The 113,171-nt window shown below is 66.4% G+C and carries 112 protein-coding genes and 1 pseudogene (2 of these 113 cut by a window edge); 50 read left to right on the top strand and 63 right to left on the bottom strand.

Translation table 11 applies throughout. From position 1 onward, the window contains the following. Both MUG98_RS07725 and MUG98_RS07720 read right to left on the bottom strand, forming a co-directional pair. Positions 1-235 carry the 5' portion of an ABC transporter ATP-binding protein gene (locus MUG98_RS07725; RefSeq protein ID WP_265111560.1) on the bottom strand. It extends 722 nt beyond the left edge of the window, so the window shows 235 of its 957 coding nt (coding positions 1-235); its start codon is at positions 233-235; its stop codon lies off the left edge, out of view. 193 nt (positions 236-428) lie between these two features. Next, positions 429-710, bottom strand: a complete 282-nt coding sequence (locus tag MUG98_RS07720) for a DUF2249 domain-containing protein (RefSeq protein WP_265111559.1) — start codon at positions 708-710, stop codon at positions 429-431. Between the two features lie 345 nt (positions 711-1,055). Here MUG98_RS07720 and MUG98_RS07715 point away from each other — a divergent pair, with 345 nt between their 5' ends. The 3 genes from MUG98_RS07715 (at position 1,056) to MUG98_RS07705 (ending at position 4,983) form a co-directional block, all read left to right on the top strand. Continuing rightward, positions 1,056-1,499, top strand: a complete 444-nt coding sequence (locus tag MUG98_RS07715) for a DUF3054 domain-containing protein (protein ID WP_265111558.1) — start codon at positions 1,056-1,058, stop codon at positions 1,497-1,499. Between the two features lie 91 nt (positions 1,500-1,590). Next, positions 1,591-4,068, top strand: coding sequence for a heavy metal translocating P-type ATPase (locus MUG98_RS07710; RefSeq protein WP_265111557.1), 2,478 nt, complete (start codon positions 1,591-1,593; stop codon positions 4,066-4,068). Positions 4,069-4,167: 99 nt separating this feature from the next. After that, positions 4,168-4,983, top strand: coding sequence for an arylamine N-acetyltransferase family protein (locus MUG98_RS07705; RefSeq protein WP_265111556.1), 816 nt, complete (start codon positions 4,168-4,170; stop codon positions 4,981-4,983). Positions 4,984-5,076: 93 nt separating this feature from the next. Here MUG98_RS07705 and MUG98_RS07700 read toward each other — a convergent pair whose 3' ends face one another. The 12 genes from MUG98_RS07700 to MUG98_RS07645 form a co-directional block, all read right to left on the bottom strand. Further along, complete coding sequence (locus tag MUG98_RS07700; protein ID WP_265111555.1) at positions 5,077-5,796, bottom strand: hypothetical protein; 720 nt, start codon at positions 5,794-5,796, stop codon at positions 5,077-5,079. A 60-nt stretch (positions 5,797-5,856) separates the two neighbouring features. Then, positions 5,857-7,602, bottom strand: coding sequence for a cytochrome c oxidase subunit I (locus tag MUG98_RS07695; RefSeq protein ID WP_265111554.1), 1,746 nt, complete (start codon positions 7,600-7,602; stop codon positions 5,857-5,859). 5 nt (positions 7,603-7,607) lie between these two features. Further along, entirely contained in the window at positions 7,608-8,147 is a 540-nt protein-coding gene (locus MUG98_RS07690) for a cupredoxin domain-containing protein (protein WP_265111553.1), read from the bottom strand. Between the two features lie 300 nt (positions 8,148-8,447). Further along, complete coding sequence (locus MUG98_RS07685; protein ID WP_320443129.1) at positions 8,448-9,110, bottom strand: cytochrome c biogenesis CcdA family protein; 663 nt, start codon at positions 9,108-9,110, stop codon at positions 8,448-8,450. 1 nt (position 9,111) lies between these two features. Further along, positions 9,112-9,642 (bottom strand): TlpA family protein disulfide reductase, encoded by a 531-nt coding sequence (locus MUG98_RS07680; RefSeq protein WP_265111551.1) that lies wholly within the window; start codon positions 9,640-9,642, stop codon positions 9,112-9,114. A 3-nt stretch (positions 9,643-9,645) separates the two neighbouring features. Continuing rightward, complete coding sequence (locus MUG98_RS07675) at positions 9,646-10,455, bottom strand: SCO family protein (protein ID WP_265111550.1); 810 nt, start codon at positions 10,453-10,455, stop codon at positions 9,646-9,648. Positions 10,456-10,628: 173 nt separating this feature from the next. Next, a complete protein-coding gene (locus MUG98_RS07670; RefSeq protein ID WP_265111549.1) occupies positions 10,629-11,216 on the bottom strand; it encodes a cupredoxin domain-containing protein in 588 nt (195 codons plus the stop codon). 63 nt (positions 11,217-11,279) lie between these two features. Continuing rightward, positions 11,280-12,368: a copper-containing nitrite reductase gene (gene nirK / locus MUG98_RS07665; protein WP_265111548.1), complete on the bottom strand. Its 1,089-nt coding sequence runs from the start codon at positions 12,366-12,368 to the stop codon at positions 11,280-11,282. Between the two features lie 159 nt (positions 12,369-12,527). Next, positions 12,528-13,994 (bottom strand): heme o synthase, encoded by a 1,467-nt coding sequence (gene cyoE / locus MUG98_RS07660; RefSeq protein WP_265111547.1) that lies wholly within the window; start codon positions 13,992-13,994, stop codon positions 12,528-12,530. After that, a complete protein-coding gene (locus MUG98_RS07655; RefSeq protein ID WP_265111546.1) occupies positions 13,991-14,152 on the bottom strand; it encodes a hypothetical protein in 162 nt (53 codons plus the stop codon). Before MUG98_RS07655 ends, cyoE begins: the two co-directional genes overlap by 4 nt. Positions 14,153-14,169: 17 nt before the next feature. Beyond that, on the bottom strand, positions 14,170-14,403 hold the full coding sequence (locus tag MUG98_RS07650) for a DUF2249 domain-containing protein (protein WP_265111545.1): 234 nt from the start codon (positions 14,401-14,403) through the stop codon (positions 14,170-14,172). A 95-nt stretch (positions 14,404-14,498) separates the two neighbouring features. Then, the gene (locus MUG98_RS07645; protein WP_265111544.1) at positions 14,499-14,732 is read right to left on the bottom strand and encodes a DUF2249 domain-containing protein; all 234 of its coding nucleotides are present in this window, start codon (positions 14,730-14,732) and stop codon (positions 14,499-14,501) included. Positions 14,733-14,865: 133 nt separating this feature from the next. Here MUG98_RS07645 and MUG98_RS07640 point away from each other — a divergent pair, with 133 nt between their 5' ends. The 6 genes from MUG98_RS07640 (at position 14,866) to MUG98_RS07615 (ending at position 21,332) form a co-directional block, all read left to right on the top strand. Then, positions 14,866-15,543: a helix-turn-helix domain-containing protein gene (locus MUG98_RS07640; protein WP_265111543.1), complete on the top strand. Its 678-nt coding sequence runs from the start codon at positions 14,866-14,868 to the stop codon at positions 15,541-15,543. 579 nt (positions 15,544-16,122) lie between these two features. After that, positions 16,123-17,895 carry a 4Fe-4S ferredoxin N-terminal domain-containing protein gene (locus MUG98_RS07635; RefSeq protein ID WP_265111542.1) on the top strand — a complete coding sequence of 591 codons (1,773 nt, stop codon included), beginning with the start codon at positions 16,123-16,125 and terminating at the stop codon, positions 17,893-17,895. Next, the gene (gene nrfD / locus MUG98_RS07630; protein WP_265111541.1) at positions 17,892-19,247 is read left to right on the top strand and encodes an NrfD/PsrC family molybdoenzyme membrane anchor subunit; all 1,356 of its coding nucleotides are present in this window, start codon (positions 17,892-17,894) and stop codon (positions 19,245-19,247) included. Before MUG98_RS07635 ends, nrfD begins: the two co-directional genes overlap by 4 nt. After that, on the top strand, positions 19,244-19,552 hold the full coding sequence (locus MUG98_RS07625) for a hypothetical protein (protein WP_265111540.1): 309 nt from the start codon (positions 19,244-19,246) through the stop codon (positions 19,550-19,552). Before nrfD ends, MUG98_RS07625 begins: the two co-directional genes overlap by 4 nt. Positions 19,553-19,708: 156 nt before the next feature. Next, the gene (locus MUG98_RS07620; protein WP_265111539.1) at positions 19,709-20,008 is read left to right on the top strand and encodes a hypothetical protein; all 300 of its coding nucleotides are present in this window, start codon (positions 19,709-19,711) and stop codon (positions 20,006-20,008) included. A 232-nt stretch (positions 20,009-20,240) separates the two neighbouring features. Further along, on the top strand, positions 20,241-21,332 hold the full coding sequence (locus MUG98_RS07615) for an Mrp/NBP35 family ATP-binding protein (RefSeq protein ID WP_265111538.1): 1,092 nt from the start codon (positions 20,241-20,243) through the stop codon (positions 21,330-21,332). A gap of 106 nt (positions 21,333-21,438) precedes the next feature. Here the strand turns inward: MUG98_RS07615 and MUG98_RS07610 are convergent, their stop codons facing one another. Together MUG98_RS07610 and MUG98_RS07605 are read right to left on the bottom strand one after the other, a co-directional pair. Continuing rightward, positions 21,439-22,545: an asparagine synthase C-terminal domain-containing protein gene (locus MUG98_RS07610; protein WP_265111537.1), complete on the bottom strand. Its 1,107-nt coding sequence runs from the start codon at positions 22,543-22,545 to the stop codon at positions 21,439-21,441. After that, on the bottom strand, positions 22,542-23,228 hold the full coding sequence (locus tag MUG98_RS07605; protein ID WP_265111536.1) for a PHP domain-containing protein: 687 nt from the start codon (positions 23,226-23,228) through the stop codon (positions 22,542-22,544). Before MUG98_RS07605 ends, MUG98_RS07610 begins: the two co-directional genes overlap by 4 nt. Before the next feature lie 259 nt (positions 23,229-23,487). On the opposite strand from MUG98_RS07605, the gene purL reads away from it, so the two are divergent. Together purL and MUG98_RS07595 are read left to right on the top strand one after the other, a co-directional pair. Then, entirely contained in the window at positions 23,488-25,644 is a 2,157-nt protein-coding gene (purL, locus tag MUG98_RS07600) for a phosphoribosylformylglycinamidine synthase subunit PurL (protein WP_265111535.1), read from the top strand. A gap of 168 nt (positions 25,645-25,812) precedes the next feature. After that, positions 25,813-26,400 (top strand): HalX domain-containing protein, encoded by a 588-nt coding sequence (locus MUG98_RS07595; RefSeq protein ID WP_265111534.1) that lies wholly within the window; start codon positions 25,813-25,815, stop codon positions 26,398-26,400. 159 nt (positions 26,401-26,559) lie between these two features. Here MUG98_RS07595 and MUG98_RS07590 read toward each other — a convergent pair whose 3' ends face one another. Both MUG98_RS07590 and MUG98_RS07585 read right to left on the bottom strand, forming a co-directional pair. Then, positions 26,560-28,452 (bottom strand): PAS domain-containing sensor histidine kinase, encoded by a 1,893-nt coding sequence (locus MUG98_RS07590; RefSeq protein WP_265111533.1) that lies wholly within the window; start codon positions 28,450-28,452, stop codon positions 26,560-26,562. Between the two features lie 138 nt (positions 28,453-28,590). Then, a complete protein-coding gene (locus MUG98_RS07585; RefSeq protein ID WP_265111532.1) occupies positions 28,591-29,574 on the bottom strand; it encodes an ornithine cyclodeaminase family protein in 984 nt (327 codons plus the stop codon). Between the two features lie 106 nt (positions 29,575-29,680). Between MUG98_RS07585 and MUG98_RS07580 the strand changes: the two genes are divergently transcribed. Beyond that, positions 29,681-30,784, top strand: a complete 1,104-nt coding sequence (locus tag MUG98_RS07580) for an NAD(P)/FAD-dependent oxidoreductase (RefSeq protein ID WP_265111531.1) — start codon at positions 29,681-29,683, stop codon at positions 30,782-30,784. 78 nt (positions 30,785-30,862) lie between these two features. After that, positions 30,863-32,038, top strand: coding sequence for an NAD(P)/FAD-dependent oxidoreductase (locus MUG98_RS07575; RefSeq protein ID WP_265111530.1), 1,176 nt, complete (start codon positions 30,863-30,865; stop codon positions 32,036-32,038). A gap of 2 nt (positions 32,039-32,040) precedes the next feature. On the opposite strand, the gene MUG98_RS07570 is transcribed toward MUG98_RS07575, so the two are convergent. From MUG98_RS07570 to MUG98_RS07555, 4 genes are all read right to left on the bottom strand, one after another. Further along, positions 32,041-33,261 carry a GNAT family N-acetyltransferase gene (locus MUG98_RS07570; protein ID WP_265111529.1) on the bottom strand — a complete coding sequence of 407 codons (1,221 nt, stop codon included), beginning with the start codon at positions 33,259-33,261 and terminating at the stop codon, positions 32,041-32,043. 105 nt (positions 33,262-33,366) lie between these two features. Continuing rightward, the gene (locus MUG98_RS07565) at positions 33,367-34,524 is read right to left on the bottom strand and encodes a pyridoxal phosphate-dependent aminotransferase (RefSeq protein ID WP_265111528.1); all 1,158 of its coding nucleotides are present in this window, start codon (positions 34,522-34,524) and stop codon (positions 33,367-33,369) included. Further along, positions 34,521-35,006: an Lrp/AsnC family transcriptional regulator gene (locus tag MUG98_RS07560; protein WP_265111527.1), complete on the bottom strand. Its 486-nt coding sequence runs from the start codon at positions 35,004-35,006 to the stop codon at positions 34,521-34,523. Before MUG98_RS07560 ends, MUG98_RS07565 begins: the two co-directional genes overlap by 4 nt. A 102-nt stretch (positions 35,007-35,108) precedes the next feature. Further along, on the bottom strand, positions 35,109-35,780 hold the full coding sequence (locus tag MUG98_RS07555) for a hypothetical protein (protein ID WP_265111526.1): 672 nt from the start codon (positions 35,778-35,780) through the stop codon (positions 35,109-35,111). Positions 35,781-35,925: 145 nt separating this feature from the next. Between MUG98_RS07555 and MUG98_RS07550 the strand changes: the two genes are divergently transcribed. Next, the gene (locus MUG98_RS07550; protein ID WP_265111525.1) at positions 35,926-36,537 is read left to right on the top strand and encodes a thioredoxin family protein; all 612 of its coding nucleotides are present in this window, start codon (positions 35,926-35,928) and stop codon (positions 36,535-36,537) included. 61 nt (positions 36,538-36,598) lie between these two features. On the opposite strand, the gene MUG98_RS07545 is transcribed toward MUG98_RS07550, so the two are convergent. Next, positions 36,599-37,684 (bottom strand): NADH:flavin oxidoreductase/NADH oxidase, encoded by a 1,086-nt coding sequence (locus MUG98_RS07545; protein WP_265111524.1) that lies wholly within the window; start codon positions 37,682-37,684, stop codon positions 36,599-36,601. Positions 37,685-37,808: 124 nt separating this feature from the next. Here MUG98_RS07545 and MUG98_RS07540 point away from each other — a divergent pair, with 124 nt between their 5' ends. Next, positions 37,809-38,648, top strand: a complete 840-nt coding sequence (locus tag MUG98_RS07540) for a BtpA/SgcQ family protein (RefSeq protein WP_265111523.1) — start codon at positions 37,809-37,811, stop codon at positions 38,646-38,648. On the opposite strand, the gene MUG98_RS07535 is transcribed toward MUG98_RS07540, so the two are convergent. From MUG98_RS07535 to MUG98_RS07510, 6 genes are all read right to left on the bottom strand, one after another. Beyond that, positions 38,645-39,883, bottom strand: coding sequence for a tripartite tricarboxylate transporter permease (locus MUG98_RS07535; protein ID WP_265111522.1), 1,239 nt, complete (start codon positions 39,881-39,883; stop codon positions 38,645-38,647). The genes MUG98_RS07540 and MUG98_RS07535 overlap by 4 nt on opposite strands. Before the next feature lie 70 nt (positions 39,884-39,953). Next, positions 39,954-40,703 carry a DUF429 domain-containing protein gene (locus MUG98_RS07530; RefSeq protein ID WP_265111521.1) on the bottom strand — a complete coding sequence of 250 codons (750 nt, stop codon included), beginning with the start codon at positions 40,701-40,703 and terminating at the stop codon, positions 39,954-39,956. A gap of 19 nt (positions 40,704-40,722) precedes the next feature. After that, positions 40,723-41,415 (bottom strand): HAD family hydrolase, encoded by a 693-nt coding sequence (locus tag MUG98_RS07525; protein WP_265111520.1) that lies wholly within the window; start codon positions 41,413-41,415, stop codon positions 40,723-40,725. 88 nt (positions 41,416-41,503) lie between these two features. After that, the gene (rpl12p, locus tag MUG98_RS07520; protein WP_265111519.1) at positions 41,504-41,845 is read right to left on the bottom strand and encodes a 50S ribosomal protein P1; all 342 of its coding nucleotides are present in this window, start codon (positions 41,843-41,845) and stop codon (positions 41,504-41,506) included. Between the two features lie 18 nt (positions 41,846-41,863). Continuing rightward, complete coding sequence (locus MUG98_RS07515; protein WP_265111518.1) at positions 41,864-42,904, bottom strand: 50S ribosomal protein L10; 1,041 nt, start codon at positions 42,902-42,904, stop codon at positions 41,864-41,866. 1 nt (position 42,905) lies between these two features. Next, positions 42,906-43,538: a 50S ribosomal protein L1 gene (locus MUG98_RS07510; protein WP_250142211.1), complete on the bottom strand. Its 633-nt coding sequence runs from the start codon at positions 43,536-43,538 to the stop codon at positions 42,906-42,908. Positions 43,539-43,853: 315 nt separating this feature from the next. On the opposite strand from MUG98_RS07510, the gene MUG98_RS07505 reads away from it, so the two are divergent. Next, positions 43,854-44,423: a hypothetical protein gene (locus tag MUG98_RS07505; RefSeq protein ID WP_265111517.1), complete on the top strand. Its 570-nt coding sequence runs from the start codon at positions 43,854-43,856 to the stop codon at positions 44,421-44,423. Positions 44,424-44,709: 286 nt separating this feature from the next. Here the strand turns inward: MUG98_RS07505 and MUG98_RS07500 are convergent, their stop codons facing one another. From MUG98_RS07500 to MUG98_RS07480, 5 genes are all read right to left on the bottom strand, one after another. After that, a complete protein-coding gene (locus MUG98_RS07500) occupies positions 44,710-45,204 on the bottom strand; it encodes a 50S ribosomal protein L11 (protein ID WP_265111516.1) in 495 nt (164 codons plus the stop codon). A gap of 109 nt (positions 45,205-45,313) precedes the next feature. Further along, the gene (cutA, locus tag MUG98_RS07495; RefSeq protein ID WP_265111515.1) at positions 45,314-45,616 is read right to left on the bottom strand and encodes a divalent-cation tolerance protein CutA; all 303 of its coding nucleotides are present in this window, start codon (positions 45,614-45,616) and stop codon (positions 45,314-45,316) included. A 91-nt stretch (positions 45,617-45,707) separates the two neighbouring features. Continuing rightward, positions 45,708-45,905 (bottom strand): HEWD family protein, encoded by a 198-nt coding sequence (locus MUG98_RS07490; RefSeq protein ID WP_265111514.1) that lies wholly within the window; start codon positions 45,903-45,905, stop codon positions 45,708-45,710. A 176-nt stretch (positions 45,906-46,081) separates the two neighbouring features. Beyond that, entirely contained in the window at positions 46,082-47,086 is a 1,005-nt protein-coding gene (locus MUG98_RS07485; RefSeq protein WP_265111513.1) for a hypothetical protein, read from the bottom strand. Positions 47,087-47,513: 427 nt separating this feature from the next. Further along, entirely contained in the window at positions 47,514-49,025 is a 1,512-nt protein-coding gene (locus MUG98_RS07480; protein ID WP_265111512.1) for a phosphoenolpyruvate carboxykinase (ATP), read from the bottom strand. 457 nt (positions 49,026-49,482) lie between these two features. Here MUG98_RS07480 and MUG98_RS07475 point away from each other — a divergent pair, with 457 nt between their 5' ends. Continuing rightward, positions 49,483-50,325, top strand: coding sequence for an MOSC domain-containing protein (locus MUG98_RS07475; protein ID WP_265111511.1), 843 nt, complete (start codon positions 49,483-49,485; stop codon positions 50,323-50,325). A gap of 162 nt (positions 50,326-50,487) precedes the next feature. After that, complete coding sequence (locus MUG98_RS07470) at positions 50,488-53,628, top strand: disk-shape morphogenesis protein volactin (RefSeq protein ID WP_265111510.1); 3,141 nt, start codon at positions 50,488-50,490, stop codon at positions 53,626-53,628. Between the two features lie 9 nt (positions 53,629-53,637). On the opposite strand, the gene MUG98_RS07465 is transcribed toward MUG98_RS07470, so the two are convergent. From MUG98_RS07465 to MUG98_RS07450, 4 genes are all read right to left on the bottom strand, one after another. Beyond that, the gene (locus MUG98_RS07465) at positions 53,638-54,018 is read right to left on the bottom strand and encodes a cupin domain-containing protein (RefSeq protein WP_265111509.1); all 381 of its coding nucleotides are present in this window, start codon (positions 54,016-54,018) and stop codon (positions 53,638-53,640) included. A gap of 77 nt (positions 54,019-54,095) precedes the next feature. Beyond that, positions 54,096-54,233: a rubrerythrin-like domain-containing protein gene (locus MUG98_RS07460; protein ID WP_265111508.1), complete on the bottom strand. Its 138-nt coding sequence runs from the start codon at positions 54,231-54,233 to the stop codon at positions 54,096-54,098. 45 nt (positions 54,234-54,278) lie between these two features. Then, complete coding sequence (locus MUG98_RS07455; RefSeq protein WP_265111507.1) at positions 54,279-54,980, bottom strand: class I SAM-dependent methyltransferase; 702 nt, start codon at positions 54,978-54,980, stop codon at positions 54,279-54,281. Positions 54,981-55,061: 81 nt separating this feature from the next. Further along, entirely contained in the window at positions 55,062-56,306 is a 1,245-nt protein-coding gene (locus MUG98_RS07450; protein WP_265111506.1) for an MFS transporter, read from the bottom strand. Positions 56,307-56,437: 131 nt separating this feature from the next. Here MUG98_RS07450 and MUG98_RS07445 point away from each other — a divergent pair, with 131 nt between their 5' ends. Together MUG98_RS07445 and MUG98_RS07440 are read left to right on the top strand one after the other, a co-directional pair. Continuing rightward, entirely contained in the window at positions 56,438-57,001 is a 564-nt protein-coding gene (locus MUG98_RS07445) for a class I SAM-dependent methyltransferase (RefSeq protein WP_265111505.1), read from the top strand. Positions 57,002-57,111: 110 nt separating this feature from the next. Beyond that, positions 57,112-57,252, top strand: a complete 141-nt coding sequence (locus MUG98_RS07440; protein WP_265111504.1) for a rubrerythrin-like domain-containing protein — start codon at positions 57,112-57,114, stop codon at positions 57,250-57,252. Positions 57,253-57,285: 33 nt separating this feature from the next. Here the strand turns inward: MUG98_RS07440 and MUG98_RS07435 are convergent, their stop codons facing one another. Continuing rightward, positions 57,286-57,756, bottom strand: coding sequence for a DUF7992 family protein (locus tag MUG98_RS07435; protein ID WP_265111503.1), 471 nt, complete (start codon positions 57,754-57,756; stop codon positions 57,286-57,288). A 187-nt stretch (positions 57,757-57,943) separates the two neighbouring features. On the opposite strand from MUG98_RS07435, the gene MUG98_RS07430 reads away from it, so the two are divergent. The 5 genes from MUG98_RS07430 to MUG98_RS07410 all read left to right on the top strand — a co-directional run bounded on the left by MUG98_RS07430 (position 57,944) and on the right by MUG98_RS07410 (position 62,358). After that, a complete protein-coding gene (locus MUG98_RS07430) occupies positions 57,944-58,417 on the top strand; it encodes an SHOCT domain-containing protein (RefSeq protein WP_265111502.1) in 474 nt (157 codons plus the stop codon). Beyond that, on the top strand, positions 58,414-59,193 hold the full coding sequence (locus MUG98_RS07425; RefSeq protein WP_265111501.1) for an HAD-IIA family hydrolase: 780 nt from the start codon (positions 58,414-58,416) through the stop codon (positions 59,191-59,193). Before MUG98_RS07430 ends, MUG98_RS07425 begins: the two co-directional genes overlap by 4 nt. A gap of 369 nt (positions 59,194-59,562) precedes the next feature. Continuing rightward, positions 59,563-60,174 carry a (d)CMP kinase gene (gene cmk / locus MUG98_RS07420; RefSeq protein WP_265111500.1) on the top strand — a complete coding sequence of 204 codons (612 nt, stop codon included), beginning with the start codon at positions 59,563-59,565 and terminating at the stop codon, positions 60,172-60,174. Between the two features lie 128 nt (positions 60,175-60,302). After that, positions 60,303-61,217 carry a DMT family transporter gene (locus MUG98_RS07415; RefSeq protein ID WP_265111499.1) on the top strand — a complete coding sequence of 305 codons (915 nt, stop codon included), beginning with the start codon at positions 60,303-60,305 and terminating at the stop codon, positions 61,215-61,217. 73 nt (positions 61,218-61,290) lie between these two features. Beyond that, positions 61,291-62,358, top strand: coding sequence for a S66 family peptidase (locus MUG98_RS07410; RefSeq protein WP_265111498.1), 1,068 nt, complete (start codon positions 61,291-61,293; stop codon positions 62,356-62,358). 33 nt (positions 62,359-62,391) lie between these two features. Here MUG98_RS07410 and MUG98_RS07405 read toward each other — a convergent pair whose 3' ends face one another. After that, on the bottom strand, positions 62,392-62,838 hold the full coding sequence (locus tag MUG98_RS07405; protein ID WP_265111497.1) for an acyl-CoA thioesterase: 447 nt from the start codon (positions 62,836-62,838) through the stop codon (positions 62,392-62,394). Positions 62,839-62,942: 104 nt separating this feature from the next. Here MUG98_RS07405 and MUG98_RS07400 point away from each other — a divergent pair, with 104 nt between their 5' ends. From MUG98_RS07400 to MUG98_RS07385, 4 genes are all read left to right on the top strand, one after another. Next, entirely contained in the window at positions 62,943-64,715 is a 1,773-nt protein-coding gene (locus MUG98_RS07400; protein ID WP_265111496.1) for a TraB/GumN family protein, read from the top strand. Further along, entirely contained in the window at positions 64,712-65,341 is a 630-nt protein-coding gene (locus MUG98_RS07395) for a zinc metalloprotease (protein ID WP_265111495.1), read from the top strand. Before MUG98_RS07400 ends, MUG98_RS07395 begins: the two co-directional genes overlap by 4 nt. Positions 65,342-65,437: 96 nt before the next feature. Next, complete coding sequence (gene purM / locus MUG98_RS07390) at positions 65,438-66,439, top strand: phosphoribosylformylglycinamidine cyclo-ligase (protein ID WP_265111494.1); 1,002 nt, start codon at positions 65,438-65,440, stop codon at positions 66,437-66,439. A gap of 170 nt (positions 66,440-66,609) precedes the next feature. Further along, on the top strand, positions 66,610-68,337 hold the full coding sequence (locus tag MUG98_RS07385) for a twin-arginine translocase subunit TatC (RefSeq protein WP_265111493.1): 1,728 nt from the start codon (positions 66,610-66,612) through the stop codon (positions 68,335-68,337). A 126-nt stretch (positions 68,338-68,463) separates the two neighbouring features. Here MUG98_RS07385 and MUG98_RS07380 read toward each other — a convergent pair whose 3' ends face one another. After that, complete coding sequence (locus MUG98_RS07380; RefSeq protein WP_265111492.1) at positions 68,464-69,003, bottom strand: macro domain-containing protein; 540 nt, start codon at positions 69,001-69,003, stop codon at positions 68,464-68,466. Positions 69,004-69,259: 256 nt separating this feature from the next. On the opposite strand from MUG98_RS07380, the gene MUG98_RS07375 reads away from it, so the two are divergent. Continuing rightward, positions 69,260-69,427 (top strand): hypothetical protein, encoded by a 168-nt coding sequence (locus MUG98_RS07375; RefSeq protein ID WP_265111491.1) that lies wholly within the window; start codon positions 69,260-69,262, stop codon positions 69,425-69,427. A 233-nt stretch (positions 69,428-69,660) separates the two neighbouring features. Here the strand turns inward: MUG98_RS07375 and dpsA are convergent, their stop codons facing one another. Continuing rightward, positions 69,661-70,206, bottom strand: a complete 546-nt coding sequence (gene dpsA / locus MUG98_RS07370; protein ID WP_265111490.1) for a DNA starvation/stationary phase protection protein DpsA — start codon at positions 70,204-70,206, stop codon at positions 69,661-69,663. Positions 70,207-70,407: 201 nt separating this feature from the next. On the opposite strand from dpsA, the gene MUG98_RS07365 reads away from it, so the two are divergent. The 3 genes from MUG98_RS07365 to MUG98_RS07355 all read left to right on the top strand — a co-directional run bounded on the left by MUG98_RS07365 (position 70,408) and on the right by MUG98_RS07355 (position 75,013). Then, positions 70,408-71,877, top strand: a complete 1,470-nt coding sequence (locus tag MUG98_RS07365) for an aldehyde dehydrogenase family protein (RefSeq protein ID WP_265111489.1) — start codon at positions 70,408-70,410, stop codon at positions 71,875-71,877. Between the two features lie 231 nt (positions 71,878-72,108). Further along, positions 72,109-73,401, top strand: a complete 1,293-nt coding sequence (locus tag MUG98_RS07360) for an MgtC/SapB family protein (protein WP_265111488.1) — start codon at positions 72,109-72,111, stop codon at positions 73,399-73,401. Positions 73,402-73,669: 268 nt separating this feature from the next. Then, a complete protein-coding gene (locus tag MUG98_RS07355; RefSeq protein WP_265111487.1) occupies positions 73,670-75,013 on the top strand; it encodes an aminotransferase class III-fold pyridoxal phosphate-dependent enzyme in 1,344 nt (447 codons plus the stop codon). 49 nt (positions 75,014-75,062) lie between these two features. Here MUG98_RS07355 and MUG98_RS07350 read toward each other — a convergent pair whose 3' ends face one another. Beyond that, entirely contained in the window at positions 75,063-77,330 is a 2,268-nt protein-coding gene (locus MUG98_RS07350; protein ID WP_265111486.1) for a cation:proton antiporter domain-containing protein, read from the bottom strand. Between the two features lie 212 nt (positions 77,331-77,542). Between MUG98_RS07350 and MUG98_RS07345 the strand changes: the two genes are divergently transcribed. Then, a complete protein-coding gene (locus MUG98_RS07345; RefSeq protein WP_265111485.1) occupies positions 77,543-77,962 on the top strand; it encodes a hypothetical protein in 420 nt (139 codons plus the stop codon). A 12-nt stretch (positions 77,963-77,974) separates the two neighbouring features. Here MUG98_RS07345 and purD read toward each other — a convergent pair whose 3' ends face one another. After that, a complete protein-coding gene (purD, locus tag MUG98_RS07340; RefSeq protein ID WP_265111484.1) occupies positions 77,975-79,267 on the bottom strand; it encodes a phosphoribosylamine--glycine ligase in 1,293 nt (430 codons plus the stop codon). A gap of 146 nt (positions 79,268-79,413) precedes the next feature. On the opposite strand from purD, the gene thyA reads away from it, so the two are divergent. The 7 genes from thyA (at position 79,414) to MUG98_RS07305 (ending at position 89,387) form a co-directional block, all read left to right on the top strand. Next, the gene (gene thyA / locus MUG98_RS07335; RefSeq protein WP_265111483.1) at positions 79,414-80,430 is read left to right on the top strand and encodes a thymidylate synthase; all 1,017 of its coding nucleotides are present in this window, start codon (positions 79,414-79,416) and stop codon (positions 80,428-80,430) included. Continuing rightward, positions 80,427-80,978: a dihydrofolate reductase gene (locus MUG98_RS07330; protein WP_265111482.1), complete on the top strand. Its 552-nt coding sequence runs from the start codon at positions 80,427-80,429 to the stop codon at positions 80,976-80,978. Before thyA ends, MUG98_RS07330 begins: the two co-directional genes overlap by 4 nt. Positions 80,979-81,366: 388 nt before the next feature. Further along, entirely contained in the window at positions 81,367-81,801 is a 435-nt protein-coding gene (locus MUG98_RS07325; protein WP_265111481.1) for a calcium-binding protein, read from the top strand. A 591-nt stretch (positions 81,802-82,392) separates the two neighbouring features. Then, a complete protein-coding gene (locus tag MUG98_RS07320; protein ID WP_265111480.1) occupies positions 82,393-82,815 on the top strand; it encodes a calcium-binding protein in 423 nt (140 codons plus the stop codon). 600 nt (positions 82,816-83,415) lie between these two features. After that, positions 83,416-84,012: a calcium-binding protein gene (locus MUG98_RS07315; protein WP_265111479.1), complete on the top strand. Its 597-nt coding sequence runs from the start codon at positions 83,416-83,418 to the stop codon at positions 84,010-84,012. A gap of 254 nt (positions 84,013-84,266) precedes the next feature. Continuing rightward, positions 84,267-87,005 carry an aconitate hydratase AcnA gene (acnA, locus tag MUG98_RS07310; protein ID WP_265111478.1) on the top strand — a complete coding sequence of 913 codons (2,739 nt, stop codon included), beginning with the start codon at positions 84,267-84,269 and terminating at the stop codon, positions 87,003-87,005. 207 nt (positions 87,006-87,212) lie between these two features. Continuing rightward, positions 87,213-89,387, top strand: a complete 2,175-nt coding sequence (locus tag MUG98_RS07305; protein WP_265111477.1) for a thioredoxin domain-containing protein — start codon at positions 87,213-87,215, stop codon at positions 89,385-89,387. A 24-nt stretch (positions 89,388-89,411) separates the two neighbouring features. Here the strand turns inward: MUG98_RS07305 and MUG98_RS07300 are convergent, their stop codons facing one another. Together MUG98_RS07300 and MUG98_RS07295 are read right to left on the bottom strand one after the other, a co-directional pair. Continuing rightward, positions 89,412-89,819 (bottom strand): TlpA family protein disulfide reductase, encoded by a 408-nt coding sequence (locus MUG98_RS07300; RefSeq protein WP_265111476.1) that lies wholly within the window; start codon positions 89,817-89,819, stop codon positions 89,412-89,414. A gap of 136 nt (positions 89,820-89,955) precedes the next feature. Beyond that, positions 89,956-90,285, bottom strand: a complete 330-nt coding sequence (locus tag MUG98_RS07295) for a VOC family protein (protein WP_265111475.1) — start codon at positions 90,283-90,285, stop codon at positions 89,956-89,958. A 117-nt stretch (positions 90,286-90,402) separates the two neighbouring features. On the opposite strand from MUG98_RS07295, the gene MUG98_RS07290 reads away from it, so the two are divergent. The 3 genes from MUG98_RS07290 to MUG98_RS07280 all read left to right on the top strand — a co-directional run bounded on the left by MUG98_RS07290 (position 90,403) and on the right by MUG98_RS07280 (position 93,418). Further along, positions 90,403-91,461, top strand: a complete 1,059-nt coding sequence (locus tag MUG98_RS07290; protein ID WP_265111474.1) for a Leu/Phe/Val dehydrogenase — start codon at positions 90,403-90,405, stop codon at positions 91,459-91,461. A 114-nt stretch (positions 91,462-91,575) separates the two neighbouring features. Further along, the gene (locus tag MUG98_RS07285; RefSeq protein ID WP_265111473.1) at positions 91,576-92,553 is read left to right on the top strand and encodes a PLP-dependent cysteine synthase family protein; all 978 of its coding nucleotides are present in this window, start codon (positions 91,576-91,578) and stop codon (positions 92,551-92,553) included. A 124-nt stretch (positions 92,554-92,677) separates the two neighbouring features. Beyond that, positions 92,678-93,418 carry a hypothetical protein gene (locus MUG98_RS07280; RefSeq protein WP_265111472.1) on the top strand — a complete coding sequence of 247 codons (741 nt, stop codon included), beginning with the start codon at positions 92,678-92,680 and terminating at the stop codon, positions 93,416-93,418. A gap of 27 nt (positions 93,419-93,445) precedes the next feature. Here the strand turns inward: MUG98_RS07280 and MUG98_RS07275 are convergent, their stop codons facing one another. The 7 genes from MUG98_RS07275 to cyaB all read right to left on the bottom strand — a co-directional run bounded on the left by MUG98_RS07275 (position 93,446) and on the right by cyaB (position 100,139). Further along, complete coding sequence (locus tag MUG98_RS07275; RefSeq protein ID WP_265111471.1) at positions 93,446-94,072, bottom strand: DUF5804 family protein; 627 nt, start codon at positions 94,070-94,072, stop codon at positions 93,446-93,448. Positions 94,073-94,175: 103 nt separating this feature from the next. Next, the gene (locus MUG98_RS07270) at positions 94,176-95,354 is read right to left on the bottom strand and encodes a tRNA sulfurtransferase (RefSeq protein WP_265111470.1); all 1,179 of its coding nucleotides are present in this window, start codon (positions 95,352-95,354) and stop codon (positions 94,176-94,178) included. 89 nt (positions 95,355-95,443) lie between these two features. Continuing rightward, the gene (locus MUG98_RS07265; RefSeq protein WP_265111469.1) at positions 95,444-96,328 is read right to left on the bottom strand and encodes a dihydrodipicolinate synthase family protein; all 885 of its coding nucleotides are present in this window, start codon (positions 96,326-96,328) and stop codon (positions 95,444-95,446) included. Positions 96,329-96,410: 82 nt separating this feature from the next. Continuing rightward, positions 96,411-97,640, bottom strand: a complete 1,230-nt coding sequence (locus tag MUG98_RS07260; protein ID WP_265111468.1) for an MFS transporter — start codon at positions 97,638-97,640, stop codon at positions 96,411-96,413. A 135-nt stretch (positions 97,641-97,775) separates the two neighbouring features. After that, entirely contained in the window at positions 97,776-98,105 is a 330-nt protein-coding gene (locus MUG98_RS07255) for a DUF7344 domain-containing protein (protein WP_265111467.1), read from the bottom strand. 138 nt (positions 98,106-98,243) lie between these two features. Continuing rightward, entirely contained in the window at positions 98,244-99,506 is a 1,263-nt protein-coding gene (locus tag MUG98_RS07250) for a methionine adenosyltransferase (RefSeq protein ID WP_265111466.1), read from the bottom strand. A 90-nt stretch (positions 99,507-99,596) separates the two neighbouring features. Next, entirely contained in the window at positions 99,597-100,139 is a 543-nt protein-coding gene (gene cyaB, locus MUG98_RS07245) for a class IV adenylate cyclase (protein ID WP_265111465.1), read from the bottom strand. Positions 100,140-100,227: 88 nt separating this feature from the next. Between cyaB and MUG98_RS07240 the strand changes: the two genes are divergently transcribed. Next, the gene (locus MUG98_RS07240; RefSeq protein ID WP_265111464.1) at positions 100,228-101,190 is read left to right on the top strand and encodes an FKBP-type peptidyl-prolyl cis-trans isomerase; all 963 of its coding nucleotides are present in this window, start codon (positions 100,228-100,230) and stop codon (positions 101,188-101,190) included. 276 nt (positions 101,191-101,466) lie between these two features. Here MUG98_RS07240 and MUG98_RS07235 read toward each other — a convergent pair whose 3' ends face one another. Continuing rightward, positions 101,467-101,652 (bottom strand): hypothetical protein, encoded by a 186-nt coding sequence (locus tag MUG98_RS07235; RefSeq protein ID WP_265111463.1) that lies wholly within the window; start codon positions 101,650-101,652, stop codon positions 101,467-101,469. Between the two features lie 11 nt (positions 101,653-101,663). Here MUG98_RS07235 and MUG98_RS07230 point away from each other — a divergent pair, with 11 nt between their 5' ends. After that, entirely contained in the window at positions 101,664-101,936 is a 273-nt protein-coding gene (locus MUG98_RS07230) for a DUF7972 family membrane protein (RefSeq protein ID WP_486606255.1), read from the top strand. Positions 101,937-101,958: 22 nt separating this feature from the next. On the opposite strand, the gene MUG98_RS07225 is transcribed toward MUG98_RS07230, so the two are convergent. Beyond that, positions 101,959-102,585 carry an RAD55 family ATPase gene (locus tag MUG98_RS07225; RefSeq protein ID WP_265111461.1) on the bottom strand — a complete coding sequence of 209 codons (627 nt, stop codon included), beginning with the start codon at positions 102,583-102,585 and terminating at the stop codon, positions 101,959-101,961. Positions 102,586-102,801: 216 nt separating this feature from the next. Here MUG98_RS07225 and pyrB point away from each other — a divergent pair, with 216 nt between their 5' ends. The 4 genes from pyrB (at position 102,802) to MUG98_RS07205 (ending at position 106,056) form a co-directional block, all read left to right on the top strand. Further along, on the top strand, positions 102,802-103,731 hold the full coding sequence (pyrB, locus tag MUG98_RS07220) for an aspartate carbamoyltransferase (protein WP_265111460.1): 930 nt from the start codon (positions 102,802-102,804) through the stop codon (positions 103,729-103,731). Next, a complete protein-coding gene (gene pyrI / locus MUG98_RS07215; protein ID WP_265111459.1) occupies positions 103,724-104,212 on the top strand; it encodes an aspartate carbamoyltransferase regulatory subunit in 489 nt (162 codons plus the stop codon). Before pyrB ends, pyrI begins: the two co-directional genes overlap by 8 nt. A gap of 268 nt (positions 104,213-104,480) precedes the next feature. After that, positions 104,481-105,332, top strand: coding sequence for a hypothetical protein (locus MUG98_RS07210; protein WP_265111458.1), 852 nt, complete (start codon positions 104,481-104,483; stop codon positions 105,330-105,332). A 445-nt stretch (positions 105,333-105,777) separates the two neighbouring features. Then, positions 105,778-106,056 (top strand): hypothetical protein, encoded by a 279-nt coding sequence (locus MUG98_RS07205; protein WP_265111457.1) that lies wholly within the window; start codon positions 105,778-105,780, stop codon positions 106,054-106,056. 592 nt (positions 106,057-106,648) lie between these two features. Here the strand turns inward: MUG98_RS07205 and MUG98_RS07200 are convergent. The 8 genes and pseudogenes from MUG98_RS07200 to MUG98_RS07165 all read right to left on the bottom strand — a co-directional run. Then, positions 106,649-106,896 (bottom strand): annotated as a pseudogene (locus tag MUG98_RS07200) (RNA-guided endonuclease TnpB family protein); the annotation flags it as partial. Between the two features lie 281 nt (positions 106,897-107,177). After that, a complete protein-coding gene (locus MUG98_RS07195; RefSeq protein WP_265111456.1) occupies positions 107,178-107,594 on the bottom strand; it encodes a hypothetical protein in 417 nt (138 codons plus the stop codon). A gap of 138 nt (positions 107,595-107,732) precedes the next feature. After that, a complete protein-coding gene (locus MUG98_RS07190; protein ID WP_265111455.1) occupies positions 107,733-108,500 on the bottom strand; it encodes an enoyl-CoA hydratase/isomerase family protein in 768 nt (255 codons plus the stop codon). Between the two features lie 161 nt (positions 108,501-108,661). Further along, the gene (locus tag MUG98_RS07185) at positions 108,662-109,330 is read right to left on the bottom strand and encodes a helix-turn-helix domain-containing protein (RefSeq protein ID WP_265111454.1); all 669 of its coding nucleotides are present in this window, start codon (positions 109,328-109,330) and stop codon (positions 108,662-108,664) included. Between the two features lie 138 nt (positions 109,331-109,468). Continuing rightward, the gene (locus tag MUG98_RS07180) at positions 109,469-110,413 is read right to left on the bottom strand and encodes an ABC transporter permease (RefSeq protein WP_265111453.1); all 945 of its coding nucleotides are present in this window, start codon (positions 110,411-110,413) and stop codon (positions 109,469-109,471) included. After that, a complete protein-coding gene (locus tag MUG98_RS07175) occupies positions 110,410-111,354 on the bottom strand; it encodes an extracellular solute-binding protein (protein WP_265111452.1) in 945 nt (314 codons plus the stop codon). Before MUG98_RS07175 ends, MUG98_RS07180 begins: the two co-directional genes overlap by 4 nt. Positions 111,355-111,727: 373 nt before the next feature. Beyond that, positions 111,728-113,026 (bottom strand): glutamyl-tRNA reductase, encoded by a 1,299-nt coding sequence (hemA, locus tag MUG98_RS07170; RefSeq protein ID WP_265111451.1) that lies wholly within the window; start codon positions 113,024-113,026, stop codon positions 111,728-111,730. 4 nt (positions 113,027-113,030) lie between these two features. Then, positions 113,031-113,171 carry the 3' portion of a radical SAM/SPASM domain-containing protein gene (locus MUG98_RS07165; RefSeq protein WP_265111450.1) on the bottom strand. 1,080 nt of this gene lie beyond the right edge of the window, so only the last 141 of its 1,221 coding nucleotides appear in the window; its start codon lies off the right edge, out of view — the gene reads right to left on this strand; the stop codon is at positions 113,031-113,033.

Raw genomic sequence — 113,171 nt, 5'->3', positions numbered from 1 at the left:
TGCGCTCCCGGATCGTGGCGGCTTCCGTCTGGGCGTCCATCCCGAGGACCCGAGCTGAGCCCGCCGTCGGCCTGATGAAATCGAGCAACATATTGATCGTCGTCGACTTCCCGGCGCCATTGGGCCCGAGAAAGCCGAAGATCTCACCGGCTTCGATGGTGAGATCGAGGTCGTCGACGGCGACGACGTCGTTGCCGAATCGTTTCGTCAATCCGTTCGTCTGGATGGAGGGCATAAGTCTGTCTCTACTAGACTAGTAGACAGATATAGTATCTAAGGTCTTTCCCATTCAATTAGCTCGCGTATCTGGCCGACGGTCCTCGATGAATGATGACGGTAGCGCAGCAGCTACCGTGGCGGAGAACACCAGTACCGGGCGCGGGGAGCGACACTCTCGCTTGCGAATCCGATCGGGTGTACTACGCTGTTCAGCGGGTCTCCTCGAAGTCCTCCTGCCAGATGACAGTCACGACTTCGTCGTCCAGGTCGACGGTCTCGTAGGCGTAGCCGCGGTCGTCGAGTTTCGGGTAGAGGAACTGCGGCGCGCGATCGTTGCGCTGGACCAGGACCGTCTCGGCGTCGAGGTCGGCGAGCGTCTCGAGCGTCTCCTTCAGCGGTTCCGGCGGCCCGAGCGTGCGGACGTCGATCACCTCGGGCGGGCGATCGGACGGTGCGTCGGTGCGGTCGATGACGGACGAGGGTGACTGCATACGTATTAGTACGGGTTCGGACGGCCTGTGTCTCGTCCCGGACGTGTTCGGGACGGATCCCGATAGCTAAGACAGTAGCCAAGAGAGGCTCGGACACGGCCAGCGATCGCCGTCAGTTGTCGACGTTTCGGTGACTCCCCGGCTACGAATCCGGAGTGAACGGTCGGACCGGGAGTCCGCCGAACTCGTTCGGGAGCAAATCCGCATACGTGGCGCGCGTCCACTCGACCGAACGTCACCGTGGGGCGCCGGCGCCGAGGCGCGCTTCATCGCGTCTCCCGTCCCGTCGATCGGTCTCCTGTCCCTCGGTCGGACACGACGCGCGGTGACCGAGTCCCGAGAACCATGGTCGAATCTCACTCGCGTCCGGAGTCGGTCGGTCGAGTCGCTTCCGTACCGCTGGTCGTTACCCTCGCCGTCGCCGATACACTCGTCGTCACGGCGTTCGTCGGCACCGGCCTGTACAGCCACGGCATGGCCCCCTGGGAGTTCCCGGTCCACACCCTCCGTACCGCGATCCCGTTCCTGATCGGGTGGGGAATCGTCGCCGCGCTCTTCGGTGCGTATCGCGGCCGGGTACTCGGCTCGGCCCGACGGACGGTGGCCATCGTCGGCCTCACGTGGATCGTCGCGTCGCTGCTCGGCGGCGCGATCCGCTCGTCGTCCGTTTTCCCCGGCGGTGCGCCTCCGGAGTTCCTGCTCGTCAACGCCGCCCTCGGGCTCTGGTTCGTCGTCCCGTGGCGCCTCGCAGTGACCCGCGGCCTCCGCGGACGGCGGGGTCGACCGTGACGCGCGATCGATTCGAGCGGTCGGTCGTCGGTCGGGGTGAACGTGTTCGGCACCACGGCTACCCGGCGCGTCGACGAGTACCCACCGTGGAATGAGTTCCTGCTCGCTCTGTGGCCTCCCGACGCCGGAGTCGCCGGTGACCGCGGCGGACGTCGAGGGGAGTTTCTGCTGTCGGGGCTGTCTCGAGGTGAGCGCGACGCTGGAGACGGTCGACGACGTCGATCGCGAGCGCGTCGTCGATCGGGCGGCGGAGACCGCCGATCGGGAGGTACCCGACGGGAAAGCGGAGGCGTTCCTCGCGGTCGACGGGATGCACTGTTCGACCTGCGAGGGGTTCGTCTCCCTGCTGGGCGAGGGTGAAGACGGAATCGAGACCGTCGAGGCGAGCTACGCGACGGACACCGCTCGCGTCGTCTACGATCCCGATCGGCTGGCGGAGCCCGACCTTCCGGCCGTCATCTCGGGCTACGGCTACGAGGCACGGGTCCGCGACGGCGACGGACACGACGCGCGTGCCGACGAGGACCTCGTCCAGCGGCTGCTGGTCGGCGGGTTCCTGGCGATGCTCGTCATGCCGTGGTACCTGTTCTACCTCTACCCGAGCTACGTCGGGATCGAGACGGGTATTCTCTCGGTCGACGCGACCTCGCCGCTCGGAACCACCCTCCCGTTCGCGATGATCGGGCTGTTCGCCGGCGGCGTGCTGTTCTACACCGGCTATCCCGTCCTCCGCGGCGCGTACGTGAGCCTGCGGGTCGGCCAGCCGAACATGGATCTCCTGATCGCGATCGCGGCGACGTCGGCCTACGCCTACAGCACGGTCGCGCTGGTGACGGGCAGTACCCACCTCTACTACGACGTCACCGTCGCCGTGATCATGATCGTCAGCCTCGGTACCTACTACGAGCGCCGGATCAAGCGCCGGGCGACCGACCTGCTCGCGGACGTGACCGCCGCGCAGGTCCGCGAGGCGACCCGCCGAAACGCCGACGGGACCGGGACCGAGACGGTGCCGGTCGATCGGCTCGCGCCGGGCGACGAGGTCCTCGTCAGGCCCGGCGAGCGGATTCCCGTCGACGGCACGGTACTCGACGGGGCGGCGGCCGTCGACGAGTCCGTGCTCACCGGGGAATCCCTGCCGGTCACGAAGCGGCCGGGCGATAGCGTCGTCGGCGGGTCGATCGTGACCGACAGCGCGCTCGTCGTCGCGGTCGGCGAGGACGCCGAGAGCACGCTCGATCGCATCGCGACGCTCATGTGGGAGATCCAGAGCGCGACGCCGGGGGTCCAGCGGCTGGCGGACCGCCTCGCGACGATCTTCGTCCCGTTCGTCCTGGCGCTCGCGGTCGTCGTCACGGGCTGGCGACTCGCGACGGGGACGCCGGTCGCGGACGCGGTGCTGACCGGGCTGACGGTGCTCGTCGTCTCCTGTCCCTGCGCGATGGGGCTGGCGACGCCGCTGGCGGTCGCCTCCGGCCTTCGCGACGCCCTGGAGCGCGGAATCGTCGTCGCGAACGCAACCCTGTTCGAGTCGGCGCCGGCCGTCGAGACGATCGTCTTCGACAAGACCGGCACGCTGACGGCGGGCGAGATGACGGTGCTCGAGGTCCACGGGGACGCCGCCGCGATCGAACCCGCCGCGGCCGTCGAGCGCCGATCCGAACACCCCGTCGCCGACGCGATCGTGGCGCACGCGGCGGCCTACGACGCGAACGGAGATCGAATCACTGCCGACGGCGGCCGTCTCGAACCCTCGGCCGACGACGGGGGAACCGCAGGCGAGTGCACCCTCGAGGTGACCGACTTCGAACGCCACCCTGGCGAGGGCGTGAGCGCGACGATCGAGGGGGCGTGGTACAGCGGCGGCGACGAACCCCGCGACGGCGATCGCGTCGTCGTCGGGACGTCCGCACTCGTCGAGCGGCTCGTCGGGCCGTTGCCGGACGACCTCGAATCGGCCGTTGCGGATGCTCGGTCCCGGGGCCGACTCCCCGTCGCGATCGGATACGGCGGACGAGCGCGGGCCGTCGCCGTCGTCGGCGATCGGACGCGATCGGAGTGGCGATCGGTCCTCGAGTCCGTTTCCGATCGCGAGGTGGTCGTACTGACCGGCGACGACGAGGCCGCGACGGCGACCTTCCGCGAGCATCCGGCGGTCGATCGCGTCTTCGCGGGCGTCCCGCCCGACGGAAAGGTCGAGACCGTCCGGCGCCTCTCCCGGGAAGGGGTGACGGCGATGGTCGGCGACGGGACGAACGACGCCCCGGCGCTGGCCGCGGCCGACGTCGGGATCGCGCTCGGGAGCGGGACGGCCCGCGCGACCGACGCCGCCGACGCGGTCGTGACCGCGAGCGACCTCCGCGCCGTCCGCTCCGTTTTCGATCTCGCCGCGGCCACCCGACGGCGCATCCGCGAGAACGTCGGCTGGGCGCTGCTGTACAACGCCGTCGCGATCCCGCTGGCCGCGGCGGGCCTGATCAACCCGCTCTTCGCGGCCGTCGCGATGGCGACCAGCAGCGCGATCGTCGTCGCCAACTCCTCGCGGTCGGTGCTTGACGACGATCGGTGAGGCCAGATCGATCGAGGCCCCGGGTAGTGTCGGGATACTTACGTGAATGCGCTTCAGCGAGAACCTAAGCGTCGCGAGAATCACGTTTCGTGGACGAACATGGTTTCGCGGACGCACGCCCGATACCTCGATCGCATCGGTCTCGACCCGGATCGACGCCCCGATCGTGACGGAGCTGCCCTCGAGCGCTTGCAGCGGGCGCACGTGACGTCGGTCCCGTTCGAGACGCTGGCCGTCGCCGGCGATCCGTTCGATCGGTTCGAGGGCGACGGAATCTCCGTGCAGATCGACCCGCTCTACGAGAAGATCGTCGAGCGCCGACGCGGCGGGTTTTGCTACGAACTCAACAGCCTCTTCGCCTGGCTGCTCGACGGACTCGGCTTCGACGTCGATGCGGTCGCCGCGCGGGTCGTCAGCGACGGGGAGCCTGGACTTCCCGCCGCCCACCGGAGCACGCTCGTCACCCTATCGGACGGGCGTCGATACGTCGTCGACGTCGGGATGGGAACCCCGACGATGCGTCGGCCGATCGCGCTTTCCGGGGACCGGGAGGGACGCGTCGACGAGGCGGGCGTCGAGTGGCGCGTCGTCGAGCGCGATCGACCGGACGCGGACTTCGCGACCCAGTACCGGGAGCCGGGCGACGAGGCGTGGACCGATCGCTACGTCTTCGCGACGACGCCCCGCGATTCGAGCTACTTCGCGGCGACCCCCGACCACCTCGTCGCGGCACCGGAATCGCCGTTCACCGGCGATCCCGTCGTATCGATGGCGACCGACCGCGGGCACGTCAAACTGCGCCCCGACGCGGTGATCCGCACCGAGGGCCGCCTGCGATGCGAGCGATCGATCGGCGCGGACGAATGGGACGAGTTGCTCGACCGGGAGTTCGGAATCGAACCCGGATCGACGTAGTCGGAGAATCGCACGTCGAGACGCGAGTTCGAGCCGTGCAGAGCCGCTACTCGACGAACGTGGCGCTGCTTTGCGGCACCGCCGATCCGGCGGCTAGGTCTCGGGGATCGACGACACGTACCGACGGTATCGGCGGATCGTGTCGCCGCCCTCGTCCTGCAACTCGACGACGAACTCCTGCTGGCCGACCACCTCCTCGAGGTTGTCCTCCCGTATCGTGAACTCGAACGGCGGTTCGTCGACTCGTTCGACCTCGCGGTCGCCGCTCGTCACGACGACGTGGTCGATCCCCTCGGACTCGGAGAGGTGGCAGTGGATCTCCCCGTCCGAGCGGGTACACAGCAGGTCGGGATTCACGTCCGATCCCGACCCGCCCTGGAGGGTCGTCTGGAAGTCGAGCGTCATCGGCCCGACGGGGAACGTCCCGAGCACGAGGACGATCGCCAGGAAGATCGAAATGTTGATCTTCGAACCCTGGCGGGCGATCGTCCGCAGGGTCGGGGTCTGGGCGCTCCGCCGGAGGCGGATCACGAGCGGGACGATCACGGCGTGGGTCAGCGGCCCCCAGAGGATGAGGACGAATCCGTATGAGCGAGTGTATCGGAGGATCGTCCAGTCGATCCCGTAGGAGAGCACGAGGTTCGACGCCGACCAGCAGAAGAAGCCGAAAAAGAGCAACCCGACGCTCTTGAGCAGCCGCCAGATCGGCGTGTTCGCGTAGTAAACGCTCAGCAAGTCCCGCCAGGCCTGGCCGAGGATTCGGCTGACGAACTCGAGGGGCGATGCGGTCGCGTCGGCGTCGGAGTGTGTCATGGGTGTGTGGATCGTACGAAACGGATCGCGGGATCGATCGGGAACGGTTCGTCCGGTCGATCAGGCGCCGATCGACCAGAGCTGGGTCAGCAGGTACCAGTTCAGCAGGTAGGTGATCACGAACGCGGCGAGGAAGATCAGACAGAGGACGAACGTGCCGCGCATCTCGTAGGCGTGGACGGGGTCGTCGGGGTCCTGTGCCATCCCGAGGCCGCCGTCCGCGACGAGATCGGCGTTGTCGTCCCCGTTCTCGACGCGATCGCCGAAGACCAGCGAGCCGACCGAGACGAGGACGAAGAGGACGCCGCCCGCGATAGCCAGCAGCGCGAAGATCCCGAAAATCGCGAACAGCGGCGAGGCGGCCGAGAGGCTGAACTCGGTGCCGGGGATGTTCTCGACGACCTCGGCGGTCCGGCGCGGGATGCCGTAGAGGATGCCGACGTACATCATCATCAGGACGGCAACGCCCATCGCGGCCGAGTAGAAGAACGGCTGGATCGACGCGAGCCGTTCGGAGACGTACTGGCGCATGAACATGGTCCGGATCACGAAGAAGATCAGGCCCATGAACGCGACCGTAGTCCCGAGGACGACCGTTCCGTGGAAGTGGCCCACCGTCGCGAACGTGTTGTGCCAGGTCATGTTGAGCTGGAGCTGTCCCATCATGACGCCCGTGATCCCGCCGAGGAAGCCGAAGAGGATGATCGAGAAGATCGTCGACGAGAACACCGGGTTCGTCCACGGGGCCGACGTCAGCCAGCCGAAGAGGCCGCCGCCTTTCCCGCGCTTGCGGCGACCGGCCTCGATCCCGGCCGGGATGGCGAACGCGTGGATGAGGCTCGCGAACGTCGCGCCGTAGAACGCGTAGGACGTGTTCCAGATGCGCCAGCCGGTCGAGACCGCGGGATCCGACAGCAGGTGGTGTGCCGCCCCGAGGTTGATGAAGAACAGGTAGAGGATGAACGCCGTCCGCGAGACCTTCTCGCTGACGACCTCCGCGCCGGCGACGACGTGGGTCAGGAAGTACCAGACCGCGATCATCGCGACGAGGTTGATCTGCTGGGTTCCGTGCCCGATGATCCAGTACATCTGGCGGTACCAGGCGGCGTCCCACCACTGGATCAACTCGAGCCGCCACAGCAGGGCGGGACCGAACGCCAGCAGGCCGCCGACCAGCGCCTCGACGGCGATGATCGACGTGACGAACGCGGCGAAACTGACGAGCGGGAGCGTCTTCCCCGGATTCTCCCGCTTCTCGTACCACATCGTCGCGAAGAACGGGAGCGCCGCGACCACGGTACCCAGGATGAAGACGCACGCCCCGGCGTAGAACAGCGGCGAAACCGGCATCGGGACGTAAGCGGTCAGAAGCGGTGCCTCGTTGGGTGCTTCGGTGGTCCAGATGGCGTAGTTGACCAGGACCGCCCCGCCGACCATGACGAGCCATCCGGCCTTCGCGACCCTCGTGAGCGGCAGCCGTCTGCCGAGTACCATCGGGCCGCCGACGTAGAGGATGGCGATCTCCGTGAATACCATCCAGAAGATGAGCAGGTTCCACGCGTGCAGGCTGAGGTGCGTGTAGAACGCGTCGGGCTCGAGCAGGCCGATCACTTCCCAGCGGGTCATCGCGACGGTGAACGCGAAGATGCCCCCGTACAGGAGGGCGACGACCGCCGTGAGACCGAACAGTTTGACGTGGTTTTCGACGGAGCGGTGCACCTCGAGACCGGTCACCGAACAGGTCCGGAAGCCGTCGTCTCGATACTCGTTGTCGAACAGGCCGAGAACGTCGAGTGTGTGTGCCATCGGTATCACTCCTCCACCACGATCGTTCCGTGCATCGTCCTGTGGCCCTGGCCGCAGAACTCGTTACAGATGATGTGGTAGGTCCCGGGTTCATCGAACGTCATCGGGACGACCCACTCGTAGCCCGGCAGCACCTGCAGGTTGATCTGTTTGCTGAGCGCCTCCTCCGGTCGGAGGGAAAAGCCGTGCTGGACGTCCATGGAACTGAGGTGGATATCGTACTCGGTTCCGGCCTCGAGCACGACCGGCGCACCGTCCCACTGGAAGCGCATCGCGTTGATGTAGACGTCGGTGCCCGGCGGGACGAGACCGTCCTCGGTCTCGGTGGCTTCCTCCTTGTAGGCGTCCATCTTCTCGCGGTACTCGTCGCTCTCGACGCGGAACGTCTCGCCGATGGGGTTCTGGTCGCCGACGCGCGTCCAGGCGCTCATCCAGCCGAAGAGGATGAGCGACCAGCCGACGCCCAGTCCGAGCCAGATGGACTCCCGTCTGTCGATCGGTTGATTCCACCAGTTGCCGTCCGGGGGTTTGATCGGTGACGTCATCGAATCACCCCATCGGAACGGAAAACACGTCGATCCAGCCCCACGCGACGTACGAGAGTGCGAAGAACGCGAGCGCTGCTGCCGCGAGTAGCCAAATCCGATCGTAGAGTCGTTGCATCACCGGTGCCGATTCACTCGAGTGTGACGGAGGCATAGTGCTATTCGGCCGGGATTCGTCGCGGTACCTGCATATCCATTGTCCCGTACATATTCCCCTGGAACCGGGTTCGATGCCGGGCCGAACGCGGCGATTCGACTCGGCGTTACGATCGGGCGAAAACGGGACTGGTCAGTTCGGCGTCAGACCGCGGCGACGTACAGTTGACCGGCGCCGGCGATCACCAGGACGACCCCCGCGACGCGGATTACCTGATCGACGTAGCCGGCGATGCGACCGGCCCCGAGGGCGTACCCGAACGCCGTCGCGACCGTGACCGCGACCGTGAGCGCACCGAACCCGACGGCGTACGTTCCGAGCACCAGCGCCGTCTCGAGCGGGGGCATGGTGAGCGAGCGAAACGCCAGTCCCAGGAACAGCGGAAGGACGCAGGCCGTCGCCGCGAGGGCGTACATCGCGCCGAAGAGCGCGAATCCGAGGACGGTCGATCGGCGCTCGGGCAGGAGGACGTGAACGGCCCCGCTCCCGCCGTACAGCACCCACAGGCCGAGCGCGATCAACGCGACGCCGACGCCGTATTCGAGCAGGGGCAACGCCCGTCCGACCGTCTCGCCGGCGACGACCGCGGCGATCGAGAGTGTGCCGAGGACGCTCACCGCGCCGACGGCGGCCGCGACCCCGCGAGCGAGCGTGCCGGACAGCGGCGGGGTCGTCTCCTCGCCGGTCGCGGCGACGTAGTAGCCGACGTAGCCGGGCAACAGCGCGTACGCACACGGCGAGAAGAACGTGGCCACGCCGATGCCGAGGGCGAACAGCATCGTCCCGAGGAGTTCGCCGCCCGCCACGTCACTCACCTCCGGCGTCGTCGATGGCCGATCGGATCTCGTCGGCCGACTTTTGCCCCCGTCCGGACCAGGTCACGACGTTGTCCGCGTCCAGGACGAACGCGTACGGCACCCCGGAGCCGTCGAGCGCTTCCGTCAGTTCGAGATCGGGATCGATGGCGACCGGCCAGTTGCCGTCGTGCTCGCGCCACCAGTCCGCGACGTCCTCGCGGGTGACGGTGTTGCCGATCGGCTCGTTGGTCGCCGAGACGAACTGCACGTCCTCATCGACGTCCTCGTGAACCCGTCCGAGGGGCTCCATCATCCCCTCGCAGACGGTACACCAGGTGGCGAACAGTTCGACGAACGTCACCCGGCCGCGTTCGGGCACGGTCGCGGTGCCGGCCTCGCTCCCCGGCGCGTCGATCGTCTCGAGTTCGATCGGGTCGACGGCCGCGCCGTCGTCGAGGGGGTTCCACTCGCCGACGGCGATCGCGCCGCCGCCGAGGGCGGCGAGGCCAGCGGCTCCCGCGAGGACCTCGCGACGGCGCACGATTCACCACCCCTCGACGACGGCGCGGGCGCTCTCGACGATCTCGTTGCCGCCCGGAGAACCGCCCGTGTAGGCCCGTTCGACGAAGCCATCCTTGTTCACGAGCAGGATCAGCGACGCGTGGACGAAGTGGCGAGCGTGATCGCCGTGATCGTCGCTCATCTCGTCGTCGCCGTCCATCTCGTCGTCGCCGTCCATCTCGTCGTCGCCGTCCATCTCGTCGCCGTCTTCCGTCTCGTCGTCTTCCATTTCGCCCCGTTCGAACGCCACGCCGAACGTGTCTTCGACGACCGCCTTGGCGTCCTCGGGCGACTCCGGCCGCAGGAAGTACCAGTTGCCGGCGTCGAAGTCCACCCCGTGGTCCTCGCCGTAGGACTCGAGGACCTCGGCCGTATCGTACTCGGGGTCGAAGGTGATCGGGAGGAACGCGATTTCGTCCTCGTATCCCTCCTCGTGGGCATCGTCCTGGACGCGCCGCAGGGCCGCGGTCAGGCCGGGGCAGACGGTCGTACAGCTAGTGTAGATGAACGTCAGCATCAGGTGACGCTCACCGGTGAACTCCGTGGTCGTGACCGCCCGATCGTGCAGCGGGGCCGGAACGGTCGCCTCCGGGATCGCATCCCCGTAGATCGGGTGCGGGAGGTCCGCGTTCTCGATCCGGTCGTGGTTCTCCGGCGGGGCGAGGACGAGGCCGTCCTCAGCTTTGCCGGAACTGGTCAGTTGCGAACAGCCAGCGAGGGACGCGCCGATCGCCGTCGCGCCCGCCGCGCGCAGGAACGTTCGCCTGTCGACGGGTGTGGATGTGGGGGTCATGGTCTCGATTGTAAATCGGCGTTCGATGTGCTAAAGCACCGTCTGGATTCCCGCGTCTTTAGAAAGGGGTGAATATGTTCGGTCGAGTTCCGTCGATCGTAGCGGCGATCGTCCGGTCCGAACCGCGATCGTCGCGGGATCGACGTGTCGGTCATGTGCCCGGGACGTGAACGTCACGGCCCGTCCTGGAGGACCGGCCGGGTCTCCTCGTTGAACATTTCGATCGCCCGGGCGGCCTGCGAGGGGAGTTCCGGCTGGGGGTCGGCCATCGCGGGTTCGTCGTCGGGGTCGGGCCAGCCGACCACGACGCGGCCGATATTGCCGGCGATCTCGTGGGAGGTGCAGACCTGCTGGGTGTCGACGTAGTCGTAGACGCCCTCGCGATCGAAGGTGCGCTCGTACTCCGATCCGACGCCGGTCATCCGATCGCTGCCCCAGGGCTCGACGCCGTCGGGCGTCCGATGGGGGCCGTGGCCGTCCTCGTGATAGGCGGTGACGTCGTGGCGGCCCGTCTCGACGAGCCATTCGACGGTCCCGCCGGGAGCCACGTGGACGATCTGCGGTTCGAACTCGGGGTACGGCTGGGAATTCGCCGTGACCGTGATCCGTTCGGCGGGGGTTCCCAGTTCGCCGGCGTTCTCGGGTGGTTGCTCGCCGCCGCCGCTCGACCGGTCGGCAGCGTCCTCGAGACAGCCCCCGAGGGCGACCCCGATCGCGAGCGCGGACGATCGAAGCACGGTACGGCGGGACGTGAGTGTCATGGTGGGAGTGGTGGTGTGGCGGGATCGTGGGTTACCCGTGCCGGTGGGACCGACGGGGACCCCTTACGGATCCTCGTCGTAGATTTCGGGGTTCTCCTCGCCGGCGACGTCGACGACGGCGAGCGCGCCCTTGTGGACGACGCGACTGAGCGCGTGGTCGACGATCTTGACCGGGCCGGGGACGGGGAACTCCATCTCGCCGGCCGAGGTCGTCCCGGGGGCGACCGGGGCCGTCTCGATGTTCTGGTCGGGTTCGGAGAGCAGGTCCCCGTCGCGGTAGAAGTTGCTCCAGACGTTGCCGATCGGGTGCCAGGAACTCAGGAGGTTCGGGCCGCCGTTGGCGAAGTAGACCCTCGCGGTCTCGCCCGTGTTGGCTTCCATCGGCCCGACGCCGTCCTCGGTGAAGCCGTAGGCCTGGCCGTTGAACACCACGTACGTCGGCTCTTCGTTCTGCATCGCGTCGAAGTCGAAGCCGTGGTGGCCCTCCTGGCCGACCTCGCCGTCGGTGTAGATCTCGTGCTGGCCGAGGTAGAACTCGTTGTCGACCTCGGGGAGACCGTCTTCGGGCTCGACGAGGATCGAGCCGAACATGCCGGCGCTGATGTGCTGGTCCATGTTCGGGACCGCACAGTGGTAGATGAACACGCCCGCGTAGTCGGCCGTGAAGCTTATCTCGGTGGGATCGTCACCCGGCGCGATCGTCGTGGCGTCCGCGCCGCCGCCGGGGCCGTAGACCGCGTGGAAGTCCATGTTGTGCATGGCGACGTTCAGGTCGTCGGGGACGTCGAACGTGAGATTGACCCGATCGCCCCGGCGGACCCGGATCATCGGTCCCGGCACCTGCCCCTCGAAGGTCATGTACTCGAAGGTGACGCCGGGCTCGATTTCGGCGACCACGCGCTCGGTCTGGATCGTGATGTCGTGTTCGCGGGGCTCGTCCCAGTCGACCGGGTCCGGAATGTCGGTCGGATCGCGAGCGATCCGGTCGACGTCGACGTCCTTCGCCGGCGGTAGCCCCTCGTCTGCGTCCTCTTCGTCGTCGCTGCTCGTGTCGGCCGGCTCGCTGGTACCCGTACAGCCGGCAACTGCGACCGCACCGGCCGCGCCCATCGCTTGCAGGAACCGCCGTCGGTTGGTATCGGTTGGAATCATGATCTTCATTTGGGTATAGGGGTAGACATATGTTCAACCGTATCGCCGGTTCCCACACGATAGCAATCGAATCGCCGATTCCCACCATATCGTGGTCAATTAAGTACCCCGTACCGGTCACCGTCGACGGTCGGAGACGAAATGACGCTCGCGGTCCGGCTACGCGGCTATCACGAGCGTTTCGAGGACGATCGCGAGGAGGATCGCGCCGAGGTAGTAGTTCGAGGCGTAGAACGAGCGCAGCGCGACCTCGTCGGTCGGAACGCGGTACTGACGGATCACCGACCGGAGGAAGACGGCACCGAGGGCGACGGAGGTCGTCGCGTAGACCCAGCCGAGGCCGGCCAGCCAGCCGAGGACGCTCGTGGCCAGCAGCGTCGCGCCGAGGTAGAACGCGACGTGTCGACGCGCGGCGAGCACTCCTTCGACGACGGGATACATCGGGAAGCCGCCGCGCGCGTAATCGTCACGAAAGGCGATCGCGAGGCTGTAGAAGTGGGCGGGCGTCCACAGAAAGATCACCCCGGCGAGGGCAATCGCGGGCGCGCCGACGCTTCCGGTGACGGCCGCCCATCCGATGAGCGCGGGGAGCGCCCCAGCACCGCCGCCGAGTACCGTGTTCCAGGCCGTGTTCGGCTTCAACACCACGGTGTAGAGGACGGCGTAGTAGCCGATCGCGGCGAGCGTCAGTACCGCAGCCAGCGCGTTGACCCACCACACGAGGACGGTCATCGACGCGACGACCAGCGCGACGCCGAAGGCCAGGGCGTTCCGGGCCGGGACGCGGTCGTGGACCAGCGGCCGGTCGGCCGTCCGGTTCATCCGCCGATCGCGGTCGCGCTCGTAGACGTGGTTGAACGTCCCGCTCGCGCCGATCGCGAGGACGCCCCCGGCGAGCGTCGCGACCGCCGTCGTCGGGTCCAGCGCCGCGCCGGTGAGCGTCGCCAGCCCCATCCCCGCGAGCGCGACGAGACAGAGCAGCCACATCAACTTCGGTTTGGTGAGGGTCAGGTACGCGCCGACCGTTCGCCGCAGACGGGCGATTCCGTCGCTCGGCCGATCGGTCGCGATCGGACCGTCTCCGGTTCCGGCATCGGCGCTCGTTTCCGAACCGGTCGTCGCTCGCTCGGGGGTTCTCGAACCGCCTTGCTCGGGTGATCTCGAACCGGTCGACGCCCCGCGCGCACTGTCCTCGAGCGTCACCACGAGTGCGACGAGGAGGCTGGCGAAGATGACCATCGCGAGCGCGAGGTGGAGTCGGTTCGCGACGGCGGGGCCACCGACGACGATCGCAGCACCGAGGACGACCTGTACGGGAAAGAGGACGACCGCGCTGCCGACGAGGCCGGCGACCCGGCGATCGACATCGACCCGCCGAGTGGCGAGTCCAGACGCGGCGACGAGGAGGCCGGTCACGAGGGCTGCCGCGCGGTGGCCCCAGAAGAGGAGGCGGTCGCCGGAGAGCGAGCCGAGCGTCGGATCGGTCGAACAGGCCGGCCAGGTCGTACACGTCGCTGCGCCGTCGGTCGTCGAGACGGCGGTCCCGAGCGCGACGAGGACGTACGCCGCGATCGTCGTTCCCGCGAGCAAGTCCGCGAACCGTCGTCGGTTGAGTGCGTCGATCATCTCGTCTCGATCGTAATCGCGCCGGTCGGAGCCGCCGTCAGTTCGTGATTCGCGGGGACTCGCGTCGTGGCCTCGAGCGACGTCACCCCGCGGGTGGCGATCGCGCCGTCCGCGTCGCGTTCGATGGCTGTGCAGATCAGCCCAGTTGGACGGAGCATCGTCCGTCGATCGTGAGTTACGCCTCTACCTTCGGGAACCGGGCGACGAACTCGTCCGGGGCGACCTGTTCGACCTCGTACCCGTCGGCGTCGAACTCCTCTACTTCCGCCTGGAACTCGTAGAACAGCGGCTTGGGTTCGTGGTCGTTGACGATCGTTAGCGTCTCACCGGGCTCTAAGTCCTCGAACTGCTCGTGGATCTTCGGATGACGGTTCACCGGCGGCACGTCCCTGACGTCGAGTCGTGTCATGCAGTCGGTGGTCGGCGTCGCACTCCTTTCGATATTTGCCCGAACAAGTTCGCACAGCGCGTCTCGTGCGGACGGTGGACGGCGTCGTGCGTCGCCTACGCGTGCTCGATCAGGACGTGCCAGAGGTCGTCCTCCTGCCGGTTGCTCTCGTGTGTGAAGCCGCGTGCCTCGAGAACCTCGAAGAGCGGTACGGGCTCGAACGGTGCGATCAGTCGAAGCCGATCGTTCTCCCCGAGCGACTCGAGGGCGGCCACGATGTCGTCGAACGGTTCCCCGTCGATCTCGCGGACGTCGAGCGTCCGTTCGGCGGGTGCTGGATTCGTCGTCATCGACCGATCGTTCGGGTCGACGGCGGTTGGCTGTTCAGGCGAACGTGTTCGAGCGGCGTATTCTCACGCACCGGGAATTCGACCGAATATATTCGGAGCCACGGGTACGTAGGTCCGAACGGAACACGTTCGTATGGCACAGGCAACACTCACGCTCACGATGCCCGAGCAGATCTGGATTCAGCAGGTCTCGACGGCCCACCCGGAGGCGTCGTTCCGGGTGCTCGCGGCCGTTCCTGGCTCGGACTCCGGGTTCGCGCTCGTCCGGATCACCGGTCCGGACGTGGCCGAGGTGCTCGACGACATGGACGAGCATCCACAGATCACCGAACTGACCCTCGCCCAGTGGAGCGACAACGAGGCGACCGTCCACTTCGAAACGACGACCCCGCTGTTGCAGTTCTCCTCGCGGGAGTCCGGGATGCCGATCGAGTTGCCGGTCGAGATCCGGGACGGCGAGGCGACGATCGAAGTAACCGGGTCGCGCGAACGGCTGGCCGAACTCGCCGAACAGTTCGAACGGTTCGGCCTGCAGTACCGGATCGAACACGTCAGGGAACGGCTCCACGAGAGCCAACTCCTGTCGGAACGACAGCTCGAGGTCGTCGTCGCCGCCGTCGAGGAAGGCTACTACGATACGCCGCGGTGTTGTTCGCTAACGGAACTGGCCGGCCGTCTCGACATCGCGAAGTCGACCTGCAGCGAGACGCTCCATCGTGCCGAGGAGGCGATCGTCAAGCGGTTCGTGGAGGACGTACCGGGCGTCGCCGAGGAGACGGACGGTCTCGAAGAACAACTCGCCAGCGATTGATCGGTCCTCCGCGTCGAGTGCGAGACGGATCGTCGACGATTCTCCGTCGAATACCTGTGCGTGGAGCGTGCGTTCGAGTGCTTCGAGCATCCCTACGGCCGTCGAACCGACGTCGAGTGCGTGGCCAGTCGTACACACGGACGTCGGCGTGGCTCCCGAATGGCGATCGGTGCGAATATATTCGGGCGGATGTGTTGCGATCGACGGATCGTTTCGACGGCGAGAGTGGCGATTATTACGGCCGATCTGACGGCTCCGGAAGCAGGATATATGGGCGATTACGGGCCCAGGTCGGTGATTCTCCGGTCGGCACGACGGTCCGTCGCGTGACCGCAACTTCGGTGGTACTGTTAACGACAATTGGTGCCATTCCCCAGAGTACGCAAGCACCAGCTACTAATACCTTATTTATATAACCGAACTTGTTCGTATCGATTCTCACGCGCTGGAAATCGGCTCTATACTTCATCCGGGTCTAGTTATGAATCGCGGGTAGAGTACAGAGACATGTATTCAACTACGTGCCGGCATGCAATTATATCGGATCGACGTGAACATTGCCAGAGGTGTTCTGGGTAAATGAGCGCGGACGACGACTCGTTCCACCCGCTCGGCGAGGAGTGGGAAGACGAACTCGAGGGGATGCTCGACGAGACCGAGTACGACAGCGATCTCGGGATGCAGATGGCCCAGGACGCGATGGCCGTCACCAAGGGCGAACTCTCGGAAGCCGAATTCCACGAGAAGTATCACGAGGACGTGATGGAAGAGTTCGGCGTCGACGATCGCCCGACCGAGGAGGCCTACGACCGGGCCCAGGAGGAACGGAAGGGCACCGTCACCCGGATGCTCGAGAAGTTCGAGGGTGACGGCGAGGACAGTCGCCGGAACGTCATGAAGAAGATGGGCGCCGGCGCAGCGGCCGTCGGACTCGGTGCCTGGGGGACCGCCGAAAACGGTCAGCAACCGAGCGTCGGCGCGGCCGAAGAAGACGGCCACGGCGGCGGCGAAGACGAGGGTACCCAGTGGGGGATGGTGCTCGACCTCGAGCGCTGTGACGGTTGTCTCTCCTGTGTCACCGCCTGCAAGGAAGAGAACCAGCTCGATCAGGGCGTCAACTGGATGTACATTCTCGACTACGAGGACTCGACGCCCGGCGGACGCAACCGCCTCATCCGACCGTGTCAGCACTGTACCGACGCGCCCTGTGAGAAGGTGTGCCCGACGACGGCGCGGCACACGCGGGATTCGGACGGCCTCGTCCTGACCGACTACGACATCTGTATCGGCTGTCGGTACTGTCAGGTGGCCTGTCCGTACGGCGTCAACTACTTCCAGTGGGACGAACCGGACGTCTCGACCGAGGAGATCGCGGATATGCACGACACCGAACCCGGCGAAGAAGGCGACCACATGACCGACGATCGGGGTCGCTGGGTCGACAGCCGCGCCCCGCGAGGCGTCATGAGCAAGTGTACGATGTGTCCGAGCCGCCAAGACGGCCACAAGGGCGAGGAAAAGGTCGGAACGACCGCCTGCGAGGACGCCTGTCCGCCCCAGGCGATCAACTTCGGCGACATGAACGATCCCGAGAGTACCCCACAGCAGTACCTCGCGAACGTCGTCCAGGGCCGCGCCCGAAACAAGGTCGAGGGCAAGAGCCCCAACAAGGACGACGTCAGCGAGGCCTACGCGTTCCTCGACGGAAACATCGGGCTTCTCGAGATGAACTACAGCGAGAGCGACTGGGACTTCGACGAGATCGAGGCCGCGCTGTACGTCCAGGGCGAGGTCAGCGACGACGAACTCTCGCTCGAGGAGGAGGACCTCCGAGAGGCCCTCACCAGCGTCCTCGAGGAGGAGTTCGGCGACGAACGCTCCGAGGACGAACTCGCGACCATCGTCGACGCCCTCCTCGGCGAGGGCGATGCCGATCAGGACGACCTCGATCGCGCCAACGACGCGATGGACGCCGTCGTCACGAACGCCGAAGAGAGCGTCCAGGGCGTCGTCGATCGCTACGAGTCCCGCGAGATCACGCCGGCCGAGGTCCAGGAGTCGCTGGAGATCCTCGACGGCGAAGAGGAGCCGTGGGTCACCGAAGCCGGAATCACCGACGAGGATACCGCCCGGGACGTCCTCGAGAGCTACGTCGGCGGCGACGCGTCGACGTTCAAACTGCTCGAGGACATGGGGACCCACCCGAACGTCACCTACATCGGCAACGAACCCGGTCCGGAGGCCGAACAGGTCGAGGGGCCGGTCGCCTACGAAGACGTCGGCCTGACGGACAACCGCAAGGAAGTCCTTGATGAGGAGACCGTCGGTGACGCAGGGGTGAGGATCGGATGAGCACGAAAACGCCGACGGAGGCAGACATCCTCCGACCGATCAACTCGCTCACGAGGGGATACATCGCGCTGTTCGCCGTCTGTGCCCTGGCACTCGGGGCCTTCCTCGTGGCCTGGGCCTACCAGCTGCAACAGGGGCTCGTCGTCACCGGCCTCGGCGACTGGGGCTCCGGCGGCGGCGTGACCTGGGGGTTGTACATCGGCGCGTTCATCTGGTGGGTCGGCATCGCTCACGGCGGCATCATCCTCTCGGCATCGGTCAGACTGCTCGGGATGGAGCGGTACATGCCGGTCGCCCGTCTCGCCGAACTGTTGACGATCGCCGGCCTCTCCGCGGCGGGATTCTACATTCTCGTCCACATGGGCCGCCCCGATCGGATGGTCACCAGCGTGCTCGGCCACTACCACATCACCGTCAACAACTCGCCGCTGGTGTGGGACGTGACCGTCATCACGGCCTACTTCGTGCTGACGGCGACCTACCTCGCGCTGACGCTTCGCTACGACATCACGCGACTGCGTGACCAGTTGCCCGACCGTTTCGAACCGATCTACAAGGTCATGACCCTCGGCTACACCGAGGAAGAGGACGAAGTCGTCGAGCGGATGGTCTGGTGGCTCGCACTCGCAGTCATCATCATGGCCCCGCTCCTGCTCCACGGCGGCGTGATCCCGTGGCTGTTCGCCCTGCTGCCGGCGATGCCCGGCTGGGAAGGCGGTATCCAGGGGCCGACGTTCCTCTCGATCGCTCTCATGTCCGCGATCAGCGGGGTCACCCTCGTCGCGTACGGGTTCCGCCGCGCGTACGGCTGGGATCACATCATCACTGACGACATCTTCCGCGGGCTGCTGCTGTGGCTCGGGTTCTTCTGCATGCTGTTCCTGTGGTTCCAGCTGCAGTTCGGCGTCAACGGGCTGTTCAAGGCCCCGCTCGCCCGGGCCCACGCGACCGAAGCGAAGGTCGCGAGTCCCATCTACAGGACCGCGATCGGTATGATCGGCCTGTCGCTCGCGTACATCTTCGCGACGATCATTCGACCCGCGCTGTTCAGCAAGAAGCGCGCGCTCGTCGTCAGCGTGGCAGTGCTCGCCGCGACGTTCACCGAAAAGCTCCTGTTCGTCATCGAGGGCTTCCTCCACCCGGTGTTCATGATCTACGAGGCGACTCCCGGCGAGTACTTCCCGAGTGCGATCGAGTGGCTGTCGCTGGCTGGCACTATCGGGATGGTGGTGCTCATCTTCCTCTCCGTCTCCAAGGTCGTTCCGGTGGTCGAACTCCACGCGATCGAGCACCTGAACGAGGATCACGGCCACGAACACGAACAGGCCGCCGAGCCGGAGGTGGAAGCATGACGGCGACGCTCGCGACCGCGCTCTCGTGGGTGCTGTACCACGGCTACGACGGGACCGAGGGCCTCACCGGCTTCCCGAACATCGGTACCTGGCTGATCTTCGCGGTCATCCTGGTCCCGGTGTACGCCATGGTCGCGGCGTGGTTCATCGGCGAGCCACGCGACACGAAGTCGGCGCTGCTCGGCGTCTCGTACCTGGTCGGGATCACGGCCCAGATGTGGATCGGGATGTTCATCCTGACGATGCTCATCGGAATCGTCTTCTACGGCGGGATGCCCGAACCGATCGGCGGTGTGGGGCCGTAGTCCCCTCGCGCTGTACACTGCTTTTTGCCGTTCGCGTACTCGTCACCAGCGTTGCGATCCGAAACGTCGATACGTTCGAGCAGTTTGCACCGGGGACGACAATGACCATGCAATCGCATGCCAAATGACAACAAGGTTCCCGGTAGGGGTACGCGTGTGATCAACACACTCGTCACTGCCGTCCTCTACCACGGCTACGGCGGGACGGAGGGACTCACCGGGTTCCCGAATACGGGCACGTACCTCATTTTCGGGGTCATCCTGGTTCCGGTGTACATCATGGTCGCGGCGTGGTTTCTCGGTGCGCCACGGAACACGAGGACCGGATTGCTCGGCGTCTCGTACCTGGTCGGGATCACGGCCCAGATGTGGATCGGGATGTTCATCCTGACGATGCTCATCGCGATCGTCTTCTACGGCGGGATGCCCGAACCGATCGGACCGGTCGGCCCGTAACGACGCCAGCCGATCGGCGTCGCAATCTCCGACCGTCGCCGTCGGGACTCATCCCGACTCACGAGTCTAACTGACGCGTTGGTGCGATTCGCCGAGTCACGTCGTCGGATCACGGATCGCGTGATCCCCCGAACCACGGATGGTGCGTCCGCGGAGGCGCGGATTCGGGTTCCAAACCATCACACGTATCCCGTTTCGAGCCCCTACGTTCGGTAACGTCCATCGACGCACCATGAGTATTACAGAACACGAACTCAAGATCAAACTCGAGGAGATCGAAGACCCCGACATCGGCGAGGACATCGTCTCGCTGGGGCTGGTCAACGACGTCACGATCGACGACGAGACCGCGCGGATCTCGCTCGCGTTGAACGCGCCGTACGCACCTTCGGAGATGGAACTGGGGAACCGAATCCGGGAACTCTGCGACGAAGTCGGCCTCGAGGCCGACCTCCGTGCCCAGGCCGGCGCGGAACACGGGTTCGACGACGAGGTGCTCCCGCGGGTGCGCAACGTCATCGCCGTCTCCTCCGGGAAAGGCGGCGTCGGCAAGACGACGATCGCGGCCAACCTCGCGGCCGGACTCGAGAAACGCGGTGCGATGGTCGGCCTGCTCGACGCCGACATTCACGGCCCGAACGTCCCGCGAATCCTGCCGGTCGAGAGCGAACCCGGCGTCACCCCGAGCGAGGACATCGTCCCACCGCGATCGGACGGCGTCCGGGTCATCAGCATGGGCTTCATGATGGAAGAGGAGGACGACCCCGCCATCCTGCGCGGGCCGATGGTCAACAAGTTCATGCTGAAGTTCCTCGAGGGGGTCGAGTGGGGCCGCCTCGACTACCTCATCGTCGACCTCCCGCCGGGAACCGGTGACGCGACGCTGAACCTCCTGCAGTCGATGCCGGTCACCGGCGCCGTCGTCGTCACGACGCCACAGGAGATGGCGCTAGACGACACCCGGAAAGGCATCCAGATGTTCAACAAGCACAACACGCCCGTCCTCGGCGTCGTCGAGAACATGAGTTCGTTCATCTGTCCGTCCTGTAACGACGAGCACGGACTCTTCGGAACCGAGGGTGCCCAGACCATCGTGGACAAGTACGACATTCCCCTGCTCGGCCAGATTCCGATCCACCCCGACTTCGGGGCCGAGGGCAGCGAAGGCGCGCTCGTCAAGGACGACCGAAGCCCGGTCCAGGACACCCTCGAGGAGTTCGTCGCCGAGACTGCCGATCGGGTCGGCGAAACCAACCGCCGGACGGTCGCCGAACACAAGGGCGGCGAACCGGACAATACGCTACCGACCGAGACCGAAGACTGACGCGGGGGTGCGGTCGTGGCTGGGGCCTTCAGGATCGGTATTACTCGTCCCAGACTCACCTCTCATCGAAAATTCGTCAGAAAATGGACGACGGATCACGGGCCCGCTACCCGTCTCCGAGCAGCGATTCGACGTACTTCGTGACGTGGTCGTCCATCCGGCGTTTGTAATCGGCCTGTCTCGCGAGCCGATCGAGTTCGCGGGCGACGAGACTCCCGTACTGAACGGCCTTCTTCTCCCGGACGGCGACCTCGTCGGGCAGGTGCTCGCCTGCGACGAGCCGAAAGCCGCGTTTTCGCGTCTCCTCGTCGGCCAGCAACTCGTCGGGAAGGCGAAGGGCGGCGTCGACCACGGCGTCGTGGAGTAACGGCGTCACCGGTCGGAGCCCCGTCGATTCGACGGTGAGCGCGTCCCGCGGAAGCTGATCGGGGAGACTCCGGATCCCCTCCCGGACCGCCCCGCGAACCGTGTCGGCGTCGACGCGGTGATCGAGTCGGACGACCTTCTCGTAGCCGCCGAACAGTTCGTCGGCCCCCTGACCGAGCGCGAGCGCGTCGAACCCGTCGGCGGCGACCCGCTCGCCGACCAGGTAGAGCGGGAGCGCGATCTGGACGTCCATCGCGTTCGTGCGCCCGATCGCCCGTGCGACCTCGGGAACCGCCCGCTCGAGATCGGCCGGTTCGAGTTCGACGACGGTGAGGTCGCGGTCCATCGCGGCTGCAGCCGCCCGCGCCGCCTCGACGTCGTGGCTGTCCGGGAACCCGACGACGTACAGCGGCGCGTCGAGTAGTTCCGCGACGAGTGCCGAGTCGACGCCGCCGGAGAACGCGACGGCGACGTCTCCTGCGCCGGAATTGGCCGCCCTCGCGGCCGTCTCGATCGCTTCCCGGAGCCGATCGAGTGCCGCATCACGATCGGGCTCGGGGTCGGGATCGGGGAGGGACCAGCGGATCGTGGGGGCGGGATCGTCGGGCCCCACGACTGCGCCGGCGGGAACGAGGTCGGGATCGTCGAGCGCGGCCGGTTCGAACGCCCAGGCGTCGTCCGCCGTCGGGTCGTCGGCCCCGTGCTCGACGAACAGCGGCACCCGTCCGAGGACGTCGCGGACGAGTCGATCGTCCACCGCCCCCGCGAAGCCGGTCGTGCCCGGGAACGGGTCGCCGGACGCGAGCGCGTCGCGAACGAGGGCCCGATCGGCGCCGCGAAGAGTCATCCAAGCAGCCCCACGACGGTGTTCCTGATGCGCCGCGTGACGCCGCCGCCGAACTGTCGAAGGCTGATGTGCCACGGCGTTCGTTTCCCCTCGACGGACGTCCTCCCCTCGCGGATCGCATCGAGGATCGCGTCGGCGGACCGCTCGTCGGCGTCGACGCGGGTGACGGCCTGGCCGACCATCTCGCTGATGTGGGCGTCGCTGCCGGCCGTCATCGGGAGGTCGTAGCTCCTCGCGAAGCGTTCCGCCTGGCGGTTCGCCCGGCCGGTCAGCAGCCGCGAGTTGTAGATCTCGATCGCGTCGCCGAGTGCGAGTTGCTCGCGCGTGATCCGGGCCATGACGCCGTGGCGCGACTCCTGAAACGGATGGGGAATCACCGCGAGGCCGCCCTGCTCGTGGATCGCCTCGATCGTCAACTCGTAGGAGAGACCGGGCGGGACGGCCTCCTCGACGCCGAGGCCGAGGATGTGACCGGCCTTGCTGGAGATCTCGATCCCCGGGATGGCGACCAGTCCGTACTCGGGAGCGCGCTCGACGGCGTCGAGGCTCGCGTCGATCTCGTCGTGGTCCGTCACGGCGATCGCGTCGAGACCGACGGCCTCGGCCTGCTCCAGGATGAGTTCGACCGGGTCGCGGCCGTCGTAGGACAGCGACGAGTGCGTGTGGAGTTCGACCGACAGCACACGTTGACGTTTTGCGCGATTGATCAAAAGCGCCCCGATAAGCGGACGGTGGGTGCGCCACAAGACCGTCGGCGGACCGGGCTGTCTCGACGGTCGATTCCCCGCGCGGCGGCCGTTCGCCCGGAGTTCGATCCGCCGATCGTGCGAGATCCCGTGATCGACGGGCCCGATTCGCGTCACTCGATCCCTGGCGGGGATATCAATACACGATCGTGCATATAGAAACCCATTTACCGCCCGACTTTCACCACCTAGGTGAATGAGTCTTGCCGATTCGGACCGCGAACTCGTCGCCTCGGAGTTGGACCGGGAGCCGACGCCGGCGGAGGCGGCGCTGTTCGAGAACCTGTGGAGCGAACACTGCGCGTACCGCTCCTCCCGACCGCTGCTGTCGGCGTTCGAGAGCGAGGGCGAGCAGGTCGTCGTGGGGCCGGGCGACGACGCGGCAGTCGTCGCGCTTCCGGGTGAGAAGGCCGACGACGACGGGGACGGTTCGACGTACATCACCATGGGCATCGAGAGCCACAACCACCCCTCCTACGTGGACCCGTTCGACGGCGCGGCGACGGGCGTCGGCGGCATCGTCCGGGACACCCTCTCGATGGGCGCGTACCCGATCGCGCTCGCGGACTCGCTGTACTTCGGCGAGTTCGATCGCGAACACTCGAAGTACCTCTTCGAGGGCGTCGTCGAGGGGATCAGCCACTACGGCAACTGTATCGGCGTGCCGACGGTCGCCGGGAGCGTCGACTTTCACCCCGATTACGAGGGGAACCCGCTGGTAAACGTCGCCTGCGTCGGCCTCACGAGCGAGGAGCGACTCGTCACGGCCGAAGCCCAGGAACCCGGGAACAAACTGGTACTCGTCGGGAACGCGACCGGTCGCGACGGCCTCGGCGGTGCGAGTTTCGCCAGCGAGGATCTCGCCGAGGACGCCGAGACCGAAGACCGGCCCGCGGTCCAGGTCGGCGACCCCTACGCGGAGAAGTTGCTCATCGAGGCCAACGAGATCCTCGTCGACGAGGGACTGATCGAGTCCGCGCGCGACCTCGGTGCGGCCGGCCTCGGCGGTGCCTCGAGCGAACTGGTCGCCAAGGGCGGCCTCGGCGCCCGCATCGAACTCGAACGGGTTCACCAGCGGGAGCCGAACATGTCGGCACTGGAGATCCTGCTGGCCGAATCCCAGGAGCGGATGTGTTACGAGGTCGCCCCAGAGAACGTCGATCGCGTCCGCGAGGTCGCCGATCGGTTCGATCTCGGCTGTTCGGTCATCGGCGAGGTCACCGACGGCAACTACGTGTGCCAATTCGAGTGTGAGACCGTCGTGGACGTCGACGCGTACTTCCTCGGCGAAGGCGCGCCGATGAACGACCTCGAGAGCGAGGTGCCCGACGAGCCGGAGACGGAGCTGCCGGACGCGGATCTCGAAGCGGCCTTCGACGCGGTCGTCTCCAGTCCGAATACCGCCTCGAAGCGGTGGGTCTACCGCCAGTACGATCACGAGGTCGGCGTCCGAACGAGCGTCGGGCCGGGTGACGATGCCGCAATTATTGCGGTCCGAGAGGCCGAACAGGGGCTCGCGATCTCGTCCGGTGGCGCGCCCAACTGGACCACTGCCGCCCCCTACGAGGGCGCGCGAGCGATCGCACTCGAGAACGCGACGAACATCGCGGCCAAAGGCGCGACGCCGCTCGCTGCGGTCGACTGCCTGAACGGCGGCAACCCCGAGAAACCGGACGTCTACGGCGACTTCGAGGGGATCGTCGGCGGACTCGCGGATATGTGCGAGACGCTCTCGACGCCCGTCGTCGGTGGGAACGTTTCGCTGTACAACGATTCGGTGGCCGGACCGATCCCGCCGACGCCGACGCTCGCGATGGTGGGGACGAAAGACGGCTACGACGCGCCGCCGCTTTCCGTCGTCCCGGAGGGAACGCTGCTGCTCGTCGGCGACGTCGGCCTCGAGACCGGTGACCTCCGACTCGGCGGGTCGGAGTATCTCGCCCAGTTCGACGGCAGCGATCGGTTCCCCACCCTGCCGGACGACCCGGGAGCCGTCGTCGAGGCGCTCGTGAGCGTCGCGAACCACGACGCGACGCGCGCGGTTCACGACGTCAGTCACGGTGGCCTGGCCGTCGCACTCGCCGAAATGGTCGGCGAGGACGCGGGGCTCAAGGTGACGATTCCGGGCGCGGATCCGGCGGGTGCGCTGTTTCACGAACAGCCGGGCCGAGCACTCGTCCAGACCGAATCGCCCGACGCGGTCCGTGAGGCGTTCGACGGCGTCGCGCCGGTCCACGAACTCGGATCGGCGACGGCCGACGGCCGACTCACGATCGAGGCCGGCCGGTCGATCACGACCGACGCGGCCGCGATTCGCGATCGGCGCGCGACGATCGAACGCGAACTCCAGTGACGCCGCCCACCGGGCCAGGCACGCCCTGAAAACCGGATCGCAGTCGAACCGGACGTCACGACCGTGTCCGGCCGGGATTCAGGGGTCGATCGCCGTCGATCGCCCGGTATTTTGATATACTCTCGGTACAACCCCTCCAACGAACCGCAGTTCCGGAGGACCACGTCGATGCCCCCTGACCACCCGTCCGTCCTGATCGTCGAAGACGAGCCAGATCTCGCGAACCTCTACGCCGCGTGGCTCGACGAGGAGTGCGACGTTGAGACGGCCTACGACGGGAACGAGGCGCTCGAGGCCACCGACGAGACCGTCGACGTCGTCCTGCTCGATCGACGGATGCCGGGACTGTCCGGGGACACCGTGCTCGATACCATCCGGGAGCGCGAACTCGACTGTCGCGTCGCGATGGTGACCGCGGTCGAACCCGACTTCGACATCATCGGGATGGGGTTCGACGACTATCTCGTCAAGCCGGTCTCGAAAGACGAACTGCAATCGATCATCGACCAGTTGATGCTCAGGTCGACGTACGACGAACAGTTACAGGAGTTCTTCGCGCTCGCCTCGAAGAAAGCGCTCCTCGACGCCCAGAAGACCGAGGCCGAACGCAAGACGAGCCAGAAGTACGCCGAACTCGAGGATCGGCTGGCCGTGCTCAAGACGGACGTCACGGACACGATGCAGGACCTTCTCGAGGGGGACGGCTACCGCCGGATCTGTCAGGACATCACGCGGGAGTCGGTTCTCGAGGACTGATACTGTCGCACGACAGTCGCGGTCCGCCCGAGATACTGAGATAGACGTCGTCCGTCCGAGACGGTCATCGGCCGCCCGATAGATTCGCGCGCCGTCGCGACGGGGACGGCTGCGAACCGCGATCGGTGTGGATCGGTGTGACAGTACGATACGATCCCGTCACCGCCGGGTCCGCGACTCCTGTACTTCGAGCGTCGTCACGTCCCTGATCTCGATCCGCGTCCCTCCGTTCTCGCCGTTGTCGACCGCGATCGTCCAGTCGTGGGCCTCCGCGATCGCCCGCACGAGGGCCAGCCCGAGTCCGTCGATCGCGGTGTCGTCGTCGGTGGAGGGGTCGAGGACCTGCTCGTGGGCGGTCGGCGGAATCTCGGTGGCGTCGTCGAGCAGGAAGAATCCGCGCGAGTCGCGCGACCGATCGGACCGGCCGGCGTTCTCGAAGCCGACGAGTCCTACCTGGACCGTCACGTCCGTCTCGGCACGGGCGGCGATGTTGTCGAACGCCGTCTCGAGCAGGTGGACGAACCGATCGGCGTCGGCCCGGAGCATCGCCGACTGGTCGACGATGACCGCGTCGTCGTCGAGGCGAGAGGCAGCGATCGCCGTCTCGATCGCCGATTCGAGGTCGATCCGGCTCCGGGTCCCGACGGCGGACGCGTTCCGGGCGAATTCCCGGACGTCGTCGACGAGTTGTTCTGCCCTGTCGAGCGTGGCCCCGACGGAGTCCTCCGCGACCGCGAACGCCCACTCGTCCGGGTCGTCTTCGAGCGCCTCCGACACGCTCTCGAGCTGGTCTTTCAGGTCGTTCGAGAGTATCTCTGCGATCGACTCGAGTCGCTCGGTCTGGCGTTCGAGTTCCGTCGTTCGCTCGCGAAGCACCCGCTCCCGATCGGCCCGGTCGAGCGCGGCGCGGGTGTTCTCGACGAGCGTCGAGAGCAGGTCGACGTCGGTCTCGTCGAACTGGTGTGGCTCCAGCGAGCCGGTCATGAGGACGCCGTGGGTCCCGATCGGGGCGATGATCTCGGATCGGATGGGCGAGTCGGGGTTGTAGAGGTCCTCGGCCGCACGGAGGTCGTCGAAGCGTTCGATCTCGCCGGACTCGAAGACGTTCCAGACGAGCCCTTCCCCGGAGTAAAAGCGAGGCAGGCCGCCCAACTCCTCGTGGGCACCCGCGGTGCCGGCGACGGGATCGAGGTAGCCGTGCTCGTCGTCGAGCAACCAGATGCCGCTGATCGGGAACTCGAGCAGATCGCTGCCCGCGTGGACGGCGATCGCACAGATCTCCTCCGGATCGTCGGATTCGAGCAGCCATCGGGTGATCTCGTGCAGCGAGGTGACGACGCGCTCGTGCTCGTGCTGGTCGGTGACGTCCCGAATGATGACTCCGACGGTCGCCCGAATGTCCGCTATCGGGACGATCCGGAACTCGCCCATCCGATCGGTGCCGCCGGCGTCGGTAAAGGCGACCTCGAGGTTGCGCCTGTCGGCGTTCCCGACGTCGACGTCGGTGATCGCACGGCCGATCTCGAGGGTATCTACCGGATCGATCCCGGCCAGTTCCGGAACGATTTCGACGTGTTCGCCGATCATCTCGGATCGATCGGCCCCGAGCAACGACTCGAGCGATCGGTTGACGGAGACGATTTCGCGGTTCCGGTCGAGCGTCACGACGCCGTCGTGGCCGGCCTCGACGACGGCTGCGTGCTGGGCCAGCGTCGTCTCCTGGCGCTTCCGTTCGGTGACGTCGCGCATGTAGACCGAGAGCCCGGTTTCAGAGGGGTAAGCCCGGGTCTCGAACCAGGTTTCGATCCGTGCGTGGTAGATATCGAACGAGACGGAAACCTGTTCGTCCATCGCGCGGTGGAAGCCGTCGGGGAACTGCGTCTCGACGGTTTCCGGGAACTCGTCCCACATGACACGCCCGAGTAACTCCTCGCGAGAGCGTTCGAGCAGCGCCTCGGCCCGGTCGTTGAGATAGGTGAACCGGAAGTCCGTGTCGAGTGCGAAGAAGGCGTCGGTGACCCGGTCGACGATCGGCACCGATCGCTTCGTCACGGCTGGTCACCCCCGCGCCGCGCTCGACCGGACCGATCGCCTGGGTAGCCAGATCCCACTCCCGATCTAGTCATCGCTGGAGACAGTTAGAATCTACTACTCGAAGCCGGTATTTCAGTGTCGTGGCCAACGGACGCCTCAGAGCGAAACCGTCGTGCCGACGTCGTTGGCCGCGGCGCGATCGAACACGAACTCGGCAGTCGCAGCGTCCAGCACTGCGGTCCCGACGCTGGCGACGACCACGACATCCGCGGGCGATTCGCGACCCCCACGACCGGCGAGCGCGTCGGCGAGCGGCTGGATCTCGCGGGCGGGCCGGTCGCGCAGGTCGCCCGTTTCGGCGGCTTCCGCCGGCACGTCGGCGATCACCGTCGCTGCGCGATCGATCGTCGCGGCGTCCAGTTCGCGCATCTCGGGGGTGTAGGCCCCGACGGCGACGACGAGGGTGCCGTCCTCGAGCGCCTCCCCGGGGAAGACCGGCTCGGTGCTCGTCGTCGCCGTGACGACGACCGTCGCGTCCCGGACCGCCTCCCGGGGGCTCTCGACCGCAGTTGCCGGGACGTCGAGTTCGGCGGCGAGGTCGTCGGCGCACTCCTCGCGCGACTCGCTGGGGGAGTAGACGCGGATCCGCGCGACGTCGTCGGTCGCGGCGGCGATGGCCCGCGCCTGCCAGCGGGCCTGCGTTCCGGCCCCGATCAGCGCGAGATCGATCGGCTCGTCGACGGCGAGTTCGCGCGCGGCGAGACCGCCGATGCAGCCTGTTCGAGCGTTCGTGACCCGCGTCCCGGCGAGATACCCGACCGGCTGGCCGGTCCGGGCGTCGGCGAGAGAGAGCTGGGCGGTGACGGTCGGCAGCCCGCGTTCGGGGTTGTCCTCGCAGACGGTGACGAGTTTCGTCGCGGCGTAGTCGGCCCCGTGGACGTACGCCGGCATGCACAGTCCCGTTCCAGTCGGCTGGGCCGGCGCGTCGGGATCGAGCCCGACCCCGATCGGGTAGTGAGGCCGCTCCGGTCGTTCGATGGCACCGGTCCGTTGTTTTTCGAACGCGTCGGCGACGACGGGCAACAGCGCCGGCAAATCGAGCACGGACGCTACGTCCTCGTCGGAGAGTACGCGTACCATATCGTGACGGTCGCCGGACGGGTACTTCAGTGTGTATCGCCGCCGGCCGAACTCACGCGACGGAACCGGAGGAGGTTCTTTCCTTCCCGCCGTGGTAGTCCCTCGCATGAACGTCGTCATCGTCGGGGGAGGGATCGTCGGCACCGCAATCGCGTCGCGGCTGGGCGAGACCGGCCACGACGTAACCCTGCTCGAACGATCGGAGATCGGCCGCGAAACGACGGCGGCCTCCGCGGGAATCGTGATGCGGACCGCGGTCGAACCGGACCCGTTCGACCTGCGGATGCGAGCGCGAGCGCGATCGGTCTACCGGGATCTGTTCGAGGCCGAGTCGCTGGACGTGGAGCGACTGGGTGCGCTGTACGTGGCCGAGACGCCCGTTTTCGCCGATCGACTCGCCGGATCGGCGACGACGCTCCGGGAGTACGGCGTCGACGCGTCGTTCGTCGAGGCGACCGATCTGGCCGAATTCGGCGTCGAACCCGCGGGGTTCGCCGGTGCACTCTCCACGCCCGCCGATACCGTCTGTGACGATCCGGCAGCGATCGCGACGGCCTTTGCCGACCGTGCACGCCGAAACGGCGTCGACGTCCGAACGGGGGTCACGGTCACGGACGTCGAAACGACCGACGGGGCCGTCTCGAGCGTCGTGACCGACGACGAAAGCGCGGACGCGGACGTCGTCGTCAACGCGGCGGGGCCCTGGGCACCGCGCCTGAACGAGGCGGTCGGCGTCTCGCTTCCGCTCTGTCACACGCAGGGGCCGATGGTCGAACTCGAGGCGGTCGAACCGATCGACGCGCCGGTCACGATTTTCGAGTCGAATCGGTACGTACGGCCCGCGGTCGACGCTGACGGAACGCGGGCGTGGGTCGGGGAGTTCCTGACGACGTACGTGGAGGGGCAACGGTACGACCCGGACGACCTCTCGGTCTCGGAGGAGTTCGTCGACTCGGCGCCCGAACTGGCGAGCGTCGTCCCCGCGCTCGCGGACGCGTCGGTCGTCGACGCGTGGATCGGTCTCCGGACGGTTACGCCGGACGGGCGTCCGATCGTCGGCGAGACGGCCGTCGACGGGTTCGTCGTCGCCTGTGGGATGACTGGACTGGGGATCACGCTCGCGCCGGCCGTCGCCGCGGTCGTCCAGGAGGAGATCGACGACCGGCCCGATCCCGACGTCCACGATCGACTCTCACCCGATCGGTTCTGACGCCTGTAGAGATCGATTCCGCCGTCCGATCGCGGTCTCGAACGAACCCTTTTCTCCGGCCGTGTCGATTGGTATCGTATGCACGGTATCGTGGTCGGCGGCGGCATCGTCGGCCTCTCGAGCGCGTACGCACTGGCAAACCGCGGCGTCGACGTGACCGTCTGCGAGAAGGGGTCGATCGGCGGCGGAAGCACCGAACGGGCGCTGGGCGGCATCCGTGCGCAGTTCTCGACGCCGGTCAACGTCGACCTGTCCCGCGAGAGTATGCGCGTCTGGAACGAGTTCACGGAGCGGTTCGGGACCGACATCGACTACCGGAAGACGGGGTATCTCTTTCTCGCCCGGTCCGACGAGACTGCCGCGGCGTTCGAGGACGCGGTCGCAATGCAGAACGATCGCGGCGTCCCGAGCGAGGTGCTCGATCCCGACGCGGCCCGAGAGTACTGTTCCGGGATCGATCCGGAGCGGTTCGTCGCGGCGACGTACTCGGAAACGGACGGGTTCGCCGATCCGCACCTCGCGTTACAGGCCTACGCCCGGGCGGCGGCCGACGCGGGGGTCGACGTTCGGACGAGGACGCCCGTTATCGACGTCCACCGCGAGGACGGGACCAGCGCCAGTGCCGATCGCGACGGGCGGGTGACGGGCGTCGAGACACTCGACGGTCGACTCGATGCCGATTTCGTCGTCAACGCCGCGGGACCGTGGGCCGGGCAGGTCGCCGAACTGGCCGCCGTCTCGCTGCCGATCGCGCCGAAGCGACGCCAGATCGCCGTCGTCGATCCGGAAACGGCCGTCCCGGAGACGGATCCGCTGACGATCGACCTCGGGACGGGAACGTACTTCCGGCCCGATCGCGGCGGCGACGCCCTCGTCGGCGGCCACCTCGCCAGCGACGATCCGGAGCGCGATCCCGACGGCTACGTGACGCAGATGGAGTTCGACTGGGCCGCCGACGTCGTCGAGAAAACAAGCGAGTGGACGACCTACTTCGGCCCGGAATCGCGGATCAAGCGCGGCTGGGCGGGGCTCTACGCCGTGACGCCGGACGACAACGCGATCGTCGAGGAGACCGTTCCCGGCTTCATTACTGCCGCCGGCTTCTCCGGCCACGGCTTCCAGCACGCGCCCGCGACCGGACAGGTCGTCGCGGAGCTCGCCGTCGACGGCGAGGCGTCGCTCGTCGACGTCGACGCGCTCTCGAGCGATCGGTTCGAGTCGGGCGACGAGCACGCCGAGCGGAACGTCGTCTGAGTTCAGAAGAACTCCCCGAGGTAGACGTCCCGTTCGGGAAACAGGTCCCCGAGCGTCGCGACCGCGTCCGGTGTTGCGCCCTCGAGTCGACCCAGCCGATCGAGGGTCGCGGCCGATCGGGCCCCGACGACGAGTTGCGAGAGCGTGGCCACGTCGAGCGTCACGTCCGGTTCGTCCGCGGCCGCGGCGTCGATCCGCTCGCACGCGGCGCGCCCAGCCGCCACCTCGAGCGAGACGGCGGCGTCGTTCCAGTCGACCAGCGGATCCTCGACTGCGAGCGTGAGGGTCCGATCGAGGGAGGGATAGGACAGCGCCGACAGGGTCGCTTCGACGTCGACGATCCGGACCATCGGTCCCGTTTCGACGGTCGTATCGATCTCGTCGGGATCGGCCGCGTCCGCGCGCAGGAGGTCGTTCTCCGGCATCCGGAACCGGACCCGATCGACCTGCGAGTCGTGATCGTAACAGAACGACAGGAGTGCGCGGACCGCCTCGCGATCGACGGCTGCCAGTTCCGTGACGTCCATCGTCCGCTCCCCGTGATCGCCGTCGATCGTGTAGACGAGATACCCCCGCGGCTCGCCGTCCCGTTCGTACGCGTAGACGAACGGATCGACGTCGTGGCCGCCGAAGACGCGGTGGCGCCACCAGTCCTCGTCGCGCTCGAGTGCGAGCGCGTGGCGGTCGGCCCACTCGTCGTAGACGGGTTCGATCGCGTCGTACTCGTCGGGGTCGACCGGCCGGAACGATCCCCGATCCCGAGCGTCGCTCGCAGCGGCGAAGGAGAGCACGTCGGGATCGCACTCGTGGGTGACGATCCGGTTGGCGGCGTCCCAGCCGTACTGCCGGTAGAAGCGGTACCGGAACGGCCAGAGGACCGAGAACCTGACGCCGTGGTTGCGATACTCGGCGAGGGAGTGTGCGAGAAGCCGGCGAACGTAGCCCTCCCGGCGATACTCGGGCGGGGTGGCGATCGACGCGATTCCGGCCGTCGCGTGGGGCTCCCCGCGAACGCGGGCCTCGAGCCAGTAGTGTCGACAGACACAGCGAGGCCGTTCGTCGTCCGCGTGCTCGTAGAGTCCCCGACGCGCCCCGAGGGTCGATCGTGGCGTGTCGTGCTCGTCGGGATCGTACGCCGGGACCCCCTCCTGGGGCGTGAAGGCGTAACTGCGGTACTCGTGGAAGACGTCCCCGTCGTCGGTGAGCGGACGATAGTCGACCATACGCACGAATGCGGGCCGATCGAGAAAACGTTCGTGATACTCCTGCCAGCCGCGCTGGACCACCGGCGGTCACGCAGGCCGTCGATCGAACGGCGAATCAGCGATTCAGGCGTGTTCCGCGACGAAGGCTTCGATCCGGGTCAGCGCCTCGCGGAGGTCCTCGAGACCCGTCGCGTAGGAGATCCGGAGGTGTCCCTCGCCACCGACGCCGAAGACGTCACCCGGGACGACGGCGACCCCCTGCTCGCGGAGGACATCTTCCGCGAATTCCTCCGCGGTGAAGCCCTCGGGCACCTCGGGGAAACAGTAGAACGCTCCCTTCGCCTCGAAGACGTCCATCCCGATCTCGCGGAACCGCGAGAGAACGAACTGGCGACGGCGATCGTACTGGTCGACCATCTCGCGAACGTCGTTCTCGCAAGAATCCAGTGCCTCGAGGGCCGCGTACTGGGCCGTCGTCGGGGCCGACAGCATCGCGTACTGGTGGATCTTGTTCATCGCGCCGATCGCGTCGGCGGGCCCGAGCGCGTATCCCAGCCGAAGCCCGGTCATCGCGTGGGCCTTCGAGAACCCGTTGAAGACGATCGTCCGCTCGCGCATGCCGTCGACGGTCGCGATCGACGTGTGATCCCCGTCGTAGGTCAACTCGGCGTAGATCTCGTCCGAGAAGACCGTGAGGTCGTGCTCGCGGGCGAAGTCGGCGATCGGTTCGAGGTCTTCCTCGCGCATGATCGCACCCGTCGGGTTGTTGGGGTAACAGACGACGAGCACGTCGGCGTCGGCCGCACCCGCCGCGTCGAGTTCCTCGACGGTGAGTCGGAACTCGTCCTCCTTTCTCGTGGGGACCGGCAGCACCTCGCCGCCGGCGAAGATCACGCCGGGTTCGTAGGAGATGTACGACGGCTGTGCGATCGCGACCGTGTCGCCGGGATCGACGAACGCCCGGAATGCGAGGTCGACCGCCTCGCTCGCGCCGGCGGTCACGATGATCTCCTCGGCCGGGTCGTAGCCGAGGTCGAACCGATCGGCGACGTAGTCCGCGATCGACTCCCGGAGTTCGCGTTTCCCGCGGTTCGCGGTGTAGGAGGTCTTGCCCTGTTCCAGCGAGGTGATCGCCGCGTCCCGTGCGGCCCACGGAGTCGAGAAGTCGGGTTCGCCGACGCCCAGCGAGATGACCTCGTCGCGCTCCTCGGCGATCTCGAAAAACCGCCGGATGCCCGACGGCGGGACCGCCTTCACGCGATCTGACGGTTCGATCGTCATGGCGAGAACGAGAGTCGATCGTCGTCCTCTCCGTCGCCGAGTTCGATCCCGTTCTCCTTGTAGGAGGTCATCACGTAGTGAGTGACCGTCTGGGTGATCTCGGGGACGGGGGCGACTTTTTCGCTGATAAACTGTGAGACTTCCCGGATCGAGTCGCCCTCGACTTCCATGTCGAAGTCGTAGTCGCCACTGACCAGCCGCAACGCTTTGACCTGCGGGAACCGTGCGAGGCGCTCTGCGATGTCACCGTAGCCCGTCTCGCGATCGAGGCGGACGTTCAACTCGACTTCGGCGCGGACGCGTTCGTCTTCCAGTTTGTCCCAGTCGACGACGGCCTGGTAGCCACGAACGACGCCTGCCCCCTCGAGTTCCTCGACGACTGCCTCGACCTCCTGTTCCTCGAGGCCGGTCATTCGTGCGATATCCGCCGCCGAATACCGCGCGTTCTCACGAAGCAACTCGAGCACCTCGCGTTCGCTCATACCAACGGGAAGCAGAAGCGCGAGTAAAAGCGTTGTTCTTTTCGGGCCGATCGCTCGCGTGAACGGTCCCGAACCACCCGCTCCCGACCGTCGGCGGGTGAGCTACCGGTAGTTCTTGAACAACAGCGCCCGGACGTCGTCTTTCGTCTGGACGTCCTCGGTCGAGCCGTCGGGCAACGTCACGGTGTAGCGGTAGTCGGCCGACGACGATTCCTCCCACTTGTCGTCGTGGGTCTCGAGCAGACTCATCATCTCGTCCAGCATGTCGTCGTCGTCGGCGGAGCCGTCGTCCTCGGCAGCCGCTTCGTCGGTACCGTCGGCGTTCGGGTCGGCCCCGTCGGCGTCTCCGGTAGCCGGTTCGTCGTCCGCCTCCGGTTCGTCGTCCGCCTCCGGTTCGTCGTCCGCCTCCGGTTCGTCGTCCGCCTCCGGGTCGTCACCAGTGGCCGCCGGCTCCGGATCGGCCGATCCGTCGTCCGGGGCGACCGCCGATTCGTCCGCGCCAGTTTCCTCCGACTCCACGTACGAGACCGCTTCGAGGGCGTTCGGTTCCGGTTCGCCGTCGATCGCGGCTCCGACCGCCGCGGCGACGTCGTCCGCGGCGGAGGAGTCGAAATCGCCCTCGATCTCGACGTTGGCGGCGAGGTTGTCGATCAGGAACTGGATCGCGTCCTGTTCGCGGACGAAGCCGTACTTCCCGACGACGTCCTCGGCGATCTCTTCACGGAGGTGCTGGATGAACGCGTACTGTTCGTCGGTGACCTCGAGCGTCTTCATGTGCACGCGATATCACCGAGAGTACAAATAGGTGGGCCGTCGATATCGCGATCGAGCGCCGATCGTACTCGTCGGCCTCACCCGTCACCGACGCGAGTCTCGATCGAACGGAGTCCTTACAGGGGCACGGACGATACGTTCGGGTATGGTCCTACAAGAGTCCGATTCGGAACTGGACAAGGGTGACGTCGCACCGGACTTCGAATTACCGGGCGTCGACGGGGAGACGTACACGCTCGCGGACTTCGCCGACGACGAGGCGTTGCTGGTCGTCTTCACCTGTAATCACTGCCCGTACGCCCAGGCCAAGTTCGACATCCTCAACGACCTCGCGGCCGAGTACGAGGACGTGTCGGTCGTCGGAATCAACCCCAACGACGCCGAGGCGTACCCCGAGGACTCCTTCGAGACGATGGAGGAGTACGTCGAGGAGGGACGGATCCAGTACGACGCCTACCTGCGGGACGAGAGCCAGGCGGTCGCCGAGGCCTACGGCGCGGTCTGTACGCCCGACCCGTTCCTCTTCGAGAATAGCGCGGCGCGTGACGCAGCGGACAGTCACGCTGCGAAGCCGGGCGACGACGACGGCGAGTTCCGGCTGGTCTACCAGGGCCGCCTCGACGACGCTCTGAACCCCGACGACGATCCGACCCGGTTCCACGTCCGAGAAGCGATCGAGTCCGTACTGGCGGGCGAAGACGTCGATCTGGAGTGGAAGCCGTCCCAGGGCTGTTCGATCAAGTGGACCGACGACTGAGCCGGCACCCCGATCGGGTCGTCGCCGATCGTCCTCGGCGGCGCGAGACCCCTAGCGCCGCTCAGCGAACGGCGCGGCGGTACTGGATCGGCCACTTTCGATCGCCGTCGAGGGCGTCGCTGGATCGAAGGCCGAAGTAGGGATCGCGCAGGAATTCCCGGCCGACGAGGACGAGATCCGCGCGGTCGTTGCGAACGAGGGCGTCGGCCTGTTCTGGTTCGGTGATCCCGCCGACCGCACCGACAGGGACGTCGGTCCGCTCCCGTATCTCCTCGGCGAGGGGGACCTGGAAGTTCGGCCCCACCGGCGGTTCCTGATCCGGGTGGAGACCGCCCGAACTGACGTCGATCAGGTCCGCGCCCAGGTCCACGAGGTCGTCGGCGAGGCGGACGGACCCGTCGATCGTCCACGACTCCCGATCGTCGAGCCAGTCCGTGCCGGAGATGCGGACGAAGACCGGCTTCTCGTCGGGCCAGACCTCGCGAACGGCCGCCGTGACCTCCCGCACGAGTCGCGTTCGATTCTCGAAGCTTCCGCCGTAGTCGTCTTCGCGCCGGTTCGTCACCGGTGAGAGGAACTCGTGGAGGAGATAGCCGTGGGCCGCGTGAACTTCTGCGATCTCGAAGCCGGCCGCGAGCGCCCGTTCGGCGGCCGCGCGGTAACTGTCGATCACTCCCCGAATATCGTCCGGAGTTGCGTTTCGCATCGCCGGCCGATCACCGTCGAACGGTGGATACGCGTCGGGCGAGGGCGAGAGCACCTCCCACCCGGTCTCCTCGTCAGGGCCGATCGGGACGTTTCCCTCCCAGGGGCGGGTCTTGCTCGCCTTGTGGCCTGCGTGGGCGAGTTGGATCCCCGGCACCCCTCCCTGGTCGCGGATGAACTCGGCGATCGGTTCGAGCGCCGCCGCGTGATCGTCGCTCCAGATCCCGAGGTCGTGAGGCGTGATCCGGCCGCGGGGGCTGACGGCGGTGGCTTCCGTCATGACGATCCCGGCGCCGCCGACGGCGCGACTCCCGAGGTGGACGCGGTGCCACTCCGTCGCGAGGCCGTCGGGATCGCAGGAGTACTGGCACATCGGCGAGACGGCGAGTCGGTTCGGAATCTCACGGTCGCGAAGCGACAGCGGCGTAAAGAGGTCAGCCATCGACGGGCGTTGACAGTGAGCGGGCTAAACACCCGTGAACGGGGAGGGAATTGCCGGCACGTGTCCGTCGCGGGGGAGTTCGGCGACGGACCACGCATTTGTCGATCGAGACACGAGTACCAGCATGCCACCTGCACCGCGATCACCCCTCCAGGACCGGTTCGACGCCGTTCGTCCCGTCGTCGGTATGATTCACCTTTCGCCACTTCCGGGCGCACCGGGATCTGATGGCGATCGCGACGCGATCCGGACCCGGATGCTCGAGGACGCGCGACGGCTCGAAGACGGCGGCGTGGACGGGATCGTCCTCGAGAACTTCGGGGACGCGCCGTTCTACCCCGACGACGTTCCGAAACACGTCGTCGCGGACGTGACCTCGCTCGCGACGGCCTTGACCGGTGCGGTCGACGTTCCGGTCGGAATCAACGTCCTTCGAAACGACGCGATCGCGGCACTCTCGATCGCCGCGGCGACTGGTGCCGCGTTCGTCCGGGTCAACGTCCACGTAGGTACGGCCGCGACCGATCAGGGCGTCGTCGAGGGTCAGGCACACGAGACCCTTCGGCTCCGCGAGCGGATCGACGCCGACGTCGCGATCCTCGCGGACGTCCACGTCAAACACGCCAGCCCGATCGGGGAGCGTGACATCGAGGCGGCGGCGATCGAGACCGTCGAGCGCGGCCGGGCTGACGGGGTGATCGTCTCCGGGCCTGGAACCGGTCGGGAGACGGCACTCGCGGACGTCGAGCGAGTCGTCGCGGCCCTTTCGGATGCCGGAATCGATCGCTCGGTCCCCGTCTTCGTCGGCAGCGGCGTCACGGCGGCGACGATCGGCGACTGCCTCGCGGCCGGTGCTGACGGCGTGATCGTCGGCACGGCGCTCAAAGAGGACGGTGAGACGACGAACCCGGTCTCGGAGGAACGGGTCCGTCGAGTGGTCGCGGCGCGGGACGACGTGACCTAGAGTCCGAGCAGCAACGGGCCGATCAGCACGCCCATCAGGTGGACCCGCCGCGCTCGCAATCGAATCGGGACCATCCCGATCGCCGTCGCAACGACGAAGACGACGATACCGAGGATCCCGGTGAAGAGGGTCGAAAGTGCGAGCAGGAGCCCGAGCACCGCGATCGAAATCTTCCAGTAGGGGATCCGACCGACGACGTCGAGATACGCGTCGCCGACGATACAGACGAGGGCGAAGCCGATCGCGCCCGCGACGACGACGGCCCCGAGCAGGATCGGCACGTCGAGCGGCGCGTTCACGGTCTCGAACGCGACCATCACGCCCGTCCGGGGCTGGCCGATCGCCACGAGAGCGAACAGCGCGAAGATGGTGTTCGCCGTATCGACGCCGCTCGTCGCGACGACGTAGCCGCGATCGCCGGCGTCGGCGGGGACGACGACGAGCGCTGCGACTGCCGCGATGGCAGCGGAGATACCCGGGACGTAGCCCACCACCGCGCCAGCGAGTGCGCCGGCGACGGCGGTCGTTCCGACGAGCCGGTGGGAGATCACGATCGTCTCGTCGCCCTGTGGCGGAATGCCGCTCCCGCGAATCGCGTCGATCAGGACGGGTGCGCCGAACAGCCCGGCGAAGAGGGGCGCGAGGGTCCCGCCGGCGTCGAGCGGCGCGTCCGGGGAGAGGTCCATGGTGAACGCGCCGAGGGCAGCGGAGAGTGTGAACGCGAGGAGTGCACCCCCACGAGCACGCCACGTCCGCTCGGACGCAACCAGCGCGACGACGACGATCGCCAGCAGAAGCGGGAGATTGTCGCGAATCGTCGGGTAGGCAGCCGTCACGCCCCACGTGATCGGGATCGCCAGCGGGATCGCCGCGAGGACCGCGAGCAGGCTCCCGAGTGCCGACAGCCGTATGGCCTCGTAGCCGCGGCCCGCGAGGACCAGCCGGTGGCCCGGCAGCGCGGTGACCGCCATCTCGGCGTCGGGCACGCCGAGTGCCATGGCGGGCACGGCGTTGCAAAACGTGTGGACGACGCCGGCTGCGAGCATCGCACAGCCGACGAATAGCGGCGGGCCGGGGATCGAGGGCGCGATCCCGGCCAGCAGGAGTGCGAAGTTGTTGGCGTGCAGTCCCGGCACGAGTCCGCTGCAACTGCCGAGCAGCGATCCAGCCAGGACCCAGCCGAGCAACTGCAGCGTCAGCATCGGCTCGGCGACGAACTCGACGGGGACGGCCATCGCTCCCTCTGGGTGCGGCCTGTGGTTTAAACCCGCGGCGATCGACGCGTGGTGCAGTCGTCCCGATCGACTACCGCAGGTCCGACACGGTCGCGGGCGCAACGATCTCCATCGGCAGCCCGTGGCGATCGGTCGGCGGATCGCCCGGCAGCGACGCCGTCTCGCCGCGGGCTGTCAGGGCGAGTACGAACGCGTCGAGCAGATCGTCCCGGTTTCCGGCTCGGAGTCGGCGAGCGTGGGTCGGTTGCTCGTCGATGTGCCGGCTCTCGATCGATTCGACGTCACTCACGGGCCAGCCGAGTTCCGTCGCGAGTAGCTCCCGCCGGCGTTCGAGCCCGTCGTCGCTCGACTTCGGCCCCACTCCCGATCCGCCGGCGAGTACCGCGTAACAGACCTCGGGGTGTGACTCCCGGAGCAGTTCTCGGGCGGCGTCGATCTCGCGGAGTACCCCGTCGACCTCCCGGATCGCAGGGCAGATGTGATATGCCTGCGTCGAGATACGGGTCCCCGTCGCTGCCTCGTTGGCGTCGCCCGCCGCCTCGTACTCGTCCTCGTAGACCGCGTCCCGGACCGGCGTGAAAAACACCCGGCTCCGATCGGCCCCGAGGATCGATCGAGCGATCGCGTCACACTCGCGGCGTTCGTCGTCCGCCAGCCCGATCGGGATGTCCACGAGCATTCGTTCGGCGTCGCGATTGTCGCGCCACGCGTTCAGCATCGACGGATAGAACGCGACGTCGATCGTCGGATCGCGCTCACCCGTTGCGATTACGGCGATCCAGCCGTTACCACCCCAGTCGAGTCCGACGGTGTCGCTCATGGCGGGTTCTCGATCGGCACTACCTCGTCGTCGGCGTGAATGCGGTTCGTACCGAAGCCGGGAGTGCTGCCGGCTCGAGCAGTTCGTCGACGCTCGAAACGACGGCGTCCGCCGCGTCGGCGTCGCCGGTTTCGCTACCGGTCTCGTTCACGTACACCGTCGTGAAGCCAGCCGATCGGGCACCGACGACGTCCTCCTCGTAGCTATCGCCGACGTAGACGTAGTCCTCGGCCGGCAAGCGGGCTTTCGCGAGTTCGAAGATCCGGCGATCGGGTTTTCGCACGTCGACGCTGTTCGAGACGATCACCTCGTCGACCGGCTCCGCGAGCCCGTGCCGTTCCAGTTTCGATCGCTGTTGTCGACCGTCCCCGTTCGTCAGGATGCCGGTCGGAGCGGTCGTCGCGACCCGTTCGACGACCCGCTTTGCGCTCGCCGTCACGACGGACGCCTCGAGTTCCGTCTCGCAGTGCTCGCGGGCGAGCGTGTGGGGAGTCGCATCGAGATCGATCTGCTCCGCGACGGCCTCGAACGCGCGGCAGTACGGATCGGCCTCGCAGTTCTCGAGAGCGTCGAACAGGCGGTCGACGTAGGCCTCGTACGCCGCGTCGGTCGGCTCACCGTAGGGAGAGACGGTCGTTTCGAACTGCGCCTCGAACGGCACGTCGTACGAACAGAGCGTTCCGTCGAGATCGAAGTATACTGCCGTCGTCACGATCGGCCGTTCACACGGTCGCCAGAAGTAGCTATCGGCGAGTGGCGTCGAACAAAATCGGGATTGTACGGAGTCGTCGCGTCGCGACTTAGCCGAAGAGTTCGCCGAGGCCTTCGCCGTCTGCCTCGTCGTCCTCGTCTTCGTCCGTCGTGTCCGGGACGTCGCTGGTCTCTTCGACTTCTTCCTCTTCGTCTTCGTCGCCCGCGGCCTCGTCGGCCGCGCCAGCGCCTGCGGCGGCACCGGCGGCGGGGACGGCAGCAGCCTCGGAGACTGCCTCGTCGATGTCGACGTCCTCGAGTGCGGCGACGAGCGCCTTCACGCGGGACTCCTCGACGTCGACGCCGGCAGCGTCGAGCACGTTCGTCAGGTTGTCTTCGTTGATCTCTTCGCCCGTTTCGTTCAGGATGAGTGCAGCGTAAACGTATTCCATTGTAGTGTCCTCCGTTGATTAGCCGAACATTTCGCCGAGTCCTGCAGCGCCGTCGCCGTCGTCTTCGTCGTCATCGTCGGCGTCGGCGTCCTCGGCCTCGGTGTCCTCGTCTTGGTCGTCCGCCGATTCGTCGTCGCCCTCGTCGGCCGCTGCCGGTTCAGCAGGCGCCTCGACGTCCTGCAGTTCCTCGGGCAGGGCCTCCTCGTCGTCGATCTGGGCCGCGAGCGCACGCAGCTGTGCGTCGGCCTTGGAGACGAGGTCGGGCATCAGGTCTTCGTCCTCGATCGCGGCCTGCAGGCCGAGGCTCTTGGCCTCGCCCGTGGCCTTGGCGATGAGCGTCGGGGCCGTCGTCGCGGTCGGGAAGGTCGCGTTGACCGAGAGGTTCCGGGCGCGGGCGGCGGCCGTCGACACGTCGCTTTCGTAGGCCTCGACGTCGATGTCCAGGTCCTCGGGATCGAAGAGAACGCCGTCGGCGATGACGGCGCGAAGGTCGAGACCGACCTCTTTGGGTTCGATACCGAGTTCGTTGAGGACGTTCGCCAGGTCCGCAGAGACTTCCTCGCCGGCCGAAAGGACCGTCGAGTCCTCCATGACCTGGATCGAACCGTCCTCGATCCGTGCGTTCGCGCCGATGCTCTGGAGTTCGCCGACGAACGGTCCCGGATCGACTCCGGTGTCACCCTCGGGGATGACGATGTCGTTCGGGGCGACCTCGCCCTCGTTGATCGGGGCGGGCGTCTTCGACGCCTCGAGCTCCTTGTAGAGCGAGAACGGGTTCTCGTCGGTCGCGACGAGTCCGACCTGTCCATCGATGTGCTCGACGAGGTCGTCGAGTCCGGCGTCCTCTAGAGCGCGCGTCTGCAGGGTGTTGCGGCTGACGCGCACCACGGCGGTGCCGTGCAGTCCGCGGCGCATGTCCTGGAGCTGTTTCGAGGGAATGCCGGCGATGCCGACGACGCCGACGCTCTCGTAGTCGTCGATGAGCTGCTCGAGTTCGTCGACTTCCTCTTTCTTCCACTGGGGAAGGTTCTCGGTCTTGCGTTCAGCCTGTGCGCTCATTCTAGGCCACCTCCTGAGACGGCCCCATCGTCGTCTTTACGTAGACGGCGTCGATGTTCTGGGGCCCCTTCTCGAGGTCGGCGTGCAGGCGACGCAGGATGACGTCGATGTTGTCGGCGATGTCTTCGGCATCCATGTCCTCGGCGCCGACGAGCGTGTGGAACGTTCGGCGGTCGCCGGAGCGAAGCTGCACGGTGTTCTTGAGCCGGTTGACGGTCTCGACGACGTCGTCGTCGGGCGAGAGCGGATCCGGCATCTTCCCCCGGGGACCGAGGATGGTACCCAGGTGCCGGGCGATGTCTTGCATCATCGCCTCTTCGGCGATGAAGAAGTCCGTCTCGTCGGCCATATCTTTGGCCTCGTCGTCGTCCAGATCGGCCACGTCGTCGACCGAGAGAACCTCGTCCGCGGCCTCTTCGGCGCGGACTGCGGTTTCGCCCTCGGCGATGACGACGATTCGCGTTTCCTGGCCGGTTCCGGACGGCAGGACGACGGACTCGTCAACACGGTTCGACGGTTCGTTCAGGTCAAGGTCGCGCAAGTTGATCGCGAGGTCGACCGTCTCGGTAAAGTTCCGATCGGGCGACTCCTCGAGTGCGCGAGCCACTGCGGTTTCAATATCCGAATCTGCCATCGTTCACCTCCGTAGTACGCAGGGTGTGCTCCTACGGGTCAGTGAAACAGGCAATGCCTGTCTCCCTTGAACGAAGTGCCATGGCGAACTTAAACCCGTCGAACTACGCTTTCCCTCCGCCGAACCACGTCGTTCCGCCCGATCGAGTCCCCGAATCGAACCCCGGTTTTTCCGTCATCGAACGCGATCGATTCTCGGCCGACGATCGACGAGTACAGGAGCGAACACTCGCTAGAACCGGAAATACTATAGAAAATGACTGTATAGCACGCTAGTATGGGGCCGACAGAATTATACGCATTCAGTGGAGAACTGGTGCTCGAATCGGTCGCACTCCTCGGAGGTGAGGGCGGTGCGGTCGAGGCGATACAGTCACTTGCGCTACCGGAGCGGGCCGTCGGCGGTGTCGCCGCGACGCTGCTCGTTTCGATGGTCGTCCTCGGGATGCTCCAGGGGTACGGGATCCGGGCGGTAACGAAGTGTCGTCGCAGTCCCGTCATCTCCGTCTGTATCGGACTCCCGAGCGCCCTCGTCGTCGGGTTGCTCGCGGGTGTCGGCTATCTCATGATCGGGACGGAGGTCGGGGCGTTCTTCGGCGTGCCGTTCGTCATCCTCGGAGCGACGGTGCTCCCGTCCGTGACGGCGATCGGATTCGTCTCGATCGGCCAGTCGGTCGCCGCTCGTGTCGGCCGGGACGAACTCTGGGCCGGCGTCCTCGTCGGTGGTTTGCTCGGCGGTATCGCTGCAATCGCGCTTCCGATCGCGATCGTCGTCGGTACCGTCGCCTCGGCGTTCGGAATGGGCGCCAGCGTCCGCGTCCTCGCCGGCTTCAGGGGGGCGGCCGGCCCCGACGAGCGAACGGTTCCACCGGCGAATCAGATCTAGGCACCCGTTCGGTAGCAACACTCCTTTTCCGCCGGTCGACGAGCAGCGCGACGTGGCCACCGGCTGTCCCGTCGATCGACGGTCCGCCCTGCGTCAGAGGGGACGGCTCGATCGAAGATCCGGGGAGAGCCGTCCGGCACGCCGAGACCCGGCCTCCGCCGTGGCGACGGCTCGGTTCCGCCAGCCGCGGCTCTCCGATCGGACGGCTGCGAGGCCGGGTTCGACGAAAAATTTCGAGCGTCTGCGCCGACCGCAAGAACGAAGAGGGATTCGCTGCGCTCGTACGTCAGGCGCTGGCTTCGCCCTGCTCGGCCAGCACGTCGTCGTACTCGCCGCTGTCGACTTTCTGCTTGAACTCGCGGGCGTCGTCACCTTCGATGGTGACGCCCATCGAGGCGCAGGTGCCGACGACTTCCTTCGCGGCATTGATCGTGTCGTAGGCGAGCAGGTCGGGGTGTTTCTGCTCGGCGATCTTCTTCACCTGATCGACGGAGAGGTCGGCGACGAAGTCCTCCTGGGGTTCGCCGCTGCCGGTCTCGAAACCGGCTTCGTCTTTGATCAGCGCGGCCGTCGGTGGGACACCCACGTCGATCTCGAACGAGCCGTCGTCGTCGTAGTCGACGGTGACGGGGACTTCGGTGCCGTCGAACGCTGCCGTCTGATCGTTGATCTCCTGGACGACCGCCTGTACGTCGACGGGCGTCGGTCCGAGCTCGGGACCGAGCGGTGGGCCGGGGTTGGCCTGTCCACCCGGAACGAGCACTTCGATGGTTCCAGCCATACGCGTCACAACCCGTGCGCGAGTTTTAAGGGTTGCTTTTTCGGGCAGTCACCGCCTGTCAGACACTCCCGCACGGCTCGATCGAGCAGCCGGGTGGCCGCCCGAACCGCTACTTCACGTTCTCCGTCCGCCACTCCGCGAACGACTCGAGGACGTGATTCTCGTCGAACCGCTCGATACACGGCACGTCGTAGGGGTGGATCTCCCGGACCCGATCGACGAGGTCGTCGTACGCTTCGTCGGTGGTTTTCGCGAGCAACACCGCTTCGTCGGCGTGGTGGATCTCGCCGTCCCACCGGTAGGTGGAGGTCGTCGAGAGCCGATTGACGCAGGCTGCGAGTCGCTCCTCGACAAGCCGTTCGGCGATCGAATCGGCCTCGTCCGGCGGGACCGTGATGTAGACTGTCGGCACGGTGGCGGCTACGGCCGACGTGACAAAAAGGCTCCTCACCGCTTCAGCGGTCCGGGCGGCGAGAGTGCGGGCGACGCGTGTTGGCGTTGGCTTACTTGCCGTTTATGGTGCCGGTGACGGGGTTGAACGCCCCGTTGATGTCCCACTCGTGGATGCAATGCGGATTGCCGACCTGTCGGTCGCCGTCCTCACGGGCGATCTGCCATGCCTCGACCTCGTCGTCCCAGCGTTCGGATCGACCGCATCGCTCGCACGTGCGTGCAGTCGGTGTTCGTACCTGTGCGCTCATTGTCGCCTGTGGGGACTGGACGCATATAACAGTATCAGTGTGCGGCAATTGCTGCGGACCCGCCTGCCGAGACGGGGACCCGATCGGGTCACCTGGACACGGACCGGGACCCGATCGCACGGCTGCGGCTGTGAGCCGGTGGATTCCAGTTCGCCGAAAAATACCGCAGGGGGTGTCTACCCGGTACAGCTACAGGACGTCGAAACCGCTGCTTCAGCGTCGTCGTCCTGGGTGGCGTTGTCGTCGACTTCGGACTCGTTGTCGTCGACGACGGTCTCGTTATCGTCGACGACGGTCTCGTTATCGTCGACGTCAGTCTCGTTATCGTCGACGTCAGTCTCGTTATCGTCGACGACGGGTTCGTCGTCCTCAGCGATCGGTTCCTCGGCTGCCTGGTCGTCGCCGTCTTCGAAGACGATGAAGATCGTCGCTTCCTCGATCGTCACCTGCAGTCCGTCTTCGCCGTTCTCGACTTCGGATGCGTTCTCGTCGAGTTCGTCTCCGTCGTCTATTGCGTCGGACTCGTTGTCTTCGGCGTCCACTGCGTCGGACTCGTTGTCTTCGGTGGCATCGTCTTCCATCCCGATCGGCTGATCGTCGAGCATCTCGCCGGCGTCTTCGACGAGGACGAAGACGGTCGCCTCCTGGAAGTCCATCGCCTGTCCGTCTTCGACCCCGTTCGCGTCGGCCGACTGGTCGTCGCCGTCTTCGACGACGACGAAAATCGTCGCTTCCTGGACGGAGAGTTCCTGGCTGTCGGCAGCGTCGTCGCTCTCGCTATCGTCGTCGGTCGTATCGTCCGAGTCGACGCCGTTTGCGTCCGCGGCCGCGTCGGTTGACTGGTCACCGACGTTGAGGATCGACGCCTGCTCGACCGTTACCTCGATCGACGTTTCGAGGACCGTGACGCCCTCCTGGTCGCCGTCGACGGCGGACTCGTTGTTCGCTACGTCCGCGGGCGCTTCGTCGGCCATCTCGCTGTCCTCAGTAAGAAGAACGATCGTCGCGTCTTCGACCGTTACCTGCAGTTGGCTATCGTCGACGCCGTCTTCCGTGGGTTCCTGTACCTCGTCGTCTTCGTGTTGATCTGCGACTGCGCCAGCCGGGGCCATCGCGAATGCGCCCCCGCTCGCGAGCATCATCAGTACGACTGTTACGGCGAGTAATTTGCGTGCGTTCATGCCTCCACGTGGACAGAGACCGATCCCGGATGGTAAACCGGTAGTACCATTTCAGTGATAAATGTCTGATTCTCGCGGGAAACCGGCGGTTCAATCGACACCTCTGTGTGGAAAACACTGTTTATAGCGGATACTCGCGCCGATATCGTCCGTGTCGAGCGTGAGCCCCTCCAGACACACCCCCGGCGAAACAGTTCCACAGTAACTGTCATATTAACTATATCGGAGCGTCGGCACGTTCATTGTCGGTTCGGTTCCCGTCCCGCCACATCCGTCAACAACGATGAATTCGATCGACACTTTCGAACGAAATTCGACGCGACCGTCTCCGGATCGGCGATCGGCCCGTCGGCTCACGTGGCCCGATGGTTGTCCACACACGGCGCGATGGTGGACCCGTCAGAATCGCGTCCGGGAACGAGGCCACTCAGTAGACCGCGTCTCTGATCTCTTCGCGGAGTTCGTCGAACTCCTCGAGGTACGCCCGGCGTTCGGCCCGTAGCTCCGCGACCGCCTCGTCGTAGTCGTCGACGTGATCGGGGACGTAGTACTCACCCACGTCGATGCCCGGGACGGTCTCGGGGATCGTCAGGCCGGTTCGCTCGTCGTCGGTCCACTCGATCGTGCCGCGAGCGGCCTCGGTGAGGATCGTGACCGATTCCTCGACGCCGACGTCTTTCGATTCGTCGCCGAGACACCCCGTGTTGATGACGTAACAGTCGACGTCGAGCGTCTCGATCAGGTCTCGGAAGACGTTCCCCTCGGCACCCTCCGAACCGATGATGAACGGGTTCGTGCCGACGACCCGTATCGACTCCCCGGCGCGGGACGGATCGCCCGCACTGGTCTCGATCGACTCGCCGAGCATGAAGGCGACGGCGGCCTGGTCGACGGTCAGTCTGGCGACCGGGGGCATCAGCGGGTTCCGTGTGATGAAGAAGATCTGATCCACCCGATCGAGGTCGATCTCCTCGTCGGCGCTCGCGAGTTCGTCTCGCTGGACGATCGCCCGGGAGTTCGCGGTGTATCGGTCCGCGTCGAAGTCGACGGTGCCGTCCTCGTCGACGGCGACGTTCTCGAGGATCGCCGACTCGTCGGTCGCAGCCCCGTAGAGTTCCGGCTGTTCGTCGGCGTCGAGGCCGATCGTCTTGATGAACAGGCCCTTCCCCTCGCTGCCGGCGACGGAGCCGTCCGGGAGGAGTCCACAGACGTCGTCCTGCAACATGACGGCGTCTTCGGGCTCCTCGAGCCAGCAGCCGTGGGAGGTCAGGGTTGACTTGCCGGTCGCGGACAGTCCCATGAAGACCTGCCCGACGATGCGCATCTCGCCGTCGACGTCGCGCACGCGGACGCGCTTGCTTCCAGCGTGGAGACCGAGGCCGCCGCGTTGCTTGATGCGGTACATGAACAGCCGCAGGAACGACTTCTTGGCTTCGCCGGTGTAGTCACTGCCTACTACGGTCGTGACCCCCTCTTCCGGGAAGACGCGGATCGCAGTCTCGTCGGCGTCCGGTAACTGGAGCGTGTAGAGGTCCGGTTCGCGCCCGTCGATGGGTTCGAACAGGTTCGCCCACGCGAGGGCAATCCGGGCGTAATCGACGGGGACGTAGAGGCGACAGCAGAAGGTGGCGTCGGGATGGCGGCCCATGAGTCGATCGACGCAAACCAGTTCGCGATCGGCGGCGGCGTCGATCGCGTCGTCGACCAGTTCGTGATCACGCTCGGTGAACTCGTGGTCGACGGTGTTTTTCGTCCGATCGGCGCTCCGAGAGCGGTACTCGCTGACGTACGACGGCGACCCGAACTCGGTCGTCGTCTCGTCGGCCGCGGCGAGATCACGAAGCTCGGACAACGACGGGTTGTACAGCACGTTCGACGCTGCCGTCGGGTCGGGAAGCTGTCGGACCAGTGGACGGGACTCCGCCCCGGTTTCGGACATATACGTAACCCACCACCACTCTGATGTATAAACATGAGGGATTTTGATCTCCGTGTGTCACTTCTTACCCAGAGACGGTGTGGCGTATGCCAGTACTACGGGTATTACGGATTGAATACGTGTTTCGTAATCTATCGAATAATGGTCCTAAAGTAGATAGGTATGGATATATACTCGCGTCAGAATAAATTCTAATCGCCGATTCGATCGCTGTCCGGGCCGCCGGGTGCGGGGACGGTCTTCGCGGAGGCAGGTGGACGGTGGACGAAGCGTCTCCACACTCCCTCGACGGCTGTGCGATCGAACGTGCATCGACGTTCACTGGCGACGGCCCCGAGACGGTGGACTGCACGAGTAGCCGCGCAACACCGCCGCGTTCGGGCTATCTTGCTCGTCCGAAGGGCGCCGTCGATCGGAATGGATAGCTCTAAGCGGGGGGCTGGTGACACCTGCGTTCATGGCCAGCCTCGATCGAATCCGCGTCCACCCGATCAAGTCACTCGACGCGACGACCGTCCAGTCGGCGACGGTCGTCGAGAACGGCAGTCTCGAGTGGGACCGGCGGTACGCGATCGTCGAGAGTACGGAACTGGGAAACCTCGCGGAGAGCCCCCACGCCGTGTACGTCAACGGCAAACGCGAGCGCCGCGTCCACGATCTCACGGCCGACTACGATCTCGAACGCGAGACCGTTACCGTCACCGGTCCCGACGACGACGAGGAACACACGTTCCACCTCGAACTCGATCGGGACTGTTTCGCGTCGTGGCTCACGGACGTCTTCGGGTATCCCGTCGAAATCGTCCGCGACGTCGAGGGCGGATACCCGGACGACGAGGACGCGTCCGGCCCGACGGTCATCGGCCAGCGCACCCTCGAGTCGGTCGCGTCGTGGTACGACGGCATCGACGCCGCGGAGATGTGCCGGCGACTGCGACCGAACCTCGTCGTCGACGGGGTCCCGGCGTTCTGGGAGGATCGATTGTACGACCGGCCGGGTCGGGTCGTTCCGTTCGAGATCGGATCGACGCACCTGCACGGCGTGAACCCGTGTCAGCGGTGTGTTGTTCCGTCACGCGATCCCGACACGGGCGAGGTAACGGAGGGGTTCAGAGAAACGTTCGTCGACCGTCGCGAGGAGACGCTGCCCGAGTGGGCCAGCGACGACCGGTTCGATCACTACTACCGCCTGATGGTCAACACGCGCGTCCCCGAATCGTCGTGGGGATCGACGCTGGCGATCGGTGACGCGGTGACGACCGGCGAGTCGATCGCCGCGCCGTCCGCGAACCCGAGGTAAGCAGTCCACTGTGACCGCGGTCGATTCGCGGCGGGCCACGGCCAGACCAGCCGGTTCACGCGATCTGACCCGGGGAGATCGAGTCCGCTACCATGTACGCTGGTTTTCAGTTCTGGTACTCCGGCCCAAAGTTCCAAGAGGGTAGTCTCAGTTGCGGTCGCCATGGGATACGGTCTCGATATCGGACCAGAGGCGATCCGGTCGGCCACCGGTACCGGGGAGGACCCGTCGATCGAGTCGGTGCCGCCGATCGTCCTCCCCGCCGACGAATCGACGCTCGAGGCGGCGGGACTCGCTGGGGGTGACGCCCGGACCGTCGATCGGGACGGGACGACGTACGTCGTGGGGTCGGACGCGCGGACCGTCGCCGACGCGACGGGGGAGACGCCGGAACCGCTGTTCTCGAACGGCCTGCTCGTCACGGACGGCTACGCGGCACCTGCGCTGGAAGCCGTCGTTGCCGACCTGCTGGGGGACTCGGTGAGCGGCCCACTCTGTTATACGACGCCCGGTACGGTGGTCGACGCCCCCGAACCGGAGGACGCACACCGCGATGCCGTCACGTCCGCCCTCGCGGAGCGGGCGTCCGGGGCGACTCCGGTCAGCAAGGGCTTCGCCGTCGTCTACGATCAACTCGCAGCGGACAATTACACCGGGCTCGGCGTCTGCATCGGATCCCAGACGACGAGCGTCGCACTCTCCTACTACGGCGTCCCGGTGCTCGCCTTCTCGCTCGCGAAAGGCAGCGAGTGGATCGTCCAGCGGGCGGCCAGTGAGACGGACCAGCCTCGATCCGAGGTCGCGGCCGTCTTCGAGGAGTTCGTCCTCGATCCGGAGGCGGCCACCGGCGGAATCGAGAGCGCCATCGCAGCGGCTCACGACGCGCTCGTCGGAGAACTGGTCGAGGCGATCGCCGCCGAAGCGGACGCGAGCGACGTTCAGGAGGGGCTCGCCGTCCCGATCGCGGTCGCCGGCGACGGGGCAACCGAGGGGATCGAGTACCTCGTGGGTGGCCGGTTCGACGCGGGGAACCTCCCGTTCTCGATCCGCGGCGTCCGGCTCGCGGACGAACCCGCCGCAAGCGCTGCCAGAGGGGCCCTCGCGGCAGCGGCCGACGACGTCGACGCGTTCGACGACGTCACGTGGAACGAGTCGCCGGCCGGGGACGACACCGCGTCCGCCACCGACGCCGGCGGCGAGACGGCGGACTCAATCGGGACCAACGGCGGGACCGGGAACGTCGACGACGCCCGGACGTCGCTCTCGTTCGACGACTCGCTCGCGGCTGCGGGAGACCACGACAGGGCCGACGACGCGATCGACCAGTTGTTCGATCGGCTCGCGAACCGCGACGCGGAGATCCAGGCGGTCAGCGAGGACGTCGAACGACTCTTCGACGACCTCGAGTACGTCGAGGAGCGATCGCCCTCGGTCGAGGAGGTCCAGGAGATCGAGCAGCGACTCGAGGCGTTCGCCGACGACCTGTCCGCCCTCGAAGCGGAGAGCGATACCCACGCGAGCGACGAGATCGTCGACGACCTCGAGAACGATCTGGATGGCCTCTCGGAGGCGTTCGCCGCCCTCGAAGGTGACGTCGACGCGATCGAGTCGGCGGTCGACGCGCTCTCGGAGACGACGTCGGACGCGGCCGACGACCGGGCTGCCCTCGACGATCGGCTCACGGACCTCACGACGGATCTCGAGGACGTCACCGATCGAACCGCGTCGCTCGAGGAGCGGGCCGACACGCTACGCGACGACCTGGCCGATCTCGAGGCCGACGCTGCATCGGAATCCGATCTCGACGCCGTCGAGGAGACGGTCACGCGGCTCGACGAGGAACTCGTCGCCCTCGACGACGAGGTCGATCGGATCGGCACGCGCGTGGACGGACTGGCGGGTCGACTCGAGGAAGCGGCCACCAGGATCACGGGCGTCTCGGAACGACTCGACGAACTGTCGGAGCGGACGGACGATCGCCTCGCCGACGTCCACGACGAGGTCGACGACATCGACGATCGCGTCGAGACCGTCGAGAGCGACCTCGCGACTGCCACCGACTCGGTCGAAGCGGACGTCGACGACGTCCGGGAGACGATCGCCGACGTGCGCGACAGGATCGACGACCTCGCGGCCGATGCGGCGAACGCCGAACGAGTCGACGCGATCGCTGCGGACCTCGAGACGATCGACGGTGAACGCGCGGACCTGGCCGAGTCTCTGGAGTCGGTGGCAGCCGACGTGTCCGCGCTCGAGGGCGACGTCGCGGCACTGGCCGACTCCGTGGACGCGATCGAAGACGAAGCTGCCACCGGGACCGACGTGGCGGCCCTCCGGCAGTCGATCGACGAGCAGCGAGCGATGATCGACTCGGTGACGGCGGACCTCGAGACGACCGAGGCCGACGCGAGTGCGATCGAGGAGCGACTGGCCGAAACCGAGGCTGATCTCCGGGACCGCATCGGGGCGGTCGAAACGACGGTCGACGAACGGACCGAGGGCATTCGTGCCGATCTCGACGACAGCGTCAGCGACGTTCGTGCCGATCTCGAGGAGGTGCGTGACGATTTCGACGACCGGATCGGCGACGTCCGCTCCGAAACCGAGGCGACGGTCGAAGCGGTTCGATCGAACCTCGAGACCGACCTCGACGACCTCACGGATACCGTCGAGGCGATCGAATCGCGAGCGGACGACCTCGCGTCCCGACTCGAGGCGCGAGGCACCCTGTCGGCGGTCGACGAGGTGGCTGCCGACGTCGACGCCGTTGCAGCCGAGGTCGACGAGGTGGCGACCGACGTCGAGTCGCTCCGGGCGGCCCACGACCGGCTCTCGGAGACCGTCGCCGACCTGCCGGATCACGGCAACGAGGTAGCCGAGCATGGAGCGCGGCTCGATCGGCTATCGACCGAGATCGACGCCCTCACGACGACGGTCGCGTCCATCTCCGACGAAACGGACGTCAGATCTCTCGAATCGGACGTATCGTCGGTCGAGTCGACGGTCGCCGAACTGGCGACCACCGTCGACTCGCTGAACGATCGGCTCGCGGCGGTCGACGGCGGAAGCAGTGGGCCGCCGGCCCGGGCCGACGAACTCGAGGCTCTCCGGGCCGACCTCGAAGAAGTGCAGCGCGCCGCGGACGGGGCGGGTTCCCTCCCGAGGTCGGCGCTCGCGGGCGGCGGCGGGGCCGGCGTCGTCGCCGGTGGAGCAGTCGCGGCTGCAGGCGTACCGATCGTCGGCGGCGGCGTGCTAGTCCTCGGACTCGCGTTGCTCGCGGTTGCGTCCCAGTTCGACGGGTAATCGGGGCCGTTACTCCGTGGTAGTATCGTCCTCGACGATCGCGTCGTCCGCGACGTTCGGGGCACCGACGGCGAGCACTCGACTTTCCTCGACCGCTTTCAGCTGGCGCCACGACTCCGGCGGGACGACGAGGACGTCGTGGTTCGTCATCCTGACGACGTCGCGTTCGTCCTCGCGTTCGACCGTCACGTCGAGGGTTCCCTCGAGAACGACGTACAGTTCCTCTTGCTCCGCCTGGCGGTGAAAGGTGTTCTTTGCGCCTCGTTCGTAGTGCCAGATGCTCGGGCGCATCCGATCGGGCTGGAGTTCGAGTCCGATCGGGAGGAGCGACGGATCGACGTCCTCGAGATCGCGTGGCTCGACGCCGCCGATATCGACCAGCCTGTACATAGACCGAGCTTCCACGAACGCTGGCAAAAAACCGGTGGCGCCGCTCCCGATCGGCGCGGGCCACGACGACACCTCGGCTACTCCCGGATCAACTCGACGTTTCGCATCTCGCCCCCGCACCGCCGACAGGTCGATAGCAACGCGTCGACGGCGGTCTCTCGCCGGCCACACTGGACGCACTCGTACTCGTCCTCGCGTGGCTCTGCGAGTGGCATGTGATAACATACAACCTGCGGAATAATAACTCTTGTCTCGGTTAATCACTCACGCCGGGCGACGACGACCGTCGCCGGCCAGCCGTCGGCCTCCCGGTAGCCGTCGTATATCTCGACCGCCAGGCCCCGCTCCTCGAGGAGTTCGACGATCGCCTCGGCAGGAGCGTCGATCAGGTCGTGCGTGTCGGCGAACCAGGAGCCGTCCGGCGTGAAGACGATCGAGTCCCACCGGTAGGTGCCCGCGTCGACGTCCCGGACGTGGATCTGGTGCAGTCGAGCGTAGTCGCCCTCCGGCCGCTCGTGGACGCCGAGCGTCAGGTCGGTGCCGTCCTCCGGAACCCACATCGTATCGAGAACGAGCGTTCCTCCGGGGGCGAGACGATCGACGAGCGTTTCGAGGCTCGCGTCGACCGTCCCGTGTTCGAGGTGGTTGACGACGGTGAACGGCACGAACACCAGGTCGCAGGTCCCATCGACGGGTAGTTCGGGGAGCGATCCCAGCACGAAGTCGGCGTCGGATTTCTTCCGGGCCCGTTCGAGCATCGCCTCGCTCGGATCGACGCCGACGACGTCGTACCCCCGATCGCGGAGTCGACGGCTGTGTTCGCCGGTCCCACAGCCGACGACGAGGATCCGGCCACCCGCCGCGACGAAGTCGGTTACGAATTCGACCTCCTCGTCGTACGGTTTGTCGGCGTACAGCGCGTCGTAGACGGCGGGATACTCGCGGTAGAGCGCGTCGGACATCTCGCCCCGAACGAAGCGGGGAACCGTGATATTCGTGTGGGTCGCGGGCCCCGATCGCGGTGCTCCATCGCCGCCGGGCGATCACCGACCGCCAGTTCGCCCTCGATCGGCCTCGAGGACCCACAGTCCCACTGCGAGAACCGTCGCCGAGACGACCGAGGCGGTGAGTAGCCAGAACGCGGGCCGGAAGCCGGCGGTTTCCGACAGGGTCCCCACGATCGTCGGCGCGATCGCACCGCCTCCCATCAGGAACGTCCGGACGATTCCCAGTCCGCCGCCGGCGACGTCGTCCGGGATCGCCGCCATCAGGTACGCGCCCCGGACGGGTCGAAACCCGTGGGCACCCACCCCGGCGGCGACGAGCGCGCTGCCGAGCAGTATCGGACCGCCGGTGCCGGTGAGCGAGACGAAGCCGACCAGCGCGGTCGAGGCGAGCGCGAGCGTCCCGACGATCAGGGGCAGGGTCCCGACCCGATCGCTGAGGTCGCCGGTCACCAGTTGCACCAGACTCGCGAGGAAGAGCGCGCTGTAGAGCAGGCTCGCAGTCGCCGGCGCGAGTCCGGCCTCCTGGGTGAGATACAGCGGCGCGAACGCGACCAGGCCGTTGTAGGTGAACGAGAACAGGACGGTCACGAGTGCGAACACCGAGAACCGCCAGTCGCGAAAGAGCGTCGCGTACTGGCCGATCGCGCCCGGGCCGAGGCCCGTGGCCGCGGCCCGATCGGTCTCGGCCGGTACCCGCCGGGGAACCCTGACCCGGAAGGTGACGGCGAGCGCGAGGCCGACGACGCCAGCCCCGAGGAAGATCGCCCGCCAGCGCTCGCCGAACGCGAACGACAGGCCGGCGACGGCGACGACCGCGGCCGGGGCGATCACGCCGCCGAACGCGCCGAAGGTGTCGAGGACGCCGAGTGCGCGGCCCGTCCGCGCAGGATAGGCCTGAGAGAGAAGCCGGACAGCGACGGTCTTGTGGGCGCCGGTTCCGCCGCCCATCACGAGCATGGCCCCGATCAGTACGACGAACGGCGAGTCGACGACGAGCGCGAGGGCAGCGACCGCCGCCACGAGCGCCCCGGACGTGATGACCGTGACGGAGCCGAGTCGATCGGCGAGCACTCCCGAGGGGAACTGCATCGTCGCGTAGACCAGCATGAATCCGGTAAAGGCAGCCCCGAGCGTCGCGTTCGAGACGCCGTAGCTGTCCTGGAAGGGACCGAACAGTGGCGGGAAGACGTACCGGACGAACTTCGCGAGAAACCAGATCGACGCGGTCAGGACCAGGACGTCGAGGTGGGCGTACCGCCGGATCGACTCGGGAACCGACATGCGACGTTCGTCTCGGTGTCAGACCGCGCGCTGCCGAGAATGTAGCGATACCGACGCAGCGTCAGAGCCGACGTTCCGACGTGCGAGCGCATCGAGAAACTTGGAAGTGCGCTCGCTGCGAACACCCGGTAATGGGCTTTCACACCTTCCCGATCGATCGTGCCGACGCGCTCGAAGACCCGTCCCGGTACCGGTACTGCTCCCGCGAGGAACTCGTGGCGATGCTCGCACCGACGGACGAGGACGTCGTCGCGGATCTCGGATCGGGTACCGGCTTCTACACCGACGACGTCGCGCCGTACGTCGAGACGATCTACGCCGTCGACGTCCAGTCGGAGATGCACGATCGCTACCGGGAGAAGGGTGCGCCGGAGAACGTCGAGTTCGTCACGACCGAGGTCTCCTCGCTGCCGTTCGCGGACGATCACCTCGACGCCGCGTACTCGAACATGACACACCACGAGTACGCCTCGGACGAGGCGTTCGAGGAACTCGCGCGGGTGCTCCGCCCCGGGGGTCGGCTGGTCACGATCGACTGGTCGGCCACCGGCACCGAGGAGAGCGGGCCGCCCCTCGACGAGCGGTTCGCACCCGACGACGTCGTCGAACAGCTCGAGACCGCCGGGTTCGAGATCGAGACCGCGACGGACCGACCGGAGACGTTCGCGATCGTGGCGATCCGACGAGACGAGTAATTTTACGATCGTCCAATAGTCTTCCAAATACCGTCTTTTCAACACAGCTTCTGGAAGAATACCTGCTCTGTTGGGACAACGTTTATGTCCGAAACCGCCCTCCCTTCACCATGGGTTACACGGACCCGTTCAAGTCCGGCCGACCGATCTACGAATGCCCGACCTGTACCTACCGAACGACGGAGGCCTCGCCGGGCACCTGTCCGCGCTGCAAGCAACAGTTGGGAAACATCGCCGTCCCGCGCGAGTAGGGCGCCGATCCCGTCCGGAGAGTCGAACCCGCTTCAGTCGAAGTCCGGCAGGTCCTCCGGCGGTTCGTACTCGGCTTCCCAGGTGATGTACTCCTCTTTGAGCACGACGGAGACGATCTGGCCGAACTCGGTGAGTTCGGCGTTGATCGCGGAGACGGTGCCCCACGTGTCCAGTTCCGGGTGGTACTCGCGGGCCTGCCAGTCCTCCGGGATGCCCGGGGCGTGGTAGCCGACCCGATCGGCGAAGTCGTCCCAGAAGAAGTCGAACTCCGCGAAGAGGTCGAGGTCGCGGGCGATCTCGTACTCCCGCTCCTCGAGATCGGTGTCCTCGAGCCACTCCGCGAAGGCTTCCTCCCAGGCGCCCTCCTCGAGGAACTCCTGGAGTTCCTCCCGACGGTAATCGATCTCGTCCGTTCCGTCGGCACTGATCGTGGCGTCGTCGTACTCGTTCGGATCGACGAACTCCAGTTCCGGCGGATCGGGGGCTTCGACCTCGAGTCCCATACCCCGTGATAGAGCGGGTCGCGGGATAAGAATTCCCTCCCCGTTCGACGGTCGACGTCAGCATCGACCGGTACGCAGCGACCGGGATGCCGGCCCGGACGAACCGACGGTGCCGCCGATCGACGAGTTTTCGAGATCGACCGGTGATTCCCCTACAGGCATTCCTGTCGACACGTTGAATGCACGCGTGGGCAGCGAATCGGGCGGCCGGGATTACAGTCTCACGGAGATTTTCGCGATCGAGTTCGTCCTGGCCGACGTCCTGATCATCGCGACGTTGCTGTTCGCCGGGCCGCTGTACGCGCTCGCCGTTACCGGTCTCGTGGTTCTCAGCGGCGTTCTCGTCCGGTGTCTCACCGCGCACACCGGAGCCGAAAACGAGAAAACGGAACTCGCGACGGCGGACGGGGGACGTGTCGGTGCGGACCGGGTCAGTCGTGATCCCGTGACGGAACTCCAGAAGCGGTACGCCGCGCGCGACCTCTCCGAGGACGAATTCGAGGCGAAACTCGATCGATTGATCGAATCGTACGAACGGGCGGAAGCGGCGGGCGTGAAAACGGACGAACTGTCGCTCGAAGGGACCGAGCGATCCCGTCGGCCGTCGCGAATCGGCCATCCAAACACTCAATCCGCGGCCAGCCCTAGCTGCGGGCGATGACCGCGTACGAGGCGGCGATTCTCGACGTCGACGGCACGATCGTCCGGGGCGAGGAACTCGTCCCGGACGTGACCGACGGGTTGCACGCGCTGGACGACGCGGGCTGTTCCCGGCTGCTCTTTTCGAACAACCCGACTCGCGGCAGCGACCATTACGGCGGGAAACTCGAGCCCCACGGAATCCGCGTCGATCCCGGGACCGTCCTCACGTCCGCGACCGTCGCCGCGGAGTACCTCGCGACCACCCACCCCGACGAACGGGTCTATCTCGTCGGGATCGATCGGCTCGAGACGATTCTCGAAGAGGCGGCCGTCGAACTGACCGACGATCCCGACGCGGCCGAGGTCGTCCTCGGCTCGTTCGACAAGGGATTCTCCTTCGGCACGCTCTGGGAGGCCCTGCGGGCGCTCGAGGGCGACGTCCCGTTCTACGGGACCGACCCGGACGCGACCATTCCGATCGAGGACGGGGCGATTCCCGGCTCGGGGGCGATCCTCGCCGCGATGGAGGCCGTCGCCGGCCGAGAACCGGACGCGATTCTGGGGAAACCGTCCGCGATCGCCGCCGACGCGGCGATGAACCGGCTCGAGGCCGACCCCGAACGGACGCTCGTCGTCGGCGATCGGCTCGACACCGACATCGCGCTGGGGAACCGGGCCGGCATGACGTCGGCCGTCGTCCTGACCGGGGTGACGGATCGGGCTGCGATCGACGAATCGCCCGTCGAACCCGACCACGTGCTCGAGTCGCTGGCCGAGGTCGAACAGCTACTCTGACTCGACCCGCGTTCCGACATCCTCCCACGACTGAAGTCGTGGGGTTTCACGGTCACAGATCGTGCCCACGACGGGGACGGTTCTCCACTCGTCGCACCGCGTGGTGGAGTTGTGGGCCGTGCCAGTGCGGCCCCCGACCGAGATAGCGGGCTTCAGTTACCTCCCCGGTGGAGTGCGTATCCTTACCTCGGACTCGGTAGTTCATTTTACGGTCATCAGGATAATCACTGCTCCGCCGGTTGTCGGCTTCATCCCACCCGTGAACGGGTGGGCCCTCGCCTCGCTACCGGTAATGGAGTCGTCGGTCGGTCAGTCGGTCCAGCGCACGTGTCCCACCATCTTTTCACCCTTCGAGAGAAACGGAGAGCTATGTCCACGAACGGATCGTCGACCGTGGAGATCGATACCGACCTCTTCGTCACCGTCTCCGGGCCACCGGGCTGTGGTGCCACGACGCTGTGTGAGCGCCTCTCGGACGCGATGGGCTGTCCGTACGTCTCCGGCGGGGACATCTTCCGCGAACTCGCGGACGATCGCGGCGTCAGCCTCAACCAGTTGACGGCACAGGCGGACTCGTCGGACGAGATCGATCGGGCGCTAGACAGCCGCCTCCAGTCGATCGCGGAGCAGTGGGGCGCGAGCAGCAAACCGTTCATCCTCGAGTCGCGACTCGCCGGCTGGCTCGCGGGCGACCGCGCGGATCTGCGGATCTGGCTCGACGCGCCCGAAGACGTTCGCCTCGAGCGGATCAACGACCGGGTCGAGACGGAAGCGGAGATGCGGGTCCGGGAGGTCAGCGAGGCCGGCCGCTACCAGTCCTACTACGACATCGACGTCACCGACCGCGAGTTCTACGACCTCCACCTCAACACCGCCCGCTGGAGCAAGGCGGGCGTGTTCACGCTCGTTCGCGCTGCGATCGAGGAGTACGATCCTGAAGTCGACGAGGGAGCGTTCACCACGCCCGCGGTGGACCCGTAGCCGAACCACGTCCGGCGGATGGAGTCGAAACCCACGCCAGCCGATCGACTGCGACCGTTTCCTTCGCCGTCGCCGATCGGATCGCCGGAACCGCCAGTGATTTGCGCCGGTCGACGAAACTCCGTGACGTGACCCGACTCGTCGACGTCTCGCTCTTTCTCCTGCTCGCCGTCCTCTGGGGGCTGTCCTTTCCGGCGATCGCGGTCGGACTCGAGTACCTGCCGCCGCTGCTGTTCGCGGCGATGCGGTACGACGTCGCCGCGATCCTGTTACTCGGCTACGCCGCGATCCGCGTCGGGGACTGGGTGCCGCAGGGCCGGCACAACGTGGCGGCCATCGTCGGCGGTGGACTCTTCCTCATCGGTGGCAACGGCCTGCTCTTCGTCGGGCAGCAGACCGTTCCGAGCGGCGTCGCCGCGATCATTCAGGCGCTCGTGCCAATCTTCACCGCGCTGTGGGCACTCTTCTTGCTGGACGAGCGACTCTCGGCGATCGGTGCCGTGGGCGTCGCGATCGGCTTTCTCGGGATCGGCCTCGTCGTCCAGCCGGATCCGAACGACCTGCTGGCCGGCGACACCGCGGCACGACTGCTCATCGTCCTGCAGGTCGCCAGCGTCGCACTCGGCGGTGTGCTGATACAGCGCGCCGGACCGACGATCCCTCGGGTGCCCCTGACGGGCTGGTCGATGGTCGTCGGCGCGCTCGTCTTGCACACCGTCAGTATGGGGCTCGGCGAAGTTCCCGCCGGCGGCGCGACGGCCCCGACGGCGATCGGCATGGTGCTCTACCTCGGGATCTTCTCGACCGCGATCGCCTTTCTCATCTACTTCACGATTCTCGAGGAACACGGCGCGTTCGAGGCGGCGCTCGTCGCGTATCTCGTCCCGGTCGTCGCGACGATCGTTGGCGTACTCGTCCTCGACGAGACGATTACCACCCTGACGATCGGCGGATTCGGACTGGTCGCGCTGGGCTTTGCCCTGCTCAAGCGGCAGGCGATCGTCCACGTGGCCGGACTCGCTTCGAGCGTCGGCCGTCCGTGACGAGTATACCTGATGCGATTGGTGATACCACACCACAATCAACTATTTGAGACGATCGCCGAAATGGGACGGTATGCCCGAAAACGGAGGGCGCGAATTCGTCACGCCACCGCCGCTCGAACGAGGGGATCGGATCGCGGTCGTCGCCCCGTCGTCGAACCCGTCGACCGAGTACCCCCACGTCTACGAGCAGGGGCTCGATCGGCTCCGGGAGGTGTTCGACCTCGAACCGGTCGAGTATCCGACGACCGAGAAGGACGACGACTACCTCTACGATCACCCGGAAGAACGCGCCCGGGACGTGATGGACGCGTTCGAAGACTCCGAGATCCGCGGCGTGATCGCCGTCATCGGGGGCAACGACCAGATCCGGGTCCTCGACCACCTCGATCCGGACGTGCTCCGGGCGAACCCGACCCGGTTCTACGGCTACAGCGACAACACGCACCTCGCGTCGTACCTGTGGAATCTGGGGATCGTCTCGTACTACGGGCCGTCCGTGATGGCCGAACTCTCGATGGAGGGTGGCCTCTTCGAGCACACCGTCGAGTACACCGAACGGGCGTTCTTCGAGGATTCGTTCGGCGACCTTCGTCCCGCGGACGTGTTCACCGACGAGCGAGGCGACTGGGCGGATCCCGACACACTCGATCGACCCCGCGAGACCGAACCGAATCCGGGCTGGGAGTGGGCCGGCGGCGAGACACCCGTCGAGGGACGGGTCTGGGGTGGCTGTCTCGAAATCCTCGACCAGCAGTTCCTCGCGGACCGGTATCTGCCGGCCGAGTCGGCGCTCGACGGTACGATCCTCGCGATCGAGACCTCGCAGGAACTGCCGGACCCCGACTGGGTCGCGGGTGTATTCCGGGCACTCGGTGAGCGGGGCCTCCTCGAACGATTCGACGGGGTGCTCGTCGGTCGCCCGGCAACACAGTCCAGCCTCGAATCCAGGCCGGCGGACCGCCGAGAGCAGTATCGGACCGACCAGCGGGAGGTGATCGAGGACGTGGTCGCCGAGTACAACCCCGACGCACCTGTCGTCTCGAACGTCGACGTCGGACACACGTGGCCGACGACGCCGATCCCGATCGGCGGTCGCGTCCGGATCGACCCCGGGACGAAGACCGTCCGGTTCGACTGACGGCCGTATCGCGATCGACCCTGTACCGACGGACTACAGACCGCCGTTTTCGCCCTCGAGGGCCTCCTCCCGGAGGCGTTCGCCCTCCTCGGTGCTGACCGTGAGATCGGGGACCGACGTCGGCGTGTTGTCGTCGTCGATCGCGACGTAGACGAAGTAGGATTCGGTGGTCTTCTCGCGCTCTCGCGTTCGCAGGTCCTCGCGTTCGGCGATCAGGCGGACCCGGACGCTCGTGGCGCCGGCCTCGTAGACGTAGGCCGTAATAAACGCGGTGTCGCCGACCGGGATCGGCCGCTCGAAATTCATCTGGTTGACCCGCGCGGTGACGCAGGTCTCCCCGGAAAACCGCATCGCGGACATCGCACCAACCTCGTCCATCCACTTCATGACGTTGCCACCGTGGGTGACCTCGAGGTTGTTCGCGTGGTTCGGCTGGACCATCTCCCGGTTCTCGATCAGCGTCTCCATGAGATCGGTCATCGCCGGACGTTCCGGGACGACGCTGATCAGTCTTGCTGTCGGTGGCTTCCCCCGGGGAGCGCGGGTCCGACACTGCTAAAAGTCGTCGCCGAGTTGATCCGGTAATGAGCGATGCAGGCGACGCCGACGTGCCGGATCCTCCTGAACCGCCGGCCGATGGACGGGGATCCGTCCACGTCCTTGGGACGGCACACGTCTCGCAGGCGAGCGTCGACGAGGTTCACGAGACCGTCGATCGAGAAGATCCAGACGTCGTCGCCGTCGAACTCGACGAGGGCCGTTATCGACAGATGCAGGGCGGCACACCGGACGACGTCGAAGCGAAGGACCTCCTCTCGGGGAACACCGTCTTCCAGTTCCTGGCCTACTGGATGCTGTCGTACGTCCAGTCACGGCTCGGCGAGCGGTTCGACATCGAACCCGGTGCGGACATGCGGGCAGCGATCGAGGCCGCCGAACGGAACGGCCGGGGCGTCGCACTGGTCGATCGCGACATCCAGGTGACGATCCAGCGGTTCTGGAGTCGACTGTCGGTCACGGAGAAGTTGAAGATGGTCGGCGGACTCGCGCTGGGCATCACTGACTCGCGGACGATCGGATTGGCGTTCGGTGCCGTCGGTGGACTGTTCGTCGGGGTCGTCTTCGCGGCGTTTCTCGGTCCGGCGTTCGGACTCGACGCACTCCAGACCCTCGGAATTGCCGACTCCTCGACTCTGCAGTACATCGGTGGTACTGGTATCGGCGTCGTCGGCGGACTGCTGGTCGGACTGATCTTTTTGCCCTCGCTGGAGTCGGCCCAGAGCTACACGGGCGGCGTCCTCAGCGGATTCTCGATCCGGCTGCTTGGCGGCGTCGCGATCGGAGTGGCTGGCTGTCTCGCACTGGTCGCGACGAACACCTTCGTCGGGCCGTTCTCGGCGTCGACCGTCGAAGGTGCCGGCGTCTACGCGATTCGGGGAACGATCGGCGCACTGGCGGGTCTCGGCGTCGGGGTCGCGATCGGTGCGGTCTTCGGACTCGTCCTCGACGCACTCGGCGGTGACGTCGAAGACATCGACGAGATCGACATCGAGGAGATGACCGACGGCGACGTCGTCGCGGCGATGATGGAGGAGTTCCGCCGGTTCAGTCCCCGGGGCGCGAACGCCCTGATCGACGAACGCGACGCCTACATCGCACACAAACTCCACCAGCTTCGAGAACAGGGCTACGAGGTCGTCGCGGTCGTCGGCGCGGGACACAAGGCCGGCATCGAACGCTACCTTCTGAATCCCGACGACCTCCCGCCGATGGAGTCGCTGACCGGAACCGCGTCGGGACGGCGATTCTCGCCGCTGAAGATCGTCGGCTACCTGGTAATGGTCGGCTTCGTCGGCTTCTTCTTCCTGCTGATCATGGCGGGCGTCCAGAACACGTTCCTCCTCCAGATCTTCCTGGCGTGGTTCCTGTTCAACGGGATCTTCGCGTTCACGCTGGCCCGGCTGGCCGGTGCACGCTGGATCAGCGCCGGCGTCGGCGGGAGCGTCGCCTGGCTGACCAGTATCAACCCGCTGCTGGCACCCGGCTGGTTCGCGGGCTACGTCGAACTCAAACACCGGCCGGTGAACGTCCGCGACATCCAGACGCTCAACGATATCGTCGGCGACACGGAACGCCCGATAGGCGACGCACTCGAGGACATGTTCGACGTGCCGCTCTTCCGACTGATCATGATCGTCGCGTTGACCAACGTCGGGAGTATGATCGCGACGGTCCTGTTCCCGATCATCGTCCTTCCGTGGCTCGCACCGGAGATCGGCGGCGTCGACGCACTGATGAACGAACTCGTGCGTGGTGCCGAGAACAGCCTCGAACTGCTCCGGGGGATCCTCACGTGAGCTACCGGTCCCGCCGAGAGCCGGAACCCGAACTCTCGTTCAGCGACAAGGAACTGCTCGACCTCGCGCTGGCCTGGATCACGTTGAGCGTCGCGTTCGCACTGTTGCTCGAACCGATCCATCGAGGGGGCGATCTCACCCGTTTCGTGACGATGATCGGACTGAGCTTCGTCACGGTCGGGGTCGCGTTCCTCTTGCACGAACTCGCCCACAAGGTCGTCGCCATCGAGTACGGCCAGATCGCGGAGTTCCGCGCGGACTACCAGATGCTCTTTCTGGCGATCATGAGCGCCCTGATCGGCTTTCTGTTTGCCGCACCGGGAGCGGTCTACCACCGGGGTCGGATCACGAAACGGCAGAACGGCCACGTCGCGCTCGCCGGCCCGGTGACGAATCACCTCCTCGCGGTGGCGTTCTTCCCACTCATGCTGTTTCCCGGCCTGATCGGGACCGTCGGCCACCTGGGGGTCCTCATCAACCTCTTTCTGGCCGCCTTCAACATGATCCCCTTTGGCCCCCTCGACGGAAAGTCGGTGCTGGAGTGGAGCAAACCGGTCTTCGCCGGCGTCTTTACCGTGAGTCTGGTCCTGCTCGCGGGATTCTACGCGATATTCGGCTTCTTCTGACGATCGGCCGCGTTCGGCCGACGAATACCGTGTTGTTCGGCGCTTGCCGGAGCGCTAACCGGTGACCTTTTGCTCACGCCACGAGGTCGTTCACTCATGACCGAGTCAGCGGACGACGGGAGCGGGAGCGAGCAGGAGCGGCTCACCTACGCCGACACCGGCGTGGACATCGAGGCCAGCGAGGACGCGACCGCGGCGCTGCTGGCGGCGTTCGGCAGCGACCTGACGACCGAGTACGCCGGCCTCGTCGACATCGGCGATCGGTACCTCGCGCTCGCGACCGACGGCGTCGGCACGAAGCTCCTGGTCGCGGAGGCCATCGAGGACTACTCGACGATCGGGATCGACTGCGTCGCGATGAACGTCAACGACCTCGTGGCCGCGGGCGTCGACCCCGTCGCGTTCGTCGACTACCTCGCGATCGACGAACCCGACGAGGACCTGACCAATGGGATCGGCGAGGGGCTGGCCGTGGGACTCGAGGAGGCCGACCTGACGATGCTCGGCGGCGAGACGGCGGTGATGCCCGAGGTCGTGAAGGGCTTCGACCTCGCGGGCACCTGCGCCGGACTGGCGAAGAAAGACGAGATCCTGCCGGGTGAGGCTGCGGTCGGCGACGTCCTCGTCGGCGTCCCCTCGAACGGGATCCACTCGAACGGGCTCACGCTCGCCCGCGAGGCCGTCACACGCGACCACGACTACGCCGACCCGTTTCCGCCCGACGAGAATCGGACGATCGGCGAGGAACTCCTGCGTCCGACCCGGATCTACACCGCCCTGCTCGAGCCGATGCGCGCACACGACGCCAGCGCCGCGGCGCACGTCACCGGCGGTGGCTGGACGAACCTGCTGCGGATGGGCGATCGAAAGTACGTGGTCGACGACCCGCAGCCCGCCCAGCCGATCTTCGAGTTCGTTCAGGCGGAGGGTGCGGTTACCGACGAGGAGATGCACCGGACCTTCAACATGGGGACCGGCTTCGTCGTCGCCGTTCCCGAGACGCAGGTCGACGGATTCGTCGCCGAGACCGACGGCCAGGCCATCGGCCGCGTCGAGGAAGGGAACAGCGTCGAGATACGCGGGCTCTCGCTTTCGTGACTCCGGCTCTCGGTTCGTAGCCACGGCGGGCGTCGGCAAAATCTCGATCCGGCCGGCACCAGTCGATCGCAGTCGGACCGTCTCGTCGACTACACTCGCCGCGTGAGCGTCCCGGAAGCCGTCACGTATGAGAGAGATTGATACTCGCGGGAGGCGTAGGAAAGAGCGAATTGGTAGTTCGCAAACCGGGGGTAACCGCCCCGGCACCGGGTCGGCAGTCTGGAATACGTGACACGCCGGTCGGTCGGCTCTTCAGGACGGTTCGGGCGCGTCTGCGCATCCTGTTCGTAATCTTCCTGGTCAACTTCCTCGGCGTCTTCTACCTCGTTCGGCTGGGGCTCTGGCCGCGGCTCGAAGCTGATCTGCTCGCTCGCGGGGCGGAGATCGTCGCGCTGACGCCGTTCGACGTGATACTGCTCCAGGCGAAACTCGGGACGATCGGCGGGATCCTCCTCACGCTCCCGGCGTTGATCGTCCTCGGCCGCAGGTCGCTCGGCGAACGGCAGGCGTGGTCGTGGCTCGCACGCCGCTGGTACGTCGCGATCGGCGTGAGCGGCCTCGCCGCGGCGCTCTTCGCCGGGGGCGTGACGTACGCGTACGCCGTGATCTTCCCGTTTCTCTACGAGTTCCTCTCGGCGAACGCCATCGCGAGCGGGTTCACCCCGACGTATTCGATCGTCTACTGGACGCAGTTCACTCTCACGCTCATGCTCGTCATGGGCGCGGCAGCGGAGTTGCCGCTAGTCATGACGACGCTGGTGTACGCCGAGGTCGTCGCGTACGAGACGTTGCGCGACCACTGGCGGATCGCCGTCTTCGGCGTCGTCCTCGCCAGTTCGATCGTCAACGGCTCGCCCGACCCGTTCTCGATGCTGCTCGTCGCCGCGCCGCTGGTCGTGCTGTACGGGGTGGGACTCGGCTGTGCGAGACTCGTCGTGAGCGCGCGATCGTCCGGGGCGCTCCCGACGCTTCCCGGCGAAACCGACGCGGGGACAACCGCCGGTACAAAGGAAGGGGTCGGAGCGTCCGCTGCGACCGGAGACGACGACAGGCCACGCCGGATCGCCGGCACGATCGAGACCACCGCGCTGGGGGTCACGAGCGCCCTCGTCGAGGAGCGGCCGGACGACGAGATCGGCGGGTACTACTACGACCTCCGGTACGTCGTCGCCCGACTGCGCGAGAAACTGTTGATCATCGGCGCCGCGTTCACGCTGGTGTTCTTCGGCATCTTCACCGCCCTCTACCAGGGTGGGATGGGGCTGCTCGTGGGCGACTTCACCGGTCGACTACCGGCGTCCGTCCGCCCCGGCGACGTCGACATCGTCCTCATCCACCCCGTCGAGATCCTGGCGTTCGAGATGAAAGTCGCCGCGATCCTGGCGCTGGTCGCCGTCGTGCCGCTGGTCTGTTACTACGCCTGGCCGGCGATGCTCGAGTGCGGCCTGGCTGCGGGGTCGCGCGTCGTCTTCAAGTGGTGGGCGATCGCACTCGGCGTCGGCCTCCTCTCGGGCAGCGTCGGCGGCTACCTGTTCGTCGCACCGGCGCTGATGGCGTACCTGGTGACCGACGCGGTCCACGCCGGGATGGTCATCAGCTACCGCGCGCCGAGTTTCTTCTGGCTCGTCTTCCTCGCGTCGATCGGGGTCGGCCTCCTCGCGGACGTCGTACTCACGATGGTCCTGTTTCACTTCACGGGGATCGTCTCCTACCGGACGATGCGCAGGCGCTGGCGCGAGGTAACGATCGCGCTCTGCTGTCTCGGCGCGCTCCTCCCCCAGGGCGTCGTCGTGATGGTCGTACTCGCCGGTCCCGTCATGGCCGTCTACTGGTTCGGGCTGGCGATCCTCTGGCTGGTTGGTGTCGGGGGACGGGTGCGACCCGTCCACGCGACCTGAACCGGTTCGTGATCGCGAGGACACCGTAAAATCGGAGTCGCGCCCCGGCGGAGCGATCGCACGTCGCGCGGTCGCTCGCGGGGCAGCGACGCTCGTCGAGGAACTCGCGGTGCGTCGGCGGATCCGTCAACGGTCCGCTTCGGTCTCGTCGATCGTCCCCGACTCTTCGGACTTCCCGCTCGCGACCCTGATCGCGTCGTACTCCTCGTCGCTGTACGCGATGAACCGCACCTCCTCGAGCGTGTCCGGGTCGTAGTCGCGGATCTCTTCGGCGATTATCTCTGCCCCCTCCGTGAGATCGAAGCCGGCGACGCCACAACCAAGCGCCGGGATGACGATCGACCGGCAGCCGAGTTCGTCGGCCTTCTCCAGGGTATTCCGGGTCGCGTCCCGGATGCTCTCGGCGGTCGCCTGCCCGTCGCCGTAGTGGGGCATCGCAGCGGCGTGGACGACGTACTCGGCGTCGAGGTCGTAGGCGTCGGTGACCGCGACGTCGCCGAGATCGATCGGTCCCTTCGCCATGGCTTCCTCGTTGATCCCCTCGCCCGCGCCGCGGCGGAGTGCGCCGGCGACGCCGGATCCCATCCGGAGGCTCGTCCCGGCGGCGTTGACGAGCGCGTCGGCGGACTGTTCGGCGATGTCGCCCTGAACGACGTCGAAGTTCATACGCGCGGGTACGACCCCGAACAGTTTGAAAGTGGGTCACTCGAGCCCGAGCAGTTCGAAATCGAGTCACCCAGCCCCGACGGGTTCGGAAGTGAGCCGCGCAGACTCGCGGATCGCCGGTATCCCAGGGCTCGCGACAGCACCGGTATCCGATCGATTCGCGATCGACGCGCCGAGTCGACCGTCCGGAACCGGTGTCCCGAACTCTTAGGCCGACCAAAACCCTTATAGTTTTAGGCTCGCCTAACACCACGTGATGGACGTACCCGCCCGCAGGCAGGATGCCGACCTCGACGAGGACCCCGAGGTGCCGGCGGCGGTCGTGACCAGTCACGAGACCCGCCCCGGCAAGGTCGTCTTTACCGAACGAAACAACACCGACGGCTGGATCGCGACCGATCTAGCCGTCGACCTCGAGCCGTAGCTCTCGCTCTCGATACGGCTTCTGCGAACCCGTCAGCGACGAGCGATCGCTGTCTCGCGTGCAGTCGCTCGTCCGGTTCGGATTTCGTTCGATCCGGGACCCCGATGGAGCAACCCTTCGATCGAACGACTCGCTATTCGATAGACTGCTCGGCGCCGCTACCTGGTGTGACGTCGTCCGTAAAATAACAGTGTCGGCGATCGTCGACGCAGTTCGGTCCCGTCCGAGTTCGGTTACTTCGTGGCCTCTTCGAGCACCAGCGTGTCGTCTTCGAGGTAGTGTTCGAAGTGATGGCCGTCCTCCTCGGTCGTCACGAGGATTTCGCGCAGGAGTTCGGCCGTCGCGTAGTCACCGAGGTTCTCGGCGAGTTCGATGCTGTCGCGCTGGGACTCGATGATGTCGCCGTACATCTCGAGGTCGTGTTCCATCATCGTCCGGATGTCGTAGACGTCCTCGCCCTCGAACTCGACGGTCGCACGCTCCTCGAGGTTCGCGGGGCCGGAAACGGGTACGCCGCCGAGCGCCTGGGCGCGTTCGGCGATCATGTCGGCCGCCTCCTCGACGTTCTCGTAGGCCTCTTCGAAGAACTCGTGGAGCGGCAGGAACTCCGCACCTTCGACGACCCAGTGGTGTTTCTTGAGCTGGTGGTACAGGACGTACGCGTTCGCCAGTTCGGTGTTCAGTGCGTCGACGATCTGCTCGGCTTTGTCCTCGTCGAGCCGGAGGCTGTTCTCCTCGACGGTCTCGGCCGATTGACGGACGGTCTTCTGGGTGCTCATCGTATTCCGTAGTACTCGCGCGAGACCCTTAAACGTTATCCATGGAAAAACAATTTTTGGTGTGGCTAAAAAATATATTCTACTATCTCGTTCCCACGTTCGTAATCTCGAAACACACCAACGTTTCCCCGAACATCATTCTGGCCCGGGTTTTTTCGAGCGTGAGTAAATATTTTTAGTGTGGACGTCCAAGAGAGAGATATGGCAACGAGAGTGGCACAGCGGAGAGAGCGGATCTACGTCGACGGGGAGTGGATCGAGACCGACGAAACGCTGTCGGTCACGGACCTCGCCGACGGCGGCACCTTCGCACAGATCGCGGCTGCGGGGCCGACCGAGGCACGGGCTGCCCTCGCGGCCGCCCACGAGATCAAACCCGAACTGCGGGAGACGACCGTCGTCGAACGCGCGCGGTGGTCCGAGGCGATCGCCGAGGGCCTGCGCGAACGCGAGGAGGAACTCGCCGAGGTCATCGTCCGGGAGGCCGGCAAGCCGATCTCCTCGGCCCGCGGCGAGGTCGCCAGTGCGGCCGAACGGTTCGATCGCGCCGCCGAGGAAGCCCGGAACATCGTCAGCAAAGGCGAGTTCCGCGAGGGCTCGACGAGCGGACACGAGGGCTGGAACGCCATCGTGAAACACGAACCGATCGGGTCGGTGCTGTGTATCACGCCGTACAACTATCCGCTAGCGACGACGGCATTACAGGTTGCCCCTGCACTCGCCGCCGGCAACAGCGTCCTGCTCAAACCTGCGAGCAAGACGCCCGTATCCTCGGCCATCCTCGCCGACGTCATCGCCGACGTCGACGGCATTCCGGACGGCGCGTTCAACTACGTCCCCGGCGAAGCCAGCGATATCGGCGACGTCCTTTCGGGGGACGATCGCATCAACGCGATTGCGATGACCGGGTCCTCGGGCGCGGGCAAACACGTCGCGCGCGAGAGCGGCATGGTCAACCTCCACATGGAACTCGGCGGGAACGCTCCCGCCGTCGTCTTCGACGACGCCGACCTGACCGACGTCGCGGGTAACTGCGTCAAGGGTTCGCTGAAGTACGCCGGCCAGCGCTGTTCGGCCATCTCGCGCGTGATCGCCCACGAGTCCGTCCACGACGACCTCGTCGACCAGATCGACGGGCAGATGGACGCCTGGCAGGCTGGCGACCTCTTCGACGAGAACACCGCCTTCGGCCCGCTCATCAGCAAAGATCAGGCCGAGTGGGTCCAGGAACTCGTCGACGACGCCGTCGAGAAGGGTGCCGACCTCGTCCGCGGTGGCGAGCGACGCGCGCCCGAGGGCGTCCCGGACGAACTCGGCGACCAGTTCTTCGAACCGACGCTGCTGGCGAACGTCCCGCAGGACGCTCGCCTCGTCGACGAAGAGCAGTTCGGTCCCGTCGCGGCCGTCACGACCTTCGAAGACGACGAGGAAGCCGTCGAGATCGCCAACGGCTCCGACCTCGCGCTCGACGCCGCCGTCTTCACGTCGGACTACGATCGGGCCATGGAGATGGCCAACCGGATCGACGCCGGTGCCGTCCGCATCAACGGCGCACCGAGCCACGGACTCGGCGACGTTCCCTTCGGCGGGAACAAGGATTCGGGCATCGGCCGCGAGGGCCTCGACGCCTCGATCCACGAGATGATGCGCAAGAAGAGCATCATCCTCTGATCGTCAGTCCGACCCTCTCTCCGTTTGACTGTCGACCGCGCTCCGTTTTCTGGCCTGCTGACCGTTCTCCGTTTTCCACGTACCCTGCACGCCCCGTACGGGCCGGTCCCGCCTGACCCGATCGATGGGCGCCCCCGGGGTAGCGGTGTCGCCGACTCCCGCCGGCAGCACCGCCGTTCGGTACCGAGAGCCGGCACGTCGTTTATACGTGCTCGGGGAGAATTGTCGGAAGTGAACGGGGTTACGCTGCAGGTCGTCGATGCGCCGCTCGACGAGGCGGTCGTCCGCATCGCCCTCGCCGCCGCGTTGGGGATGTTCCTCGGACTCGAGCGCGAGTGGTCCCAGAAGTCGGCGGGCATCCGGACCTTCTCGCTGATCAGCCTGCTCGCTGCCGTCTTTACCATCCTCGCGATCGACACGACCGTCGGTCAGGGGCTGCTGGTGCTGGGCGGATTGCTCGTGATCGTCCAGGGAGTGTTGCTCGCCGTTCAGGGGCTGCTGAGCGACGAGGACGCCGGCCTCTCGCTGACGACCTCGGTCTCGATGCTCGTCGCCTACGGCGTCGGCGCGCTCGTGGCCGCCGGGTTCATCCTCGAGGGCGTGACCGTCGCCGTCCTCTCGTCGCTGTTGCTCGTGCTCAAGCGCGAACTCCACGAGTTCGCGTGGGGGCTCTCCCGCGAGGAGATGCGATCGTCGACCGAGTTCGCCATCCTGGCGTTCGTGATCTACCCGCTCCTGCCGTCCAAGTATAACCTCGATCTGGGCGCGATCACGATCCCGCTCGAACCGCAGGTGATCTGGCTGATGGTCGTCGCCGTCGCCGGCATCGGCATCGTCAACTACGCGATCGTCTCGACCTACGGCGGCCGGGGCATCGCCGTGACCGGCTTCTTCGGCGGCCTCGCCTCCTCGACGGCCGTCGTCGGGACGATGCTCGACCACGTCAGCCAGCGGCCCGAGGCGTCGTCCTACGCCGTCGCCGCGATCCTGCTCGCAAACGCCGCGATGGCAGCGCGGAACCTCGCGATCGCCGTCGGGTTCACGATGGGCGGCGGCACCGAGGTGCTGGTCGAGGCCATCGTCCCGCTCGGCACGGTCATCCTGGTCGCGTTCGTCGTCGCCGCCACGACCGCGGACTGGAGCGAGTCCGGGCCGATGGAACTCGAGAGCCCGTTCTCGATGAAGAACGCGCTGGCCTTCGGGGCCGTCTTCCTCGTCGTCCTCGTGTTCGGGTCGCTCGCCGAGACGTGGTTCGGGACGCTCGGCTTCTACGCGACCGCCGTCGCGAGCGGCTTCGTCTCCAGCGCCGGCGCGACGACGTCGGCCGTCGTCCTCTATCGCGGTGGCCAGCTCAGCCCGCCCGAGGCGACGCTCGCGATCCTGCTGGCGACGGTCTCGAGTATCGTCGTGAAGGCGATGCTCGCGGCGACTTCGACGAACCACGGCTTTCGCAACCAGGTTGCAGCCTACAGCACGCTGCTGCTGATCGGCGGTGCGCTGGCATCGGTCGTCGTCGTCATCTAGACGTCGTTCGATCGCGCCCGTGATCGATTCGCTCGGCTGCGAGACGGGGCCGTCGATCGTCGCTATCGTGGCGCGTGGCGATCCGGCGGACCGATCGCGTCGAGACGACGGCGCGAGCACCGTCGTGACCGTTCACATCCGATCACCAGTGATCCTTTACCGCCATTTGTGAAGCCGAATGCGACAAAATCGGACGGGCGTGCTGCGACGACCCACACTCGCTGAAATACAACGGTTATTTTTACTCACCAACTCACTAATACGGAATATGGACCGCGACACGGTCGAGCCGCAGGTCGAGACGATTCCGGGCGAACGCGCGAAACGGTGGGCCGACTACCACCACCAGTTCGCCGCCCCGAGTACCTACGTCTACGAGTTCGTCTGGGATACGGGGGCCGAGGCGATCGGTCCGTTCTGTACCGACGTCGACGGCAACGTGTTGCTGGATTTCACGAGTCACGTCGCGGCCGCCCCGCTCGGGTACAACAACCCGGCCGTCCGCGAGCGACTGCGGGAATTCGACCTCGTCGATCCGCTGAAGATCGCCGGCCAGGATTTCTACGTGAGCGGCGGCGGATCGCCGGCGGACGCCGACTTTCCCGGGCCGACCCAGCTGATGGACCGGCTGGTCGCGATGACCGACCACTACGACATGGATCGGGTCTTCCTCTCGAACTCTGGGGCCGAGGCCGTCGAGAACGCTATCAAGATCTGTTACGCGAACGGCGGCCACCGGGCGGTCACCTTCGAGGGGGCCTTTCACGGCCGCACGCTCGGAGCCCTCTCGCTCAACCGATCGAAGGCGGTCCACCGTACCGGCTACCCCGAGGTGCCGGGCGTGATCAGTGTTCCCTACCCCGCCTCACAGGAGGCGTACGAGACCCGCTGGCGAACCGACGGCCCCGGCGGTAACGTCCTCGCCGATAAACTCGATCCGGATCAGGGCGTGATCGATCCCGAGGAGATCGCCTACATCATCCTCGAACCGCTCCAGGGCGAGGGCGGCTATCGGGTCCCCCATCCCGAGTTCGCCCGCGACCTCGACGCCCTCCGCGAGCGGTACGGCATCAACGTCATCGCCGACGAGATCCAGTCGGGACTCGGGCGGACGGGCGAACTCTGGGCCGTCGACCACCTCGATCTCACGCCGGACGTCATCACCAGCGCGAAAGGATTGCGGGTCGGCGCGACCATCTCCCGATCGGACGTCTTCCCCGAGGAGACGGGGCGTCTCTCCTCGACGTGGGGGGCCGGCGATTTCATCGCCGCGATGCAGGGGGTGCTGACGATCGACGCGATCCACGAGCAAAACCTGCTCGCGAACGTCCGCGAGCGGGGCGAACAGCTCCGAGCCATCGTCGAGGAGGCCGATCTCGAGGGGGTGGTCGACGTGCGGGGCCGCGGCCTGATGCTCGCCGTCGAGTTCGACACGAAAGAGCGCCGGGAAGCCGTCGTCGAAGCCGCGTTCAGGCGCGGCCTGCTCACGCTCGGCTGTGGCCACAGCACGCTGCGCCTGTTGCCGCCGCTGGACGTCACCGAGCGAGAGATCGAACTGGGAGCGCGTTTGCTCTTCGAGGCGATCGCGGACGTCGCGGCCGCCGACGCGTGACGATCGGCTCCCGGTGCCGGTCCGCTCCCCGTGGTCCACCCGCGTGCGCCTAGATCGAGGTGAGCACCGCCACCGGACACGACGCGTTCCGAATGACGTACTCGACGCGACTGCCGAGGTACGCGCGCCGCGATATCGGGCGCACGTACGATCCCATGACGATCACGTCGGCGCCGGTCCGATCGGCACGCTCGACGAGTTCCGCTTCGGGACGCTCGGAGGTCGTCACGGTCGTCAGTACCGTCGCCCCGAGCCGTCTGCCGAGTTCCGCCTCCCGCTCGACGATCTGTTCGCCGATCCGGCGCTGCTGGGAGAGGTCGGGATCGCCGGCGAACCGATCGTCGAACGGCGGCGCGTCGACCACGTGGACGACCTCGACGAGCGCGTTCTCCCGGGCCGCGATGGAGAACGCGAGTTCGGCGGCGAAGCGACTGGACTCCGTCCCGACCGTCGGGAGCAGGATTCGGTCCAGTGACTCCTCGGCCCAGTCGGCCGGCGGGTTCAGGCGCATCGCCGGCGGGGTGCTGACGATCATCGCCGGCGCCGGCGCCTCCTGGACGACCCGATCGACCGTATCGCTGAACAGCGACTCCTCGGGAGACCGTCCGGCTCCGGTCTCCCCGAGAACGACCAGATCGTACCCGACGTCGACCTCCTCGAGAATGGTCTCGGCGACGCTCCCGTCTCGTCTGCGGGTGATCCGTCTCGGCGTACGCTCCGGGTCGCCCAGGTGGCGTTCGACCGAGGAAAAGACCCGATCGGTCTCGCCGGTCACGACGGTCGCGTTCGACTCGCGTCTTCCGCGCCATCGTCGTACGAACCGTCCGTTCCGCATCCGGCCGAGGATTCCGGTGGACGTGCCGTGGGGCCCGTCGACCGGCTCACGCACGCACAGCAGGTCCAGTTCGATGTCTCGATCCCGAACCAGCGGCCCGAGCAATCGGGCCGCGTACTGGGTGTCGGTCCCGCCGCGGGTCGGTAACAGGATCCGCGTGAGATTCTCCACGAAGCTCTGCTGGAGGTACGTCTCCCGCTCCATCCGGTCGCGCTCTTCGTCGCTCATCTCGATCTTCGGGATCGACCAGCGCATGATCGCGGGCGCCATCAGCGACGTCACGATGGCGATCGCGACGATGATACTGTACATCTCGGTCGTCAGGATACCGGCCCCGAGGCCGATCGTCGCGACGATGATCTCCATCGCCCCCCGCGCGTTCATCCCGCCGCCGATCGTGATCCCCTCCCAACGCGAGAGTCCGGCCAGGGGTGCCACCCCCATGATGCCGGCGAACTTCCCGAAACACGCCACCCCGAGGACGACGAGGAAGACGGCGAAGACCGTCGGATCGACCAGCCCGGCGACGTCCATCCGGAGGCCCGCGATCGCGAAGAAGATCGGCGCGAAGATCGAGAGCGTGACCACCTCGAACGCGTGTCTGAGGTCGTAGTCGAATCGCTTGACCTGGCCGACCAGCACGCCGACGACGAACGCGCCGAGGATTGCCTCGAGCCCCACGTACTGGGTGATCGCCCCCGCGGCGAGTGCGAGCAACATGACCGTCGAGAGCACCGCGGTGTCGCTCCCGACGGCGTTGTCGACCCACCGGAGGAGGTCCGCCGTGAGCCGCCGCCCGATCGTGAACGCGAGTCCGAGAAAGACGACCACCGAGACGATCGTTGCCGCGGCCGAGCCGATATCGAGGACGCCGGTTCGAGCGAGTCCCGCGACCGTGGCCAACAGGATCCAGCCGATCGTGTCGTCGACCATGCCCGCCGCGAGGATCAACTGGCCGATGTCGCGACGGATGACGTCGAGTTCGATGAGCACCTTCGCGATGACGGGGATCGCGGAGATGCTCATCGCCGTCGCGATGAACAGGCTGAAGACGATTCGCTGTTCGGGGGCGGCGATGAACGCCGCCGGGAGGAACCAGCCGAGCGCGAAGCCGGACGCGAACGGAACGACGATCCCGCCGACCGAGAGGACGATCGCCGTCCGGCCCTTGCTGATGATGAGATCGATGTCAGTCTCGATCCCGGTGACGATCAACAGCATGACGAGTCCGAGCCAGGAGATCACCTCGAGCAGGTGAAACTGGTCCTCGGATACCACGAACAGGGCCTCGTAGACCCCCGGTGCGAAGAGGCCGAGCACCGAGGGGCCGAGGAGGACACCCGCGAGGAGTTCGCCGACGACCGCCGGCTGGCCGTGCGAGCGAAACAGCTCCCCCAACGTCCGTGCGACGAGCAGCAACACCGTGAGCTGTGCGATGACGAGAAACAGTTCGTGATGGCCGAGCGGTTCGATAATCTCCATCGATTTCCTCACTGAACCGTGTGCGTTCGCTACCCCGTCCGGGACACCTCTACCACCTTCAGCTACTTCGTTCCACGGAGGTACAGCCGTCGATGACCCTTCTCACCGCCACACAGTCAGGTAGCGATCGAAACGATCGGCCGCCGAAATCGCCGCGACCCTCACCACGAAAGCCGCAGTCTCTTCCCGCGCTCGGGCGAAGTATCGATCCAATGATTGGCGCATTCACGGTCGGCAAGAAAGCGGTTACGTTCGGCTACAAACGATACGGGATCCCCGGCGCGATCGCCTCCGGCGGGATCGCACTGGCGGGGTACGTCGCGGTGCGACGAGCCCTGCGATCGATGACGGCGTCCGACGACGAGTCGATCGACTCGGCGATCGACGCCGCGACGATCAAGAACGCGATCGACGCCGACGGACTGGGGGCGGTAGCCGATCCCGCGACGCTGGACGAGGCGATCGACGCGGAACAACTGGTCTCGGACGTCGAGATGGACGATCTCACGTCGTCGGTGACCGAGCAAACCGACGCCGTGACGGAGGGGATCGTCGACGACGAGTCGACGGGCGAGACCGGCGACGACCTGACGGAGGGCGTGGGAGGCGACGAATCGGAGACGGACGGCTAACCGCGGACGGCGTTACTCCTCTCGAAGTTCGTTCACGTGATCGATCCGCCGCTGGACGAGGTCGGCTTTGCCGATGTCGTGGCGGACGTGCAGTCCCTCCTCGCCAGCGACCGCGAGCGCGTCTTCGGCCAGTTCCTCGGCCTCGCCGATCGAGTCGGCGACGCCGACCAGGGCGAACGATCGGGATGTCGTGGTGTAGATGCCGTCGTCGCGTTCGTCCACGCTGGCGTAGTAGAGCAATGCGTCGCTGGCGCTCTCTTCGTCGACCTGTACCTTCGCACCGGCCGCCGGATCCGTCGGGTACCCTTCGGGCACGGCGTACTTGCAGACCGTCGCCTTGTCGGCGAACTCGAGTTCAGGCGGGGCCTCGCCGTCTCGAGCGGCGATGAGAATCTCGAGGAAGTCGGTCTCGAGCACGGGAAGAGTGTTCATCGCCTCTGGATCGCCGAAGCGGGCGTTGAACTCGACTACCTTCGGACCCGCGCTCGTGAGCATGAACTGGCCGTAGAGGATGCCCCGGTAGTCGTCGAGCGCGTCGACGGTCGCCTCGATGATCTCGACTGCACGCTCGTAGTCGTCGGCGGTCATGAAGGGCAGTTCGAACGTCGCGTCCGAGTAACTCCCCATGCCGCCCGTGTTCGGACCCTCGTCACCCTCGTAGGCACGCTTGTGATCCTGCACCGCGGGCGCGGTCTCGAATTCGCCGTTGGCGACGAACGCCTGCACGGTGAACTCCTCCCCGATCAGCCGTTCCTCGAGGACGATCCGATCGTAGTCGGAGTCGCGGACGTACTCCTTGCCCTCCTCGGCGGTGACCTGATCGCCGATGACCTTTACGCCCTTGCCGCCGGTGAGTCCGGCGGGCTTGATCGCGAGATCGCCGTCGTACTCGTCGATAAAGTCACACGCGGCCTCCATGTCGTCGAAGGTCTCGAAGTCCGGACAGCCGGGAATGTCGTGCTCCTGCATGAACCGGCGCTGGAAGGCCTTGTCCGTCTCGATGCGGGCGTCCGCTTCCTTCGGTCCGAAGGGGTAGATCCCCGCGGCCTCGAGCGCGTCCGCGACGCCGGCCGCCAGCGGTGCTTCCGGCCCGATGACCGCGATCGTCGCGCCGACGTCTTCGGCGTAGTCGACGACGGCCTCGGGATCGGTCGTTTCGAGCGTCTCGAACTCGGACGCGATCCGCGCGATGCCGGGGTTGCGGTTGCCGGCACAGGCGTACAGTTCGCCTTCGCTGTCGGCCAGCGCACGGGCGATCGCGTGCTCCCGGCCGCCGCCACCGATCAGCAGGACGTGTTCTCGCATGGTCGAAAGCGGAACGCACGAACCTGTAAGCGTTGCTCTTTCCGACAGCGGAAATATACACGATCGTGAGGGTCGACCGGGCGGTGTTCCGATCGGTCGTGACCGGGACGTAATCGTCATGTATCCGCGTCCGAATGGGTCGAACAATGCACCAGTACCTCGATCTCGTCGATTCGGTTCTCTCCGGGGGTACTTACAAGCCCAATCGAACCGGCGTCGACACGATTTCCTCGTTCAGCGAGCACTACGAGGTCGACCTGCAGGATGGGTATCCCCTGCTCACGACGAAGGAGATGGACGGCTACCGATGGAACTCGATGCTGCACGAGGTCTGCTGGTATCTCTCCGGCGAGGAGCACATCCGCAACCTCCGCGAGGAGACGAAGATCTGGGACGCCTGGGCCGACGAGGACGGCCGCCTCGATACCGCCTACGGTCGGTTCTGGCGCCGGTATCCGGTCCCGGAGGACGACGCGCAACTCGCGGGCGAGTCTTGGCCCGACGACGCCCACCGCTGGGTCACAGTCGAGGACGACGGCCGCCGGACGTTCGATCAACTGCAGTACGTGATCGACACGCTCTCGGACAACCCGAACTCCCGACGGCTCGTCGTGAACGCGTGGCACCCCGCCAACGCGGCCGTCTCGACGCTCCCGCCCTGTCACTACTCGTTCGTCTTCAACGTCCAGGGCGATCGGCTGAACTGTCACCTCACGCAGCGGTCCGGCGACACGGCGCTGGGGATCCCGTTCAACATCGCGGCCTACGCGCTCCTGACGAAAGTCGTCGCCCAGCAGACCGGCTTCGAACCCGGCACCTTCGCCCACACCGTCGTCGATGCACACGTTTACTGCGGCCGCGGTGATCGGGGCGACTGGTACGGTCAGAACCTCGACAACTTGCAGTCCCGACTCGCCGCCGTCGACGATCGCGAGGCGTATCTGGACGTCAAGGCGTGGCTCGAGGCCGAAGCGCCGCCGGAGGCCGAGGGCGACGAGCGACTCGATCACGTGCCCGGCCTGCTCGAACAGCTGTCGCGGGAGCCACTCGACCGCCCGACGCTCGACCTCGCGGACACGTCGATCGACGACCTCGCCTCCGAGGACGTCCAGTTGCGGGGGTACGACTCCCACGAGGGGATCGAGTTCTCGGTGGCCGAATGACCGCGTCCCGCGAGTCCCTCCCGGCGGCCGTTCGCGAGACCGACCTCGAACTCGCCGCGATCGTCGCCGTCGCGGAGAACGGCGTCATCGGGAGGGACGGCGAGATGCCGTGGCACCTTCCCGACGACCTGCAGCACTTCAAGGAGGTGACGATGGACCATCCCGTCATCATGGGGCGGGTCACCTACGAGGGCATCGTCGAGGCCCTCGGCGAACCGCTCCCCGGCCGGACGACGATTGTCCTGACGAGTCGGGACCTCGAGACGCCCGAGAACGCCGTCGTGGCGTCCGATCTCGAGGGGGCGATCGAGGCGGCCGAAACAGCGGCCCGCGAGCGCCACGAGGGCACCGATCGGGCGTTCGTTGCCGGCGGCGCGTCGGTGTACGAGCAGTTCCTGCCCGCGATCGATCGGCTGATCGTCACCGAGGTTCACGACGCACCCGACGGCGACACGCGGTTTCCGGTGTGGGATCGAGAGTCGTTTCGGGAGGTTTCGCGTGACGAACGCGACGGGTTCGCGTTCGTGGTGTACGCCTGCCGCGAGTGACGGCCTCGATCGGTGTCCCGGCCGTCGATCCGGAACGATCTCGTCCCCGATCCGGGATCGGCGGCGTCACCGCGACCCGATCGCTGGACGACCACACCGTCAGCGGGCCGTTGTCGTGACCGGTCACCGACCACATAATCACTCGTTTTCCCGGCGTTCGTGTCGACGGAACCCGACTACGACCGTCCCCGATCGCGGTCGGCGTCGAGCGAATTGCGTTCGTTCTCGATCGAGCGGCGAATCGACGACGCCAGGACCCGTGCCGCCGGGGACCTAATAGGGGCGTTCTTCGGGTACAGGTCGTCTTGGCCGGTGAAACGAACGGGCCGACTTATACGAAATTGCAGCAAGAAACGTCCACCCCGAAGAGGGGGCATAGGTGAGAGAAATGTCAAAAGAAACTAACAAACGGTCCGATGCAAGACTGACGAAAGGAGCGCTCGCCGCGACTGGGCTCGGACTCGGCGCAACCGCGACGGCGGGGAGCGCCGCGGCCCAGGACGACGATGACGATGACGATAACAACGAAGACCTGGTAGTCGTGTTAGCGGATGACTATCGACCCGACGTGGGCTTCGAGGTCATCTCGATGCTGGAAACCGAAACGAAAGAGGATCTGATCGACGACGCCGGGGGCGACCTCTTTGACGATCCCGACGACTGGGACGCGTACGTCATCAGTTCCGACAACGACGGGAACGCCCCGATGTGGGGCGTTCTGTTCACGGAGGACGTCGATCTCGACACCGGCGACAGCGAGACGATGGGCGATGACGGGGATTTCCGTGACGCTCAGCTAGATATCGTTGAGGTCGAGCTGTAGCCCCAAATCGATCCCATTCGAGAGTTTTTTCCCGCCTAGTGGCGCTTCGCTCGCACGTTTCGACGGGAGTGCCCCTCTTCGCGCGACCCGAACGCCGCTCGGCCCGTCGACACGTACGGTGCTCGAGAACTGCCGTTCAGGACCGTCGTTCGGGACCCTCAAACAACCACTGGATGTGACTCGTACCCCGCGCTGATCTTCCACGTGATAGTCCGCAGAAAGCACCGGTTTTGTCTCCTGGCGGTCCGAACTGCGTCGTCTTCGGCTACAAATCTCCCGTAAGACGGCTCTGCACCGAACTCGCGTTTTATCCACCGTCGGCCATCGTCGCCGCGCCGATCGGCCCCGATTCCGGCTACCAACTCGTTTCACGGGCCGGAGCACTGGGGAGGCCGCGTCCCGATCGGGACGCGGTCGGACCCCGGATCGACCGATCGGCGGACCGACGATGCGTGGAACCCGAGCCACTGCGGATCTAAGAGGGAAGTTTTTCAGGTACAGGTCGTCTTGGCCGGTGAAACAATGGGGCTGACTTAAGCGATATGGGGTCAAGAAACGCCTACCCTGAGCAGGGGGATGCAGGTGAGAGACATGTCAAAAGAGACCAACGGACACTCAGACGCGAGACGATCCGTATCGAAAGGGACAATCGCAACGACGGGGCTCGCCCTCGGCGCAGCCGCGACGGCAGGGACCGCCGCCGCCCAGGACGACGAGGACGTGATCGTGCTCGAAGCGGACTACCGGCCCGACGTCGACTTCGACGTCATCGCAGAGCTGGAAACGAGAACGCTCGAAGATCTGATCGAGGACTCCGGGGCGGGAGACGACGTGTTCGACGACCCCGACGACTGGGACGCGTTCATCGTCGACTTCGATTTGGGTGTGGAAGCCCCCTCGTGGGGGATCCTGTTTACGGAGGATGCAGACCTCAGCACCGGCGATAGCGAGACGTTAGGCGACGACGGAGCGTTCCGGCGGGCCCGACTCGGCCTGGTCGAGGTCGGGTTGTGAGCGCGGACTGAATCCGATCGGACTGTTTCTTTTCATTCCCAGTTGCGCGACGTTCGACCGTTCCGATAGTAGTGCCCTCCTTCACCGCGACCTGAACGACGCCCGACGCGCCGGCGGTCGCAACTGTTCGAACGAGCCAGTTCGAAACTTCATCCGATCCGATGATACTCACGGGCTGTGACCGTTTTTCGGTGCTGATTTTCCCGGTGATAGTCCGAGGAAAGCATTTGTTTTGCTATATGAGGGGTTGCGTACTCCGTCCCTATCGCCTCAAATCACACGATAAACCGCCTTAGAGGCCGCAATCGGCTATCCTCGTGGGCGAAGCAGGGAGATGCGGTCGGCGCTCACACAGCGCATACCTATCAGAAACAGTAACGGACTGAATCGCGCGTTCCGAAGCCCGTTTCGATCGATAAACAACCATTGTTGACATCCGAATCTCGCGCCGCCGTAAAGTGCCGAAATTCGGCTCCGTAGTGGCTAATGGCGGCATATTTGTGACTTTAGTTTGTCTTAGACGGTGAAACAATGGGACTGACTTATGCGAAAATTGGGTCAAGAAAGGTCTACCCCGAAGAGGGGACTTAGGTGAGAGACATGACAGAAGAAGATAGCGGACTATTCGACGACTCCAGACGCTCGTTCATGAAGAAGGGAGCGCTCGCCACGACGGCGCTCGCCCTCGGCGCAGGCGCGACGTCAGGAAGTGCTGCCGCCCAGGAGAACGGCGACGTGATCGTGTACGGAGATGACTACCTCCCCGGCCAGGACTTCACGGTCGTCTCGGCGCTGAACACGACAACGAAGGAAGACCTGATCGAGGAGTCCGGGTCGGCGGACGACGTGTTCGACGACCCCGACGACTGGGACGCGTACATCATCAGTTACGACCTCGGCGTGGACGCACCCACGTGGGGCTTCCTCTTCACGGAGGACGCCGACCTCAGCGCTGGCGACAGCGAAACGATGGGCGACGGCGAATTCCGTGACCCTGCGCTGGACATGGTTGAGGCGATGCTCGGTGGTGTCGACGGTAACGGCGGTAACGGAGGCGACGGTAACGGAGACGACGGCGACGGTAACGGCGGCGACGGCGGAAACGGCGGCGACGGCGGCGCAGGCAACGGCGGAGACGGCGGCGGAGACGGCGGCGACGGCGGCGGAAACGGCGGCGACAACGGCACCGGCAACTGACGCGCCGCTCCGTTCTCGTCCCGCCTCGATCCGTTTTCACGTATTTTGCGCACGACCTCGAGCACCGCATCTCGTTCAGTCCGATGGCCGTCTCGCGCGATCGACCGTGGCTCCCGGGCCGTCGTGCTGTCCGGGTTGGAGAGTCTCCCGACCCCGGCCGTGGTACTACATCACACTCCGACAAATACGGGGTGTATAAGGTGTGTACAGAAGATTCTCGGGGGATTCAAATGTGGTGACTTACTAGGTCGAGTATGGCAACTGATGACGTCTCGAACGCCATCCGGGAGTTCGAACACGACGGCGAGACGTACAAGATGGCCGATCTCACGGTTCTCGAGGATCAGGGGCTCTGCGACCTCGAGAAACTCCCCGTGAGCATCCGAGTGCTGCTCGAATCGGTGCTCCGGAACGTGGACGGCGAACGAGTGACCGAAGCGGACGTCCGGAACGCGGCGTCGTGGGAACCGGACGTCCCCGACGCGGAGGTGCCGTTCCAGCCCTCGCGAGTCGTCCTGCAGGACTTGACCGGCGTCCCCGCGGTCGTCGACCTCGCGGCGCTTCGCTCGGCGGCCGATCGCAAGGGCGTCGACCCGACCAGCGTCGAACCCGAGGTCCCCTGCGACCTCGTGATCGACCACAGTGTCCAGGTCGACTACTTCGGCAGCGAGGACGCCTACGAGAAGAACGTCGAACTCGAGTACGAGCGCAACGAGGAGCGCTACCGCGCGATCAAGTGGGCCGAGCAAGCGTTCGAGGACTTCAACGTGGTCCCGCCGGGAACCGGGATCGTCCACCAGGTCAACCTGGAGCATCTCGGGCGCGTCGTCCACGCCCGCGAGGAGGACGGCGAACAGTGGCTCCTCCCCGACACCCTCGTCGGAACCGACAGCCACACCCCCATGATCGGCGGCATCGGCGTCGTCGGCTGGGGCGTCGGGGGCATCGAGGCCGAGGCCGCGTTGCTCGGCCAGCCGATCACGATGACGCTACCCGAGGTCGTCGGGGTCGAACTCACCGGCGAACTGCCGGAGGGTGCGACCGCGACCGACCTCGTGCTCCACATCACCGAGAAGCTCCGCCAGGTCGGCGTCGTCGACAAGTTCGTCGAGTTCTACGGCCCCGGCGTCTCGCAGCTCTCGGTCGCCGATCGGGCGACGATCGCGAACATGGCGCCCGAGCAGGGGTCGACGATCAGCATGTTCCCGGTCGACGAGAAGACGCTGGACTACCTCGAACTCACCGGCCGCGACGAGGACCACATCGAACTGGTCCGCGAGTACCTCGAGGCCCAGGGCCTGTTCGGCGAGCACGATCCGGAGTTCACCGAGGTCGTCGAGTTCGACCTCGGCGACGTCGAACCCAGCCTCGCGGGCCACAAGAAGCCCCACGCCCGCATTCCGATGGGCAATCTGGACGAGCACTTCCCGACGCTGCTCGAGGAGGAAGGCGTCGTCGGCGGCGAGGATGGCGCAACCAGCGATGGAGGACTGGTCACGGAGACCTCACCCGACCTCGACGAGAAAGTCCCCGTCGAACTCGAGGACGGAACCGAGGTCGAGATCGGCCACGGGGACGTCCTCGTCAGCGCGATCACCTCCTGTACGAACACCTCGAACCCGTCGGTGATGGTCGCCGCGGGGCTGCTCGCGCGAAACGCCGCCGAACAGGGACTCGAGGTGCCCGAGTACGTCAAGACGAGTCTCGCACCGGGGAGCAGGGTCGTCACCGAGTACCTGGAACGAGCCGATCTCCTCGACGACCTCGAGGAACTCGGCTACCACGTCGTCGGCTACGGCTGTACAACCTGTATCGGCAACGCCGGTCCGCTGGCCGAGCCGATCGAGGCCGACATCGACGAGCACGACCTCTGGACGACGAGCGTCCTCTCGGGGAACCGCAACTTCGAGGCGCGCATCCACCCCAAGATCCGCGCGAACTACCTCGCCAGCCCGCCGCTGGTCGTCGCCTACGGGCTCGCGGGCCGGATGGACATCGACCTCGAGGAGGAGCCGATCGGGACGAACGACGAGGGCGAACCGGTCTACCTGGAGGACGTCTGGCCGGACCCGGAGGAGGTTCGCGAGACGATCCACGACAGCGTCTCCCCCGAAATGTTCGAGGAGAAGTACGCGAGCGTCTTCGAGGGCGACGATCGCTGGGAGGCCCTCGACGCGCCGACCGGCGAGGTCTACGACTGGGACGACGAGTCGACGTACATCCGGGAGCCGCCGTTCTTCCAGGACTTCCCGCTCGAGGAACCCGGCGTGGAGGACGTCGCGGACGCCCGCTGTCTGCTCACCCTCGGCGACACCGTCACGACCGACCACATCAGCCCCGCGGGGCCGTTCGGCGAGGACCTGCCCGCCGGCCAGTGGCTGAAAGAACGCGGCGTCGAACCGTACGAGTTCAACACCTACGGCTCTCGCCGCGGGAACCACGAGGTCATGATGCGCGGCACCTTCGCGAACGTGCGCATCGAGAACCAGATGCTCGACGGCACGGAGGGCGGATACACGATCCACCACCCGACCGAGGAGGAGACCACCGTCTTTGAGGCCAGCGAGCGCTACCGCGAGGAGGACACCCCGCTGGTCGTCATGGCCGGCGAGGAGTTCGGTACCGGTTCCAGCCGCGACTGGGCGGCCAAGGGGACCGACCTGCTCGGGATCCGCGCGACGATCGCCGAGAGCTACGAGCGCATCTACCGGGACAACCTGATCGGCATGGGCGTCCTGCCCCTGCAGTTCGCGGAGGGCGACGGCTGGGAGGAACTCGGCCTCGACGGCTCCGAGTACTTCGAGATCCGCGGCCTCGACGACGGACTCGAGCCAAACGCCGAACTCACCGTCGTCGCCGAGGACGAGGACGGCGAGACCACCGAGTTCGACGTGACCGCACAGGTCGGCACGCCCGCCGCCGTCGAGTACGTCGAGAACGGCGGCGTCCTGCACCTCGTGCTGCGACGGCTGCTCCAGGAAGAGGCGGCCTGATCGATCGATAGATCGACGGAACCCTCACGTATCGCCTTTTTCGTCCGTTCGAGTCGCGTGCCGTGCGATCGTTCTGTCGACGATCCGTTTCGCTCGTCTCCTCGCTCACGTCTTTTCCGCTCGCGTCAGCTGCCCCTCCCGCTCACGTCCGATGGGGGATGGGTGCCACGCGCCGGTCTTTTCCCGCCTCCCTCCGTAGACTCTCGTATGACCCAGCCGACAGAGCGCAATCGGCTCGACGAGGAGGAGAGCCCGTACCTGCGCCAGCACGCGGACAACCCCGTCAACTGGCAGCCGTGGGACGAACGGGCTCTCGAGGCCGCCCGGGAACACGACGTCCCGATCTTCCTCTCGATCGGCTACTCGGCGTGTCACTGGTGTCACGTCATGGAGGAGGAGAGCTTCGCCGACGAAGAGGTCGCAGAGGTGCTCAACGAGCACTTCGTCCCGATCAAGGTCGATCGGGAGGAGCGCCCGGACGTCGACTCGATCTACATGACGGTCTGCCAGCTCGTCACCGGTGGCGGCGGCTGGCCGCTCTCGGCGTGGCTCACCCCCGACGGGAAGCCGTTCTACGTCGGGACCTACTTCCCGAAGGAACCGAAGCGCGGCCAGCCGGGCTTTCGCGACCTTCTCGATCGGATCAGCGACTCCTGGCGAGACCCGGACGATCGCGCGGAGATGGAAAACCGGGCCGACCAGTGGACCGAGGCCGCCAGGGGCCAACTGGAAGAGACACCCGAGTCGGTCGGCGCCGCAGAGCCGCCGTCGAGCGAGGTCCTCGAGACGGCCGCCGACACGGCCCTCCGGAGCGCCGACCGGCAGTACGGCGGGTTCGGCTCCGGCGGTCCCAAGTTCCCCCAGCCCGCACGGCTCCGCGTCCTCGCTCGGGCCGACGATCGAACCGGACGCGACGAGTACCGCGCGGTGCTCGAGGAAACTCTCGACGCGATGGCCGCCGGCGGCCTCTACGACCACGTCGGCGGCGGGTTCCATCGGTACTGCGTCGATCGGGACTGGACGGTGCCCCACTTCGAGAAGATGCTGTACGACAACGCGGAGATTCCGCGGACGATGCTCGCCGGCTACCAGCTAACTGGAAACGAGCGCTACGCCGAGGTCACCCGCGAGACGCTCGCGTTCGTCGATCGGGAACTGACCCACGACGAGGGCGGATTCTTCAGCACGCTCGACGCGCAAAGCGAGACCGAGGCGGGCGAACGCGAGGAAGGGGCGTTCTACGTCTGGACGCCCGACGAAATCCGCGACGCGGTCGACGACGGGACGGCTGCCGACCTGTTCTGCGATCGCTACGACGTCACCGAATCGGGCAACTTCGAGGGTCAGAATCAGCCGAACATCGTCGCGCCGATCGACACCCTCGCCGACAGGTACGACCTCTCCGAAGACGAGGTTCGCGATCGGCTCGAGACCGCACGCGAACGGCTATTCGAGGCCCGCGAGGAACGGCCTCGGCCGGCCCGCGACGAGAAGGTCCTCGCGGGCTGGAACGGCCTCATGATCTCGACTTGCGCCGAGGCCGGGTTCGTCCTGGGAGCAGACGAGTACGCCACCATGGCGGTCGACGCCCTCGAGTTCGTCCGCGATCGGCTCTGGGACGACGACGAGGAGCGGCTCTCCCGGCGCTACAAGGACGGGGACGTCGCGGTGGAGGGCTACCTCGAGGACTACGCGTTCCTCGCCCGCGGCGCGTTGTACTGCTACGAAGTCACCGGCGAGGTCGATCACCTCGCGTTCGCGCTCGATCTCGCGCGGGTGATCGAGGCGGAGTTCTGGGACGCCGATCGCGAGACGCTGTACTTCACGCCAGAGAGCGGCGAGGCGCTGGTCACCCGGCCCCAGGAACTGGGCGATCAGTCGACGCCCTCGGCCGCGGGCGTGGCCGTCGAGACGCTGCTCGCGCTGGACGGGTTCGCCGAGGAGGACTTCGAATCGATCGCGTCGGGGGTCCTGGAAACCCACGCCGGCCGGCTCGAATCCGACCCGCTCCAGCACGCCACGCTCTGTCTCGCCGCCGATCGACTCGAGTCGGGCGCGCTCGAAGTCACGGTCGCCGCCGACGAGGTCCCCGACGAGTGGTACGAACGGTTCGCCACGCAGTACCTTCCCGACCGGCTGTTCGCCCCGCGGCCGCCGACCGACGACGGCCTCGAGTCGTGGCTCGATCGGCTCGACCTCGCGGAGGCCCCGGCGATCTGGGCCGATCGTGACGCACGCGACGGGGAGCCGACGCTGTACGTCTGCCGCAATCGTACGTGTTCGCCGCCGACGACGGACGTCGACGACGCGATCGAGTGGCTGAGCGAGACGGAGGTGGAATCGGACGACGGATCCGAGTCGGGAGAAAACGTTCCGTTCTGAGGTGGTAGGACTGTCGGACGACGGTCAGGCCGTTTCGGCTTCGAGTTCTGCCTCGAGTTCCCGTGCGAGCCAGACGGCGGGCGGGACGTCCTCGGACTCGACGAACCGGACGAGTTCCTCGCCCGCATCTCCGTCCGCGCCGTCGGGCGCGCGCTCGACCACGATCGTCGGGATGTACTCGATACCGTACTCGTCGACGCGCGGTCCCCGTTTGTCCTGATCGACGGCGATCGCCTCGATCCGGTCGTCGGGAACCTCGGCCGCCTCGAGGGCGGCCCCGAAGTCGGGCAGGAGTGCGCGACAGTCCTTGCACCAGTCGCCGCCCCAGACGATGAAGGTCAGTTCGTCGCGATGGGCTGCGAGCGTGTCCACGGTGTCCGCGTACGATGCGGCGTCCCACGTCGGGTTCGGCCGCATGGTTTCGAGACTCATACCCGCGCATTACGTGGCCGGGGGCTTAACGACCGTGCTTCGTGCGGACTCGCGTCGGAGCGGTCGCTATCGAACTCCCGTCGATACCGTGAGGTGACGGCGGGAAGCGAGACGGGTCGGGAGTGCCGATCGACGGTCACTCGAAGGTCTGAAACTCGACGGTTCGGCCCTCCGGATCCGCGGCAAAGAACTGGTAGATGCCGTATTTCTGGTTGAACCGCGGCTCTTCGGCTGCCCGATCGGCGAGCCGTTCGTACGCGTCGTCGACGCCGTCGCGGTCGCCGAAGACGAACGTGACGATCCCCTCGGTGTCGGCGGTCTCCCGATCGCAGAACCCGACCCGGAACGTGCCCGCTTCGAGGATGGTACAGTCTGGCTGCTCGCGCCAGACGGTCGCGCCGAGGTCGCGGTAGAACGCGACCACGTCGTCGTGACACTGCGTCCGGAAGAAGACGATTCCGTCCATGACGGCAGATCACGGGACGGGGACAAAAAACCGTCCTCGAGAGCGGGCGGCCGGTCGAGTCGTCCGGCGCAGTCGAGAGCGATACAATTTTTACGGTAAACAGAAGATCTATATAGCATGGTATTCGCCTCGATGGGCGACGACGGCCACGAACAGGTATCGTACTTCACGGACCCCGAAACCGGCCTGCAGGCGATCGTGGCGATCCACGACACCACGCTGGGACCGAGTCTCGGGGGCACACGTATTCTCGACTACGACACGGAAGACGATGCGCTGGCGGACGTCCTCCGGCTCTCGCGGGCGATGACCTACAAGGCGGCCGCCGCCGATCTCCCGCTCGGCGGGGGCAAAGCCGTCATCCTCGGCGACCCGGCGGAGATCAAGACCGAGGCGCTGTTCGAGGCGTACGGACGGGCCGTCGACTGTCTGGGCGGTCGGTACATCACGTCCGTCGACGTCAACTCCGGCGTCGAGGACATGGACGTCGTCGCGCGGGAGACCGACAACGTCGTCGGGACGAGCAAGGGTCTCGGCGATCCGTCGCCGATCACGGCCCACGGCGTGTTTCACGGAATTCGCGCGTGCGTCGAGTCCGTCTACGGGTCGGACTCCGTCGCGGGGCTCGACGTCGTGATCCAGGGGCTGGGGAAGGTCGGCAAGTCGCTGGCCGAGGAACTGCTCGCGCGGGACGCCTCGGTCACCGTCACCGACGTCGACGCCGCCGCCGTCGAGTCGTTCGCGGCGGACCACGACGTCGACGTCGTCGATTCCGACACCGTCTACGATCAGTCTTGCGACGTCTTCGCGCCGTGTGCGATCGGCGGCGTCGTCAACGACGAGACGATCCCGCGACTCGAGTGCGATATCGTCGCCGGCGGAGCGAACAACGTCCTCGCCGAGCGCCGACACGCCGAGGTGCTTCGAGAGCGGGGCATCCGCTACGCGCCGGACTACGTGATCAACGCCGGCGGCCTGATTACCGTCGCCAAGGAGCACCTCGGCGGGGGCCGGGAGGAGGCCTACGAGGAAGCCGCCGCGATCGGCGATCGATTGCGCGAGATGATCGAGCGCGCCGATGAACGGGAGACGACGGTTCTCGCAGCCGCGGACCAGTACGCCGAGAAGCGAATCGACGACGCAGAGAGGGTGACGCCGGCAGTTCCGTCGCAGTGATCGCCGTCCGATAGACAGAGCGACGGAGCCCCTGTCCTCGGCGGGAGCCGACACACCGGCACGACCTGCCTCGGCCCACTACGGGTTTACGTCTCGACTCCTTACGGCCGGGCAATGAAGGGAAGCATCCTGGACACGATCGGTTCGCCGCTCGTCCGGGTCGACTCGCCGGAGGGGGCGACCGTCGCCGCCAAGGTCGAATCCTTCAACCCCGGCGGCTCGGCCAAGGACCGCCCGGCCCTCGAGATGGTCCGGACGGCCGAGCGGGAGGGCCTGATCGAACCCGGCGACTGGCTGGTCGAACCGACGAGCGGGAACACCGGTATCGGGCTCGCGCTCGTCGCCGCCGCCCGCGGATACGACCTCACGATCGTTATGCCCGCCTCGAAGTCCGAGGAGCGCCGACGGATCATGGCCGCCTACGGTGCAGAACTCGAACTCGTCGAGGGCGAGATGGACGACGCCCGTGCCCGCGCCGACGACCTTGAAGCGGCGGGCGCGATCCAGCTCGGCCAGTTCGAGAACCCCGCCAACCCGACGGCCCACTATCGCACGACCGGCGAGGAGATCGTCGAACAGGTCGGCGATCGGGAGATCGACGCCTTCGTGGCCGGCGTCGGCACCGGCGGCACCCTCTCCGGGACCGGGCGACGGCTCCGCGAGGAGTTCCCCGAGATGGATATCATCGCCGTAGAACCGGCACGCAACGCCGTCCTCTCGACCGGCGAGTCGGGCGACGACGACTTCCAGGGGATGGGCCCCGGCTTCGTCAGCGAGAACCTCGATCGGGATCTGATCGATCGCGTCGAGACGGTGGCGCTCGAGGATGCGGAAGACGAGTGCCGCCGCCTCGCTCGCGAGGAGGGGATCCTCGTCGGGCAATCCAGCGGGGCGACGAGCCTCGTCTCCCAGCGGATCGCCGACGAAATCGCGGATCCGAGGCAGGACTGTCCCGACGTGCCGGGCGCGTTCGACGGACGGGCGGTCACGTCCGAACCGGACGGTGGCCGGCCGGCCGAGGACTGCCCGCTGGTCGTCACCGTCTTCTGGGACAGCGGCGAACGGTATCTCTCGACCGGACTCTTCGACTGACGGGAGAGTCGAGGAGTGTAACAATCTCCGAACGGGCGAGCGGTGATCCCGCGAGCCGAAGACCAAAATCGTTCTTTCACCTTGAACAACTCCTTTTACCCGCTGCTGTGTACGTCCGGGCACGATGACGCGTTCCTCCGATCGATCCGGCCGGTCGCGCCGATCGGTTCTCTGTACGACGACTGCTCTGTTCGCGCTCACTGCCGGCTGTATCGCCGACGAGGGTTCCCGGTCCGACACCGGTGGTGACGATACCGACGGAACCGACGACGAGCCGGGCGCTGGCGGCGAGGACGAGACCGACGACGATGGCAACGGCGACGACGGTGATGACGGCGACGAAGAGTCCGAACAGACCGTGTACGAGACGCAGTCGCTGACTCACACCGAACTCCCGGCGGACCCCGACGTCGACACCCACTTCGACCGGGACGCCGCCGAGCAGTGGCTCGCCGACCGGGACCTGACCGCCGACGAAGCGGTCACCGAGTTCGTCGACGAAACGTCGTTCGAGGAGTCGGTCCTGGTCTCGCTGGAGGCCAGCGCACCCGATCTCTGCCACGAACTGGTCCTCGACGAAGTCACAGTCGGCGAGGAGTCGATCGACGTCACCGCGAGGGTGAGCGACGAATCCGCTTCGGACGAGTTCTGTGCACAGCAGGAGACGGCGGTCGGACAACTCGTGCGGGCGACGCCGACCGGCGATGGCGGATCCGAACTCTCGGCGACGATCGTCGACCGGGACGGTACCGAGCACGGGTTCGGAATGGGGTTCGACAGTAGCGAGGGATCGGCGTCGGAATCGGACACCGAGCGAGATTCCGACGACGACGGATCGGACAGCGATAGCGACTCCTCGACGTAGCGCGACCGATCCGGCTCTCGTCGCCGATCACGGCGAGTACTCGGCTTCCGTCAGGCGAACGACGAGCGTCTCCTCGACGTCCCGGAGGTCGTACGCCGGGAGGTCCCCGTCGGTCCGGCGGACGTACAGCGGTTCCACGAGTCGGTATCTGGACGGGCCGGTGTCCGATCGGTTGCTGTCGGTGCTCGAGTCGGCGTCGTTCTCACCGTCGGCGGACGTCGAGTCGGCGTTCTCCGCCGCCTCGACACTCTCCGAATCGCTCCGCTCTGAATCGGCGTCTCCCGAACCGTCCCGCTCCGAATCGATGCCTTCGGGAGAGACGGGTTCGAGCCCGTAGACCTTGCAGAACTCCCCGGTTTCGGTCGCCTCGACGTCGCCGTTTCGGAGCTGTCGTGCTAGCGGGCGCGAGAGCCACTCCTCGTCGCTGACGCTCGGTTCCTGAACGAGTGCCTCGTCGACGAAGCGGATCAGGTACCAGTTCAGGTCGTTCAGCAGCGAGACCGCGGCCCCGATGCTGACGGTTCGGACCGCCAGCGAGTTTTCGAACGGCCGCTCCAGATCGTAGGTCACGAGTGCCTCACGGGAGGTTTCGCGGGAGAGGAGCTCGTACTGGAGATTCACGTCGGCGTTCCCGATGAGACAGACGCGAGTCACTGGTATGTGGTGCGTGCGGCTGTGTAATGTCGGTTTCGGCTTCCGGTCGATCGTCGATCCGCGTCGGAATCGCGGGTTGGGCTGCCAGAAGTCCCCTGACAGCTCAGAGTTCTACCAGTTCCGCGTTCCTCGCAGCTTCCTCGGCACGCTCGAGCAAATCGTCGGGTTCGCGTTCGAGAAGCGGTCCGAGACGGGCGTCCGTCTCGACCCGATCGGGGGCCACCCGGTTACAGCCGGCGTCGATCGTCGAATCGGTGAACGTGCCGATCTCGCGTGCTTTCGCGACGATATCCGCTTTGTCCCAGGTGAGCAGCGGCCGGTGGATCGGTAGATCGGTGACGCGACTCGTGACGCCGAGGTTCTGGACGGTCTGGCTGGACTTCTGGCCGACGGCCTCGCCGGTGACGATGCCGTTCGCGTCGATGCGCTCGGCCAGCGTCTCGGCAGCGCGATAGAAGAACCGGCGCAAGGAGAGCATCCGGCCCTGCTCCATCTCACGAACCAACAGGTCCACCGTCTCGCCGCCCGGAATCCTGTACACTTGCATGTCGAAGTTGGGCGCGTACCGCGAGAGGGTGCGGACGGTCTCCATCGCCCGTGCCTCGTGGTCGATTCCGCCGTAGGGGCCGAGGTCGACGTACACCGGGACGATCGGGCTGCCGCGTTTCATCATCTCGTAGGCCGCGACGGGCGAGTCGATGCCGCCGCTGATCATCGCGATGACGCTCTCCTGTGCGCCGAGCGGGAGGCCACCGGGCCCGGGTCGCGTCTCGAGGTAGACGAACGCGACGTCGTCGCGGACCTCGACGCCGAACGTGAGATCCGGGTCGTCGAGGTCGACTTCGGGGTCGAACTCCTCCTCGACGGCCTCCCAGATCACTGCGCCGCCCTCGCGAGCCAGATCCTCGCTGTCGTAGGGGAGTCGTTTGTCCGCCCGGCGCGCGTCGACTGCGAACGTACCGCCGTCGTAGCACGCGCGGGCCGTCTCCGCGAGCGCGTCGAGAATCGCCGCCTTCTCGGTACTGACTGTGCGCGCGGGGCTCGCGGAGACGACGCCGAAGGTGTCCGTGGCGGCATCCGTCGCGGCCTCGACGGTCCCTTCCGTGGCGTGGATCAGCGGTCGGCTCCAGCGATTCTCGACCTCGCCGGGAACCGACCGATCCGAGAGCATAGCCTCGAGATTTTCGACGAGCAGTCCCTCCATGTGCCGCTTGACGGTCTTGCTCTTGGTGTTGACGTCGCCGTGACGGAGGAGGACCGTATCGGCTCCCGGAGGGTGCATACGGTGGCATAGACGATCGGAGGTATAAGGGGATTACGAGCGGTCGTTCGCACGATCGCAGCCGTGGGGTGACGATCGCTGCCGCCCGGTCACCGATCGCCGACCGCCAGCGCACGATCGAGTGCCTCGGCGATCGGACCGGTGTCGTCGACGGGAACTAGCGGCGGACGGACGTCGTCGGACGGGAGGACACCCCGTTCCACGAGTGCAGCCTTCGTCGCCGGGGCGAAGTCGTGCGTCGTACACGCCTCGAACAGCGGGGCGATGGCCTCGGCCTGCAGTTCTCGGGCGCGATCGCCGTGTGAATCGTCGGCGACCTCGCGGAAGACCTCCGGAACGACGTTCGACAGCGCGTTGACTCCACCGTCGGCGCCCATCCGCAGCGACGGGACCAGGATCGCGTCGTACCCCTGCAGGCACAGGAACTCGTCGGGCGTTCGTTCGAGTACGGACAGGAAGTACGCGAGGTCGCCGCTCGAGTCCTTGATCCCGATCGCCCGTTCGTGGTCCGCGACGGCGGCGACCGTCTCGGGTTCGATCCGCTGGCCCGTACACTGCGGGATGTTGTAGAGCAGGACGGGGAGCGAGGCCTCCGCGAGAACGGCCTCGAAGAACCGCCGGTTCCCCGCCGGATCGTTCGCCGTCGTGAAGTACGGCGCGACGATCGCGGCGGCGTCGGCACCGGCAGTGGCAGCGTTCTCGACGGCGTCGATCGTCTCCGCAACGCTGGTGGCTTCGGCTCCCGCGACGACGGGGACGTCCGCGTGCTCGACGGTCCGTTCGATCACGTCCAGTCGTTCCGCCGGGGCGAGACTCGGGAACTCCCCGGTCGTCCCGCAGGGAAAGACGGCGTCGATCCCGCCCGTCTCGAGGTGGTCGACGAGGCCCGCCAGCGCCTCGTCGTCGATCGAGCCGTCGTCGAACGGCGTGACCAGCGGGCAAGTAATTCCGTGCAGCGCGGTGTGGACGTCCATACTGACACCTCACGCCGTTTTGACAAAGGCGTTGTCGTCGGGAGCCGGGGGTAGGGATCGAGAGTCAGGGGTCAGCGGAGGATCAGGTGGCGGACTCCTCGACGGTCGGACTCAGCCGTCCGGTGTGGCTGTAGACGCCCGCCAGGAGAACCCCGCCGGCGACGAGCGGAACGATCGCGCTGAGTCCGTACAGCACCTCGAACGAGAACGTCTCGGCGAACGGGAGTGCCACCAGCGGACCGAGCCCGCCGCCGACGTCGCCGAGGACGTTGTTCGTCCCCATCGCACGCCCCATCCGGTCCTCGGGCGTGAGATCGGCGAGCAGGGCCGTCAGCGGCCCGCCGACGCCGCCCTGGCCGGCACCGATCAGGACGCACGCGACCACGAGGATCTCGAACCGGGACCCGACGGCCAGCACCGCGAATCCGAGACAGGCCGTCGCCAGGAAGCCGAGCATCACGGGGACGCGTGCACCGACCGAATCGCTCAGGACGCCGCCGCCGAGGGTGAACACCGCGCCGGCGAGCACCGTCACGGCCATCAGCATGCCCGAGGACCCCTGCGCGTCGAGGCCGAAGATCGAGATTCCCCGCTCGCCGAGCAAGAGGACGAGCGTCGAGAACAGGACCCCGATGTAGGCGAAGTAGAGCCCGAAGTTGACCAGTCCGATCGTCAGGGCCGGGACGCTGCGTTCGACGTCCCACGGCTTGACCGACTCTTGCTCGCCCTCGACGTGGGTCTCCGGGACGATCAGGTACGCGACGACGCTCGCGAGCGCGGCGAAGGCGGCCGCGAGGACGAACGCCTGGACGTTCCCCCAGACGTCGCTGACGATCCCGCCGAGGACGAGACCGGCGGGGAAGCCGAACGTAATTCCCGCCCGGACGATACCCATGCTCGTTCCCCGCGAGTCCGCCTCGCTCACGTCGGCGGTGATCGTGTACGCGGTCGCGAAGACGAGTGCGCTCCCGAGTCCCCAGAGGATCCGGGCGAGCATGAACCAGAACGCGGGGACCGAAGAGAGGATCGCGACCACGTAGCCGAACGTCGCGGCGCCCTCGATCGCCAGCCCCGCGATGAACGGTTTCCGGGTCCCGACGCGATCGACCAGCGCCCCGGCCGGCGCGTTGCTCACCAGTCTCGTGAACCGGTTCGCGCTCAGGATGAGTCCGACCATGAACGCCGAGATGCCGAGCACTTCGCCGAGGTTCGGCAGGATCGGGAAGATCACGCCGCCGCCGAAGCCGACGAAGAAGGTGCTGGCGACGACGGCGAGAACGGTCCGGTTCGAACTGGCAGAGGGACGTGACACTGGCGATCGCTCTCGAGGATGTTTCGAATCGCAACCCGCTACCCGACTAACACACCGACCACGCTAATGGCTCTGTCGAAAGCGGTCGCCCGAACGGGTCCGATCGTCGTCTCGAATCCGAGCGTCAGCGCGCGATTATCTGAGCGGTGGAACGACGGTCCACTCGTCGGGCAACCCCTCGCGATGGTCGAGCAACAGTTCGAGCAACGGTTCGACGTCGGCGAATCTGTCCCCCGTGGCGATTTCGTTGCGTTTTCGATCCCACTCGATCAGGTCGCTCTCGACCAGCATGGGGAGGTGGCAGTGACGTAACTCGACGAGTCGGGCGTCGTGATTCGCTCCGGCGATCGCGACATCTTCCGGGAGGTGAGTCGTCTCCTCCGTCTCGGAGGCCCGGTCCAGGAGAGCGATCAACGTGCAGCGACGATAGTCGTTCGCGATGATGGTAAGCATGTCGTTGATCATCGATCATCGGTTTCGCTACCGCTCCGAACTCGTTGAGTCTGTAGCATTACGTGGCAAGTGGCCGGATATCGATGACTCCATTCGATCGATCGCGTGAGGAACAGACAGCCAGGGCCGACCGGACCTCGGCTCGGTAGCTCAGAACGTCGAGAGTTCGTCGTCGATCACGCGGCGAGTGATCCCCGTGACGTCCGCCAGTTCGCGATCGACGATCGCCTCGATCTCGCTCTCGACGTCCGAGAGGGCGACGTCGTCGTCGGTCACGACGTGGACGTCGGCGACGTGTGGCCGGTCGATCGGGCGGCCGATCTGCGAGAGCAGGCGGACGCGGAGATCGCGGATCCCGTCGACGTCGGCGACGACCTCCTCGGCGATCTGGGTCGAGAGGAGGTTGTAGATCTTCCCGATGTGGTTGACCGGGTTCTTGCCGCTGGTGGCCTCCATCGACATCGATCGGTTGGGCGTGATGAGCCCGTTCGCGCGATTGCCGCGGCCGACTGAGCCGTCGTCGCCCTGCTCGGCGGAGGTGCCGGTGACGGTGAGGTAGATCGAGCCCTCCTCGTAGTCGTCGGCGGTGTTGACGTGGACCTCGACCTCGCGATCGGTGTGCTCGCTCGCGACGTTCGCGACGAACTCCCGGACGGACTCGACGGCGTCGGCGTACGCGTCGAGGTCGGCGACGTACTCGTCGATCATCGCGGCCGCGACGGTGACGTCGATCCGGTCTCCCTCGCGTTTCCCCATGATCTTCACGTCCGGGCCGAGATAGGGGTTTTCGCCGGCAAATTCGCCGTTCAGCCGCCGCTCGGCCTCGAGAACGATCTGTTCGGTCTCGGTCAGCGGCGCGTGGCCGACGCCGAAACTCGTGTCGTTGGCCATCGGGACGCTGACCGGGCCGGACGGCTCGTCGCCGCCCGCCGATTCCGAGGCGTCCGCGTCGGACGCCTCCCCGTCTTCCCCGAAGACCTCCTGCAGATCTCCGCTTCCCTCGCCGAGCTTGACGTCGACGACGATGTCCTCGCCGACCTCGAGCTGGGGAATCGTCTCCTCGAGATATTCGCGTGCGGCCCGGAGCGCGATCGTCTCCGTCGGAATCGTGTGGCCCTCGTAGTGTTTGGTCGCGCGGCCGACGATCAGCAGGTAGATCGGATCGACGACCTCGCCGCCGCCGAACGCGGGTGCCGCCTCTCCCGCGACGAGCTGGGTCTCGTCGGTGTTGAAGTGCAACACCTCGCCGACGCGATCGAGGTACTCGCTCGCGAGCGCCCTGGCGACGCTCTCGGCGACCCCGTCGCAGATGGAGTCGGGGTGACCGATCCCCTTTCGCTCGACGATTTCGACCTCCTGGTCCTCTACTGCCTGCCGGTCGATCGGTTCGACCCGGATGTTCCGCTCGCTCATTGCTGGTCGTAGACCCGTCGTCGTTCTATAACTTGCGGAAACAGCGCGCGCACGGAACATGAGTGGGGGTTATGCCCCCGAAGTGGCGAGTCAGGCCTCGAGAAGGAGTTCCAGGTACGAGGTGCGAAGCTGATCGTCGGGGTCGAGGCCCAACCGTTCGAGGACGTCGTAGGCACCCTCACGGGCCGATTCGAGGGCGCGTTCGTCCGCCACCTCCGTCTCGACCTCGACGTACTCGCCGACGTCGTCGACCGAGTCCAGCGTGATCGTGTACTCGTCGAGCGCGAATCGCTCGCGTTCCTTCCGGACCGTCGCGGCCGCCTCGAAGCCGAGATTCGTCAGCACCGCGTCCATCTTCTCGGCGTCCCCGACGGCGGTCTCGACTTCCTCGCGAGTTTTGGACTCGTCGTCGACGAGGGGCCCCTTGTAGGTGATGTGGGTTCCGCCGTCGCCCGTCTCGGAGCGTTCGGTCCGAATCCGCAGCGCCTCGTCGGTCGCTGAGAACGATCGATGGGGGGCGTCGTAGTAGGTGTCTTCCTGCACGACGGACCCCGTCGGCGTCGCCCCGACGTCGTCCAGCCGGGCCCGAACGCGCTCCAGATCGGCCGGGACCTTCACTTCCACCTCGTACATACCCGGTCCCACGGTCACCGATCGTAAGTATCGGTCGTTCCCGGGGGAAAACGTGTTCCTTAAATGTAGACGGCGGGACGTACAACGTATGACCGAGGATCAGGAGGCCGAGCTCGAGGAGCAGGCCGATGACGTTGAAGCGGACGAAGCGGGAGCCGAGGGGCTTCAGGAAGGCGACTTCGTCAAGATCGAGTACACCGCCTACACCGCGGACGGCGACCAGCTGGTCGACACGACCGACCCGGAGGTCGCCGAGGAGGAGGGCGTCGACGACCAGGGCCAGGAGTTCAAGCCCCGAACCATCGTGCTCGGAGAGGGCCACATCTTCGAGGACGTCGAAGAAGCCGTCATCGGGAGCGGGGCCGGCGACTCCGGCACCGTGACGATCGACGCCGAGGACGCCTTCGGCGAGTACGACCCCGACGACGTCCAGACCGTCAGCGCCGAGAAGATCGACGAAGACGATCGCTACCCCGGTGCGAACGTGCAGATCGACGGCCAGCAGGGCTACATCAGCACGATCATCGGCGGCCGCGCGCGCGTCGACTTCAACCACCCGCTGGCCGGCGAGGACGTCGAGTACACGTACACGATCGTCGAAGAGGTCGACGACCGCGAGCAGCAGGCCGCCGGCCTGTTCGAGATGTACCTCGGGATGGAGCCCGAACTCTGGATCGAGACGGACGAAGTCGAGGAGGAAGTCCCCGTCGAACCGGACGAGGACGAGGACGAAGACGACGAGCCCGCCGAACCCGAATTCGAGACCGAGGTCGTCGAGAAGGAGACGCTCTACCTCGAGGCCACGCCCCAGATGACGATGAACCAGCAGTGGATGATGGGCAAACAGCAGATCGGCCAGGACGTCATCGACAAGGTCGGCGTCGATCGCGTCATCGTCCAGGAGATCATCGACGGTATGGGCGGTATGGGAATGGGTGGCATGATGGGCGGTATGGGCGGCATGGGCGGCGGCGACATCGAGGACGCCCTCGAAGACGCCGACGTCGACGCGGACGAGATCGTCGAAGAACTCGAAGGCGCGGAGGAGTAAGTCGCCCACCGCCGTCGGTCACTGGACCACGAAGCTGCGCGGATCCGATTTTCGCCGGCGAGAACGGAGGACTGGACGGTCACGATGGTCGATTCGACGGGTGAGGAGACGAGTCCGCCGTCGAACCCGGAGACTCGCCGGATCACACAGCGGCTCCTGCTCGACGGCAACCGCGTCGTGCGTCGTGATCGCCGCGCTCCTCGCGATCGCGTTCGGAGCGGCGTATCTCGCCCTCACGATCGGCGGTACCGCACTGGTTGCGGACACGCAGCTATTCTACGCGTTCAGCGGGCTGATCGCGGGGAACATGGCGCTGATCACAGTCGTCACGAACAACCAGGTGCTGCTCTCCCGCGAACTCCAGCCGCCGAGTCCGACGCGGGCGTCTTCAACACTCTCTCGACGACGCTCGAGACGAACTTCGCCTCTCAGGTTCGTCGGCTCGAGGCGGTACGTCGGCATACAGTGCGGACCTGACGGCGGAGACAGAGGCGGGGATCGACGACCTGCTCGACAGGCTACGAGAGACGGACATTGCCCGCCAGTACTTCGAGTCGGTGTCCCTCCAGGTCGAACTCTCTCGGCTGTCGCGGGTCCTGTTCCACGCTGGCGCCCCCGCCGTCGGGATTTCGTTCGCCGCGCTGTTCGTTCTCACCGTCGGGTCGGGTCCGCCGTTCGACCGTACCGCCCGTTCGATCGTCTTCCCGGTCGCCGTCGCTGCCGGGACCGTCCCGCTCGCGTTATAGCGCCGAACGCAGGCGACGAGGGTTACGCGATGTCCCGACTCGTGTCGATCGCCACTTCCTCCACGAGTTCGAGTTTGATCGCCTCGACGGGCTGGCCGCCGCAGCGGAACTTGGGGACCGAGAGGTGGTTTTCGAGTTCGGTGCCGGTGATTTTGGTCCGGAGATCGAAGACGGCGTCGGCTGCGTGGTGGGTCCGCGCCCGGTTGTCGGGTTCGGCGTTCCCTTTCAGGCAGTGTAACACCGCGATGCTGTTCGTCTCGAGCATCTGGGTCTTGAGATCGTTGAGAAAGGCGACGTACTCGTCGGTGTCGGTTCGCTCGAGCACGTCCATCGTGTCGATGATGAGGTTCGCTCCGTCCGGGAGCGCACCGATGAGTCTGGTCGCCTCCTCGAGGGGCGTGTCACTGGTGACGTGTCTGACCGTCGGGCTACCGATCTCCGACGGCGAGGTTTCGATCGCGTGCCGGACGGCGTCGTCCGAGCGTTCGGTCGTGAGATACAGGGTCCCGCGTGCGGCGGTCAGTTCGTACAGGAGAAGCTCCGACTGGCTGTTTGCGTCGGCGGTATAGGCGACGATGCAACCCGGTGGCAACCCCCCGTCGAGTTTCCGATCCAACACGTCGATTCCGGTTTCCAGCCGACCCACCATACGATTGTGACCAATTGCTGTAGTGTCTGTATAACTCTTTGCCTTGAGTGTAGCCGCCAGTCCGCCGACCCTCGTTCGATCCGGCCGACGGCCCGAACCCGTTCGACTGGGTTCGATCTTCGCGCTGGTAGTTGGTCCCGGCTTCCCGTATAAATACGCGGGAACCCGACCGTGAATGGAGAGATTGAAGGGGGCGGCAGGTGCCTACACGAACGAATGCGCCACGATCACCTCATCACGAGCAAACAACTCTCGCGGGCGGACATCGAGGCGATCCTCGATCACGCGGCCGAGATCGACGCCGATCCGTCGGCCGTCGCCGACCGCCACGCGGACAAACTGCTCGGATTGCTCTTTTTCGAGCCCAGCACGCGGACGAAGATGAGCTTCGAGACCGCGATGAAACGCCTCGGTGGCGACGTGGTCGACATGGGCTCGGTGGAGTCCTCGAGCGTCAAGAAGGGGGAAACGCTCGCCGACACGGTGCGGGTCATCGAGGGGTACACCGACGCGCTCGTCCTGCGTCACCCGAAACAGGGTGCCGCGGCGATGGCCAGCGAGTTCGTCGACGTGCCCTTGCTCAACGCCGGCGACGGGGCCGGTCACCACCCGACTCAGACGATGCTGGATCTCTACACGATCCGGGAGAACGCGGGCCTGGACGACCTGACGATCGGAATCATGGGCGATCTGAAGTACGGGCGAACCGTCCACTCGCTGGCCTACGCGCTGTCGAACTTCGACGCGCGCCAGCACTTCGTCAGTCCGGAGAGCCTGCAACTCCCGCGGGAGGTCGTCTACGACCTCCACCAGCAGGAGGGTGCCCAGGTACGCGAACACGAGTCGATCGACGACGTGCTACCGTCGCTGGACGTGCTCTACGTCACCCGAATTCAGCGCGAGCGGTTCCCGGACGAGAACGAGTACCAGAAAGTCGCGGGCGAGTATCAGATCGATATGGATACGCTCGACGCCGCGAGCGACGACCTGACGGTGATGCACCCGCTGCCCCGCGTCGACGAAATCGCGCCCGACGTCGACGAGACCGACCACGCGGCTTACTTCGAACAGGCGCACAACGGCGTCCCGGTCCGGATGGCGCTGCTCGATCGGCTCCTCAGCGAAGGGGGTGACGGCGATGAGTGACGACCACGACCACCACGACGGCACCGACGATCACGAACTCCGGGTCAGCAAGATCCGCAACGGGACCGTCATCGATCACGTGCGGGGTGGCCAGGCCCTGAACGTCCTCGCGATTCTCGGCATCGACGGCAGCGAGGGCGAGGAGGTATCCGTCGGGATGAACGTCCCGTCCGATCGGCTCGCGCGCAAGGACATCGTCAAAGTCGAGGGACGGGAACTGAGCCAGGACGAGGTCGACGTCCTCTCGTTGATCGCGCCGGACGCGACGATCAACATCGTTCGCGACTACGAAGTGATCGAGAAACATCGCGTCGAACGACCGGACGTCGTCACAGGGGTCCTCTCCTGTCCGAACCCGAGCTGTATCACCACTGCCGGCGAACCGGTCACCTCCCGCTTCGAGGTGCTGGACGACGCCGTCAGGTGTTCCTACTGCGAGACGATCGTCCGGGAGGAGATCGCATCGCTGATCGACACCTGATCGGTAGCTGATCAGAACCCGGTCGACACCTGATCGGGGCAATCACGTTCCGCTGTGAGAAAATATCCAGAATCTCTAAGTGTTCGCCTGCTAACTATCTAGTCGCACATGTCCCGGACAATCAAGATCCTGATCGCCCTGTTCGTCGTCGCCGCCCTCTACAAAGTCGCTGCTGGCGGTTCGTCGGAGGTCGACGTCGAGTACGAACCGACCGAATAACACCGCTCGATTCCGAACGGCTTACCCGCGCGGCGTCGTACGGCCCTGTATGTACGGCGTCGTCACGCGGAACGCTGAAGAAGTACGGTGGCCGGAGTTCGACCGCGGCTTTTACGAGGTCAAAGACGTCACCGGCCGGTCAGCCGAACCGATCGCGGACGGCGTGAACATGGTCTCCTGTTTCGGCGACAACGCCGCCGCGGACGCCGACCCGTCGCTCGTCACGGTCGACGACATGGGCCGTCCGGCCACGCGCGACCGGCAGTACTTCGACTGGGCGTACATCTGCCCGTCCCGAGAAGATTACCGCGAGGGGCTGTTCGAGATCATCGACGACTGCGTCGACGCCAACGACGACGTCCGCCTCGACGATATCGGGTTCCCGCGAGCCGAGTACTGCCGGTGTGGCGTCTGCGAACAGCGCTTCGACGGTAGCGACTACGACGATCGGTTCGAGTGGCGGGCGAGCGTCATCACCGAGTTCGTCGCAGACGCGGTCGATCGCATCCCCGGAACGGTGTACATGACGCTCTATCCGGACCCCTACCCCGGCCACCTCTACGAACGCGCCGGCATCGACCTCGCGGCGCTCGAGGAGTACGTCGACGAGTTCGTCGTTCCCCTGTACGACACGGCCTACGAGACGACCTACTGGCTGGAGACGATCGCGCGGGGGTTCGAGAGTGCGCTCGAGACGCCGTTCGATATCGAACTCTACGCAGTCGATGTCGACGTAGACAACCTGATCCACGCCACCGAGGTCGCCGAGGCGTACGGGAACGACGTCTTCTTCGGCTACGACGCGAGCAACGCCCGAGCGGCGCTTCGGCGGCGGCGGGCGGACGAGCGTGACGGCGTGACCCACGGTGACCCCGAATCCGAATCCGATTCCGGCTCCTGATTCGGACCACCTCCCAAGCGGCGATTACGTCCCAGTACATCCCGATTGCGGCTCCGATTTCCGGAAGCGAGGTACCGCTTTCCCCGTACTTCCGCCGGGCCGATCGATCGAGCCGTTTCGTCGGGTGGTCTCGTGCTTCCCACTGGAACCGACGGCGGCCTTTATTGTACTCTCTCGCGCCGTCCGGGACGAGCGAGGAGTTCTCCTCGTCGAGTGAGACCGATGACAGACCAACAGCAATCGCAGTACGATCCGACCGCACAGGTTCAACGGACGACGATGACCCAGGGACAGGAGGCGATGGAGCAGGCGATCGATCCCCAGCGGAACGTGGTACGGATGGCTCTGAGTGCGATGAAGTGGCAGGAGACGACCCAGAGACAGGGGATCGAGATGACGACGTCGATGCTGCGAGGTTTTCCGGGGCCAGCAGTTCACGGAGTCGATGATGGAGAGCTACCTGCAGGGACTCGAGGCCGTCGCGCCGGAGATGGAACGCGCGATCCAGAAGGGGATGTCCGCCGCGGCCCAGCCCCAGTCGGGGCAGGGCCGGGAGATGACGGGTGGACGACAGATGGCCGGACAGCCGAGTGGGCAGGGGACCGGTCAGATGGAACGGGAGCGGATGGGCGGTCAGCAGATGGGACCGCAGCACCGATCGCCCCAGGGGATGGGTGACCGATCCCAGCCACCGGCCCAGGAGTATCCACAGACCGGTGAGTAGGTCCCAGAGGGAACGTCGTACGGCGGCGAGTCGACCGGACGGCGACCGCCCCAGCAGATGGCTCCGGGCGGTCAGTCCGGACCTCAGTCGCAGCCACAGCCCCAGCACGGGACGCCACCCCAGGAAGGCCAGTTCGACCGTGAGGAGCGGCAGGGCTACCAGCCCCCTCACAGCCACAACCGCAGCAGTCGGGACCCCAGGAACGACCACACGAACAGCGACAGCAGGGGGGCGATCGACCTGCGGGCGGACGATACCAGGAACAACCCAGTCGGGGCTCCGAGATCGATCAGCCGACACAGCGGCGACAGTCGTCCCAGTCTCGCTCCGAACGCGGCGAGCCGCGTGACCAGTACTCACAGCGGATCGACACCGATCGGCGCGAGCGCGGCCGGGAGCGCCGGGGGCAGTCGATCGCGCAGGACCAGCAGGGGCAGGGCGAACGGACGGATTCGCGGCAGCCCGAATCGGCGGTCGATCGCGCTCGCGAGGAGCGGGAAGCCGAAGACGCCGACGCTCGGTCCGATCGACCACGGGAGGACACCGACGAGCAGCCCCAGAACGAACGGTGAATCACCCCCCTTGAGGGCGGTACCGTCCGACGGATCTTCCGTTTGACCTCGGCAACCTCGACGCGCTGTTTCTCGGTGTTCTGACTCCCGTGTTCTTTCCGCGAGAGTGCGTTGCTCGCGACGTCGTCGTTCGTAGTCATCGTTGCGGTGGAGCCAGTTCCGGAAGCGGGCGGTGGTAGCGGATTTTCGTCCAACCGACTTTGCTGAAGCGCACGTAGGCATATCCGTCTCGACCCCTCTTTTCATCGAGGTCGAAGCCCGACTGGTTACCTCGTCGCTTGGATGAGGTCGGTAACGGCGGCTGTTTTCCGTCGCAATCTATTGGTTATAAAATCAGTTTACTCAATGATTTGTATCCTGCCTATCGGATTCATCACCGAGGTCAGGCCTCGAGGTATTCTCCTATACCGCTTGATAAAACGACCGCTACGGCGGATCGACACGTACAGAACGCGACGGTCGGGTACCGATCGCGACAGGGTCGAAAAAGCCAGTGTCAGCGGGCATCCGACGAGTTGGCGAGCGTCGCTCGGGAAACCGATGTCGCTGTTATCGCCTGTCGTCGTCGACGATGAGGTCGTCATCGTCGTCGCTCATCATGCTGTCATCGTCGTCACCGATCAGTTCGTCGTCGTCACGGCCGGTGTCAGTTCCTCGATCGCGACCCGTACCGGTGTCGGTGCCAGCGACACCTGTCGATCCGGCACCAGAACTGCCAGTATCGGCCATGTCGCTCTCGAGGTGCACCTTGTCTGTCGTGACGGATGCGATCGCTTCCTCCTGGAGCGGGTACGTGTCTTCGTCGGTCCCGCCCCACCCGAGTTTCGCCTTGATCGTGTCGGTAATTCCCGGGTCCGGTTCGACGTGGGCCGTTCCGTGTTCGACGTCGGCGATGATGCCGACGTCCTCGCCGTGTTCGTTGACGACGGTCTTGCCGATGTCGTCGTCGGTAAACTGTGGGGACATTGCGGTATGACGGACGCCAGACAGGTGCAAGATGGTGGTGCTTGCGGTGGCCTGCGGCGGGAGCCGTGGCCACCGTAACCGGCCATTAGCCAGTGCAAACGCGCCTCAACGGTGACTTACTCGATCGCTTCGGCGTCCTCACTGGTTGAACTCCGGATCGCGCCCCTCGAGGAAGGCGCTGACGCCCTCCTCGTGGGAATCGGAACTGCGCGCCTGGACCTGCAACAGGTTCTCGTAATCGAGCGCTTCGTCCCAGTGGCGACTCATGTTCTCGTGCATCGCCTGTTTCATCAGCCCGATGACATCTGTGGGACGACGGCCGAGCCGATCGACGGTGTCCGCGACCCGGTCGTCGAGTTCGTCGGCCGGGACCGACTCGTTGATCAGGTCGAGGTCGGCCGCCCGATCGGCGTCGAAGAACTCGCCGGTGAACGCGAGTTTCTTCGCGGCCCGGAGCCCGACGATGTGGGGGAGCATGAAGGTCCCGCCGGTGTCCGGAATGAGGCCGACGCGAACGAACGCACAGGAGAACGTGGCGTCCGCGGCGGCGTAGGCGACGTCCGAGAGGGCGACGATCGCCAGTCCGGCGCCGACGGCGTCACCGTTTACTTTCGCGACGATCGGGACTGGACACTCGAGCATCGCCTCGACCACGCGGCCGAAGGTCTCGGTGACCTCGTCGTACGACTCCATGGGGGGTGCGGGTTCCTCCGCCATCGCCTCGATGTCGCCGCCGGCGCTGAACGCGTCGCCTTCGCCCGTCACGACGATCGCGTGATACGCCTCGGGCGAAGCGTCCTCGATCGTATCGGCGAGCGTCGCCGCCGTGTCGGTCGTGAGCGCGTTGAGGACGCCAGGGCGATCGAACGTGATTCGTAGCACTCCGTCGTCGCTGTCGACGTTCATGTCACGAGAGTGCGGGGCGGCGGTAATAATGGTGGTCTTTCGGGACAGATCCGAGTGAAAGCGGGTGATCCGTCTGGCCAGGGGGCGACGATCGGGCAAAATAGCGAATTACGACGGACCGCTCGTATACACGTGATTCCGTGTGACGGCCGGGGCTCCCATCAGTTCGACGGGATCGGTGGTGCAGTCGTTTCCTCTTCGGAGACGTTGAGTTCGGAGGTCACGAGCGCCCGGTAGGCGCGGCGGAGCCGTTCCGAGAGCGCCTGGTGGGAGATGTCGAGTTCCTCCGAGAGTTCCTGCATCGAGACCTCGCGCGGGATCTCGAAGTAGCCGTGATCGATCGCCGCGACCAGCGTCTCGTACTGGCGGGAGGTGAGCCCACACTGGGAGTGGCTCTCCTCCGTCATGTCGAACAGGCGAACGATCGTCGGCGTGACGTCCTGGTCGACGAGTCGATCGTAGAGCGAACTCACGCCCTCGCGGTCGGTGAACCGGATGCTCAGCAGCCACGTCCCGTTCGAGGCCGAGGCGCTCAGTACCGTTCCGTCTTCCTCGAGGACGACCTCGAAGATGTCGAGTGTCTCGGGATCGAACTCGATGTCGTACAACCAGCGATCCTCGTCCTCGCTGATCAGCGCGAAGTCGCCGATCGCCGACGCCTCGTCGAGACCGTCCTCGATCTCCGACTGCGATGCGCCAGCCAGCCACAGGCCGTGGCCTTTCGATGCGATGACTCGTTCCATCTCGCACGTGAGCGATGGGATGGACTCGAACAGCTCGCCCATACCCGTTCCGTCGGCCGGAATCTCGATGTCTGCGATTGAGGTCATGGTGTCTCGTCCACGGATACAACAGGGAACGCAATAACCCCGATTCCAAAAGGATTAGTAGGGGCCAAGAAGACTTTCAGGACCGTGTGACCATTTTGACGGTCGTAGAACGACAGATCGAACACGTCGCGCCAGCCACTACCGGCTGGGCGTTCCGAGGAACTGGACGAGGCAGCCGACGACCAGCGCAATCGCGAGCAACGCCAGCGCGATCGGCACGATCGCGTCGAGGCCCTGCGAGATCCGCAACACTTCGATCCGCGTCGGCATCGTTCGCGGGTTGTAGGCGACCATCATCGTCGCCCCGAACTCGCCGATGGCGCGGACGAACGTCAGGACCATCCCGGCAGCGATGGCGTTTCGAGCGAGCGGCAACGAGACGGACCACGCCGTCTCGACCGGGCCGTAGCCCAGCGTCCGGGCGGCCTCCTCGAGACGTTCGTCGACGCCGTCGAAGCCAGCCCGCGCGCTGACCACGAGAAACGGCGCGGCGACGAAGGTCTGGGCGAGTATCACGCCGGCCCGGCTCCCGGTCAGTGGGATCCCGAACGCGGCGGCCGCCGCCCCGATCGGCGCGTACCGGCCGAGGACGGTCAGCAACATGACCCCACCGACGATCGGCGGGACCACGAGCGGCAACAGGACGGCGGCTTCGACCAGCCGTTTGCCCCGAAAGGTGCCACGCGAGAGGACGTAGGCGAGCGGGACGCCGAAGACCGTCGAGATGACCGTCGCGATCGGTGCGGTCACGAGCGAGGTCCTGATGGCCTCCTGTGTCGACGGCTCCGCGAGTCCGCCGACGACGTCGACCGATCGCACCTGGCCGAAGAAGGCGACGAACGGGACCACGAAGTACGCGAGCAGGACCGTCCCGAGCAGCACGGGCACGGCGCGTGGGCTCGTGACGCGATCGAGCGCGGCCCCGACCCGACTCGTGTGGCCGCTCTCGCCGCTGGGAGTGCCACGGGACCGAGGGCGCCTGCTGGTCACGTTACGAGACCCAGTGGCACCACCGGTCGAGTCACGGGAGCGCGACAGACCGGGATCGCGATCGCCGTCGCCGGATGGGGTTCTACCGGTCATCCGCCGAGTCCCTCCGGTGGCTCACCGTGACGGCGGGGAAGCGCGTCCGGCACTTGTAATCCGTGTTCGGCGAGCACGTCGGCGTCCTCCAGGAGATAGTCGACGAACGTCCGGCCGGCCTCCGGCCGGTCGGCATCGGTCCGGACCGTCGCGTTGTAAACGATCGGCGACCCGGTCGCGGTGTAGCCGTCCGCGGTCGTATACGTCACCTGTTCGTACCGGTCTGCGTACACGGGATTCGAGAAGTTGTACGCGTCGGGCAACGCGAGAAACGGCAGGTCGTGGTCGACGGCCATGTTCCGGTAACACACTGCACAGGCCCGGTCTCCGGCCTCGATGCCCGCGAGCAACGCGGATTCGCTCGGCTCGCGATAGACCCGATCGACCATCGACGCGCGGAACCCCTCGAGGTCGTGCTCGCGCTCGGCGAGTTCGAAGAGCAGAACCGCGCGATACCCGAGTGGGTCCAGGTCCGGATCGCTGATCGCCACCTCGCCGGGATCCGCGTCCGCGAGCACCTCGTACCACGGCTCCCCGTCGGCCAATCGGTCGCCGACGTCAGTCCGCGGGTCGTAGGCGATGCCGACGGCGTTGGCGGCGAACTCGACGTCCCAGTCGGCGTGATCGGGATAGAGTCGCTCCCGGAGGAGGTCGACGTCCGCACTGATCACGACGTCGGGATGTTTGGTCGGTTCCTCGATCATTCGCACGACGGCGTTCGAGCCGTGGTACTCGCCCTCGTACCGGATCCCGGTGTCGTCCTCGAAGGCTGGTCCCACGTGTTCCTCGAGGACGACGGCGAGGCTGCCCGCGGCGAGCACTCGGACGCGATCGTCTTCGGCCCCGAGACACCCGCCGACGAGCCCCGTCGTCGCGCTTCCCACGGTGGCCAGTACGGCCCGACGGCCGTGGCGGGTCGCCGGGCCGGCGTCTGTGTCCATGCTCGCAGTTCGAACGGGGACACAAATATAACTACTTTCGATCCTTATTCCCCAGGAACATAACCACAAGTGCTTACCTGCCCCTGCGTCTGCCGTCCCATCTCGGGAGCGTACCCACGGCGTAACGGGATCCCGTTTCGGCCGATCGGTCGGTCGCAGACGTCGCCGCCGACCGATGCCGGGTAGCCGTCCAGATCGGGCGACGGATCGATATGGAAGCGGAACGATCCCTTAATCGACCGCCGGTCGCGCTGGCAGCGTCGGCCCCGGATCGCGTCGTCGGTCACCGCGTCCCGTCTCGAACGCGGTTGTAACGCGAAGGGTACGACGGCCCAACGGGGCCGGAGCCGGGGGACTCGACTCGTACGCCGAGTTACTCCGGTTCCTCGAGGGACGCGTCGAGTTCGAACAGCCGGTGTGTGGCTTCGATGACCGCATCGTCACCGTTGCGTGCGGCCGTCCGAAGTCGTTCGGTGGGCGACCCGAGCAGCGCGGCAGTCAGCCCGCTGGCGAAGTCCTCCAGCACGGTCTCGGGGTCGTCCTCCCCGTTTTCGAGGCGCGCTCGCGCCCGTTCGAGTTCCGTCTCTCGAATCGCTGCCGCGGTGCGATGTAACGCACGGAGCGTATCCTCCGCGCGGTTCTCGCGCTCCCGGTCGACGAAGGTCTCGACGGCATCGGCAACCGCGTCCTCGACCGCCGGTACCGCCTCCTTCCGGCCCGCGACGGCATCGTCGATCCGGTCTTGCACCGCGTCGAGATCCACCACCGGAATGGCCGACTCGCGAACGGTGCCGGCGACGTCCGGAGGGGTCGCCAGATCCACGATCAGCGTGTCACTCCCGACGCCCGCCGCCGTCTCGGGGGTCAGTACCGGGTCCGCTGCGCCCGTCGCCGTCACGACCGCGTCGGCCTCGACCAGCGCGGACTCGAGGTCGTCGAGCGGCCAGTACCGACCGTCCCCGGTGGGAAGCCCTGGCGCAGTCGTCCGATTGACGACGTCGACGCGGCCGTCCCATCGATGAGCGGCCGCGTTCGCGACCGAGGTCGCCATCTCTCCCGCGCCGACGACGACGAGACGGGACGGAGAACCGACGTGGTCCGCGATGATCTCGCAGGTCGCGCTCCCGTAGCTGACGCGTCCCTCGTTGATTTCGGTCTCGTCGCGGCAGGTCCGACCCACCGAGACCGCCGTATCCGCTGCGCGCGTCAACACGCCGCCGGCGAGCCCCTCCTCGAGCGCCGCCTCGAACGTTCGACGGACCTGCCCCAGGACGTGATCCTCACCGAGCACCTTGCTGTCGAGACCGCAGGCGACGCGCGTCAGGTGTTCGACGACGTCGAGCCCCGTCTCCGTCTTGACGGTCTCGCAAGTGCCGAGCGCCTCACGCGCGACGCGGAGCGCCGCGTCCCGATCGGCCGGAGTGCGAGTACTGAAATACACCTCGACCCGGTTACACGTCGCAAGGACGACCGCCTCGGTGACGCGATCGTGCCGCTTGATCCGACGGGCGAGCGCGAGTGTGTCGTCCGGCGCGATCGCCCCCAGTTCGTCCGTCGAGTGAGTTCCGTGGCTAATTCGGCAACACGCGAGTCGCCGAACGCTCTTCGGGACCGCCCTCGCCGGGACGGGGTCGGCTTGCAGGTCGGTTGGCGCCGAGTTGGGAGCGTGCATCGGTCTAGTCGATCGTGACTGGAACGTCGATCGTGGGCGCGTGGTCGGTTCGCCGTTCGTCCATACCCAGCTCGGCGTCGGTGAGGTAACACCGCGGATCCTCGGCCCAGAGGTCGTCGTGCACTGCAGCGGCGCGGGCACGGGA

Source organism: Halosolutus halophilus, assembly GCF_022869805.1.
In the GTDB taxonomy this organism is placed as follows: domain Archaea; phylum Halobacteriota; class Halobacteria; order Halobacteriales; family Natrialbaceae; genus Halosolutus; species Halosolutus halophilus.
This window is presented reverse-complemented; position numbering and strand designations above follow the sequence as displayed.

Excerpts from the sequence above, each read along its gene's own strand:
- MUG98_RS07640 (WP_265111543.1), top strand. The coding sequence starts at position 14,866 with ATGGCACAGGCAACACTCACGCTCACGATGCCCGAGCAGATCTGGATT.
- MUG98_RS07450 (WP_265111506.1), bottom strand. The coding sequence starts at position 56,306 with ATGTCGGTTCCCGAGTCGATCCGGCGGTACGCCCACCTCGACGTCCTG.
- MUG98_RS07615 (WP_265111538.1), top strand. The coding sequence starts at position 20,241 with ATGAGTATTACAGAACACGAACTCAAGATCAAACTCGAGGAGATCGAA.
- MUG98_RS07650 (WP_265111545.1), bottom strand. The coding sequence starts at position 14,403 with ATGACACGACTCGACGTCAGGGACGTGCCGCCGGTGAACCGTCATCCG.
- MUG98_RS07425 (WP_265111501.1), top strand. The coding sequence starts at position 58,414 with ATGACCGCGTACGAGGCGGCGATTCTCGACGTCGACGGCACGATCGTC.
- MUG98_RS07575 (WP_265111530.1), top strand. The coding sequence starts at position 30,863 with ATGCACGGTATCGTGGTCGGCGGCGGCATCGTCGGCCTCTCGAGCGCG.
- MUG98_RS07715 (WP_265111558.1), top strand. The coding sequence starts at position 1,056 with ATGGTCGAATCTCACTCGCGTCCGGAGTCGGTCGGTCGAGTCGCTTCC.
- MUG98_RS07240 (WP_265111464.1), top strand. The coding sequence starts at position 100,228 with ATGACCGAGGATCAGGAGGCCGAGCTCGAGGAGCAGGCCGATGACGTT.
- MUG98_RS07570 (WP_265111529.1), bottom strand. The coding sequence starts at position 33,261 with ATGGTCGACTATCGTCCGCTCACCGACGACGGGGACGTCTTCCACGAG.
- MUG98_RS07480 (WP_265111512.1), bottom strand. The coding sequence starts at position 49,025 with ATGTCCGAAACCGGGGCGGAGTCCCGTCCACTGGTCCGACAGCTTCCC.
- MUG98_RS07560 (WP_265111527.1), bottom strand. The coding sequence starts at position 35,006 with ATGAGCGAACGCGAGGTGCTCGAGTTGCTTCGTGAGAACGCGCGGTAT.
- MUG98_RS07500 (WP_265111516.1), bottom strand. The coding sequence starts at position 45,204 with ATGGCTGGAACCATCGAAGTGCTCGTTCCGGGTGGACAGGCCAACCCC.
- MUG98_RS07485 (WP_265111513.1), bottom strand. The coding sequence starts at position 47,086 with ATGAACGCACGCAAATTACTCGCCGTAACAGTCGTACTGATGATGCTC.
- MUG98_RS07180 (WP_265111453.1), bottom strand. The coding sequence starts at position 110,413 with ATGACCGGTAGAACCCCATCCGGCGACGGCGATCGCGATCCCGGTCTG.
- nrfD (WP_265111541.1), top strand. The coding sequence starts at position 17,892 with ATGAGCACGAAAACGCCGACGGAGGCAGACATCCTCCGACCGATCAAC.
- MUG98_RS07670 (WP_265111549.1), bottom strand. The coding sequence starts at position 11,216 with ATGACACTCACGTCCCGCCGTACCGTGCTTCGATCGTCCGCGCTCGCG.
- MUG98_RS07490 (WP_265111514.1), bottom strand. The coding sequence starts at position 45,905 with ATGAGCGCACAGGTACGAACACCGACTGCACGCACGTGCGAGCGATGC.
- cyaB (WP_265111465.1), bottom strand. The coding sequence starts at position 100,139 with ATGTACGAGGTGGAAGTGAAGGTCCCGGCCGATCTGGAGCGCGTTCGG.
- MUG98_RS07320 (WP_265111480.1), top strand. The coding sequence starts at position 82,393 with ATGTCAAAAGAGACCAACGGACACTCAGACGCGAGACGATCCGTATCG.
- MUG98_RS07265 (WP_265111469.1), bottom strand. The coding sequence starts at position 96,328 with ATGGACGTCCACACCGCGCTGCACGGAATTACTTGCCCGCTGGTCACG.
- nirK (WP_265111548.1), bottom strand. The coding sequence starts at position 12,368 with ATGATTCCAACCGATACCAACCGACGGCGGTTCCTGCAAGCGATGGGC.
- MUG98_RS07345 (WP_265111485.1), top strand. The coding sequence starts at position 77,543 with ATGATTGGCGCATTCACGGTCGGCAAGAAAGCGGTTACGTTCGGCTAC.
- dpsA (WP_265111490.1), bottom strand. The coding sequence starts at position 70,206 with ATGAGCACCCAGAAGACCGTCCGTCAATCGGCCGAGACCGTCGAGGAG.
- MUG98_RS07355 (WP_265111487.1), top strand. The coding sequence starts at position 73,670 with ATGGACCGCGACACGGTCGAGCCGCAGGTCGAGACGATTCCGGGCGAA.
- MUG98_RS07690 (WP_265111553.1), bottom strand. The coding sequence starts at position 8,147 with ATGACGTCACCGATCAAACCCCCGGACGGCAACTGGTGGAATCAACCG.
- MUG98_RS07435 (WP_265111503.1), bottom strand. The coding sequence starts at position 57,756 with ATGGGACTCGAGGTCGAAGCCCCCGATCCGCCGGAACTGGAGTTCGTC.
- MUG98_RS07190 (WP_265111455.1), bottom strand. The coding sequence starts at position 108,500 with ATGAACGTCGACAGCGACGACGGAGTGCTACGAATCACGTTCGATCGC.
- MUG98_RS07405 (WP_265111497.1), bottom strand. The coding sequence starts at position 62,838 with ATGACCGATCTCATGGAGACGCTGATCGAGAACCGGGAGATGGTCCAG.
- MUG98_RS07555 (WP_265111526.1), bottom strand. The coding sequence starts at position 35,780 with ATGAAGACGCTCGAGGTCACCGACGAACAGTACGCGTTCATCCAGCAC.
- MUG98_RS07710 (WP_265111557.1), top strand. The coding sequence starts at position 1,591 with ATGAGTTCCTGCTCGCTCTGTGGCCTCCCGACGCCGGAGTCGCCGGTG.
- MUG98_RS07440 (WP_265111504.1), top strand. The coding sequence starts at position 57,112 with ATGGGTTACACGGACCCGTTCAAGTCCGGCCGACCGATCTACGAATGC.
- purM (WP_265111494.1), top strand. The coding sequence starts at position 65,438 with ATGACCGAGTCAGCGGACGACGGGAGCGGGAGCGAGCAGGAGCGGCTC.
- pyrI (WP_265111459.1), top strand. The coding sequence starts at position 103,724 with ATGAGTGACGACCACGACCACCACGACGGCACCGACGATCACGAACTC.
- MUG98_RS07580 (WP_265111531.1), top strand. The coding sequence starts at position 29,681 with ATGAACGTCGTCATCGTCGGGGGAGGGATCGTCGGCACCGCAATCGCG.
- rpl12p (WP_265111519.1), bottom strand. The coding sequence starts at position 41,845 with ATGGAATACGTTTACGCTGCACTCATCCTGAACGAAACGGGCGAAGAG.
- MUG98_RS07705 (WP_265111556.1), top strand. The coding sequence starts at position 4,168 with ATGGTTTCGCGGACGCACGCCCGATACCTCGATCGCATCGGTCTCGAC.
- thyA (WP_265111483.1), top strand. The coding sequence starts at position 79,414 with ATGCACCAGTACCTCGATCTCGTCGATTCGGTTCTCTCCGGGGGTACT.
- acnA (WP_265111478.1), top strand. The coding sequence starts at position 84,267 with ATGGCAACTGATGACGTCTCGAACGCCATCCGGGAGTTCGAACACGAC.
- MUG98_RS07475 (WP_265111511.1), top strand. The coding sequence starts at position 49,483 with ATGGCCAGCCTCGATCGAATCCGCGTCCACCCGATCAAGTCACTCGAC.
- MUG98_RS07465 (WP_265111509.1), bottom strand. The coding sequence starts at position 54,018 with ATGTACAGGCTGGTCGATATCGGCGGCGTCGAGCCACGCGATCTCGAG.
- MUG98_RS07445 (WP_265111505.1), top strand. The coding sequence starts at position 56,438 with ATGGGCTTTCACACCTTCCCGATCGATCGTGCCGACGCGCTCGAAGAC.
- MUG98_RS07350 (WP_265111486.1), bottom strand. The coding sequence starts at position 77,330 with ATGGAGATTATCGAACCGCTCGGCCATCACGAACTGTTTCTCGTCATC.
- MUG98_RS07675 (WP_265111550.1), bottom strand. The coding sequence starts at position 10,455 with ATGACCCCCACATCCACACCCGTCGACAGGCGAACGTTCCTGCGCGCG.
- MUG98_RS07515 (WP_265111518.1), bottom strand. The coding sequence starts at position 42,904 with ATGAGCGCACAGGCTGAACGCAAGACCGAGAACCTTCCCCAGTGGAAG.
- MUG98_RS07175 (WP_265111452.1), bottom strand. The coding sequence starts at position 111,354 with ATGGACACAGACGCCGGCCCGGCGACCCGCCACGGCCGTCGGGCCGTA.
- MUG98_RS07225 (WP_265111461.1), bottom strand. The coding sequence starts at position 102,585 with ATGGTGGGTCGGCTGGAAACCGGAATCGACGTGTTGGATCGGAAACTC.
- MUG98_RS07315 (WP_265111479.1), top strand. The coding sequence starts at position 83,416 with ATGACAGAAGAAGATAGCGGACTATTCGACGACTCCAGACGCTCGTTC.
- MUG98_RS07510 (WP_250142211.1), bottom strand. The coding sequence starts at position 43,538 with ATGGCAGATTCGGATATTGAAACCGCAGTGGCTCGCGCACTCGAGGAG.
- MUG98_RS07530 (WP_265111521.1), bottom strand. The coding sequence starts at position 40,703 with ATGAGCGACACCGTCGGACTCGACTGGGGTGGTAACGGCTGGATCGCC.
- MUG98_RS07460 (WP_265111508.1), bottom strand. The coding sequence starts at position 54,233 with ATGCCACTCGCAGAGCCACGCGAGGACGAGTACGAGTGCGTCCAGTGT.
- MUG98_RS07625 (WP_265111540.1), top strand. The coding sequence starts at position 19,244 with ATGACGGCGACGCTCGCGACCGCGCTCTCGTGGGTGCTGTACCACGGC.
- MUG98_RS07470 (WP_265111510.1), top strand. The coding sequence starts at position 50,488 with ATGGGATACGGTCTCGATATCGGACCAGAGGCGATCCGGTCGGCCACC.
- MUG98_RS07585 (WP_265111532.1), bottom strand. The coding sequence starts at position 29,574 with ATGGTACGCGTACTCTCCGACGAGGACGTAGCGTCCGTGCTCGATTTG.
- MUG98_RS07325 (WP_265111481.1), top strand. The coding sequence starts at position 81,367 with ATGTCAAAAGAAACTAACAAACGGTCCGATGCAAGACTGACGAAAGGA.
- MUG98_RS07280 (WP_265111472.1), top strand. The coding sequence starts at position 92,678 with ATGACGCGTTCCTCCGATCGATCCGGCCGGTCGCGCCGATCGGTTCTC.
- MUG98_RS07285 (WP_265111473.1), top strand. The coding sequence starts at position 91,576 with ATGAAGGGAAGCATCCTGGACACGATCGGTTCGCCGCTCGTCCGGGTC.
- MUG98_RS07720 (WP_265111559.1), bottom strand. The coding sequence starts at position 710 with ATGCAGTCACCCTCGTCCGTCATCGACCGCACCGACGCACCGTCCGAT.
- MUG98_RS07455 (WP_265111507.1), bottom strand. The coding sequence starts at position 54,980 with ATGTCCGACGCGCTCTACCGCGAGTATCCCGCCGTCTACGACGCGCTG.
- MUG98_RS07695 (WP_265111554.1), bottom strand. The coding sequence starts at position 7,602 with ATGGCACACACACTCGACGTTCTCGGCCTGTTCGACAACGAGTATCGA.
- MUG98_RS07305 (WP_265111477.1), top strand. The coding sequence starts at position 87,213 with ATGACCCAGCCGACAGAGCGCAATCGGCTCGACGAGGAGGAGAGCCCG.
- MUG98_RS07235 (WP_265111463.1), bottom strand. The coding sequence starts at position 101,652 with ATGCCGACGTACCGCCTCGAGCCGACGAACCTGAGAGGCGAAGTTCGT.
- MUG98_RS07210 (WP_265111458.1), top strand. The coding sequence starts at position 104,481 with ATGTACGGCGTCGTCACGCGGAACGCTGAAGAAGTACGGTGGCCGGAG.
- MUG98_RS07195 (WP_265111456.1), bottom strand. The coding sequence starts at position 107,594 with ATGTCCCCACAGTTTACCGACGACGACATCGGCAAGACCGTCGTCAAC.
- MUG98_RS07290 (WP_265111474.1), top strand. The coding sequence starts at position 90,403 with ATGGTATTCGCCTCGATGGGCGACGACGGCCACGAACAGGTATCGTAC.
- pyrB (WP_265111460.1), top strand. The coding sequence starts at position 102,802 with ATGCGCCACGATCACCTCATCACGAGCAAACAACTCTCGCGGGCGGAC.
- cyoE (WP_265111547.1), bottom strand. The coding sequence starts at position 13,994 with ATGATCGACGCACTCAACCGACGACGGTTCGCGGACTTGCTCGCGGGA.
- MUG98_RS07700 (WP_265111555.1), bottom strand. The coding sequence starts at position 5,796 with ATGACACACTCCGACGCCGACGCGACCGCATCGCCCCTCGAGTTCGTC.
- MUG98_RS07365 (WP_265111489.1), top strand. The coding sequence starts at position 70,408 with ATGGCAACGAGAGTGGCACAGCGGAGAGAGCGGATCTACGTCGACGGG.
- MUG98_RS07595 (WP_265111534.1), top strand. The coding sequence starts at position 25,813 with ATGCCCCCTGACCACCCGTCCGTCCTGATCGTCGAAGACGAGCCAGAT.
- MUG98_RS07400 (WP_265111496.1), top strand. The coding sequence starts at position 62,943 with ATGAGCGATGCAGGCGACGCCGACGTGCCGGATCCTCCTGAACCGCCG.
- MUG98_RS07250 (WP_265111466.1), bottom strand. The coding sequence starts at position 99,506 with ATGAGCGAGCGGAACATCCGGGTCGAACCGATCGACCGGCAGGCAGTA.
- MUG98_RS07380 (WP_265111492.1), bottom strand. The coding sequence starts at position 69,003 with ATGAACTTCGACGTCGTTCAGGGCGACATCGCCGAACAGTCCGCCGAC.
- MUG98_RS07610 (WP_265111537.1), bottom strand. The coding sequence starts at position 22,545 with ATGACTCTTCGCGGCGCCGATCGGGCCCTCGTTCGCGACGCGCTCGCG.
- MUG98_RS07655 (WP_265111546.1), bottom strand. The coding sequence starts at position 14,152 with ATGCTCCGTCCAACTGGGCTGATCTGCACAGCCATCGAACGCGACGCG.
- MUG98_RS07540 (WP_265111523.1), top strand. The coding sequence starts at position 37,809 with ATGCCACCTGCACCGCGATCACCCCTCCAGGACCGGTTCGACGCCGTT.
- MUG98_RS07375 (WP_265111491.1), top strand. The coding sequence starts at position 69,260 with ATGGACGTACCCGCCCGCAGGCAGGATGCCGACCTCGACGAGGACCCC.
- MUG98_RS07550 (WP_265111525.1), top strand. The coding sequence starts at position 35,926 with ATGGTCCTACAAGAGTCCGATTCGGAACTGGACAAGGGTGACGTCGCA.
- purD (WP_265111484.1), bottom strand. The coding sequence starts at position 79,267 with ATGCGAGAACACGTCCTGCTGATCGGTGGCGGCGGCCGGGAGCACGCG.
- MUG98_RS07635 (WP_265111542.1), top strand. The coding sequence starts at position 16,123 with ATGAGCGCGGACGACGACTCGTTCCACCCGCTCGGCGAGGAGTGGGAA.
- MUG98_RS07255 (WP_265111467.1), bottom strand. The coding sequence starts at position 98,105 with ATGATCAACGACATGCTTACCATCATCGCGAACGACTATCGTCGCTGC.
- MUG98_RS07645 (WP_265111544.1), bottom strand. The coding sequence starts at position 14,732 with ATGACGACGAATCCAGCACCCGCCGAACGGACGCTCGACGTCCGCGAG.
- hemA (WP_265111451.1), bottom strand. The coding sequence starts at position 113,026 with ATGCACGCTCCCAACTCGGCGCCAACCGACCTGCAAGCCGACCCCGTC.
- MUG98_RS07410 (WP_265111498.1), top strand. The coding sequence starts at position 61,291 with ATGCCCGAAAACGGAGGGCGCGAATTCGTCACGCCACCGCCGCTCGAA.
- MUG98_RS07545 (WP_265111524.1), bottom strand. The coding sequence starts at position 37,684 with ATGGCTGACCTCTTTACGCCGCTGTCGCTTCGCGACCGTGAGATTCCG.
- MUG98_RS07295 (WP_265111475.1), bottom strand. The coding sequence starts at position 90,285 with ATGGACGGAATCGTCTTCTTCCGGACGCAGTGTCACGACGACGTGGTC.
- MUG98_RS07205 (WP_265111457.1), top strand. The coding sequence starts at position 105,778 with ATGATGGAGAGCTACCTGCAGGGACTCGAGGCCGTCGCGCCGGAGATG.
- MUG98_RS07535 (WP_265111522.1), bottom strand. The coding sequence starts at position 39,883 with ATGGCCGTCCCCGTCGAGTTCGTCGCCGAGCCGATGCTGACGCTGCAG.
- MUG98_RS07270 (WP_265111470.1), bottom strand. The coding sequence starts at position 95,354 with ATGCACCCTCCGGGAGCCGATACGGTCCTCCTCCGTCACGGCGACGTC.
- MUG98_RS07330 (WP_265111482.1), top strand. The coding sequence starts at position 80,427 with ATGACCGCGTCCCGCGAGTCCCTCCCGGCGGCCGTTCGCGAGACCGAC.
- MUG98_RS07300 (WP_265111476.1), bottom strand. The coding sequence starts at position 89,819 with ATGAGTCTCGAAACCATGCGGCCGAACCCGACGTGGGACGCCGCATCG.
- cmk (WP_265111500.1), top strand. The coding sequence starts at position 59,563 with ATGTCCACGAACGGATCGTCGACCGTGGAGATCGATACCGACCTCTTC.
- MUG98_RS07565 (WP_265111528.1), bottom strand. The coding sequence starts at position 34,524 with ATGACGATCGAACCGTCAGATCGCGTGAAGGCGGTCCCGCCGTCGGGC.
- MUG98_RS07185 (WP_265111454.1), bottom strand. The coding sequence starts at position 109,330 with ATGACCTCAATCGCAGACATCGAGATTCCGGCCGACGGAACGGGTATG.
- purL (WP_265111535.1), top strand. The coding sequence starts at position 23,488 with ATGAGTCTTGCCGATTCGGACCGCGAACTCGTCGCCTCGGAGTTGGAC.